This is a genomic window from Streptomyces sp. NPDC048590, from assembly GCF_043199535.1.
GTDB lineage: Bacteria > Actinomycetota > Actinomycetes > Streptomycetales > Streptomycetaceae > Streptomyces.
In genome coordinates this window covers 57,672-144,393 of sequence record NZ_JBICWC010000014.1, presented here as the reverse complement: position 1 = coordinate 144,393, position 86,722 = coordinate 57,672, and the positions used below count along the sequence as shown (strand labels likewise).

Annotated in this window: 72 protein-coding genes, 1 pseudogene and 1 riboswitch (1 of these 74 running past the window's edge); of the genes and pseudogenes, 18 read left to right on the top strand and 55 right to left on the bottom strand. The window is 71.0% G+C overall.

Annotated features, from left to right (window positions below):
• Positions 1-142: 142 nt before the first annotated feature.
• The 8 genes from ACGFNN_RS32300 to ACGFNN_RS32265 form a co-directional block, all read right to left on the bottom strand.
• Positions 143-916, bottom strand: a complete 774-nt coding sequence (locus ACGFNN_RS32300; protein WP_393561268.1) for a DUF3159 domain-containing protein — start codon at positions 914-916, stop codon at positions 143-145.
• A 3-nt stretch (positions 917-919) separates the two neighbouring features.
• Positions 920-1,336, bottom strand: a complete 417-nt coding sequence (locus ACGFNN_RS32295) for an OB-fold nucleic acid binding domain-containing protein (RefSeq protein WP_362666732.1) — start codon at positions 1,334-1,336, stop codon at positions 920-922.
• A gap of 86 nt (positions 1,337-1,422) precedes the next feature.
• Positions 1,423-2,115 carry a response regulator gene (locus tag ACGFNN_RS32290; RefSeq protein WP_362539380.1) on the bottom strand — a complete coding sequence of 231 codons (693 nt, stop codon included), beginning with the start codon at positions 2,113-2,115 and terminating at the stop codon, positions 1,423-1,425.
• Positions 2,116-2,194: 79 nt separating this feature from the next.
• The gene (locus tag ACGFNN_RS32285) at positions 2,195-4,738 is read right to left on the bottom strand and encodes an ATP-binding protein (RefSeq protein ID WP_393561266.1); all 2,544 of its coding nucleotides are present in this window, start codon (positions 4,736-4,738) and stop codon (positions 2,195-2,197) included.
• A gap of 147 nt (positions 4,739-4,885) precedes the next feature.
• On the bottom strand, positions 4,886-5,626 hold the full coding sequence (locus tag ACGFNN_RS32280) for an ABC transporter ATP-binding protein (RefSeq protein ID WP_393561264.1): 741 nt from the start codon (positions 5,624-5,626) through the stop codon (positions 4,886-4,888).
• A gap of 155 nt (positions 5,627-5,781) precedes the next feature.
• Complete coding sequence (locus ACGFNN_RS32275) at positions 5,782-6,552, bottom strand: DUF3710 domain-containing protein (RefSeq protein ID WP_362666739.1); 771 nt, start codon at positions 6,550-6,552, stop codon at positions 5,782-5,784.
• Between the two features lies 1 nt (position 6,553).
• Entirely contained in the window at positions 6,554-7,081 is a 528-nt protein-coding gene (dut, locus tag ACGFNN_RS32270; protein WP_362539369.1) for a dUTP diphosphatase, read from the bottom strand.
• Entirely contained in the window at positions 7,081-7,665 is a 585-nt protein-coding gene (locus ACGFNN_RS32265) for a PaaI family thioesterase (protein WP_362539366.1), read from the bottom strand. Before ACGFNN_RS32265 ends, dut begins: the two co-directional genes overlap by 1 nt.
• 58 nt (positions 7,666-7,723) lie before the next feature.
• Here ACGFNN_RS32265 and ACGFNN_RS32260 point away from each other — a divergent pair, with 58 nt between their 5' ends.
• Positions 7,724-8,179, top strand: coding sequence for a DUF3093 domain-containing protein (locus tag ACGFNN_RS32260; protein ID WP_393561261.1), 456 nt, complete (start codon positions 7,724-7,726; stop codon positions 8,177-8,179).
• 49 nt (positions 8,180-8,228) lie between these two features.
• On the opposite strand, the gene ACGFNN_RS32255 is transcribed toward ACGFNN_RS32260, so the two are convergent.
• The 4 genes from ACGFNN_RS32255 to ACGFNN_RS32240 all read right to left on the bottom strand — a co-directional run bounded on the left by ACGFNN_RS32255 (position 8,229) and on the right by ACGFNN_RS32240 (position 11,789).
• Positions 8,229-9,182: a hypothetical protein gene (locus ACGFNN_RS32255; protein WP_393561259.1), complete on the bottom strand. Its 954-nt coding sequence runs from the start codon at positions 9,180-9,182 to the stop codon at positions 8,229-8,231.
• A gap of 12 nt (positions 9,183-9,194) precedes the next feature.
• Complete coding sequence (locus tag ACGFNN_RS32250; protein WP_003965732.1) at positions 9,195-9,491, bottom strand: DUF4193 domain-containing protein; 297 nt, start codon at positions 9,489-9,491, stop codon at positions 9,195-9,197.
• 404 nt (positions 9,492-9,895) lie between these two features.
• Positions 9,896-11,128: an ATP-binding protein gene (locus ACGFNN_RS32245; protein WP_362540018.1), complete on the bottom strand. Its 1,233-nt coding sequence runs from the start codon at positions 11,126-11,128 to the stop codon at positions 9,896-9,898.
• Between the two features lie 7 nt (positions 11,129-11,135).
• Entirely contained in the window at positions 11,136-11,789 is a 654-nt protein-coding gene (locus ACGFNN_RS32240; RefSeq protein ID WP_393561257.1) for a response regulator transcription factor, read from the bottom strand.
• Positions 11,790-12,152: 363 nt separating this feature from the next.
• Between ACGFNN_RS32240 and ACGFNN_RS32235 the strand changes: the two genes are divergently transcribed.
• Entirely contained in the window at positions 12,153-12,326 is a 174-nt protein-coding gene (locus ACGFNN_RS32235; RefSeq protein ID WP_362539355.1) for a hypothetical protein, read from the top strand.
• A gap of 130 nt (positions 12,327-12,456) precedes the next feature.
• On the opposite strand, the gene ACGFNN_RS32230 is transcribed toward ACGFNN_RS32235, so the two are convergent.
• Together ACGFNN_RS32230 and ACGFNN_RS32225 are read right to left on the bottom strand one after the other, a co-directional pair.
• Entirely contained in the window at positions 12,457-13,257 is an 801-nt protein-coding gene (locus ACGFNN_RS32230; protein ID WP_393561255.1) for an inositol monophosphatase family protein, read from the bottom strand.
• A gap of 80 nt (positions 13,258-13,337) precedes the next feature.
• Positions 13,338-14,462, bottom strand: coding sequence for a ferrochelatase (locus ACGFNN_RS32225; protein ID WP_393561253.1), 1,125 nt, complete (start codon positions 14,460-14,462; stop codon positions 13,338-13,340).
• Positions 14,463-14,584: 122 nt separating this feature from the next.
• On the opposite strand from ACGFNN_RS32225, the gene ACGFNN_RS32220 reads away from it, so the two are divergent.
• Both ACGFNN_RS32220 and ACGFNN_RS32215 read left to right on the top strand, forming a co-directional pair.
• Positions 14,585-15,829, top strand: a complete 1,245-nt coding sequence (locus ACGFNN_RS32220) for an MFS transporter (protein WP_393561251.1) — start codon at positions 14,585-14,587, stop codon at positions 15,827-15,829.
• Positions 15,789-17,108, top strand: a complete 1,320-nt coding sequence (locus tag ACGFNN_RS32215; protein ID WP_393561249.1) for a D-arabinono-1,4-lactone oxidase — start codon at positions 15,789-15,791, stop codon at positions 17,106-17,108. The genes ACGFNN_RS32220 and ACGFNN_RS32215 overlap by 41 nt, the downstream gene beginning before the upstream one ends.
• 27 nt (positions 17,109-17,135) lie before the next feature.
• Here the strand turns inward: ACGFNN_RS32215 and ACGFNN_RS32210 are convergent, their stop codons facing one another.
• Positions 17,136-18,140: a hypothetical protein gene (locus ACGFNN_RS32210; protein WP_393561247.1), complete on the bottom strand. Its 1,005-nt coding sequence runs from the start codon at positions 18,138-18,140 to the stop codon at positions 17,136-17,138.
• Positions 18,141-18,637: 497 nt separating this feature from the next.
• On the opposite strand from ACGFNN_RS32210, the gene sepH reads away from it, so the two are divergent.
• Complete coding sequence (gene sepH / locus ACGFNN_RS32205) at positions 18,638-19,693, top strand: septation protein SepH (RefSeq protein ID WP_362539337.1); 1,056 nt, start codon at positions 18,638-18,640, stop codon at positions 19,691-19,693.
• 110 nt (positions 19,694-19,803) lie between these two features.
• Here sepH and ACGFNN_RS32200 read toward each other — a convergent pair whose 3' ends face one another.
• Positions 19,804-20,631 carry a sulfurtransferase gene (locus ACGFNN_RS32200; protein WP_393561245.1) on the bottom strand — a complete coding sequence of 276 codons (828 nt, stop codon included), beginning with the start codon at positions 20,629-20,631 and terminating at the stop codon, positions 19,804-19,806.
• A 234-nt stretch (positions 20,632-20,865) separates the two neighbouring features.
• Between ACGFNN_RS32200 and ACGFNN_RS32195 the strand changes: the two genes are divergently transcribed.
• A complete protein-coding gene (locus ACGFNN_RS32195; protein WP_393561243.1) occupies positions 20,866-21,642 on the top strand; it encodes a VOC family protein in 777 nt (258 codons plus the stop codon).
• Positions 21,643-21,862: 220 nt separating this feature from the next.
• Positions 21,863-22,177 carry a chaplin gene (locus ACGFNN_RS32190; RefSeq protein ID WP_393561241.1) on the top strand — a complete coding sequence of 105 codons (315 nt, stop codon included), beginning with the start codon at positions 21,863-21,865 and terminating at the stop codon, positions 22,175-22,177.
• Positions 22,178-22,296: 119 nt separating this feature from the next.
• Here ACGFNN_RS32190 and ACGFNN_RS32185 read toward each other — a convergent pair whose 3' ends face one another.
• From ACGFNN_RS32185 to ACGFNN_RS32165, 5 genes are all read right to left on the bottom strand, one after another.
• On the bottom strand, positions 22,297-22,860 hold the full coding sequence (locus ACGFNN_RS32185; RefSeq protein WP_393561239.1) for an isochorismatase family protein: 564 nt from the start codon (positions 22,858-22,860) through the stop codon (positions 22,297-22,299).
• A gap of 119 nt (positions 22,861-22,979) precedes the next feature.
• Entirely contained in the window at positions 22,980-23,627 is a 648-nt protein-coding gene (locus ACGFNN_RS32180) for a thymidine kinase (protein WP_393561237.1), read from the bottom strand.
• Positions 23,628-23,673: 46 nt separating this feature from the next.
• Positions 23,674-24,864 carry an alkaline phosphatase family protein gene (locus ACGFNN_RS32175; protein WP_393561235.1) on the bottom strand — a complete coding sequence of 397 codons (1,191 nt, stop codon included), beginning with the start codon at positions 24,862-24,864 and terminating at the stop codon, positions 23,674-23,676.
• Positions 24,864-25,460, bottom strand: a complete 597-nt coding sequence (locus ACGFNN_RS32170; RefSeq protein WP_362539317.1) for a DUF5998 family protein — start codon at positions 25,458-25,460, stop codon at positions 24,864-24,866. The genes ACGFNN_RS32175 and ACGFNN_RS32170 overlap by 1 nt, the downstream gene beginning before the upstream one ends.
• A 74-nt stretch (positions 25,461-25,534) precedes the next feature.
• A complete protein-coding gene (locus tag ACGFNN_RS32165; protein ID WP_393561233.1) occupies positions 25,535-28,402 on the bottom strand; it encodes a GNAT family N-acetyltransferase in 2,868 nt (955 codons plus the stop codon).
• 162 nt (positions 28,403-28,564) lie between these two features.
• Between ACGFNN_RS32165 and ACGFNN_RS32160 the strand changes: the two genes are divergently transcribed.
• A complete protein-coding gene (locus ACGFNN_RS32160; RefSeq protein WP_018520603.1) occupies positions 28,565-28,846 on the top strand; it encodes an HPr family phosphocarrier protein in 282 nt (93 codons plus the stop codon).
• Between the two features lie 181 nt (positions 28,847-29,027).
• Here the strand turns inward: ACGFNN_RS32160 and ACGFNN_RS32155 are convergent, their stop codons facing one another.
• The 4 genes from ACGFNN_RS32155 to ACGFNN_RS32140 all read right to left on the bottom strand — a co-directional run bounded on the left by ACGFNN_RS32155 (position 29,028) and on the right by ACGFNN_RS32140 (position 33,900).
• Positions 29,028-29,732 (bottom strand): GntR family transcriptional regulator, encoded by a 705-nt coding sequence (locus ACGFNN_RS32155; protein WP_393561232.1) that lies wholly within the window; start codon positions 29,730-29,732, stop codon positions 29,028-29,030.
• A 232-nt stretch (positions 29,733-29,964) separates the two neighbouring features.
• Positions 29,965-30,744, bottom strand: a complete 780-nt coding sequence (locus ACGFNN_RS32150) for a M23 family metallopeptidase (protein ID WP_393561230.1) — start codon at positions 30,742-30,744, stop codon at positions 29,965-29,967.
• Between the two features lie 12 nt (positions 30,745-30,756).
• Positions 30,757-30,925, bottom strand: a riboswitch (cyclic di-AMP (ydaO/yuaA leader).
• Between the two features lie 213 nt (positions 30,926-31,138).
• A complete protein-coding gene (locus ACGFNN_RS32145; RefSeq protein WP_393561278.1) occupies positions 31,139-32,521 on the bottom strand; it encodes a M16 family metallopeptidase in 1,383 nt (460 codons plus the stop codon).
• Positions 32,522-32,547: 26 nt separating this feature from the next.
• Positions 32,548-33,900, bottom strand: a complete 1,353-nt coding sequence (locus ACGFNN_RS32140; RefSeq protein WP_393561229.1) for a M16 family metallopeptidase — start codon at positions 33,898-33,900, stop codon at positions 32,548-32,550.
• A gap of 257 nt (positions 33,901-34,157) precedes the next feature.
• On the opposite strand from ACGFNN_RS32140, the gene ACGFNN_RS32135 reads away from it, so the two are divergent.
• Positions 34,158-36,611 (top strand): DNA topoisomerase (ATP-hydrolyzing) subunit A, encoded by a 2,454-nt coding sequence (locus ACGFNN_RS32135; protein WP_393561227.1) that lies wholly within the window; start codon positions 34,158-34,160, stop codon positions 36,609-36,611.
• Between the two features lie 25 nt (positions 36,612-36,636).
• Here ACGFNN_RS32135 and ACGFNN_RS32130 read toward each other — a convergent pair whose 3' ends face one another.
• Both ACGFNN_RS32130 and ACGFNN_RS32125 read right to left on the bottom strand, forming a co-directional pair.
• Positions 36,637-37,701, bottom strand: a complete 1,065-nt coding sequence (locus ACGFNN_RS32130; protein WP_393561225.1) for a CobW family GTP-binding protein — start codon at positions 37,699-37,701, stop codon at positions 36,637-36,639.
• 21 nt (positions 37,702-37,722) lie between these two features.
• A complete protein-coding gene (locus tag ACGFNN_RS32125; RefSeq protein WP_393561223.1) occupies positions 37,723-38,892 on the bottom strand; it encodes a citrate synthase in 1,170 nt (389 codons plus the stop codon).
• A gap of 145 nt (positions 38,893-39,037) precedes the next feature.
• On the opposite strand from ACGFNN_RS32125, the gene ACGFNN_RS32120 reads away from it, so the two are divergent.
• Positions 39,038-40,342 carry a citrate/2-methylcitrate synthase gene (locus ACGFNN_RS32120; protein WP_393561221.1) on the top strand — a complete coding sequence of 435 codons (1,305 nt, stop codon included), beginning with the start codon at positions 39,038-39,040 and terminating at the stop codon, positions 40,340-40,342.
• A 63-nt stretch (positions 40,343-40,405) separates the two neighbouring features.
• Here ACGFNN_RS32120 and ACGFNN_RS32115 read toward each other — a convergent pair whose 3' ends face one another.
• Positions 40,406-41,413, bottom strand: coding sequence for a LacI family DNA-binding transcriptional regulator (locus ACGFNN_RS32115; protein WP_393561219.1), 1,008 nt, complete (start codon positions 41,411-41,413; stop codon positions 40,406-40,408).
• A gap of 365 nt (positions 41,414-41,778) precedes the next feature.
• Between ACGFNN_RS32115 and ACGFNN_RS32110 the strand changes: the two genes are divergently transcribed.
• A complete protein-coding gene (locus ACGFNN_RS32110; RefSeq protein WP_393561217.1) occupies positions 41,779-43,638 on the top strand; it encodes an ATP-binding protein in 1,860 nt (619 codons plus the stop codon).
• Positions 43,635-44,312 carry a response regulator gene (locus ACGFNN_RS32105; RefSeq protein WP_393561215.1) on the top strand — a complete coding sequence of 226 codons (678 nt, stop codon included), beginning with the start codon at positions 43,635-43,637 and terminating at the stop codon, positions 44,310-44,312. The genes ACGFNN_RS32110 and ACGFNN_RS32105 overlap by 4 nt, the downstream gene beginning before the upstream one ends.
• Positions 44,313-44,519: 207 nt before the next feature.
• On the opposite strand, the gene ACGFNN_RS32100 is transcribed toward ACGFNN_RS32105, so the two are convergent.
• The 6 genes from ACGFNN_RS32100 to ACGFNN_RS32075 all read right to left on the bottom strand — a co-directional run bounded on the left by ACGFNN_RS32100 (position 44,520) and on the right by ACGFNN_RS32075 (position 51,303).
• Positions 44,520-46,112 (bottom strand): cation acetate symporter, encoded by a 1,593-nt coding sequence (locus tag ACGFNN_RS32100; RefSeq protein WP_362671305.1) that lies wholly within the window; start codon positions 46,110-46,112, stop codon positions 44,520-44,522.
• Positions 46,109-46,585 (bottom strand): DUF485 domain-containing protein, encoded by a 477-nt coding sequence (locus tag ACGFNN_RS32095; protein ID WP_393561213.1) that lies wholly within the window; start codon positions 46,583-46,585, stop codon positions 46,109-46,111. The genes ACGFNN_RS32100 and ACGFNN_RS32095 overlap by 4 nt, the downstream gene beginning before the upstream one ends.
• Before the next feature lie 96 nt (positions 46,586-46,681).
• On the bottom strand, positions 46,682-47,359 hold the full coding sequence (locus ACGFNN_RS32090; RefSeq protein ID WP_393561211.1) for a response regulator: 678 nt from the start codon (positions 47,357-47,359) through the stop codon (positions 46,682-46,684).
• Positions 47,356-48,519, bottom strand: coding sequence for a sensor histidine kinase (locus tag ACGFNN_RS32085; protein WP_393561209.1), 1,164 nt, complete (start codon positions 48,517-48,519; stop codon positions 47,356-47,358). The genes ACGFNN_RS32090 and ACGFNN_RS32085 overlap by 4 nt, the downstream gene beginning before the upstream one ends.
• On the bottom strand, positions 48,516-49,055 hold the full coding sequence (locus tag ACGFNN_RS32080) for a DUF1453 domain-containing protein (RefSeq protein ID WP_393561207.1): 540 nt from the start codon (positions 49,053-49,055) through the stop codon (positions 48,516-48,518). The genes ACGFNN_RS32085 and ACGFNN_RS32080 overlap by 4 nt, the downstream gene beginning before the upstream one ends.
• 121 nt (positions 49,056-49,176) lie before the next feature.
• On the bottom strand, positions 49,177-51,303 hold the full coding sequence (locus ACGFNN_RS32075) for a type IIA DNA topoisomerase subunit B (protein ID WP_393561205.1): 2,127 nt from the start codon (positions 51,301-51,303) through the stop codon (positions 49,177-49,179).
• A 433-nt stretch (positions 51,304-51,736) separates the two neighbouring features.
• Here ACGFNN_RS32075 and ACGFNN_RS32070 point away from each other — a divergent pair, with 433 nt between their 5' ends.
• On the top strand, positions 51,737-51,967 hold the full coding sequence (locus ACGFNN_RS32070) for a hypothetical protein (protein ID WP_073748127.1): 231 nt from the start codon (positions 51,737-51,739) through the stop codon (positions 51,965-51,967).
• 109 nt (positions 51,968-52,076) lie between these two features.
• Here ACGFNN_RS32070 and ACGFNN_RS32065 read toward each other — a convergent pair whose 3' ends face one another.
• The 8 genes from ACGFNN_RS32065 to ACGFNN_RS32030 all read right to left on the bottom strand — a co-directional run bounded on the left by ACGFNN_RS32065 (position 52,077) and on the right by ACGFNN_RS32030 (position 63,899).
• Positions 52,077-52,907: a S1 family peptidase gene (locus ACGFNN_RS32065; protein ID WP_393561203.1), complete on the bottom strand. Its 831-nt coding sequence runs from the start codon at positions 52,905-52,907 to the stop codon at positions 52,077-52,079.
• A 128-nt stretch (positions 52,908-53,035) separates the two neighbouring features.
• Positions 53,036-54,580 (bottom strand): RNA polymerase sigma factor, encoded by a 1,545-nt coding sequence (locus ACGFNN_RS32060; protein ID WP_393561201.1) that lies wholly within the window; start codon positions 54,578-54,580, stop codon positions 53,036-53,038.
• Positions 54,581-54,906: 326 nt separating this feature from the next.
• A complete protein-coding gene (locus ACGFNN_RS32055; protein WP_362556370.1) occupies positions 54,907-55,797 on the bottom strand; it encodes a FadR/GntR family transcriptional regulator in 891 nt (296 codons plus the stop codon).
• Positions 55,798-55,957: 160 nt separating this feature from the next.
• A complete protein-coding gene (locus ACGFNN_RS32050; protein WP_393561199.1) occupies positions 55,958-57,718 on the bottom strand; it encodes an ATP-binding cassette domain-containing protein in 1,761 nt (586 codons plus the stop codon).
• A 145-nt stretch (positions 57,719-57,863) separates the two neighbouring features.
• Positions 57,864-58,628, bottom strand: a complete 765-nt coding sequence (locus ACGFNN_RS32045; protein WP_362556375.1) for an NUDIX domain-containing protein — start codon at positions 58,626-58,628, stop codon at positions 57,864-57,866.
• Between the two features lie 117 nt (positions 58,629-58,745).
• Positions 58,746-60,107, bottom strand: a complete 1,362-nt coding sequence (locus tag ACGFNN_RS32040) for a DUF4192 domain-containing protein (protein ID WP_393561197.1) — start codon at positions 60,105-60,107, stop codon at positions 58,746-58,748.
• Between the two features lie 529 nt (positions 60,108-60,636).
• Positions 60,637-61,257, bottom strand: a complete 621-nt coding sequence (locus ACGFNN_RS32035; protein ID WP_393561195.1) for a GyrI-like domain-containing protein — start codon at positions 61,255-61,257, stop codon at positions 60,637-60,639.
• Positions 61,258-61,739: 482 nt separating this feature from the next.
• Positions 61,740-63,899 carry a RecQ family ATP-dependent DNA helicase gene (locus ACGFNN_RS32030; protein WP_393561193.1) on the bottom strand — a complete coding sequence of 720 codons (2,160 nt, stop codon included), beginning with the start codon at positions 63,897-63,899 and terminating at the stop codon, positions 61,740-61,742.
• 340 nt (positions 63,900-64,239) lie between these two features.
• Here ACGFNN_RS32030 and ACGFNN_RS32025 point away from each other — a divergent pair, with 340 nt between their 5' ends.
• On the top strand, positions 64,240-64,872 hold the full coding sequence (locus tag ACGFNN_RS32025) for a hypothetical protein (RefSeq protein WP_362555425.1): 633 nt from the start codon (positions 64,240-64,242) through the stop codon (positions 64,870-64,872).
• A gap of 57 nt (positions 64,873-64,929) precedes the next feature.
• Here the strand turns inward: ACGFNN_RS32025 and ACGFNN_RS32020 are convergent.
• From ACGFNN_RS32020 to ACGFNN_RS31995, 6 genes and pseudogenes are all read right to left on the bottom strand, one after another.
• Positions 64,930-65,554 (bottom strand): annotated as a pseudogene (locus ACGFNN_RS32020) (hypothetical protein).
• Between the two features lie 58 nt (positions 65,555-65,612).
• Positions 65,613-66,323 (bottom strand): ribonuclease HII, encoded by a 711-nt coding sequence (locus ACGFNN_RS32015; protein ID WP_362555421.1) that lies wholly within the window; start codon positions 66,321-66,323, stop codon positions 65,613-65,615.
• A 522-nt stretch (positions 66,324-66,845) separates the two neighbouring features.
• Positions 66,846-68,627, bottom strand: a complete 1,782-nt coding sequence (locus tag ACGFNN_RS32010; RefSeq protein WP_393561192.1) for a DUF4153 domain-containing protein — start codon at positions 68,625-68,627, stop codon at positions 66,846-66,848.
• Between the two features lie 219 nt (positions 68,628-68,846).
• Entirely contained in the window at positions 68,847-69,758 is a 912-nt protein-coding gene (locus ACGFNN_RS32005) for an ADP-ribosylglycohydrolase family protein (RefSeq protein WP_393561190.1), read from the bottom strand.
• Positions 69,759-69,776: 18 nt separating this feature from the next.
• Positions 69,777-70,430, bottom strand: a complete 654-nt coding sequence (locus ACGFNN_RS32000; protein ID WP_393561188.1) for a histidine phosphatase family protein — start codon at positions 70,428-70,430, stop codon at positions 69,777-69,779.
• Positions 70,431-70,486: 56 nt separating this feature from the next.
• Positions 70,487-71,092 carry a YdbC family protein gene (locus ACGFNN_RS31995; RefSeq protein ID WP_393561187.1) on the bottom strand — a complete coding sequence of 202 codons (606 nt, stop codon included), beginning with the start codon at positions 71,090-71,092 and terminating at the stop codon, positions 70,487-70,489.
• A 190-nt stretch (positions 71,093-71,282) separates the two neighbouring features.
• On the opposite strand from ACGFNN_RS31995, the gene ACGFNN_RS31990 reads away from it, so the two are divergent.
• The 3 genes from ACGFNN_RS31990 (at position 71,283) to ACGFNN_RS31980 (ending at position 74,111) form a co-directional block, all read left to right on the top strand.
• Positions 71,283-71,813, top strand: coding sequence for a TerD family protein (locus tag ACGFNN_RS31990; RefSeq protein ID WP_393561185.1), 531 nt, complete (start codon positions 71,283-71,285; stop codon positions 71,811-71,813).
• Positions 71,814-71,854: 41 nt separating this feature from the next.
• On the top strand, positions 71,855-72,430 hold the full coding sequence (locus tag ACGFNN_RS31985) for a dihydrofolate reductase family protein (RefSeq protein WP_393561183.1): 576 nt from the start codon (positions 71,855-71,857) through the stop codon (positions 72,428-72,430).
• Between the two features lie 169 nt (positions 72,431-72,599).
• Positions 72,600-74,111, top strand: coding sequence for a hypothetical protein (locus ACGFNN_RS31980; protein ID WP_393561181.1), 1,512 nt, complete (start codon positions 72,600-72,602; stop codon positions 74,109-74,111).
• A 145-nt stretch (positions 74,112-74,256) separates the two neighbouring features.
• Here the strand turns inward: ACGFNN_RS31980 and ACGFNN_RS31975 are convergent, their stop codons facing one another.
• On the bottom strand, positions 74,257-77,160 hold the full coding sequence (locus ACGFNN_RS31975) for a vitamin B12-dependent ribonucleotide reductase (protein ID WP_393561180.1): 2,904 nt from the start codon (positions 77,158-77,160) through the stop codon (positions 74,257-74,259).
• Between the two features lie 156 nt (positions 77,161-77,316).
• Positions 77,317-77,832 carry a transcriptional regulator NrdR gene (gene nrdR, locus ACGFNN_RS31970; protein WP_393561178.1) on the bottom strand — a complete coding sequence of 172 codons (516 nt, stop codon included), beginning with the start codon at positions 77,830-77,832 and terminating at the stop codon, positions 77,317-77,319.
• A 569-nt stretch (positions 77,833-78,401) separates the two neighbouring features.
• Between nrdR and lexA the strand changes: the two genes are divergently transcribed.
• Positions 78,402-79,199 carry a transcriptional repressor LexA gene (gene lexA / locus ACGFNN_RS31965; protein WP_329233606.1) on the top strand — a complete coding sequence of 266 codons (798 nt, stop codon included), beginning with the start codon at positions 78,402-78,404 and terminating at the stop codon, positions 79,197-79,199.
• Between the two features lie 76 nt (positions 79,200-79,275).
• On the opposite strand, the gene ACGFNN_RS31960 is transcribed toward lexA, so the two are convergent.
• The 5 genes in view from ACGFNN_RS31960 to ACGFNN_RS31940 are tightly spaced (at most 60 nt apart) and all read right to left on the bottom strand, a layout consistent with a single transcriptional unit that may run on beyond the window.
• Complete coding sequence (locus ACGFNN_RS31960) at positions 79,276-81,243, bottom strand: ATP-dependent DNA helicase (RefSeq protein ID WP_393561176.1); 1,968 nt, start codon at positions 81,241-81,243, stop codon at positions 79,276-79,278.
• A gap of 50 nt (positions 81,244-81,293) precedes the next feature.
• Positions 81,294-83,165: an IucA/IucC family protein gene (locus ACGFNN_RS31955; protein WP_393561174.1), complete on the bottom strand. Its 1,872-nt coding sequence runs from the start codon at positions 83,163-83,165 to the stop codon at positions 81,294-81,296.
• Positions 83,166-83,225: 60 nt separating this feature from the next.
• A complete protein-coding gene (locus tag ACGFNN_RS31950; RefSeq protein ID WP_393561172.1) occupies positions 83,226-83,954 on the bottom strand; it encodes a GNAT family N-acetyltransferase in 729 nt (242 codons plus the stop codon).
• Between the two features lie 48 nt (positions 83,955-84,002).
• Positions 84,003-85,916: an IucA/IucC family protein gene (locus tag ACGFNN_RS31945; RefSeq protein WP_393561170.1), complete on the bottom strand. Its 1,914-nt coding sequence runs from the start codon at positions 85,914-85,916 to the stop codon at positions 84,003-84,005.
• 28 nt (positions 85,917-85,944) lie between these two features.
• A protein-coding gene (locus ACGFNN_RS31940) for a diaminobutyrate--2-oxoglutarate transaminase family protein (RefSeq protein WP_393561168.1) crosses the window boundary here: on the bottom strand, positions 85,945-86,722 show its 3' portion. 614 nt of this gene lie beyond the right edge of the window; the window shows 778 of its 1,392 coding nt (coding positions 615-1,392); the start codon falls outside the window, past its right edge; its stop codon occupies positions 85,945-85,947.

Below are 86,722 nucleotides of genomic sequence, written 5' to 3'. Positions count from 1 at the left end.
CCGCACCACCCCAAACGACGACGTCGGCCTTCAAGACCACAACCAGGTCTCGAAGGCCGACGTCACGCGAGGCCCCGAAAAAACCAACAGCATCCGTTCACACGGTCCGGGGCCACTCGTCGCTACGGGGGACGCGCCGGGCTCAGAGCTCCGTGCGCCCCGCCTCCGCGGCCTGGGCGGCGCTCTGCGCGGCCTTCCGGTCCTTCTCGGCCTGCTCCTCCGCCTCCATCTCGGCGAAGACGTCGATGGGCGGCGGCGCCTTGGCGAGGAAGACCCAGGTCAGATACACCGCGAGCAGGAACGGCGGGATCTTGAGCGCGACGAGGACCCAGCCGAGCTGGGTGGTGTCGGCCCACCAGTAGAGCGGGAAGAGGATCGCGCACTTGGCGAGCAGGATGAGGCCCCAGGCGTAGCTGGCCTTGGCGTACGCCTTCTTGCGCCCCGGGTTCCTGGTGCGCCAGGAGAGGTTCTCCTTGAAGACCGGGCCGAGGATCAGGCCGATCAGAGGCACCCCGGCGACCGTCGTGACGAGGTAGGCGAGGGCCAGTCCGAGCGTGTAGATCATGCCCGGCAGGTAGAAGTCCTTGGCGTTGCCCGTCATCTTCGCGAAGAGCACACCGAACGCCACGCCGAAGACGCCGCTGAAGGCGTGCTTGACGGTGTCCTTGCGGAGCAGTCGCACGACGACGAGGAGCAGGGAGACGGCCAGTGCGGCGATCGCCGAGGCCGTCAGGTTCTTGTTGATGGTGAAGATCGTGACGAAGAGCAGCCCGGGCAGGACTGTCTCCACCATGCCCCGCACGCCGCCGAAGGCCTCGAAGAGCGCGGCTTCCGTGACCGCCTTCGCGTCGGCGTCCTGCTGGTCGGTGCGGTGGGGCTGGTCCGTGTCGGACGTCGGCTTGTCGAGAGACGTCACCGGCTACTCCTTGCCGAGCGGTCGCAGTTCGTATTTGGGGTTGAACAGCACCCGGCGCCCGTGGCTGACGGCCACGCGTCCCGAGGCGATGAGCTTGCGGCCCGGTTCGATGCCGACGATGGACCGCCGGCCCAGCCAGACGACGTCGAGCGGCGCGGTGCCGTCGAAGAGTTCCGCCTCCAGGGCGGGCACTCCGGCCCGCGGGCGCAGGGTGACGGTCCGCAAGGTACCAGTGACCTTGACGATCTGGCGGTCCGAGCACTCGGAGATACGGGTGCACCCCGATGCGTGCGAGTCCTCCCGCAGCTCCTCGGACTCGAGGTCCTCCTGGGAGCTGGACAGGCGGTCGAGCATGCGGCGGAAGCGGCCGGACGGCCTGGAAGCCCTGCCTGACTTCTCGGATCGGGGAACAGCGCTCATACCCGAAGGGTACCGGTCTCCCGTGGCCGAGGCGGGCCCCCACAAACACCACCCGAACGAGCTAATCCCCATCAGTCCGGAACTCTTCACCCTCGCTCGAAGCGGTATCCCATCCCGGGCTCGGTCACGAAGTGTCTGGGGTGCGAGGGGTCCCGCTCCAGCTTGCGGCGGAGCTGCGCCATGTAGACCCGCAGATAGTTGGTCTCGGTGCCGTACGAGGGTCCCCAGACCTCCTGGAGCAGCTGCTTCTGGCTGACGAGGCGCCCCGCGTTCCGTACGAGCACCTCCAGCAGGTGCCACTCGGTGGGGGTGAGCCGTACGTCTCGGCCCTCCCGGTGGACCTTCTTCGCCGCGAGGTCGACGGTGAAGCCCTCGGTCTCCACCATCACCACGTCGTCCCCGCCCTCCGGTCCGGCCGGTTCCGCGCGGCGGACGGCCGCGCGCAGCCGTGCCAGCAGCTCGTCCATGCCGAACGGCTTGGTGACGTAGTCGTCGGCCCCGGCGTCCAGGGCCTCCACCTTCTCGTCGGAGGTGTGCCGGGCGGAGAGCACGAGGATCGGGACCCGGGTCCAGCCGCGCAGGCCCCGGATGACCTCGACGCCGTCCATGTCCGGCAGTCCGAGGTCGAGGACGACGACGTCGGGATGGCGCGCGGCGGCCAGCTGCAGCGCCGTCGCCCCGTCGGGCGCCGCGTCCACCTCGTACTTCCGCGCCTTCAGGTTGATCACGAGGGCACGAACGATCTGCGGCTCGTCGTCGACCACGAGGACCCGGGTCATCGCGGACCTGCCTTTCCGGAATACGTGAGCGGGGAGTGGGCCCCTGGAAAGGGGCCGGAGGCGGGATGGTCCCCGGGTCTCATGAGGTGAGGTGTGCGGGCGGTACGGGGCCGGCCCGCGTCTGCCCTCCCGCGGCGGTGAGGGTGAGGACCATGGTGAGCCCGCCGCCCGGGGTGTCCTCGGCGTCCAGGGTGCCCCCCATGGACTCGACGAAGCCCCGGGCGACGGCGAGGCCGAGACCGACCCCGGCGCCGCGCGGTGCGTCGCCGTACCGCTGGAAGGGCTCGAAAATGCGTTCCTTGGCCTCGTCGGGGACTCCGCGGCCGCGGTCGGCCACCCGCAGCTCGACGCGTTCGCCGAGCGTGCTGGCGGCCACGGTGACGCGTTCCCGCCCGGGGCTGTACTTGACCGCGTTCTCGACGATGTTGGCGACGGCGCGCTCCAGCAGTCCCGGGTCGACGGCCACCATCGGCAGCGTCTCCGGGATGTCCAGGTCGACGCTTTCCTCGGGTACGCCGCCGAGCGCCATGGGGACCACCTCGTCGAGGTCGATCTCCCTGATCAGCGGGGTGACCGTGCCGGTCTGGAGGCGCGACATGTCGAGCAGGTTGCCGACCAGGTGGTCCAGGCGGTCGGCGCCGTCTTCGATGGCCGCGAGGAACTCCGCCTCGTCCGCGTCGGACCATGCGACGTCGTCGGAGCGCAGCGAGCTCACGGCGGCCTTGATGGCCGCCAGCGGGGTACGCAGGTCGTGGCTGACGGCGGCGAGCAGTGCCGTCCTGATCCGGTTGCCCTCGGCCAGGCGTCTCGCCGCCTCCGCCTCCCCCACCAGGCGCTGGCGGTCCAGCACGACGGCGGCCTGGGCGGCGAACGCCCCGAGGACCCTGCGGTCCTCGGCGGGCAGCACACGGCCGGACAGCGCCAGCGCCATGTGGTCCCCGACGGGCATGTCCACGTCCGCGTCGTCGGGCCGGGTCACGGGCGCCGGTCCCACGGATCCGGCGCAGGTCCAGGGGTCGACGTCGCTCCGCCGCTCCAGGAGCGCGACGGACTCCATGGCGAAGGTCTCGCGGACCCGGTCGAGCAGGGCGTCCAGGGCGGTCGCACCGTGCAGCACGCTGCTGGCGAGCGCGGAGAGGATCTCCGACTCGGCGCGGAGGCGGGCCGCCTGGTGGGTACGGCGGGCCGCGAGGTCGACCACGGAGGCGACCGCGACCGCCACCGCGAAGAAGATCACGATGGCGACGAAGTTCTCCGGGTCCTGCACGGTCAGGGTGTGGGTGGGCGGCGTGAACCAGTAGTTCAGCAGGAGGGACCCCGCCGCGGCCGAGGCGAGGGCCGGTGCGAGACCGCCCAGCAGTGCGGCGGCCACGGTCAGGAAGAGGAAGAGCAGGACGTCGTTGGCGAGTCCGGGGCCGTTCTCCATCCCCTGCAGCAGCAGCGTCAGGAGGGCGGGCCCGGCGACGCCGGCCAGCCAGCCCCAGACGATCCGGGTACGGCTGAGCCGCGCCCCGCGCGCGATGGGCAGCCCGCGCCCCTTGGCGACCTCGTCGTGGGTGACGATGTGCACGTCCAGGTCGGGCCCCGACTCGCGGGCGACGGTGGCGCCCACCCCGGGCCCGTAGACGTACTGCCAGGTCTTGCGGCGGCTGGAGCCGAGGACGACCTGGGTGGCGTTGACGCCACGGGCGAAGGCCAGGAGCGCGGTGGGTATGTCGTCGCCGATGACGTGGTGGAAGGAACCGCCGAGGTCCTCGACGAGGGTGCGCTGCACCGCGAGCTCCTTCGGTGAGGCCGAGGTCAGTCCGTCACTGCGGGCGATGTACACCGCCAGAATCTCGCTGCCGGAGCCCTTGGCGGCCATCCGGGAGGCCCGGCGGATGAGGGTGCGGCCCTCGGGGCCGCCCGTCAGTCCGACGACGATGCGCTCACGGGCCTGCCAGGGGGCGCTGATGTCGTGCTCGCCCCGGTACTGCTGGAGGTACTCGTCCACCCGGTCGGCGACCCAGAGGAGGGCGAGCTCACGCAGGGCGGTGAGGTTGCCGGGGCGGAAGTAGTTGGACAGGGCGGCGTCCACCTTGTCCGGCTGGTAGACGTTCCCGTGCGCCATGCGCCGTCGCAGCGCCTGGGGCGACATGTCGACGAGCTCTATCTGGTCGGCCCGCCTCGCCACCTCGTCGGGGATGGTCTCCTGCTGCCGCACCCCGGTGATGGACTCCACGACGTCGCCGAGGGACTCCAGGTGCTGGATGTTGACGGTGGACACCACGTCGATGCCCGCGCGGAGGAGTTCCTCGACGTCCTGCCAGCGCTTCGCGTTGCGGGATCCGGGCACGTTGGTGTGGGCCAGTTCGTCGACGAGCGCGACCGCCGGTGCCCGCCGCAGGACCGCGTCGACGTCCATCTCGGCGAAGACCGCGGAACGGTACTCGATCTCGTGGCGCGGGACCTGCTCCAGGCCGTGGAGCAGGACCTCGGTGCGCGGCCGGTCGTGGTGTTCGACGATCGCGACGACGCAGTCCGTGCCCCGTTCCACCCTGCGGTGGGCCTCGGCCAGCATCGCGTACGTCTTGCCGACGCCGGGTGCCGCACCCAGGTAGATCCGAAGCTTGCCGCGTGCCATGGCCCCATTGTCTTCTCTGAACGGGCTTCCGCCGACACGGGAGCCGTTCACGAAGTTACCCCGCGAAATTCGGGCATATAGGACATGGGTCGTGCGAGGGGGTCCGTATTGACGCGATTCTGATGGGGCGGCCGCCGGGGCCGGTCCTCACGTCTGCGGGTGTTCCACGATGTGACCGTCGCTGAGTTCCAGGACCCGGTCGGCGAAGCCGAGCAGCTGCGGGTCGTGGGTGGCGACGAGCACGGTGACGCCCTCACCCCGTACGACCGCGCGCAGCAGCTGCATGACCGCGAGCCCGGTCTCCGCGTCGAGCTGTCCGGTGGGCTCGTCGGCGATCAGGAGAGCCGGGCGGTTGGCCAGTGCGCGGGCGATGGCCACGCGCTGCTGCTGGCCACCGGAGAGCTCACCGGGGCGCTGCTGGGCGTGGTCGCCCAGACCGACCAGGGAGAGCAGCAGCGCCACCCGCTCCTCGCGCTCGTGCGGGTCGGTCCTGCGCAGCCGCATGGGCACGCCGACGTTCTCCGCCGCGGTCAGGATCGGGATCAGCCCGAACGACTGGAAGATGAAGCCGATCCGGTCCCTGCGCAGCTCCAGCAGACCGTCCTCGCCCAGCCCCGAGAGGTCGGTGCCGTCGACGGTGATACGGCCGCTGTCGGGGGTGTCGAGCCCGCCCACGAGGTTGAGCAGGGTGGTCTTGCCCGAGCCCGAGCGGCCCTTGAGGGCGACCAGCTCACCGCGCGGGATCTCGAAGGAGACGCCCCGCAGCGCGTGCACGGCTGCGGCTCCGGAGCCGTAGGACCGGTGCAGCTCCTCGATCCGCACCATCGGTCCGTCGGCCGGCCGTTCGGCGAGGGCCGCGCCGCTGCTCGCGTCGCTGCTCCGTGTCATCGTTCTCCCCCATGGGTGCGCGGCTGCCGTCCACGGTCGGCTCGGCAGCCGCCAGTATCCCCAGGGGGTGCCCTCCCGGGCAACGGACCGGGAAGACCGGTGGGCCGCACCCCTGTCCGGGATGCGGCCCACCTCCGGGTACGGCCCGGTCGCCGTCAGCGGACCTCGGTGATCTCCGGTCCGCGCTGGAGCTGGCCCATGCCGCCGGAGAACTTCGAGCTCTCCTGGTCCTCCTGCTGCACGCCCTCGGGCACCATCTGGGCGTCGTCGGGAAGCTTCAGGACGATCGGGTCACGCGGGGCCATCGGGCCCTCACCGCGGACCACGACGGTGTCGCGGAAGACGGTCTCCAGCAGCCCGGCGGCGTCCGGCTGCACCGCGCCCTGGCCGGAGATCACTCCGCGCAGGAACCAGCGCGGTCCGTCGACACCGACGAAGCGCACCAGCTGGACGCCGTTCTTGCCGTCCGGGAGCTGTACGGGGACCTGGGCACGCAGTTCCCAGCCGAGAGGGCCCTCGACCTCGTCGATCACGCCGCCCTGCTGGGTGATGCCGGAGGCGATCTCCTCGCGGACCTCGCCCCAGATGCCCTCCCGCTTGGGAGCGGCGAACGCCTGGAGCTGGATGGCGCTGTCGCGCAGCACGACCGTCGCGGCGACGATGGCGTCACCGGCCACCTCGACCCGGAGCTCCATGCCCTCGACGCCGGGCACGAAGATGCCGCCGAGGTCGACGCGGCCCTCTCCGGGCCTGGAGACCTCGGAGCTGTCCCACGGCCCGTCGGGCCGGGGTGCGGGCGGAAGGTTCGTGCGGTGCGAGCCGCTCTCGGCCCCGGTGTCGTCGAGCTCGTCGGCGACCTGCTCGGCCTCGCGCGCTTCGTCCGCCGAGTCCTTGGCGGAACCACTGTTCTTGCGACGTCCGAACACGTCAACGTCCTTCCCGGTCGGATACGACCGAAGCGTAGCTGTTCCCACCCTGGGTGTTACCGCCCGTGACGCCGTCCACTGCGGCGTGACCGCCGGTGGATCCGAAGCCTCCCCCGGCCCGTGCCGAGCCGGGGAGTTCCGTCACCTCGTGGAAGCGCACCTTCTCGACCTGCTGGACGACCAGTTGGGCAATCCGGTCGAACCGTTCGAACCTCACGGTCTCGCGTGGGTCGAGATTGACCACGATGACCTTGATCTCCCCACGGTACCCGGCATCGACCGTCCCTGGGGCGTTCACGAGGGCCACTCCGCAGCGGGCCGCGAGGCCGGAGCGGGGGTGCACGAAGGCCGCGTACCCGTCGGGCAGGGCGATCGACACCCCGGTCGGGAGCACCGCCCGCTCACCGGGGGCGAGTTCCGCGGCCTCGGTGGTGACCAGGTCGGCACCGGCGTCCCCCGGGTGCCCGTAGGCGGGGATCGGCACGTCCGGGTCGGTACGGCGGATGAGTACGTCGACGGGATGGCGCATCAGGGGTTCACCTCGAAGGCGCGGGCGCGCCTCAACTGGTCCGGGTCGGACATGGCCGCCTGGATCTCCTCCGGCCGTCCGTTGTCGATGAAGTGGTCGACCTTGACCTCGATGAAGAGGGCTTCCGCGCGTACCGCGACAGGCCCTTCGGGGCCTCCGGTCCGCCCCGTGGCGCGGCAGTAGATCTTCCGGCCCGCGACGGCGGTGACCTCGGCCTCCAGGAAGAGCACCGTGCCCACGGGGACGGGCAGGACGAAGTCCGTCTCCAGCCGTCCGGTCACCGCGATGACACGCAGCAGCCAGCTCAGCGAGCCGAGGGTCTCGTCCAGCGCCGTGGCCAGCACCCCGCCGTGTGCGAGGCCCGGTGCACCCTGGTGGGCGGGCTTCACCGTGAACTCGGCGGTGACGCCCACACCCTCACCGGCCGTGGTCTGGAGGTGCAGTCCGTGCGGCTGACCGCCCCCGCAGCCGAAACAGTGTTCGTAGTGGGAGCCGAGGATCTCACCGGGCGCGGGCGCGTCGGGATGCCGGACGGGCGCCACCGCGCCTTCGGGGGGTGTCAGACGTGCAGATGTTCCACTCACAGGCGCAGACCTTACCCGCGCCGCCGCCCGGGGGGCGCGCCGTGCCAAGCTTGCTTCCATGCAGCCTTCCGCACCTCCCTTCGACGAACGTCTCACCACGCCCCGCTCGTGGTGGCTCATCGCGTTCGGAATCGGCGTCGCCTGCGCTCTGATGCTCCTGCCGATCGGCCTGCTGCCCATGCTCGGCGGCCTCGTCGCCGGTACGGCCGCGGCGTGCGCGGGCGTGAGTTCCTACGGCTCCGCGCGGATCCGGGTCGTGGCCGGCGCACTCGTCGCGGGCGATGCCCGCATCCCGCTGGAGGCACTCGGTGACGCCGAGGTGCTCGACGGGGAGGAAGCGCGCGCCTGGCGCACGTACAAGGCGGACACCCGCGCGTTCATGCTGCTGCGCAGCTACATCCCGACGGCGGTGCGCGTGAAGGTGACCGACCCGGCCGACCCGACGCCGTACGTCTACCTGTCGACCCGGGAGCCGCAGGCCCTGGTGGCGGCGCTCGCGCACGTACCCGCCTGAGGGACGGGCGGCCCCAGAGGAAGCCGGCGCAGGCCCTCCGGTCCGCGGATCAGAGGCCGGGGTCGTCGAGGCCCTTGGGAAGCTCCTCGGCGGGCTGTGAGGGCTGTTCCAAGGGGGGAAGCTCCGTGAGGCGGTCCCAGGGCACCTGGTGGCGCCGCAGGTCGTTCCTGACCCGGTCGGCCAGCTTCCTGGTGTCCCGCCTGTTCATCATCGCGCCGACGGCCGCTCCGATCATGAACGGGATGAGGTTGGGCAGGTCGCGCACGGTGCGTTTCATGATCTGCTGACGCAGTTCGCGCTTCATCTGGCCGCCCAGGGCGGCGTTGAGCGTGGTGGGGCGCGAGACGTCGATGCCGCGCTCCTCCGTCCAGGCGGTGAGGTACGCCGTGCTGCGCTGCCCGAGGTTGCCCGGGGGGCGGCGGCCGTAGACCTCGTGGAGCTCGGCCACGAGCTTCATCTCGACGGCGGCGACGCCGGTGATCTCTGCCGCCAGCTCGGCGAGCATCGCCGGGGGTACGGGCATCATCGCCGCGGCCCCGATGCCCGCTCCGACGGCGGCGGTGGCGCCGCACGCGCCTGCGACGAGTTTGTCGGCGAGCTCCTCGGGACCGAGCCCCGGGAACTGCCGGCGCAGGGTGGCGAGGTCTCGTACGGGGATGCGGGGAGCCGTGTCGATGATGCGGTCGGCGACGACGCCGACGGCGGCTCTGGCGCTCTCCCTGCTCCTTCGCACGCCTCGCTTCAGTGTGTGCAGCCGCCCCGCGTTCTCCGGGGACGGCGGTCGGTCCTGACCGGCCCCCCGGGACCGGCCGTCCGCCTCCATGGCTTCGAGCGAGGCCGGACGGCCCCGCTCGTCGTCAGGTGTGCCGGGAGAGGCGTGCAGGGCGGCCTGGTGCTCGGCATCGGGGCTGTCGCCCTCTGCCGGGACTGCGCCGCCCTGTCGGGCCTCCGACGACTTGGTGCGCCGCAAGCGCCGCTTCCGGAACGGTGTGTCGCCTGCCACGGCCGACCGGCCTCAGTCGCAGTCGCGGCAGATGGGCTGGCCGTTCTTCTCGCGTGCCAGCTGGCTGCGGTGGTGGACGAGGAAGCAGCTCATGCAGGTGAACTCGTCGGCCTGCTTGGGCAGAACCCGTACGGCCAGCTCCTCGTTGGAGAGGTCCGCGCCGGGCAGCTCCAGTCCTTCTGCGGCGTCGAACTCGTCGACGTCGACGGCCGATGCCGTCTTGTCGCTCCGACGGGCCTTGAGCTCCTCAAGGCTGTCCTGATCGACGTCGTCGTCGGTCTTGCGTGGGGTGTCGTAATCCGTTGCCATGTCGCTCTCCCCCTCTTGGGTGTCTGCGGTGTCTCAGCGCACGTAACGCGTGAGAGGCCGGACTTGTGCCCGACCTGAGGCGGAGATTTTGCCTCACATCAAGGTCTGTTACTCAATCGACACCCAACCGGATCCCTCAGGAGCGATCAGCTTGGGTGGCGATGGGGACCGTACACGGTCCGATTACTGCGGTTCACGGGCGCCACCCCGTGTACTTCCCGTGATATCGCCCCCCGGAAACCCGGACGTTTCCAGGCTTTCGGGCGGAGATGCCATCACGGAGAGTAGAACTGTGGAAATTCGCTCCTGTGATCGATCACACAGGGGCGGAAGGGGAACACGGTTCGAAAATTCCGCCCAAAGCGAACAGAGTCATCGAATGCGACGTCACCACGTGAAGCCTCTCAGACCGGCAGGGTGACGCGCATCACGAGACCACCGCCCTCGCGGGGCTCCGCGATGATACGGCCTCCGTGCGCCCGCGCGACGGATCGCGCGATCGACAGGCCGAGCCCGACGCCCTTGTCGCTGCCCGTCCGCTCCGTGCGCAGCCGCCTGAACGGCTCGAAGAGGTTGTCGATCTCGTAGGCGGGCACCACGGGGCCGGTGTTCGAGACGACCAGCACCGCCTGCCCGTGCTGGAGCTCGGTGGAGACCTCCACCCAGCCGTCCTCCGCCACGTTGTAGCGCACGGCGTTCTGGACGAGGTTGAGCGCGATGCGCTCCAGGAGGACCCCGTTGCCGAGAACGACGGCCTGGGCGCGCTCGCCGCGCACCTCGACCCCCTTGGCGGCCGCCTCGGCCCTGGCCTGGTCGATGGCCCGGTCCGCGACCTCGGCGAGGTCCACGGGCTTGCGCTCGATGATCTGGTTGTCGCTCCGGGCGAGCAGCAGCAGCCCTTCGACCAGTTGCTCGCTGCGCTCGTTGGTGGCCAGCAGGGTCCGGCCCAGCTGGTGCAGCTCCGGCGACGCCTCGGGATCCGAGAGATGGACCTCGAGCAGCGTCCGGTTGATCGCCAGCGGTGTGCGCAGCTCGTGCGAGGCGTTCCCGACGAACCGCTGCTGGGCCGTGAAGGCGCGCTCCAGGCGGTCGAGCATCTCGTCGAAGGTGTCGGCGAGCTCCTTCAGCTCGTCGTCCGGCCCGTCGAGCTCGATCCGCCGCGTGAGGTCGGTGCCCACCACGCGGCGGGCGGTCCGGGTGATCCTGCCGAGCGGGGAGAGCACGCGGCCCGCCATCGCGTACCCAAAGGCGAACGCGATGATGCTGAGGCCCACCAGGGCGAGCAGGGAGCGGTTGAGCAGGGAGTCGAGCGCGTGCTCGCGCTGGCGGTTGACGCAGGCGTTCATCGCCGCGTTGAAGTCCGCCGGGCTCGCCTTCGTCGGCAGGTCGCACACCTCGCTGGTGACCTGCCCGTTCACGACCTGGAACGGCAGGTCGCTGCCCACGTTCAGGGCCTGGGCGGCCAGCATGTAGATGATCGAGAGCAGCAGGATGCCGGCGATCAGGAACATGCCGCCGTAGAGCAGGGTGAGCCGTATCCGGATGGTGGGACGCAGCCAGGGGTACGGACCGTCCTGCTGCTTGGGCTCCCACGTCGGCTTCGGAGGGGCCGTGACCGGCCCCTGGGACGCTGCCATCATGCCCTCAGATCCGGTATCCGGAGCCGGGGACGGTGACGATGACGGGCGGCTCGCCGAGCTTGCGCCGCAGGGTCATGACCGTCACCCGGACCACGTTGGTGAAGGGGTCGGTGTTCTCGTCCCAGGCCTTCTCGAGCAGCTGCTCGGCCGAGACGACCGCGCCCTCGCTGCGCATCAGGACCTCCAGGACGGCGAATTCCTTCGGGGCCAGCTGGATCTCCTGGTCGTTGCGGAAGACCTCGCGGCGGTTGGGGTCGAGCTTGATGCCTGACCGCTCCAGCACGGGCGGCAGGGCGACCGTGGTGCGGCGCCCCAGGGCGCGTACGCGGGCGGTCAGCTCGCTGAACGCGAAGGGCTTGGGCAGGTAGTCGTCCGCGCCGAGCTCGAGGCCCTCGACGCGGTCGCTGACGTCGCCGGACGCCGTGAGCATCAGCACCCGGGTGGGCATGCCCAGCTCGACGATCCTGCGGCAGACGTCGTCCCCGTGCACCACCGGGAGGTCCCGGTCGAGCACGACGACGTCGTAGTCGTTGACCCCGACGCGTTCGAGGGCCGCCGCTCCGTCGTAGACGACGTCCACGGCCATCGCCTCCCGGCGCAGCCCGGTGGCCACCGCATCGGCGAGCAGCTGCTCGTCCTCGACGACGAGTACGCGCACGGCGCAGTCCTTCCCTAGATGTCCGAAAAACGGCGAGCGGCCCTCGTTCCGGCCGCTCGCCCGCACGCCGGCGGCACCGACTGTGCGCGTCCATCCTGCCCGTTACACGCATAAACCGGCGGTAAGGCGGGTGCGACGGGGGCGGGTGCTCCGGGAATCGATCGGATTCACGGGCCAGTTGAGGTTTCCGCCCGTTCCGCGGCGGGGAGGACGGTCTCACACCCGCGATCACGCCATGCATGTGGCGTACCACAGCCCGTCCTGCTTCCAGAGGGACTGCGTGATCACCCGCACTCCGGTCCGCGGACCGGAGGACCACCGGGCACACCCCCGTGCCACCGACCCACGACGAGGGGGCGCTTCATGGACGCTTTCACCGCAGGTCTGCTGCAACGGATCAGGACCACCGAATCCGACCTCACCAAGGCTCGCGAGACGGGCGACGACTTCCTCGCGGACGTCGAGCAGGGAGAGCTTGACGACCTGCACCGCCTGGCCGCCGAGCACGGCGTGGAAATCGGCGCTTCGAGCGTCTGAGCCGCCACTGGAGGGCCTCGGGGATCCGTTGTGGATCCCCGAGGCCCTCCAGTGCGTCCAGGAGTCGTCAGGTGGGTTCAGGTCGCCTGACGGGGCGGCCTGGCGGCCTGCCGGAGCCGCCTCCGGGGCCTCAGTCGTGCCAGGCGCCGAACTCCTCGAGCAGCGCCTGCAGCGGTTCGAAGACGCCGGGGGAGGCCGCGACGGTCAGGTCGCCGTCCCCGGGCCGCCCGGGCCTGCCTCCGGTGAGGGCGCCCGCCTCCCGGGCGATCAGGTCACCCGCGGCGACGTCCCACGGGTGCAGTCCGCGCTCGTAGTAGCCGTCGAGCCGGCCGGCCGCGACGTCGCAGAGGTCGACGGCGGCCGAACCGCCCCGCCTGATGTCCCTCAGCAGGGGGATCAGGCGCTGGGCCACCGCCGCCTGGTGGGTGCGTACCTCGGTGACGTAGTTGAAGCCGGTCGACACCAGGGCCTGGTCGAGGGGTGCCGCGGGGCGGCAGCGCAGCGGGTCACCGTTCCCGTAGGCTCCGCCGCCGAGCACCGCGTGGTAGGTCTCGCCGCGCATGGGAGCCTCCACCACGCCGACGACCCGTTCGCCGTCCCGCTCGGCGGCGATGGAGACGGACCAGGTGGGAAGGCCGTACAGATAGTTCACGGTGCCGTCGAGCGGGTCGATGACCCAGCGGATGCCGCTGCTGCCCGCGGAGCTGGCGCCCTCCTCGCCGAGGAAGCCGTCGTCGGGGCGGCGCTCGGAGAGGTAGCCGGTGATCAGCTTCTCCGCCGCGATGTCCATCTCGGTGACGACGTCGATCGGGCTGGACTTCGTCGCCGCCACCCCGAGGTCGGCGGGGCGGCCGTCGCGCAGGAGGGCGCCCGCCCTGCGGGCCGCCTCCAGGGCGAGATCGAGCAGTTCGGACAGGAGTGGGTCGGTCACAGCGCTCCAGAGTGTGTCGCGGGGCCGGGCGGGCCGTGTGCGCGCCGCCCGGCGGGAGATCGGGTTCGGGGAGCAGGGACTCAGAACGGGCTGTCGGCGCCCGCCGCCGCGGGCTTGGGCGCCCTGGCCGGGCAGCAGTTCACCGCGCACAGGTCATGGGACGCGCCCAGTGCTCCCAGGGCGCAGGGGGTGGCGGCGCGGCCCTGTTCGGCGGCGGCCCGCTCCAGGACGAGCTCACGCACCGCGGCGGCGAACCGGGGGTCCGCCCCCACCGTGGCGGAGCGGCGTACCGGCAGTCCGAGCTCGGCGGCCTTCGCCGTGGCCTCGGTGTCGAGGTCGTACAGCACCTCCATGTGGTCCGACACGAAGCCGATGGGGGCCATCACGACGGCGGGGACTCCCTCGCCGTGGAGCGCCTCCAGGTGGTCGCAGATGTCGGGCTCGAGCCACGGGATGTGGGGAGCGCCGCTGCGCGACTGGTAGACGAGCCGCCACGGATGCTCGACACCCGTCTCCTCGCGGACTGCCTCCGTGATCAGTCTGGCCACGTCCAGGTGCTCGGCGACGTACGAACCGCCCTCGCCGTGGGTCTCCACCGGGCCCGAGGTGTCGGCCGCCGCCGTCGGGATGGAGTGCGTGGTGAACGCGAGGTGCGCCCCCGCCCTGACGTCCTCGGGGAACTCGGCCAGGGAGGCCAGTACGCCGTCGACCATGGGCCGGACGAATCCCGGGTGGTTGAAGTAGTGCCGCAGCTTGTCCACCCGCGGGACCGGGAGCCCCTCGGCCTCCAGCACGGACAGTGACTCCGCGAGGTTCTCGCGGTACTGGCGGCAGCCCGAGTAGGAGGCGTAGGCGCTGGTCGCGAGCACGGCGATCCGGCGGTGCCCGTCCGTGACCATCTCGCGCAGGGTGTCGGTCAGGTAGGGGGCCCAGTTGCGGTTGCCCCAGTACACCGGCAGTTCGAGGCCGTGGTGGGCGAAGTCCTCGCGCAGCGCGTCGAGCAGCGCCCTGTTCTGGGCGTTGATCGGGCTCACGCCGCCGAAGAGGAAGTAGTGCTTGCCGACCTCCTTGAGCCGTTCTTCGGGGATGCCCCGGCCGCGGGTCACGTTCGCGAGGAACGGGACCACGTCGTCGGGGCCTTCGGGACCGCCGAAGGAGAGCAGCAGGAGGGCGTCGTACGGAGCGGGATCACGCGGATCGGACATGCACCCGATCCTGCCACCCGGCGGCGACGGTGCGGCAACCGCCGTCGCCGGGGCCACGGCGCGGCGGGGCCCGTAAGCTGTGTCGGCCCTCGCACACCTGACAGGCCCTTCCGGAGTCCCCCTTGCCCAGCCCCTACCGCGCCGTCTTCGAGGCCCCGGGAACCGTGAAATTCTCGGCGGCCGGGTTCCTGGGCAGGATGCCGCTCTCGATGATGGGCATCGGGGTGGTGACGATGGTCTCCCAGCTCACCGGGCGCTACGGCCTGGCCGGGGCACTCTCGGCGACGCTGGCCATGGCCGCGGCGGTCATGGGCCCCCAGGTCTCGCGGCTGGTCGACCGGCACGGGCAGCGCCGGGTGCTGCGCCCCGTCGCGCTGTTCGCCGGTGCGGCGGTCGCGGGGCTGCTGATCTGCGCCCAGCAGCGGTTCCCGGACTGGACCCTGTTCGTCTTCGCCGTGGGGGCGGGCTGCGTCCCCAGCCTCGGATCGATGGTCCGGGCGCGCTGGGCCGCGATCCACCGGGGTTCCGGGCGGCTTCTGCACACTGCGTACTCCTGGGAGTCGATCGTCGACGAGGTGTGCTTCATCTTCGGGCCCATCGTCTCGATCGGCCTGTCCACCGCCTGGTTCCCGGAGGCGGGGCCCTTGCTCGCCGGGGTGTTCCTGCTCGTCGGGGTCTTCTGGCTGACGGCCCAGCGGGCGACCGAGCCCCGGCCCCACCCGAAGGAGACCCGCACCGGCGGATCGGCGCTGCGGTCGAGGGGCCTCCAGGTCCTGGTGGTCACCTTCGTCGCCACGGGAGCGATCTTCGGGGGGATCGACGTGGTGACGGTGGCCTTCGCCGAGGAGAGGGGGCACAAGGCGGCCGCGAGCCTCGTGCTCGCCGTCTACGCGCTGGGCTCCTGTCTGGCCGGAGCGGTCTTCGGACTGCTGCACCTGCGGGGAGAGGCGTCCGGGCGGTGGCTGGTGGGAGTGTGCGCGATGGCCGTGAGTATGATCCCCCTCCAACTGGCCGGGAGCCTGCCGTTCCTGGCCGTGGCGCTCTTCGCCGCGGGCCTCGCCGTCGCACCGACGATGGTCACCACGATGGCTCTCGTCGAGCAGCACGTACCCCGCACCGAGCTGACCGAGGGCATGACCTGGACCAGTACCGGACTCGCGGTCGGAGTGGCGCTCGGCTCCTCCGCCGCCGGCTGGGTGGTCGACGCCCACGGGGCGGAGTCGGGGTACGTGGTGCCCGTCGTGGCGGGAGCGGCCGCGGCCGCGGTGGCGCTCCTGGGGTATCGCCGGCTCGCGGAGCCGGTTCCTAGGGGAGGGCGCGGGCAAGATGACCGACACCTACGCACGGACGGCGAGCACGTGGCGTAACTGGGCGGGAAACGTCACCGCCCGGCCCGCCCGGGTCGCGTCCCCCGCCTCCGTCGACGAGCTCGCCGACGTGGTGCGCAGGGCCGCCGCGGAGGGGCTGACCGTCAAGCCCGTCGGCACCGGCCATTCCTTCACCACGACCGCGGCCACCGACGGCGTCCTGATACGACCGGATCTGCTGACCGGAATCCGGGACATCGACCGGACGGCGATGACGGTGACGGTCGAGGCCGGCACCCCGCTGAAGCGTCTCAACGCGGCGCTCGCCCGGGAGGGGCTCTCCCTCACGAACATGGGCGACATCATGGAGCAGACGGTCGCCGGTGCCATCTCCACGGGCACCCACGGCACGGGCCGCGACTCGGCGTCGATCTCCGCGCAGATACGCGCGCTGGAACTGGTCACCGCCGACGGCTCGGTACTGCGCTGCTCGGCCGAGGAGAATCCGGACGTCTTCGCCGTGGCGAGGGTCGGCCTCGGGGCCCTCGGCGTGGTCACCTCGGTCACGTTCGCCGTCGAGCCCGTCTTCCTCCTCACGGCACGCGAGGAACCGATGCCCTTCGACCGTGTCACCGCCGATTTCGATCAGCTGGTCGCCGAGAACGAGCACTTCGAGTTCTACTGGTTCCCGCACACCGGCAATTGCAACACCAAGCGCAACAACCGCAGTTCGGGTCCGGTGGCGCCTCCTGGCCGGATCAGCGGCTGGATCGAGGACGAACTCCTCTCCAACGGGATCTTCCAGCTCGCCTGTTCGGTCGGCCGGGCGGCCCCGGGGACGATCCCCGCCATCGCCAGGATCTCCAGCCGCGCCCTGTCCGCCCGTACGTACACCGACATCCCCTACAAGGTGTTCACCAGTCCCCGGCGCGTGCGCTTCGTGGAGATGGAGTACGCCCTGCCCCGCGAGGCCGCCGTCGGCGCCCTGCGCGAGCTCAAGGCCATGGTGGAGCGCTCACCGCTGCGGATCAGCTTCCCCGTGGAGGTCCGTACGGCGCCCGCGGACGACATCGCGCTCTCGACCGCCTCGGGTCGCGAGAGCGCCTACATCGCGGTGCACCTGTACCGCGGAACCCCGCACCACGCGTACTTCACCGCGGTGGAGCGGATCATGACAGCCCACGAGGGACGCCCCCACTGGGGGAAGCTCCACACCCGGGACGCCGACTACCTCTCCCGGGCCTACCCCCGGTTCGGCGAGTTCACCGCCGTGCGCGACCGGCTCGACCCCGACCGGCTCTTCGCCAACGACTACCTGCGCCGGGTCCTCGGGGGCTGAGCCCGTACGCGTCCTCGCGGACCGGGGTCACCGGTCCGCGTCCGCGCCCGCCCCGTCCTGCTGTTCGGGTGCCTGGCCGGCGCCGCTCGGATCCGGCGCCGGCGGGGGCGTGCTCCCGGTGTCCGGGGTCGTCGGAGCGGTGGTCTCCGGCGTGGTGGCCCCTTCGGAGGCCGAGGGGGCGGGGGCGGGTTCGGTGGCCGTGTCCCCTTCGCCGGGTGTGGGGGAAGCGCTTCGGCCGCCGCCGGGTTCGGTTCCCGTAGCCGGAGACGTGGCGTCCCCGCTGCCCGGGTCCGTCCCGTCGTCCTCGCCCGTCCCCGTGTCCGGGGTGCCGGAAGGGGACGGCGGTGTTCCTGTCCCGCCGCGGCGTTCGCCGCTCACGACGGAGCCGATGGTGGTGCCTCCGTTGCCTCCAAGGTCGTGGCCGGAGGCCATCTCGTACACGGTGATCCCCGCCATCGACAGGACGAAGACCCCGGTGGCCGCGAGCGCGGACCTCTTCCAGCCCCGGACCCGGGTTCCATGGGTACGGGCGTGCGACCAGGAGTCGTCCGCTCCGGTCCCGTCCGCCCCTGCACCGTCCTGGCCTCCGTCGGCCGGCACCTGCCGGAGCACCGTCGTGCGCTCCGCGTCCGTCTCCGCGCCGCCGGGCCGGACCTGCCGGAGCACCGTCGTGCGGTCGGCGCCGGGATCCACCGTGCGCAGCATCCGTGTGGCCTCGTCCTCGGGGCGCCGCGACGCGGGGTACGTCTCCCTGGTGCGCACGGTGACCTGACGGCCCGCCGGGTGCTTGACCTGGACGGTGACCTCGCGGATCTGCTCGCCGGTACGGCGGAAGAAGTGCTGGAAGACCGAGCCCCCGCAGGTGGCCACCACGCTCATCACACCGGCGCCAGCGATGGTCCCGTAGACACCGAGCTGCGAGGCCATCACCGCCGCGGCCACCGCGGCGAGAGCGCTGCCCGCGACCTGCGGCAGACTGAGATCTATGCGCCCTTCCTTCTTTTCCGCATCACCCTGCGGCTTCTGAACCATGATCAGCCCCTGCTAGACAACTACCCCACCTTGCACCAGTAAGGGACATTTGAGCGAACGCGATAGTTCCATTTCTGGAGATTGTGTGAAGCAGCACACGGATGGGAGGGATGTCCCGCGCGACGGGGTAGTCCAACTCCCGTGCCCGGCGACAAGTTCGACGGCGCGCCGGTCCACCCAGGTGGCCCGAATGGAGTACTGTGGCGAGCCCTGGGGGCCGGACTCCCTGACGGTGTCCGGGACCTGCGGGAGGGGGCCGGAGGAGGCTCCCGAACCGGCGGCGCCGCGGCATCGCACGGGCGCCTGCTGCACGGAGCGACCAACCGGTCACTCCGCGCCGCAAACAGGCAACCGTGCCATCCCGGCGTTCCAGGGCCAAGGCCCGACACGCCGGGTAACTTGGAAACGTTGTGGCAGGCTGAACCCGGGCAGGTCACACTCGACTAGCGGAAGCAGCGACGCACGTGACGTCGGCAGGCACCACCCGGGAGGTTCCCATGCCCGAACTGCGTGTCGTGGCCGTCTCGAACGACGGCACACGACTGGTGCTCAAGGCTGCGGACAGCACGGAGTACACGCTTCCGATCGATGAGCGGCTGCGTGCCGCCGTGCGCAACGACCGCGCCCGGCTCGGCCAGATCGAGATCGAGGTGGAGAGCCATCTCCGCCCGCGCGACATCCAGGCGCGTATACGTGCCGGTGCCTCCGCCGAGGAGGTCGCCCAGTTCGCCGGGATCCCGGTGGACCGGGTACGCCGCTTCGAGGGCCCGGTGCTCGCGGAGCGTGCGTTCATGGCCGAGCGCGCCCGGAAGACGCCGGTGCGCCGCCCCGGCGAGAACACCGGTCCCCAGCTCGGCGAGGCGGTCCAGGAGCGGCTGCTCCTGCGCGGCGCCGACCGGGAGACCGTCCAGTGGGATTCCTGGCGCCGGGACGACGGCACCTGGGAGGTCCTCCTCGTCTATCGAGTGGCGGGGGAACCGCATTCGGCGAGCTGGACGTACGACCCCCCGCGACGGCTGGTGCAGGCCGTCGACGACGAGGCGCGCTCGCTGATCGGCGAGACCGACGACGTCGCCGCCCCGGAGCCGAGCTTCCCGTTCGTGCCCCGGATCGCCCGGCTCCCGCGCGACCGGCCTCTGGACCGTTCGCTGGACCGGCAGATCGAGCGGCCGGCGCCCTCCGCGCCGGAGCCGGAGGAGCGCGTCAGCGGCTCCGCCGGTGAGCGTGACTCCCTGACGAGCCTCCTGGAGGCGGTCCCGAGCTTCCGCGGCGACATGGTCGTGCCCGAGCGGCCCGCCCAGCCGGAACCGCCGGCCCTCGAGCCCGCCGCCCAGGAGGAGACCGAGGCGGACGAACCGCCGGCCGCCGCGGCGTCCGCCGGAGCCGCGTACGCCGACGTCCTGATGCCGCGGGCGGTCGCCGGGCACCGCGACCGTCTGACCGGGACGACGGACCGGCAGGCCGAGGCCGACGGCGTGCGCCCGGGGCGCCGTGCGGCCGTGCCCAGCTGGGACGAGATCGTCTTCGGCACACGCCGCAAGAAGCAGGAATGATCGCGCCCGTGGGCGGGTGAACGAACGGGAGGGGGCCCGTACGCAGTCGCGTACGGGCCCCCTCCCGTTCCCTGATCCGGTATGACCCGAACGACAGAGGCCAGGGGCCGTCAGAACGGGTTCGGGCCCGTGGCGACGGGGCGGGACTCGTCCGAGGACCACTCCGACCAGGACCCGGCGTAGAGGGCGGCGCGGTGCCCGGCGAGCTCCAGCGCCAGGACCTGATGCGCCCCGGAGACACCGGAACCGCAGTAGACACCGACCTCGGTGGAGGCGTCCGCTCCCAGCTCAGCGAAGCGGGAGGCCAGCGACGGGGCGGGCAGGAAGTAACCCTTGTCGTCGACGTTCTCCGTGGTCGGGGCGGACACCGCTCCGGGAATGTGGCCGCCGACCCGGTCGATGGGTTCGACGTCCCCGCGGTAACGCTCCGCGGCCCGGGCGTCGAGCAGCAGGCCCGAGCGGGCCAGGCCCGCGGCCGCGTCGGCGTCCAGCAGCCCGAGTCCGCCCGGCTCGGGCCTGAAGTCGCCCTCGGCCGGCTCCGGAACCGTGGTGGTCAGCTCGCCCGGCCACCCGGCGAGGCCGCCGTCCAGCACCCGGACGTCCTGGTGACCGGCCCAGCGCAACAGCCACCAGGCCCGGGCAGCCGCCCAGCCCTGCCCGCCGTCGTAGACCACGACCGGGGTGGCGCAGCCGACTCCCGCGCGTCGCATCACGGCACCGAACGCCTCGGGGTCCGGCAGCGGATGACGGCCTCCGCCGCCCGCCGGGCCGGCGAGCTCGGTGTCGAGATCGACGTACACCGCGCCGGGGATGTGCCCCGCCTCGTAGTCGGCGCGGCCGTCGGGTCCGCCCAGCTGCCAGCGGATGTCCAGGAGCACCGGCGGACGCTGCCCGGTCGACTCGCTCATGTATTCGGATGACGTGATGATGGGCTTCATGGGTGCCATCTTCGCGCAGCTCCGCAAGACGACGCACCTAAATGGATGTACCGCATCAAAACGGTCCGCGAGCTGAGCCGGGGCCGGAAAACGCGGCGCGGCCGGGGTGCCTCACGGCCTCAGTGGTGCGAGCATCTGCACGGAGCGTACGCGCCCGTATGCGTACCGCTGGAGTCGTACGGACCTCGTCCCCCCGTGCGGCCTCACCCCGAAGGTACGAGGAGAGAGTGGAAGATGACCGAGGCTGCCACCCGGCGCCCGCCCGGAACACCGTGCTGGGTGAGTCTGATCGTGCACGGACTGTCCGCCACCCAGGAGTTCTACAGCCGCTTGTTCGGCTGGGAGTTCCGCCCCGGTCCCGATCAGCTGGGGCCGTACGTCCGCGCGTTGCTGTCCGGCGGGGAGGTCGCCGGCATCGGGCAGCTGCCTGCCGGACGTCATCTTCCGATCGCCTGGACCACCTACCTCGCGTCCGACGACGCGGACGCCACCGCGGAGGCGATCCGTTCCTGCGGCGGGACGGTGGCCGTCGGACCCCTCACCGCGGGGGACGCGGGCAGGCTCCTGATCGCCTCCGACCCGAGCGGCGCGGTGTTCGGTGTCTGGCAGGCCGCCGAACACCTCGGTACCGCCGTCGCGGGGACCCCGGGCTCCCCGGTGTGGAACGAGCTGGTGACCCGGGAGACCGCCTCGGTCGCGAAGTTCTACCAGATGGTGTTCGGGTTCGGCACCGAGGCGGTCGTCTCGGCTGACTTCGACTACCAGACCCTGCACATCGAGGGCCGGCCGGTGGCCGCCCTGCACGGTGTGGGGCACGCGCTTCCGCGCGACCGGGGGCCGCACTGGATGACCTACTTCCAGGTCGCCGACACCGACGCGGCAGCGGCGCGCGTGGTGGAGCTCGGCGGACATGTGCTGCATCCGCCGAGGGAGGGGTCCACCGGCCGGCTGGCGACGGTGTCGGACCCGGAGGGCGCGGTGTTCACGATCGTCCGGCCTTCGGACAGCTGAGCTCCCGGCCGGCACGGAGACGGACACCGGGCGTCGCGCGGCAGCGGCGCGACCGCCGCCCCAGGCCCTCGCGTCGCGATGTGCCACCCGATGGACGCGGGGCCATTGAGGGGATTGGCCGCACCGGACAGGCGCGTCGGGGGACTCAGGCGGGACGAACCCACAGGGTGAGGGGAGCCGTCGCGTGAGGCGGCGGCGTCCACACGATGCGGGAGAGTACATGTTCAAGATCGGAAGCGCGGCCGTCGCCGTCGCGGCAGGTGCCATGCTGTTCGCCGGAGCGGGCACGGCGAGCGCCGACGCGGGCGCCCAGGGCGTCGCCTACGGCTCCCCGGGCGTGCTGTCCGGAAACGTCGTCCAGATCCCCATCAGCATTCCCATCAACGTGTGCGGGAACTCGCTGAACATCATCGGCGCGCTGAACCCCAGCGCCGGCAACACCTGCGTCAACGGCGGCGGCCACCAGGACCGCAAGGGCGGGCACCACGAGAGCCACGACGACGGCAAGGGCGAGGAGTACGGCCACGGCGAGTAGAACCGCGTGGTACCTCCCGCTGCCCGGCCGAAGCCCCGCGAGGGGCGCTCGGCCGGGCAGCGGCGCGTCTGCCGCCGCACGCGGACCGGTCGGCGGAACAACTCTGGCGTGGGGGTGGCTCAGCCCGCGTGCGCCGTGAATTTCACATCGGGCGTGCCGACCGTGGCCGCACGGCGTCCGGGGCCGCTCTGCCACCGCCAGTAGAGGTTGGTGTGGGCGATCACCTGCTCCGGGGCCGGTGCGCCGTACCGCGTGAGGTCCTGCGTGGTGTGCGCGTCGCCGACCAGCGTCACGTCGTATCCGCGGACGAACGCGCCGTGCAGCGTCGCGCGGATGCACCCGTCGCTCAGCGCACCGGTCACGACGAGCCGGCCCACGCCGCGCTCGGCGAGCAGCGCCTCCAGGTCGGTGTCCTCGAAGGAGTCGCCGTGGATCTTGTGGACGAGCGGCTCCGTCTCGTGCCGGACCAGCTCCGGCACGTACTCCCAGGGCTCGCTGGCCCGCACGAGGTCTTCGGCGGAGTGCTGGACCCAGAGCACCGGGACGTCCTCGGCTCGGGCCTTGCCCACAAGGGTGTCGATGTTCGCGATCACGCCGTCACGGTCGTGGGCACCTGCCATGACCCCTTTCTGGACATCGATGACGAGCAGCGCGGTGTTCGGCCGGTCGGGCAGAGTCGTCAAGGGGAACTCCTCCTGGCTTCAGGGGACTTGTGCGGACTCCACAGTAGGCGGGCAGCGCGACGGAAGGCGGGCGTACGCCTGTTGCCGTCCCGTGCCCCGACAGGGGCGGCGATGTCCGGTCAGGTCCGGGGGACCGGCAGGACGTCCGGGGAGAGTGTCCCGGCGTTCGCGGCGGCGCTGGTCAGTCGACGGCGGTGGTGGCGCCGGCACAGCACCTCGTAACCGACCTCCGCGGGCCGGTTCACATCGCCGACGACCACCTGCTCGCCCTCCGTCACCATCTCGCCGTCCACGGTGCGCGCGTTGTGGGTGGCACGCGCCCCGCACCAGCACATCGCCTCGACCTGGAGCGTCTCTATACGGTCGGCGAGCTCGATCAGCCGCTGCGAGCCGGGGAACAGCTTCGTGCGGAAGTCCGTGGTGATCCCGAACGCGAAGACGTCCATCTCCAGGTCGTCCACGACCCGCGCCAGCTGATCGATCTGATCCGGGGCGAGGAACTGCGCCTCGTCCACGATCACGTAGTCGATCCGGCCGCCCTTGGACAGTTCGGCCACCAGGTAGGCGTAGAGGTCCATTCCGGTCGCGGCCTCGACCGCTTCCGTCACCAGGCCGAGGCGCGAGGAGAGCTTCCCCTCCCCCGCCCTGTCGTCCCTGGTGAAGATCACTCCCTGGAGCCCGCGTGCCGACCTGTTGTGGCCGATCTGGAGAGCCAGGGTGCTCTTTCCGCAATCCATCGTTCCGGAGAAGAACACGAGCTCGGGCATGAGGGGTCGGGCGCCTTTCGGGGTGTGGTGCGACGGGGGGAGGGGGTTACGAACGTACTTCGAGGAGCGGCACGAGCTGTTCCACGGGCGTCAGGGAGCCGTGCATGCCCACCATGGCGGACTCGTTGGGCTCGTTGACCGAGGCGGTGATCACCACGTCGTCATGGGCCGCGGCGACGACATCACCGATCCTGCCGTGCACCCGCTCGTCGATCCTCGGGCCGAACCAGCCGGCGGCGACGGCCTCGTCGCGGCTCGCCACCCAGAACTGCTCGCCGAGCACCTCTCGCCAGACGGTGAGCACGTCGGACTCCGCTCCCGGTACGGCGTAGACGTGGCGGGCTCGGCCCTCGCCGCCGAGCAGGGCGACCCCGGCGCCGAGCTCCCAGTCCTCGTCGAAGTCGATCCGGGAGGCCTCGTCGAACGGGATGTCGATCATCCCGTGGTCGGCGGTGATGTAGAGCGCCGAGCGCGGCGGCAGCTGTTCCGCGAGGCGCCTGGCGAGCCCGTCGACGTACATCAGCTGGCCGCGCCAGGCGTCGGAGTCGACGCCGTGGCGGTGCCCCTGGCCGTCGACCTCGCTGTAGTAGGTGTAGACGAGCGACCGGTCCCCCGCGGCGAGCCGCTCGGCGGCCAGGTCCATCCGGTCCTCGCCGGTGAGGCGGCCGAGGAAGGAACCGCCGCTGAGGGCGACTTTGGTGAGCGGGGTCTGTTCGAAGCCGGGGGCCGAGACCTGGGCCGTGCGTACGCCCGCGGCGTCGGCGAGGGCGAAGACCGTGGGGTGCGGCTGCCAGACCTTGGGTTCGGTCCATGGCTTCCAGCGGAGCTGGTTCATCAGCGCGCCCGCGTCGGGGTTGCGCACCGTGTAGCCGGGCAGCCCGTGCTCGCCCGGGGGCAGGCCCGTGCCGACGGAGGCGAGCGAGGTCGCCGTGGTGGACGGGAAGCCGGCGGTGAGCGGACGCCCGGTGTTGCCGCGGGAGGTGGGGAGCAGGGAGTGCAGGAAGGGCGCCTCGTCGGGGTGGGCCTTGATCTGCTCCCAGCCGAGGCCGTCGATCAGGAAGACGCAGTTGCGGTCGGCGGGGGCGAGCTCGGGGATCGACGCCTCGAAGCCGGGGACGCCCTGTCCGGCGACGAGTGTGGGCAGCAGGTCGGCGAGCGAGCCGCTGCCGTACTCCGGTGCCGGGGCGGACTCCGGGGCGAGCGGTACGGGTTCCTCCTGCCAGACGGGCTGTGCCATCAGCGGGTGGCCGCGGCGGTCGCGGCCGTGGCCTCGGAGAGGGACTGGGCGAACGCCAGGGTCTGGCGCACGGTGTCCGGGCCGTCGCCGGCCTCGCTGACCCGCAGGCTGAGGTCGTCGGCGGTGGAGCTGCCGGTGTAGCCGTGGTCCGCTTCGCAGTTGGGGTCGCCGCAGGCGGCGGGTTCGAGGTCGATGCGGGAGACCGCGCCCCAGCCGATGGTCAGGACGACCTCGCGGGGCAGGGTGCCGGGCACGTACTTCTCGGGGTCGGCGACCACACGGCTGACGACGACGGAGGAGATGCGGTCGAGCTTGACCGACTCGGTGGACGTCGTGGCGTACGGCGTCGGGGAGCTGGTGTCGGCCGCCTGTTCGTCGGTGTGGCTGACGATGAAGCGGGTGTCCGTGAGGACGAGGACCGTGACGTGACGGCGGACCTCGTTGGAGTCGAAGGTGGTCTCCTGGTGCACCAGGTACGAAGCGACCGGCTCACCGCCGACGGCGGCCTCCACAGCCTCGGCCACGAGGGCCGGGTAGTAGCCGCTGCGCTCGATCGCCGCGCGCAGCCCCTGGGTCGTCGTACCGGTCTTAGCCATGAGGACCATCCTACGGGGGGCCGGTGGCTGCCGGGGACGCCGTGGGCGAGTCCCCGGGCGGGCCGCGGACAGCTTCAGTAGCTGGGGAGCGTCCGGGGGCCGAGGTCACCGCGCGCGGGGGGCGGCGCCAGCCGGACGCTCGCTCCGAGCACCGTCAGGCCGTGGGTGGCCACGACCACGGGTTCGAGGGCCACCGACACCACCTCGGGGTGGTCGTCGACCAGCCTGGACACCCTCAGCAGGAGCTCTTCGAGCGCCGTGGTGTCCGCCGGCGCGGAGCCTCGCCAGCCGAACAGCACCGGAGCCGCCCTGATGGAGCGGATCAGGTCGGCGACGTCGCGGTCGGTCGCGGGGACGAGCCGGTGGGCGGTGTCACCCAGCAGTTCCGAGGGCGCACCGGCCAGGCCGAACGAGAGTACGGCGCCGGCAGCCGCGTCGATGGACGCCCGGACGACGGTGTCGACCCCGCGGGGGGCCATCGCCTGGACGACGGGCCTGATCTCGGCCGGTGTGCCGAGCAGATCGGTCAGTTCGTCGTACGTCCGTCGCAGGGCGTCCTCGCCGGCGAGGTCGAGCCGGACTCCGCCGAGGTCGGCGCGGTGGCGGAGGTGGGGCGCGGTGGTCTTGAGGGCCACGGGATAGCCGAGCTTCGCGGCGGCGGCCACCGCTGCCTCGGGGTCGGGGGCCGGGAGGGCCGGCCGCACCGTGACGCCGTAGCGGGCGAGCAGCTCACGGGCCTCGTCGGGGCCGAGGGAGCGGCCGCGCGGGCCGGGGTCCGGGCCGAGCAGCGTCTCGATGAGGGTCGCGGTCCCCTGTTCGTCGATGGTCTCGTCGAGGAACTCGGGTACCTTGCCAGGGTTCGCGGCCTGGCGCCGCCACTGGGCGTACCTCACGGACTCGGCGAGCGCGCGGACGGCTCGTTCGGCGGCGGGGTACGCCGGAATGCGCCCGGCGGCGGAAGCGGTCGCGTCCGCGGCCTCGGAGGTTCCGGCCGGTGTCCCGGTGGCGGCCGGTGCGGGAGGCTCCGGCGCGACGGCGGGGACGGCCGGCCGGGGCGCGGCCGGGGCGGCCGTGCTCGCGGCGGCGGCGAGTGCCTGCGCCAGACCGCCCATCTCGACGTGCACCACGGCCACCGGCTTGGCCGGCCCCGTGGCCGCGGCCTCGCGCAGCGCCGCCGCCAGGACCTCCCCGTCACCGGTCTGCGCCTCGCCGTTCTCCCCCACCCAGGGGATGGCGGTCACGATCACGGCGTCGCACGTACCGTCGGCGAGCGCCTCCGACAGGGCGTCCCGGAAGTCCCGGGGGCCGGCCGCCGTGGTGAGGTCGCGCGGCGGACGCGGGCGCAGGCCCTCCGCGAGGCAGGCGTCGTAGGTGAGGAGGCCGAGCGACTCCGAGTTGCCGAGGATCGCCACGCGGGGGCCTTCGGGCAGGGGCTGGCCGGCCAGGAGCAGGCCGGTGTCGGCCATCTCGGTCACGGTGTCGACGAGGATCACACCCGCCTGCCGCATCAGGGCCGACACCGTCGCGTCGGGGATCCGGCTGACCGGAACGGCGTGACCGGGCGGGGTGGATCCGCTGTGCCGGGCCCCCTTGACGACGACCACGGGCTTCACCGCGGCCGTCCGGCGGGCGAGCCTGGTGAACTTGCGGGGGTTGCCGAGCGATTCGAGGTAGAGCAGGGCGACGTCGGTGCCCTCGTCCTCGAACCAGTACTGCAGGAAGTCGTTGCCCGAGACGTCCGCCCGGTTGCCCGTGGAGATGAACGCCGACAGTCCGGCGCCCCGGCGGTGGAGTCCGGACAGGACGGCGATCCCGATGGCGCCGGACTGGGTGAACAGTCCGATCCGCCCGGCCTTCGGCGATTCGGGGGCGAGGGAGGCGTTGAGACGGACCGCGTCGGAGGTGTTGATGATGCCGAAGGCGTTCGGGCCGATGATCCGCATGCCGTACGACCGGGCCTGGCGGACGAGCTCCCGCTGCCGCTCACGGCCTTCGGCGCCGCGCTCGGCGTACCCGGCCGAGAGGACGACGAGGCCCTGGACCCCGTGCTCCCCGCAGTCGGCGACGGCCTCGGGCACGCGGTCGGCGGGGACGGCGACGACGGCGAGGTCGACCCGCTCACCGATCTCTCCCACGGAACGGTGCGCGGGCACCCCTTCGACCGTGCCGCCGTCACCGGCGAACGAGGTGTTCACCGCGTAGGCGCGTCCGGTGAAACCCGCGCCGACGAGGTTGCGCAGCACCGTCCTTCCGACACCTCCCGGCGCGCGGCCGACACCGACGACCGCCACCGAGCCCGGGGCCAGCAGGCGCTGCACGGAACGCGCTTCGGCACGCTGCTCACGGGCCCGCTGGACGGCGAGGGACTCGGCCGTGGGCTCGAGGTCGAGCGTGAGGTGGACGGAGCCGTCCTCGAAGCTTCGCTGCTGGGTGAAGCCCGCGTCCCGGAACACCTTGATCATCTTGTTGTTGGCGGGAAGGACCTCGGCCGCGAAACGGCGGATGCCCCGCTCCCGCGCCACCGCCGCGATGTGCTCCAGGAGTGCGGACGCCACGCCCCGGCCCTGGTGGGCGTCCTGGACGAGGAAGGCGACCTCGGCCTGGTCCGCGGGCGCGGACGCCGGCCTGCCCCGCTCGTCGATCCGGTCGTAGCGGACGGTGGCGATGAACTCGCCGCCGATCGTCACGGCAAGCCCCACCCGGTCGACGTAGTCGTGATGGGTGAAGCGGTGCACGTCCCGCGCGGAGAGGCGGGGGTACGGGGCGAAGAAGCGGTAGTACTTCGACTCGTCGGACACCTGCTCGTAGAAGCTGACCAGCCGGTCGGCGTCGTCCGTGGTGATGGGCCGGATGCGGGCGGTGCCACCGTCGCGGAGCACCACGTCCGCCTCCCAGTGGTCGGGGTACGCGTGGTGCGGACTCTGCTCCCCAGTGGGCTCCATGCGCAAAGCCTACGGCCGGTACCCCGGTCGCGGCAGGTCCGAGGCGGGGGCACGCTGAGGGCCCGCGGACGGGGGACGGGCCGGTGGCGACGCCGGGCACAGCAGTGCGCACCACATGAGACACTGGTCTAGACAACCCATTGATACGTGAAGGGCAGAACCATGGCTGAGCGCCGCGTCAACGTCGGTTGGGCCGAGGGCCTGCACGCCCGCCCCGCTTCCATCTTCGTCCGGGCCGCGACGGCCTCCGGCGTCCCGGTGACGATCGCCAAGGCCGACGGCAACCCGGTGAACGCCGCCTCCATGCTCGCGGTTCTGGGCCTCGGCGCCCAGGGCGGCGAGGAGATCGTGCTGGCCTCCGAGGCGGACAACGCCGAGGCCGCCCTGGACCGCCTGGCGAAGCTGGTGGCCGAGGGCCTCGAGGAGCTCCCGGAGACCGTCTGATTCCAGCCGTTCCCATCCGGAACAGCCCTGCGGAAAAGCCGCGGCACCCCATCGGGAGCCGCGGCTTTTCCAGCTTCCGGACGACGTCGAAATAAATCCGGACAGACCTTCGGAATTACCGGATCAGGGCAGCAGAAATAAAGCCGTCCGGCAATTACCTTCTTTGTATACGGCCCCATTGTTAATGACGGGCTCCGGCGATGTTTACGGGGTGTTGCGAAGTTCTCACCCTGGGAGCACCCTCCGGCCTCCCCTGCCGCTCCGTACGCCGCAGGCGGTGTGCGGCGGCGGCCCGCTCCGCGTGCTGCGTCGCGATGGCCCTGGCCCGCTCGGTGTCGCGGCGCGCCACCGCGTCCACGAGGGCCCCGTGCTCGGCCCAGGAGTCAGCGGGACGGACCGGCTGCTCGACGGCGTACATCCAGGCGATCTTGTGCCTGAGCTGGGTAAGCAGCGCGATCAGGGCGGGACTCCCCGAAGCCTGGGCCAGCGTCTCGTGGAACCAGCCCCCCAGGGAGCGCAGATCCTCCCCCTCGCCCCGGCGCACCCGCTCCTGCCCCAGTCTCACCAGACCGCGGAGCACCTTGAGGTGGGCGTCGCTGCGGCGCTGAGCCGCACGCGCGGCCCCCAGGGGCTCCAGGAGCATCCGTATCTCCAGCAGGTCGGCGGCCTCCTGCTCCGTGGGCTCGGCGACGCAGGCACCCGCGTGCCGGCGCGTCACGACGAACCCCTCGGACTCCAGGGTGCGCAGCGCCTCGCGCACGGGGACGCGGGAGACGCCGTAACGGCGGGCGAGCACCTCCTCGGTGAGGCGGCTGCCGCGCTCGTAGACACCGGAGACGATGTCGTCACGGATCGCCGTGCATACCGAATGCGCGGGAATGCGCATGTCCGAACCTCCGCCTTAATCCCCGCGAAACGCGGCCGATCGACGCCTGTTCTGTGACTCTATTGCAACCGGCGGGAATTTCCGATGGCGGGGCGGAATCCATGTATATCTTTTGGCCGGAACGCAGTTCGGCCGAGCCTTCCGCGCGGTCCGTCGTCACAGCACGGCGAAGGCCCCGGCACAGGGTGCCGGGGCCTTCGCCGAAGTGGTGTGCCCAAGGGCTGAGCGGACGTCAGACCTGGACGCCGTGGGCCCGGAGGTAGGCGACGGGGTCCATGTCCGAGCCGTACTCGGGGGTGGTGCGGGCCTCGAAGTGCAGGTGCGGTCCGGTCGAGTTGCCGGTCGAGCCGGAGAGGCCGATCTGCTCGCCGGAGCCGACGCTCTGACCGACGGAGACGCCGATGGAGGAGAGGTGACCGTACTGGGTGTACGTGCCGTCCTTCATCCTGAGCACGATGTTGTTGCCGTAGGCGCCGCCCCAGCCGGCCTCGACGACCGTGCCCGCGCCTACGGCGACGACGGAGGTGCCCGAGGCAGCCTGGAAGTCCACGCCGGAGTGGCTGCCGGAGGACCAGAGCGAGCCGCCGGACTTGTAACCGGTGGTCACGTGAGATCCGGCGACCGGGAGGTGGAAGGCGTTCAGCCGGGCACGCTCGGCGGCGCGCGCCGCACGCGCCTTCTCCTCGCGCGCCTTCTCGGCGCGGGCTTCCGCCTTGCGCTCGGCCTCTGCCTTCGCCTCCGCCTTGGCCTTCGCCTTGGCGGCGGCCTCGGCCTGGTGCTGCTGGACCTCGGCCTGCGCCTGGATCTGGGCGGCGAGGGAGGTGTCGAGCGCGACGGTCTGGGTGAGACCGGTGGAGGCGGGGGCGGCCTCGGCGTCCGCGGCGAGGGCCGGGGAGGCGGTGGCGCCGACGACACCGACGGTGGCCAGGGCCGCGATACCGGCGACCTCGGCGCCCTTGCGCGTCAGGCGGCTCGGGGCACGGTGCTTCCCGGTGGCACGGATGAACGCCATGGAGTGGCTGGTCCTTTCCTTCCTTCTCGCCTACCGGGTTAGCTGACGGGTTCGGAGCAGGAAGGTCTCCTACGGGCACCCGGGCCTCGTGCGAGGTACGGGGGTCCGATTCACCCCAGGGACTTCATGGGTCCCCGGCTCCCCAGGCTCGCGCCTGACGGGGACTCGGCGATGGCTGCCCGTCGCCGCGGTTGCGGCATTCGTCCGGCGGACAGCCGAGCCGACGCTAGATCGGGCGGCTCATCCGCTCCAAACGGATAGGGGCCTTTGTCGGACATCCCACAGGGCAAACAGCTGCGATACCGGGCGAATCGGACAGATGACGGAACCCCGGCGGTCGAGACCGCCGGGGTTCCGGATGTGCTGTGGTGTCAGCCGGTGATGTGCTGCGGTGTCAGCCGGTGACGACCGACACCTCGCCGATACCGAGCGCCCTCACGGGCTCGGCGATCTGTGAGGCGTCGCCGACCAGGACCGTGACCAGCCGGTCCACGGGGAAGGCGTTGACCACCGCGGCCGTGGCCTCGACGGTGCCGGTCGCCGCCAGCCTGGCGTACAGCTCGGCCTGGTAGTCGTCCGGGAGGTGCTGCTCGACCTGGTCGGCCAGCGTCCCCGCGACGGAGGCGGCCGTCTCGTACTTCAGCGGGGCGACGCCCACGAGATTCTGCACGGCGGTCTCACGCTCGGCGTCGGTGAGCCCCTCGGCCGCGAGCGTCCGCAGGACCTTCCAGAGGTCGTCCAGCGCGGGGCCGGTGGACTCGGTGTCCACGGAACCGCTGATGGCCAGCATCGCCGCGCCGGTTCCCCCCGACGCCGTGCCGGGAGACGTGGAGCGCAGGACCTGTCCGAAGGCCCGGACCCCGTAGGTGTAGCCCTTCTCCTCGCGCAGCACGCGGTCCAGCCGCGAGGTGAGCGTGCCTCCCAGGCAGTACGTGCCGAGGACCTGCGCGGGCCACACGCTGTCATGCCGGTCCGCGCCGATACGGCCGATCAGCAGCTGCGTCTGCACGGCTCCGGGACGGTCCACGATGACCACGCGGCCGGCGTCGTCCGCGGTGATCGGGGGGACCGGGCGCGGCTGGCCGGCGTTGCCGGACCAGTCGCCGAGCGTGTCGGAGAGCAGCCCGTCGAGGTCCACCTCGGTGAGGTCTCCGACGACTACCGCGGTCGCCGTGGCCGGACGGAAGTGGGCTTCGTAGAAGGCCCGCACCGCGGCGGCGTCGATCCGCCGGACCGTCTCCTCGGTGCCCTGGCGGGGGCGCGACATCCGCGCGGTGGCGGGGAAGAGTTCCTTGGAGAGCTGCTTGGCGGCGCGCCGCGCGGGGTTGGCCTGCTCGTGGGGGATCTCGTCGAGGCGGTTGGCCACCAGCCGCTCGACCTCGCTCTCCGCGAAGGCGGGGGCCCGCAGCGCCTCGGCGACCAGGCCGAGGGCCTTGGCGAGCCGCGAGACCGGGACCTCCAGCGAGACGCGGACCCCCGGGTGGTCGGCGTGGGCGTCGAGCGTCGCCCCGCAGCGCTCCAGCTCCGCCGCGAACTCCTCGGCGGAACGCTTGTCCGTGCCCTCGGACAGCGCTCGGGCCATGATCGTGGCCACGCCGTCCAGCCCCTCGGGCTCGGCGTCCAGGGGTGCGTCGAGGAAGATCTCCACGGCGACGACCTGCTGGCCGGGGCGGTGGCAGCGCAGCACCGTCAGCCCGTTGGGCAGGGCGCCTCGCTCGGGCGCGGGAAAGGCCCAGGGCCTGGCCTCGCCCGCGGTCGGCTGCGGGTGGTACTCCATCGCTACTCCAGTCACGGCGGCGTCGGTCACTTGTCGGCCCCCTCGTGCGTTTCGGTGCCGTCCGTCTCGTCGGCAGGTTCGACCGGCTCGTACACCAGGACCGCACGGTTGTCGGGGCGCAGGTGCGCCTGTGCCGCGGCCTTGACCTCGTCGGCCGTCACCGCGAGGACCCGGCCGACCGCCGTCAGGGCGAGCTGCGGGTCCCCGAACAGGACCGCGTAGCGGCACAGTTCGTCGGCACGGCCGGCGACCGTGCCGAGCCGGTCGAGCCACTCGCGCTCCAACTGCGCCTGCGCCCGCTCCATTTCCTCGGGGGTGGGCCCCTCCTCGGCGAAGCGCGCGAGCTCCTCGTCGACGGCGGCCTCGATCTGCGGCACCTCGACACCGCCGGAGGTCTTGACGTCCAGCCAGCCCAGCGAGGGCGCTCCGGCCAGGCGGAGCAGCCCGAAGCCCGCGGCGACCGCCGTACGGTCGCGGCGTACCAGGCGGTTGTGCAGACGGGACGACTCCCCGCCGCCGAGCACGGTCAGGGCGAGGTCCGCGGCGTCGCACTCGCGGGTGCCGTCGTGCGGCAGCCGGTAGGCGGCCATGAGCGCACGCGCGGGGACCTCCTCACGGACGACCTCACGCAGCTGTTCGCCGATGATGCCGGGGAGTGTGCCGTCACGCGGGGGCTGCTTCCCGTCGTGGGAGGGGATGGAGCCGAAGTACTTCTCGATCCAGGCGAGGGTCTGCTCCGGGTCGATGTCGCCCACGACCGAGAGCACCGCGTTGTTAGGCGCGTAGTACGTGCGGAAGAACGCCTGCGCGTCCTCGAGCGTGGCCGCGTCGAGGTCGGCCATCGAGCCGATGGGCGTGTGGTGGTACGGGTGGCCCTCCGGGTAGGCGAGGGCGGTGAGCTTCTCGAAGGCCGTGCCGTAGGGGACGTTGTCGTAGCGCTGGCGGCGCTCGTTCTTCACCACGTCCCGCTGGTTCTCCATGGACTCCTCGTCGAGCGCGGCGAGCAGCGAGCCCATGCGGTCGGCCTCGAGCCACAGGGCCAGCTCCAGCTGGTGCGTGGGCATCGTCTCGAAGTAATTGGTGCGCTCGAAGCTCGTCGTGCCGTTCAGGGACCCTCCGGCCCCCTGCACCAGCTCGAAGTGCCCGTTCCCCTTGACCTGGCCCGAGCCCTGGAACATCAGGTGCTCGAAGAGGTGCGCCAGGCCCGTGCGTCCCTTGACCTCGTGGCGGCTGCCGACGTCGTACCAGAGGCAGACCGCGGCCACGGGGGTCAGATGGTCCTCGGAGAGCACCACGCGCAGGCCGTTGGCCAGGCGGTGTTCGGTCGCCGTCAAGCCGCCGGAACCGGCCTGGGCTGTGGCCGTGTGACCCATGGGCATGTACGTCCCTTCGATCGGTACAGGTTTTCCTGCCGGACCTGCCACTCTAGGCAAGCGCACGGGCACCTGGCGAAGTTCCCGTCGGGTGAATGTTGTCGTAGATGCTGCCGTAAACAGGGGGTCCGCGGGGCCGCCGGGGGGCGCGGGGCGGCCCTTACGGACGGGTCGAGGTCGGCGTTGTCGGCGGGGCGGTCCACAATGGTCGGCGTCAGAACCTGAGGTTGCCCGACAGAATCTGTGAAGGAGTCGCAGCCGCGATGGCCCGCCGCAGCACGAAAACCCCGCCGCCGGACGACTTCGAGGAGAAGATCCTCGACATCGACGTCGTCGACGAAATGCAGGGCTCCTTCCTCGAGTACGCGTACTCGGTGATCTACTCCCGGGCGCTGCCCGACGCCCGCGACGGCATGAAGCCCGTGCACCGCCGCATCGTGTCCCAGATGCACGAGATGGGACTGCGCCCCGACCGCGGATACGTCAAGTGCGCCCGCGTCGTCGGCGAGGTCATGGGCAAACTGCACCCGCACGGCGACGCGTCGATCTACGACGCACTGGTGCGCATGGCACAGCCGTTCTCGATGCGCCTGCCCCTGGTGGACGGACACGGCAACTTCGGCTCCCTGGGCAACGACGACCCGCCGGCCGCCATGCGGTACACCGAGTGCCGGATGGCCGACGCCACGTCCCTGATGACGGAGTCGATCGACGAGGACACCGTCGACTTCCAGTCGAACTACGACGGCCAGGAGCAGGAGCCCGTCGTCCTCCCGGCGGCCTATCCGAACCTCCTGGTCAACGGGGCCTCGGGGATCGCGGTCGGCATGGCGACCAACATGCCCCCGCACAACCTCGGCGAGGTCGTCGCCGCGGCCCGCCACCTGATCAGGCACCCCGGCGCGGACCTCGAGACGCTGATGCGGTTCGTCCCGGGTCCGGACCTGCCGACGGGCGGCAGGGTCGTCGGACTCGGCGGCATCAAGGACGCCTACGCCACCGGGCGCGGCACGTTCAAGATCCGCGCGACGGTCGCCATAGAGAGCGTCACGCCCCGCCGCAAGGGTCTCGTCGTCACCGAACTCCCCTTCACCGTCGGGCCGGAGAAGGTGATCGCCAAGATCAAGGACCTGGTCGGCTCGAAGAAGCTCCAGGGCATCGCCGACGTGAAGGACCTCACCGACCGGGCGCACGGACTGCGGCTGGTGATCGAGGTCAAGAACGGCTTCGTCCCCGAGGCGGTGCTGGAGCAGCTCTACCGGCTGACGCCGATGGAGGAGTCCTTCGGCATCAACAACGTGGCGCTGGTCGACGGACAGCCGCTCACCCTGGGGCTCAAGGAGCTCCTGGAGGTCTACCTCGACCACCGCTTCGACGTGGTGCGCCGGCGCAGCGAGTTCCGCAGGACCAAGCGACGCGACCGTCTCCACCTGGTCGAGGGCCTTCTCGTGGCGCTCCTGGACATCGACGAGGTCATCCGCCTCATCCGGGACAGCGACAACTCGGCACAGGCGAAGGAGCGCCTGATGGAGCGCTTCTCGCTGAGCGAGACCCAGACGCAGTACATCCTGGACACGCCGCTGCGCCGGCTCACCCGCTTCGACCGGATCGAGCTGGAGGGCGAGCGCGACAAGCTCACCGAGGAGATCGCCCAGCTGACGGCGATCCTGGAGTCGGACGCCGAACTGCGCAAGCTCGTCTCCTCCGAACTCGCCGCCGTGGCGAAGAAGTTCGGCACGGACCGGCGTACGGTCCTGCTGGAGTCGTCGGGTACCCAGGTCGCCTCGGTGCCGCTGGAGGTCGCCGACGACCCGTGCCAGGTGCTCCTCTCCTCGACGGGCCTGCTGGCCCGCACCGCCGGCCCCGGGCCGGTCGTGCAGGCCGAGGACGCCAGGCGGGTGAAGCACGACGCGATCGTCTCGGCCGTCGCGGCCACGGCGCGCGGGGACGTGGGCGCGGTGACGTCCGCCGGGCGGCTGCTCCGGCTCTCGGTGATCGACCTGCCGCAGCTGCCGGACACGCACGCGGCTCCGAACCTGGCCGGCGGCGCCCAGATCTCGGAGTTCCTGACGCTGGAGGCGGACGAGGAGCTGATCTGCCTGACGACGCTGGACGAGGAGGCCCAGGGCCTTGCCATCGGCACCCTGCAGGGGGTGGTGAAGCGCGTGGTGCCCGACTACCCGGCCAACAAGGACGAGTTGGAGGTCATCTCGCTGAAGGACGGTGACCGGATCGTCGGCGCGACACAGCTGCGTACGGGCGAGGAGGACCTCGTCTTCATCACCTCGGACGCACAGTTGCTGCGTTATCCGGCCTCGTCGGTGCGTCCTCAGGGGCGGGCTGCGGGCGGCATGGCGGGTGTCAAGCTCGCCGCGGGCGCGGTCGTCCTGTCCTTCTCCGCGGTGGACCCCGCCGAGGATGCCGTGGTGTTCACGGTCGCCGGTTCGCACGGCACTCTGGACGACTCCGAGCGGACGTGGAAGCTCACCCCCTTCGATCAGTACCCACGCAAGGGCAGGGCGACCGGCGGGGTGCGCTGCCAGCGCTTCCTCAAGGGCGAGGACGTCCTGGTGTTCGCCTGGGCCGGCGGGACCCCGGCGAGGGCCGCGCAGAAGAACGGCTCGCCTGCTCAGCTCCCGGAGCCGGATCCGCGCCGGGACGGCTCGGGCACGCCGCTCACCAGCCCGGTCGCGGTGATCGCCGGCCCTCTGTCGTAGGGCACCGGCCGGTCGGCGAGGGGGCTCAGGCCTCCTCGCCGACGGGCTGCGGTACGTACCGCAGGACGCCCCACATGGCGCGCTCAAGCTCCTCCGTGGCGACCTGTGCCGGGTCCTGGCAGGCGTCGAGCTCCTTGTGGAGCGCGGCGGTGTCGATCCCGGACCCGATGAGCACCAGTTGTGTCAGGCGTGCCTCGCCTCGGCCCCAGGGGCGGGGTTCGAAGCGGAGGAATCGGCCGACGGCGTGCAGGGTGTACCGGTTGCCCGGGTCGCCCGCGCCGAAGTCCGCGAAGCCCTTGATCCGGTAGAGGCCGGCGGGCCTGGAGTCGAGGAAGGCCATGAAGCGGCGCGGGTCGAGCGGCACGGGAGCGGTGAAGGAGAGGCTCTCGTAGGTCGCGTGCAGGTGCTCGTCGTGCATCCGGTCGGTCTCGGGAAGCAGGTCCTCGAACGTCAGCTGACGGGTCCCCTCGTCGTCCTCGGGCCGCAGGACGGGATCGATCAGCAGCTCCGGGTCGATCCGCCCGTACACGGTGCTGACGACGGCCGCCCTGCCGCCCGCCGCGCCGGCGGCCTCGCGTACGGCGAGCAGGTCCTCCTCCGTGGCGCGGTCGGTCTTGTTCAGGACGATCAGGTCGGCGACCGCCAGATGCCGTTCGATCTCGGGGTGCCGCTTCCGTGTGGCCGTGAACTCGGCGGCGTCGACGACCTCGATCAGCCCGCCGTACCGGACACGGGGGTTGTCGCTGGCCAGCAGCATCCGTACGAGTTCCTGGGGTTCGGCCAGCCCGCTCGCCTCGATGACGATGACGTCGAGTGCGGCGGAGGGGGCGGTCAGGGTCTCCAGGTAGCCGTCGAGCTCACTGGCGTCGACGGCGCAGCACATGCATCCGTTGCCGAGTGAGACGGTGGATCCCACCTGCCCCGCGACGGTCATGGCGTCGATCTCGATGGAACCGAAGTCGTTGACGACCACGCCGATCCGGTTGCCCGCCCTGTTCCGGAGCAGGTGGTTGAGCAGCGTCGTCTTGCCTGATCCGAGGAACCCCGCGAGGACGACGACCGGGATCTGCGGGGCGTGGGGCGGGGTCAACGGGGGCCTTCCTCGGGTCGGTCAGGGTGCCGGTACGGGGCGGGGCGGCGGGGTACCGACATAGCGGGCCGCCGGGCGGATGATCTTCGAGTCCTCCGCCTGCTCCAGGATATTGGCGCTCCATCCGACCATGCGTGCGGCACAGAAGGTGGGGGTGAACATCTCGCGCGGCAGACCGGAGAGCTCCATGACCACACCGGCGTAGAACTCCACGTTCGTGTGCAGTTCGCGTCCCGGTTTCAGCTCGGCCAGGATCGCCTCCACCTGACGCTCCACCTCCACGGCGAAGTCGACGAGCGGGCCGCCGAAGCTCTGCGCGACCGAGCGGAGCATGCGGGAGCGCGGGTCCTCGGTGCGGTAGACGGGGTGGCCGAATCCCATGATTCGCTCGCCGGCGAGGACCCGTTCACGGATCCACCCGTCGATCCTTTCAGGTGTCGCGATGGCGTCAAGAGTGTCCAGAGCCCGGCTCGGCGCACCTCCGTGCAGCGGCCCGGAGAGCGCGCCGACGGCCCCGGTGAGGCAGGCGGCGGTGTCGGCACCGGTGGAGGCGATGACGCGGGCGGTGAACGTGGAGGCGTTGAACCCGTGGTCGACGGTGGAGACGAGATACCGCTCGACAGCCGCGGCCCGTGCCGGCTCGGGCTCCTCACCGGTGAGCATGTAGAGGTAGTTCGCGGCGAAGGGGAGATCGTCGCGCGGTGCGACCGGCTCGAGCCCCTGGCCCAGGCGGTACAGAGAGGTCAGCAGCGTGGGGACCGCCGCGCACACGGCCAGGGCGTCCTCCCGGCGCCGGTCGCTGTCTATGTCGTACACCGGGCGGAACCCGGCCGACGCCCCGAACAGCGAGAGGGCGGTCCGCAGTCCGGCGAGCGGGCCCGCCGTCGCTCCCGCTCGCGCGATCGCCGGCAACGCGTCCCGCACGTCGGGCGGCAGGTGGCGCAGCCCGGCGGTACGGGCGGCGAAGGCGGCGCTCTCGGCCCGATCCGGCAACCCGCCGTGGAACATCAGGTACCAGACGTCCTCGAAGGGCCGGCTCTCCGCCAGCTCGACCGCGGAGTACTCCCTGTAGTGGTAGAAGCCCTCCTGTCCTCGCACATCTCCCAGTGCGGTGTCGGTGACGATCACTCCGGCGAGGCCGCGAGGGACGTCGGACGGTGCGGCGTGTGTGCGTGGGTGCGCGGCAGACATGGCTGTTCTCTCCTCCGGGGGTCCATGAGTATTGATTCGACCATCCTCTGTCGCCCATATGGATGTCAATATTGATTGAATCAATACATGGCCTTCGGGGCGGGACGGGGTATGGACCAGTCATGAAGGGGGATACGGTGACGTCATGACCCATGACGCGCCACCTCCACCCGGCCCGCTGCCCGTGACCGGTGCGCACGGCGCGGAGGCCGACGGGCGCAGGCTCACCACCCGGGAGGCCGCCGAACGTCTCGGCGTGAAGCCCGAGACGGTGTACGCGTATGTGAGCCGGGGGCAGCTCACCAGCAGGCGCGCGCCCGGCGGCCGCGGCAGTACGTTCGACGCCGCCGAGGTCGACTCCCTCTCCCGCCGGACGGGACGCAGGGAGTCCTCGGCAGCGGCCGCGGGTGAGCTGGTCTTCCGCACCGGCATCACCCTCATCCAGCCGGACCGGTACTTCTTCCGGGGCGTCGACGCGGCGGAGCTCGCCCGTCGCCACAGCTACGAGGAGGTCGCCGAGTGGATCTGGACCGGTGAACTCCACCGGGGCGTGCGGTTCACCGCGCCCCCCGAATCACTCACGGCCGCCCGGCGCACGGCCGCGGCGCTCCCGCCGCACAGCAGTTCGACGGACCGGCTCCGGGCAGCGGTGGCCGCCGCCGCGGCCACCGATCCGCTGCGCTTCGACCTCTCCCCGGAGGGGGTGCTCAACAGTGCGCGCGGTCTGCTGCCGACGCTTGTGGGCGCGCTGCCGACGACCGAAGGCGCGGACGTGGCCCCTCGCGACCGAGACTCGCTCGCGTCCCAGCTGTGGCCGAGGCTCTGCGGTGTGCGGGCGGACCCCGCGTCACTGGCCGTGCTCGACACCGCGCTCGCGCTGCTGGCCGACCATGACCTGGCGGCCTCGACCCTGGCCGCGCGGGTCGCCGCGTCGACCCACGCCCATCCGTACGCCGTGGTCTCGGCCGGGCTCGGCGCTCTGGAAGGGCCGCTGCACGGCGCCGCGAGCGGTGCGGCGCACCGGATGCTCTCGGAGGTGGTCGGCCGGGGCGGCGCGGCTCCGGTCGTCGCGGACCATCTGCGGGCGGGGCGTCGCATCCCTGGGCTCGGCCATCGGCTCTACACGGGCGAGGACCCCCGGGCGACCGTGCTGTTCGCCCTGCTGGACGAGGTCCCCCAGGCGGCTCCGGCACTGGAGGCGGCCCGTGCCGTGGTCGCGACGGCTGCTCGCCACACGCCGTTGCACGCCAATGTCGACCTGGCCATGGCTGTCCTCTCGGTCGCCTGCGGCATGCCGGCCGAGGCAGGCGAGACGGTGTTCGCGGTGTCCCGCACGGCAGGCTGGATCGCACACGCGATGGAGGAGTACGTGGAACGTCCGCTGCGACTGCGCCCGAGCGGGCAGTACACGGGCCCGCGCCCGCCGCAACCACTCCCCCCGGCCGGCTGATCCTGCAAATTAGCTACAGCCGACGCAAAAACTCGCGGGCCCCACCGGGCTCGCGTACGGGTGCTACCTGGACGGGCGGGCCGTCGAACCGCGGACGACGAGTTCCGGCTCGAAGAGCAGCTCGTCGGAGGGCACCGTCCGCCCGGCGATCTGCACCGAGAGCAGTTCGACCGCCGCCCTGCCCATGGCTTCGATCGGCTGGCGCACGGTGGTCAGCGGCGGTTCGGTGCAGTTCATGAACGCCGAGTCGTCGTAACCGACGACCGAGACGTCCCCGGGCACGGAGAGTCCGCGGCGCCGCGCGGCCCGCACGGCGCCGAGTGCGAGCGGGTCGCTGGCGCAGATGATGCCGGTGACCCCGTCGTCCAGGAGCCGCGCGGCCGCCGCCTGCCCTCCCTCGATCGAGAACATCGCCCGCACCACCCGCTCGTCGGGTACCGACACACCCTCCTGCCCGGCCAGCGCCCGAGCGGCGGACAGCTTGCGCTGGGAGGGCATGTGATCGGCCGGGCCGAGCACGAAGCCGATCTTCTCGTGGCCGAGGGAGACGAGATGGCGCCAGGCCTGCTCGACGGCCACCGAGTCGTCGCACGAGACGGCGGGGAAACCGAGGTGAGCGATGGCGGCGTTGATCAGGACGACCGGGATCTTGCGGTCGGCGAGCACCTTGTAATGGTCGTGCGGGGCGTCCGCCTGGGCGTAGAGCCCACCGGCGAACACGACCCCGGAGACCTGCTGCTGGAGCAGGAGCTCGACGTAGTCGGCCTCGGAGACCCCGCCCTTGGTCTGTGTGCAGAGCACCGGGGTCAGCCCTTGCTGGGCGAGCGCGCCGCCGACGACCTCGGCGAAGGCCGGGAAGATCGGGTTCTGCAGCTCGGGCAGGACGAGTCCCACCAGCCGGGCGCGCTCACCGCGCAGCTGCGTCGGACGCTCGTATCCCAGCACGTCGAGGGCGGAGAGGACGGCCTGCCGTGTGGCGTCGGATACGCCGGGCTTGCCGTTCAGCACGCGGCTGACCGTGGCCTCGCTGACTCCGACCTTCTGGGCAACCTGAGCAAGTCGTCGCGTCATGAACGCAAGATTAGCGCAAGAAACGCAAGAAGATTGCGTCGCTGCGAATACCCATAGAACGCTCACAGATGAGGGCCGTCGTGGCAAGCCCCGAGGCCGTGCTCCGGCAGGAGACTCGGGGCCTCACCACGCCCGCGAACCGGTTGGCCACTGCCCTGGCCGGGCCAGCGCGTCGCCGAACGGCACGAGGAGCGGTGCGAGGTGCCGTACGGCGGTGTCGTCCCGGTCCCGGGCCCGCAGCCGCCGGCCCGGACGGGCCGTGGTGCCGTGGACCTCCACCAGTCCTGCCAGCCTCGTGTCTTCCGGTGACCCCGAGCGGCAGCGGAGATTTCGGTCCGCACGGTCCGCCCTCTACGGTTCGTACGATGAGCGCCCCACCGACGACCAGCGCCCCGTCGGCCGACTCCCGCAGACATCGCGGCTTCGGCTGGCCGCGGAGGGTCTTCTCCCAGGTCCTGCTCATGCAGCTGGCCGTACTCACCGGCGTCACGGCCCTCGTCACCGGGCTCTTCCTCGCACCGCTCGGGGCCCAGCTCGACGACCAGGCGATGCGCCGGGCGCTCGCGATCGCGCAGTCCACCGCCGCCCAGCCGGGGATCGCCGACTCACTGCTCACCACCCGGCCCCGCCCGGACGGGCCCGTCCAGAGCGCCGCTGAGCGCGTCAGGCGGGCGACGGGGGCCGAGTACGTCGTGATCATGGACAGTCGGGGAGTGCGCTGGTCACACCCTGACACCTCCCGCATCGGCGGCCACGTCTCCACCGACCCCGGCGCGGCACTCGGCGGGAGGTCCGTGATGGAGATCGACAGCGGCACCCTGGGACGTTCCGCGCGCGGCAAGGTGCCCCTGCTCGACGGCTCGCACCGGGTCGTCGGAGCCGTCTCGGCCGGAATCGCCTACGACAGTGTCCGCGCACGGCTTCTCGCCGCGATCCCGGAGCTGCTCGCGTACGCGGGCGGGGCCCTGGCGGCGGGCGCGCTGGTCGCCGGCCTGATCTCCCGCCGGCTCCAGCGGCAGACCCACGACCTGGCCTTCTCCGACATCTCGGCGCTGCTGACCGAGCGGGAGGCCATGCTGCACGGCATCCGCGAGGGCGTCGTCGCGCTGGACGGGAGGGGCTGCATCCGGCTCCTGAACGACGAAGCACAGCGGCTGCTCGGCCTCGGCGCGGATGCCACGGGCATGCGTCCGGACGATGTCCTCGGTGCGGGCCGGACGGCGGACGTACTTGCCGGGCGGGTCCTCGGCGACGACCTGGTGGTGACCGTACGCGGCAGTCGCGTCCTGCTCGTGAACAGGATGCCGACCGGCGACGGCGGGGCCGTGGCCACCCTGCGCGACCGTACCGAGCTCGAGTACCTGGGCCGTGAACTGGACTCGACCCGCGGTCTGATCGACGCGCTCAGGGCCCAGGACCACGAGCACGCGAACCGGCTCCACACCCTCCTGGGGCTGCTGGAGCTGGAGATGCACGACGAGGCGGTGGAGTTCGTCACCGAGGTGGTGGGGGTCCACAGGGCGACGGCCGAGCAGGTCACCGAACGGATCCACGACCCCCTGCTCGCCTCCCTGCTCGTCGGTAAGGCCACCGTGGCGGCGGAACGCGGGGCGGCGCTGCGGATATCCGCGGAAAGCCTGCTCCCGGACCGGCTGGTGGACCCTCGCGGTCTCGTCACCGTCCTCGGCAATCTGGTGGACAACGCGATGGACGCGGCCGCCGGGTCGGCGGAGGTGTGGATCGAAGTGGAGATCCGGGCCGAAGACCGTACGGTCATCATGCGCGTGAGCGACAGCGGTCCCGGTGTCCCCGTGAGCGACCGGGAATCGATCTTCCTGGAAGGCTGGTCGACCAAGGAACTCCCGGCACACGGCAAGCGAGGGCTAGGCCTTCCCCTGGTGCGCCGACTGGCCGAGCGTCAGGGCGGCAGCGCGACCGTGTCCGCCCCGCTCGGGGGCGGCGCGGTGTTCACCGTCGTCCTCCCGGACGCGCTGTGCGAATCGGAGCAGCCGGTCATTCCCGGCCCCGGGGATGTGTGCGGTCACGGTCACGGGGATGGTGCCCGCGGGTTCCGCGTCCCCGATGAACCAGAGTTCGATGAGCCCGACCTCGACGAGCCCGACCGCACGGAAACCGGCCGCACGGATGAGAGGGCAGAGCTACGCGGAGTCCCGCCCGGCCCACGAACGCCCGTACGCCCCACGACACAGGGAGAAGACCGATGATCGAGGTTCTGGTCGTGGACGACGACGTGCGCGTCGCGCGGATCAACGCGGCCTATGTGGCCAAGGTGCCCGGATTCCGGGTTGCCGCGCTGGCGTATTCGGCGACCGAGGCTCTCGCCAGGCTCGGTGAGAGTCCCGTCGACCTGATCCTGCTCGACCACCACCTCCCGGACCGCAACGGACTGTCCGTGGTGCGGGAGTTGCGTGAGCTCGGACTGCACTCCGATGTGATCATGGTGACGGCCGCCCGCGACGTCACGACCGTCCAGGCCGCGATGCGTCACGGAGCCCTCCAGTACCTGGTCAAGCCCTTCACGTACGCGGGGCTCCGGACCAAGCTCGAGGCGTACGCGGCCCTCCGCCACTCCTTCGAAAGCGGTGGCGAGGCCGAGCAGGCGGAGGTGGACCGGTTGTTCGGGGCCTTGTGGGCCACGGACGGTTCCGAGCTCCCCAAGGGCCACTCCACCACCACCGCGGAACTCGTCCGCCAAGCCCTGCGAGAGGCCGGCGGTCCACTGTCCGCGCAGCAGGTCGCGGACGGCGCGGGAATGAGCCGGCAGACGGCGCAGCGTTACCTGAAACTGCTGGAGCGTACGGGCCGGGTGCGGCTGTCCCTCAGATACGGGGAGACAGGCCGCCCCGAGCACCGGTACACCTGGGCCGACGGCTCCTGAATCGGCCGGGCACTCCCGCAACGGATCAGACAGGCCGACGGTACGGGGGAGGCGACGGTACGGACACGACCGATGAACCAGACAGGCCGACGGGCCGGAGGGGCCGCCCGATCGGGCCTGCCGCAGATCGGCTCCCGCCCCGGTGGCCCACGCACCGGCGATACGGGGCCACCATGCCTGCGACGGCCTCCGCCGAGCAGGCGGGCGCTACGCCGCCCCCGCCCCGGTCAGTGACCGCACCTCGGTCTCCGCGTGCTTGGCCGGATCGGGAGGCTCCGGCGAGGTGACGGTACCGGCCCAGCCGGCCAGGAAACCGGCCGGGATCGACACCAGGCCCGGGTTCTCCAGGGGGAACAGTGCGAAGTCCACACCGGGGAAGAGTGAGCTGGGGCTACCCGAGACGACCGGGGAGAGCAGGACGAGCGCGAGGGCGGGGAGCAGCCCGCCGTAGACGGCCCAGACCGCACCCCGGGTGGTGAAGTTCCGCCAGAACAGCGAGTACACCAGCGCCGGCAGGTTCGCGGAGGCCGCGACAGCGAAGGCGAGTCCCACCAGGAACGCGACATTCAGGTCCTGGGCAAGGAGACCAAGCCCGATGGCCAGCACCCCGATCCCGGCGGCGGCCGCCCTTGCCACGCCCACCTCACTCCGCTGTCTGGCCCCCGGGCGCCGGAACGAGGCGTAGAGGTCGTGGGCCACGGACGCGGACGAGGCGAGGGTGATGCCGGCGACGACGGCAAGGATCGTGGCGAAGGCGATCGCGGCGACGACGGCGAAAAGCACAGTGCCCCCCGTGGAGCCCTCGCCGCCGCCCAGGACGAGGGCGAGGAGCGGGACAGCCGTGTTCCCGGAAGCGTTGGACGCCCGGACATCGGCGGATCCGACGAGTGCGGCGGCCCCGAAGCCGAGCACGATCGTCATGAGGTAGAAACTGCCGATCAGCCCGATGGACCAGACGACCGAACGCCGGGCCGCACGGGCGGTAGGGACCGTGTAGAAGCGCGACAGGATGTGCGGCAGGCCGGCCGTGCCGAGGACCAGGGCCAGACCGAGGCTGATGAAATCGAGCCGCGCCGTCCAGCTCCCCCCGTACTTCAGCCCGGGCGAGAGGAAGTCCCGCCCGTGCCCGCTGCGTTCGGCGGCGGATGTGAGCAGTGCGTTGATGTCGCCGTGGAAGCGGACGAGGACGAGGGTGGTGAGCGCGACGGCTCCGCTCATCAGCAGGACCGTCTTGACGATCTGGATCCAGGTCGTGGCGCGCATGCCGCCCAAGGACACATAGACGACCATGAGCGCCCCGACGCCCACCACCGTCCAGGAGCGCGCCGTGTCGCTGGTACCGCCGAGCAGGAGGGCGACGAGGCTGCCCGCACCCACCATCTGGGCCACCAGGTACAGGACCGAGACCGTGACCGACGAAGCGCCCACCGCCGTGCGCACCGGGCGCTCCGCCATACGGGCCGCGACCACGTCGGCCAGCGTGAAACGCCCGCAGTTGCGGACGAGTTCGGCCACGAGCAGCAGGACGACGAGCCAGGCCACGAGGAATCCGACGGAGTACAGCATGCCGTCGTACCCGAACAGGGCGATCAGCCCCGAGATACCGAGGAAGGACGCGGCGGACATGTAGTCGCCGGCGATGGCGAATCCGTTCTCCATCGGAGAGAAGAGCCGTCCGCCCGCGTAGAACTCCTCCGCGGATCCCTGCCGGTTGCGTCCGACCCAGGTGGTGATGCCGAGGGTGACGGCGATGAACACGCTGAACAGGAGCAGGGCCAGCGTCTGGTGGTCCTCTCTCACAGTTCGGCTCCTCTGGTCATTTCCTGTGTCTCCCAACGGAGTTCGAGCGCCGCCCGGTCACGGTGCAGCCGGGCGTGGCGCACGTACGCCCAGGTGAGGAGGAAGGTGGTGAGGAACTGCCCGAGCCCTGCCACCATGGCCACGTTGAGCGCACCCACGACAGGCCACGCCATCAGGTCGTGCGCTGTGGTGGCCGCGATGACGTAGGCGAGATACCAGAGCAGGAAGGCGGCGGCGGCCGGTGTCACGAACCTGCGGTAGCTACGGCGCACTTCGCGGAATGCGGGACTGCGCTGCACCTCCAGATAGATCTCGGCCGCGCTGAGCCCTCCCTGCTCCTCCGGCCGGGACCACCGCTCCTCGGCCGGGATCACCCTCGGGCCGTCCGGCTCGCCCCATCCGGCGGCCGGAGCCTCGTGCCACGGGTCCTCGAGCCGCATCGCTGCGGCGTCAGGCCCTGCTTCCTTCTCCACCCACAACTCCCTTGTCCGCGAGCCTTTTCGGCCGCGTAGCCAAGAATGGGCAGATCGGGAAGATCCCGGGCACATCATTCGCCGTGCTTCACCATTTCAGGTGACGGAAGTGCCAGGCGGCTGTGCGAGACCCTTGCCGTACGCATAGCGCACAGCACCGGTTCTGTCTCGTGCCCCCGTCTTGGCGAAGAGGTTGTTGATGTGTGTCTTGACGGTGGCCCGGGAGATGTGGAGAGTCCGGGCGATCTCGGTGTTGGACAGTCCGTCGGCGATCAGGACCAGTACCTCGACCTCCCTGGGAGTGAGACTGTCGGGAAGCTCCGCCGGGGGCGGCGCCCCGCTCGCGGTGACCTGCGCCGTGACCCGCTCCAGCAGCCTGCTCTGGACCTTCGGTGAGAGGCCGGCGTCACCGGCGAGCACCGCTTGGATCGCCTGGGCGATCTCCTCACCCCGTGCGTCCTTGGTGAGGTAACCCCTCGCCCCCGCCTGCAGGGCGGTGAAGAGCGAATCGTCGTCCGCGAAGGTGGTGAGCACCACCACCTGGGTGCCGGGGTAGTCCCTCCGGATCCGCCGCGTGGCCTCGACACCGTCGCATCTGGGCATCCGGAGGTCCATCAGAACCACGTCGGGCGACTTCTCGGCCACCAGAGCCACCGCCTCGTCGCCGTCCTTCGCCGCTCCGACCACCTCGATGTCCGGCAGCAGGCCCAGCAGCATGACGATGCCCTCACGCACCACCGACTGGTCGTCGGCGACCACCACCCGTGCGCTCACGCCGGCACCCGCAGATTCACCACGAACCCCTCCTCGCCCGGTCCTGCCTCCAGGGTCCCGCCGAGCAGTTCGGCGCGCTCCCTCATCCCCACAAGACCGTAACCCGAGCCACTGACAGCGAGTTCACCCACCGGTCGGCGACCGCCACTGTCCCGCACCTCCAGGACGATCGCGTCCGGTTCGTACTCCAGTCTGACGGTGACCGCCGCCCCCGGTGCGTGCTTCCGGGTGTTGGTCAACGCCTCCTGGGCGACTCTGCGCACGGTCTGCGAGGCCTCCGCGGTCAGCTCACGGCCCTCCCCCACCACGGACACCGTCGCGGGCCCGCCGGAGGCCAGCTGATGCAGGAAGTCCTCCACGGGGGTCATCTCCCCACGCAGGGCGGACAGCGCCTGACGGGTCTCCGCGAGGCCCTCACGCGCCATGGAACGCGCCGCCACGACCCGTTCCAGCACCTGGTCGCGGAATTCCCCGGCGGGCTCCCGCTCGATCAGCAGGCGTGCGGCCTCCAGATGCACCAGTTGGGCGGAGAGGCTGTGCGCCAGGACGTCATGGATCTCGCGGGCGATCCTGGACCGCTCCGCCAGGGCCGCCGCCCCCGCCTCGGCCTTCCTCGCGGCCCGCTCCTGGTCGAGCAGCCGCCGGGAGGCGCCCCGCGCCTCGGCATCGAGCCGCAGCACGTATCCACCCAGGCAGAGGCTTCCCGTCGTGATCACGGTCGTGAGCCAGCCGTCGCCCTTGACCACCGCGTACGCCAGGAGCGTCACCGCCGTGAGCGGCACCGCCGCGTACAGCGGGAGGCGCCCCAGCGCGACCACCGCGCAGCCGCACCACAGCGCGACGGCGATCGCTCCGGCGCCGGCCTCCAGGGAGAGGAACGCCACCACCGTCAGCAGGGCCAGCAGCCCGACGGACGGCCACAGGCGATGTTCCCTGGTCATTTGGAAGAACGCTCTGGCCGCGAGCGCACAGCCCGCCGTGACCACCAGGCCGAGGGCGACCTGCCAGAGGGTGAACCGTCCGTCCGCGAAGGCGTTCCAGAGGAGGCCGAGGGCCACCGCGGCCCACACCAGGCGCTGGAGCACGGCACGGAGCCCGGTCCTGGGAGTTTTGGTGAGGGCTTCCCGGCTGGGCCAGCTCATCCACGTGGCGCGGTTCACGCCCCGCCCTTCGACATGTGCCGAACGGGCGCCTCGGAAACGCCCCCGGCGGCGACGAACGCGGCGCCACCCCTGCGGCCACGGAGTTCCTTGGCTCGCAGGGCCAGTACGCCGCCTCGGGCGAACAGCATCGCCGCGAGCGAGACCAGCAGGGCCGCCGTCCCCTGATGGACGCCGAGCAGAACGGCCGCCACCGCCAGCGAGACACGCACCGCGATCCCGCCCGCCCACACGAAGGCGGTTGCTCTGGTGCCCCGGCTCCAGACGGAATCGTCCGGACCCTGCCGGAGGCGGGCGGTCCACCCCCACCCCGCGCCCGTGGCCAGGCCCGTCACGAGAGCTGCACCCAGCATCGTGGCCGAGAGCGTCTCGTGGTGGGGATCGACGGCCCCGTCGGACCGGAGTGCGACGACGAGGAGGACCGCGGGCAGCAACCACCAGCGCCGCTGCTCCCCGACCCGTCGGTCGGAGAACTGGCGCACGACGACAAACGCGACCACCGCGATGATCACCAGGACGTTGAACAGTTCCGACATTGCAGCCTCCGTGGGGCGTGAAGTTCGATGCCGTCAACGCTATGGAGGTGGAGGCGTCCTGAGATCGGCTCCAGGGCTGACCGTGGGTGGAGAATTCCTCTCCACCCACGGGTGGAGAGGCTCAGACGTCGATGCGGGAGCGGTCGAGGGTCGCCGCCGAGCTGGTGATGAACTCCTTGCGGGGCGCGACCTCGTTGCCCATGAGCAGGTCGAAGACCTGCTCCGACGATTCCAGGTCGCCGATGTTGATCCGCCGCAGGGTGCGGTGGCGCGGATCCATGGTGGTCTCCGCCAGCTGGTCCGCGTCCATCTCGCCCAGCCCCTTGTACCGCTGGATGGAGTCCTTGAAGCGGACGTTCTTCCGCTGGAGCTCCAGCAGCGTCTGCCTGAGCTCGCTGTCGGAGTAGGTGTAGATGTACTTGTCCTGGCCCTTCTTGGGCTGGACGAGCTCGATCCGGTGCAGCGGGGGCACTGCCGCGAATACCCGGCCGGCCTCGACCATGGGCCTCATGTAGCGCTGGAAGAGCGTCAGCAGCAGGGTCCTGATGTGCGAACCGTCGACATCGGCGTCGGTCATCATGATGACCTTGCCGTACCGGGCCGTGTCGATGTCGAAGGTGCGCCCGGAGCCGGCTCCTATGACCTGGATGATGGCACCGCACTCGGCGTTCTTGAGCATGTCCGAGACGGACGACTTCTGCACGTTGAGGATCTTGCCCCGGATGGGCAGCAGAGCCTGGAACTCACTGTTGCGCGCCAGCTTCGCGGTGCCGAGTGCCGAGTCACCCTCGACGATGAAGAGCTCGCTGCGCTCCACGTCGTCGCTCCGGCAGTCGGCGAGCTTGGCGGGCAGCGAGGAGGACTCGAGCGCTGTCTTGCGGCGCTGGGCGTCCTTGTGCTGGCGGGCCGCGATGCGGGTGCGCGCCGCGGCCACCGCCTTGTCCAGAACAGCCCTGGCCTGCGCCTTGGCGTCGCGCTTGGTCGACGTGAGGAACGCCTTGAGTTCCTTGGCGACCACGTTGGCCACGATCCGGTTGGCCGCGGAGGTGCCCAGCACCTCCTTGGTCTGACCTTCGAACTGCGGCTCCGCGAGACGCACCGTGACGACCGCGGTCAGCCCCTCCAGCGCGTCGTCCTTGACGATGTCGTCCTCGGCGACACGCAGGAGCTTGGCGGAACGCAGCGCCTCGTTGACGGTCCGGGTGAGGGAGCGCTCGAAGCCCGTGACATGGGTGCCGCCCTTGGGGGTGGCGATGATGTTCACGAAGGACTTGATGTTGGTGTCGTAGCCGGTGCCCCAGCGCAGGGCGATGTCCACGCCCAGTTCCCGGGTTACCTCGGTCGCCGTCATGTGCCCGCGGTCGTCCAGGACCGGGACGGTCTCCTTGAACGTTCCCGTCCCGCTCAGCCGCTGGACGTCGCACACCGCCTTGTCCTGCGCCAGGTACTCGCAGAACTCGCTGATCCCTCCGTCGAAGCGGAAGGTCTCCTCCGTCTTGCCCTCGCCGTCGATACCGCGCTCGTCGCGCACGACGATGGTCAGGCCGGGCACGAGGAAGGCTGTCTGGCGCGCCCGCTGGTAGAGCGTCTCGAGACTGAGCCTGGCGTCCTTGAGGAAGATCTGGCGGTCCGCCCAGTACCTCACCCGTGTGCCGGTACGCGTCTTCGGCACCCGCTTGCCCTTGCGGAGGCCGTTGGCGGGGTCGAACGGGCTGTCCGGCCCCGACTCGGTGAACATGCCGGGAACACCGCGGCGGAAACTGATGGAGTGCGTCGCGCTGTTCCTGTCGACCTCGACGTCCAGACGGGCCGAGAGAGCGTTCACGACCGAGGCGCCGACACCGTGCAGACCACCCGAAGCGGCGTACGAGCCGCCGCCGAACTTTCCGCCGGCGTGCAGCTTGGTCATGACGACCTCGATGCCGGAGAGCCCCGTCTTGGGCTCCACGTCGACCGGGATGCCACGGCCGTTGTCACGCACCTCGACGGAGCCGTCGTCGTGGAGGATCACCTCGATGGCGTCGCAGTACCCCCCGAGCGCCTCGTCCACGGAGTTGTCGATGATCTCCCAGAGGCAGTGCATGAGCCCGCGACTGTCCGTGGACCCGATGTACATCCCGGGGCGCTTGCGCACCGCTTCGAGCCCCTCGAGGACGAGAAGGTGCCGCGCGGTGTAGTTGGAGCTGTCCCTGTCTGCGCCGCCTGCTCCGGTCAGCAGCGCAGTGGACGGCACGGAATCGGCGGTCACGCGGTTCGCTCCTCGCTGAATTTCATTGGGGGCCCGATGGGTGACGGGCTCGGCCTCGGTAGCCGCTGAGAGCCTACCGAGGCCTGGTAGAGCGGTTGTAACGCCACCCATGGGGAATCCTTATGCTAGTGCAGCCTCGCATACACGTTCGATCATTCGTTGGAGTGACGTGCACATCACGTTCCCTTCGAGGCATGAACCATTTAGGCTCCGGGCACGTCCTCAAGAACAACCGGCAAGCCAGCCGGGGGGACCGGCCCACACAAGCAACGCGAAACCGTAGCGCTACGCAATACGGCACATTCGCCGCCAACCGGCGACAGACAGCCACTCCGAGAAGAAGTTTCGAAGAAATGCCACGAGCGGGAACGTTTTCGGCCTGGTTGGATGTTGACCCTGGTACGACAGCTCGTCGAGCTAGAGAAGAGGCGACGTGACTACTGTTCTGACCCCCGCGAGCCCGCTGACCGCAGCAGACCGCTGTGACCGTTGCGGCGCCCAGGCCTATCTGCGCGTCGTGCTGATCAGTGGCGGTGAACTGCTCTTCTGTGCCCACCACGGGCGCAAGTTCGAGCCGGAACTCAAGAAGATCGCCGCGGAAATACAGGATGAGACGGACCGGCTCACCGCCGTACAGGCAAGTGCCGCCGACGAGGAACACTGACACCTCGCATCCACGACGAGCCATGGGCACGGTCCCCGACCGGCCGACGGGCGGTCTCCCTCAGGGGAGGCCGCCCGTTCTCGTGCGAGCCGGAGTGTCGGTCAGGGGTTCACCTCTCCGCCGCCATCCACCGGATCGCGGCGGAGACCCGCGTGTACACACCGGGGCTGCCCGGCGCCCCGCAGCCGCTGCCCCACGAGACGAGCCCGATGAGCCGCCCACGGGCCACCAGAGGGCCTCCGCTGTCTCCCTGGCAGGCGTCCCGCCCTCCCGCCGCCACACCGGCGCAGAGCATCGACGAGGGCTCGTACGCGCCCTGTGTGCCCCCCGGGTAGGCCCTCGCGCAGTCACCGTCCGGCAGTACCCGTACCTTCGCGGCACGCAGGCCTGCCGCGTACGCCCCGTATCCGGTGGTGTCCCCCCAGCCGTACACAGTGGCGGAGGTACCCTCCGTGTACGCCTTGTCACCGGAGCCCGCCATGGGGATCACGCTCTCCTTCGGCAGCGCCTCTGCCAGCGTGAGGACGGCGAGGTCGGCGGAGTTGGTGCGCGGGTCGTAGACCGGGTTGACCCACACCGAACGCACCGGGATCTCCCTGCCGCCGGGCTCGTCCAGTTCGTCCCGCCCGGCTATGACCCGCAGGTCCCGGATCTCCGAGGGGGCGCCCCCCAGGACGTCCTCCCCCATGCAGTGCGCGGCTGTCAGCACCCGGGTCGGCGCGACCGCCACTCCCCCGCAGAACTGGCCTGCCCTGGTTCCTCCGAACCGGTCACGGCTGGAGACGGCCACGGCCCACGGACTGTCGGCGACGGCCGCCGGCCTTCCTCCGACGATGATGCTGTCCGCTTCTGCGAGGGCCGGGGTGCCGAGGGGTATCGCCGCAGCGGCGAGAGCCAGGGTGAACACGGCGGGAAGGACACGGACGGGAACGCGGTGCATGGGGGCTCCTGACACCTTGGTGAACGGTTCCCACTCAGCGTCATCCTCCGCGGTGCCCGCCGCACGTGGACATGGGCCGGGCCCGGAACCTGAGGAGGTTCCGGGCCCGGCCCATGTCCACGTCGCTCTTAGTCGAGGTAGTCGCGCAGCACCTGCGAGCGCGACGGGTGGCGAAGCTTCGACATCGTCTTCGACTCGATCTGGCGGATGCGCTCACGCGTCACTCCGTAGACCTTGCCGATCTCGTCCAGCGTCTTCGGCTGACCGTCGGTGAGACCGAAACGCATCGACACGACGCCCGCCTCACGCTCGGAGAGGGTGTCGAGCACGGAGTGCAGCTGCTCCTGGAGCAGCGTGAAGCTCACCGCGTCCGCGGGGACGACGGCCTCGGAGTCCTCGATCAGGTCTCCGAACTCGCTGTCCCCGTCCTCACCCAGCGGGGTGTGGAGAGAGATCGGCTCGCGGCCGTACTTCTGGACCTCGATGACCTTCTCCGGGGTCATGTCGAGTTCCTTGGCCAGCTCCTCCGGGGTGGGCTCACGCCCGAGGTCCTGGAGCATCTGACGCTGCACGCGGGCGAGCTTGTTGATGACCTCGACCATGTGCACCGGGATACGGATGGTGCGGGCCTGGTCGGCCATGGCGCGGGTGATCGCCTGGCGGATCCACCACGTGGCGTACGTGGAGAACTTGTAACCCTTGGTGTAGTCGAACTTCTCCACGGCACGGATCAGACCGAGGTTGCCCTCCTGGATGAGGTCCAGGAAGAGCATGCCGCGGCCGGTGTACCGCTTGGCCAGCGAGACCACGAGCCTGAGGTTGGCCTCCAGCAGGTGGTTCTTCGCCCGACGGCCGTCCTCGGCGATGATCTCCAGCTCGCGCTTGAGCTTCGGCGCGAGCTTGTCGGAGTTGGCGAGCTTGTCCTCGGCGAAGAGGCCGGCCTCGATGCGCTTGGCCAGCTCGACCTCCTGCTCGGCGTTGAGGAGGGGAACCTTGCCGATCTGCTTCAGGTAGTCCTTGACCGGGTCGGCCGTGGCGCCGGCGACGGCGACCTGCTGCGCGGGCGCGTCGTCCTCGTCGTCGTCGGAGAGGACGAAGCCCTTGTTCTCGCCCTCGCCCTCCTCTTCCTCGCCCTTGCCGACCTTGACCTCCTCGACGACGTCGTCGCCGTCGAGGAGCTCTTCGTCCTGCTTGCCGGACTTCTTCGCCGCGGTCTTCTTGACCGTGGTCTTCTTCGCGGCGGCCTTCTTGGCGACCGTCTTCTTGGCCGCGGCCTTCTTGGCGGGGGCGGCGACGGAATCGCCGGCTGCCGCGTCCGTGCTCTCTGCCGCCGGGGCGGCGGATGCCGCGACGGTCCGAGTCACGGCCGTCTTGGCCGGGACTGTCTTGGTGGCGGTGCGCTTGACCGGGCTCTTCGCTGCGACGCTCTTGCGGGCGCGCTTAGGCGACTCCGCGGCACTGACCATCAGCGTCACACCCTCTTCCTCGAGGATCTGGTTGAGGCTGCGCAGAACATTTTTCCACTGGGTTGGCGGAATCTGGTCAGCCTCGAAGGCCCGACGCACGTCATCGCCGGCGATCTGCCCATCAGCCTTTCCCCGCTCGATGAGCGCCATCACAGACTCGGACTCGGCGATCTCCGGCGGGAGCGTACGGGATGTGCTGGCCGACACGAACAACCTCTCGGAACGATGGAAACGGCTTCCGGCCCGGCCCTGAAGGGGGCTGGTACCGACGACCGTCGACTGGGGATGTCGCCGACGGCGCGGGCTTGGCCTCAGAACTGCACAGCGCACTACGTGGCTGCTGTATTCCTTCCGCGGCGGTCACCTCTTAAGTCATCGCACTGTTTCGAGGAGTGTTACGCCCAATTCGCGTGGCCCGAGTCACACCTCATTCGCGACAAACATAACCAGAGGCCGCATGTCCGCCCGACGCGCCGCCGAGCTGTCAGGGCTCGGCGGCACCACGGAGCGCACACACCCCGGCCCGGCGGCGCTCAGTGCTCGCGAGGCGCGGGAACCACCCGGTCCCCGTCGGCATGGCCGACGAGCAGTTGCCGCATCGCGGCCTCGGCGCCGGCGGCATCCCCCGACGCGAGGGCCTCCACGATCCGCGCGTGGTGGCCGAGAGACGCCTCCGCCGGCCGGTCACATCCGGTGACGGGGCCTCCGGAGACATGCAGCGCCGCCGACACGATTCCGGAGAGGTGCTCGAGCATGCGATTGCCGGCCGCCTGGATGAGCAGGCCATGGAACTCCGCATCGGCCCTGGAGAACGTGAGGGCGTCACCCTGCCCCATCGCGTGCCCCATGATCTCGATCATGTCGCCGAGACGCTGCTGAACGTCCTCGCGCCCGTGACCGGCGGCCAGACGGGCGGCCAGCGGCTCGATGGTCCAGCGGAGGTCCTCCAGCTCGCGGCGCTGGTCATCGCGCTGCGGCCCGAAGGCACGCCATTCGATGATGTCGGGGTCCAGCAGATTCCAGTCGCTCACCGGGCGCACCCGGGTGCCCACATTGGGCCTGGCACTGACGAGGCCCTTGGCCTCGAGAACGCGAAGGGATTCCCTCACAACGGTACGGGAGACCTCGAATCGCTGGCCGATCTCCTCCGGCACGAGCGGCCGGTCGGCACCGAGGTCACCGGAAACGATCATCTGGCCGAGCTGCTGAACCAGTTGGCCGTGCAGCCCACGCCCCCTCCCGGCCGTGCCGCGGCGGCCCGCCCGCCCCAGCTCCGTATCGGCACCGCCCCAGGAACGGAGTGCGGTGGCGCGCTCGCCGGCCGGCGTCTCCGTGTAGGGGTAGCGGTCGAGTTCGCCCGGACCGGCGAGGCCGGAATCGGCGGAGCGGGCGGCGGTCATCATGGTGTGCGCAAGGGTACTCACGCATCCTTTGTCGGCGCCGCCCAGGCACCCCTTGAGGTCTTTGCTGAAAAGCACACGAAAGGGTGATCGGCACCCACCTCTCAATTGACGCGTTATCGGTATAAATCGCACCCTTGCAAGAGAGTTGAGCCTGTGACGCTGTCGAACTGGCGTTCCGCAGTCACCAACGAGCTCTCCCCCGAAGGCCGGTGAACACATACGCGCAGACCAGTGCGGCCAACGACAGGGAGAGCGCCAGTCCCACGGGCTGGGCGACGACCCTCACCACGGCCATCGCCCATCTGTCGACCTGGTCAGGCCACTGCAGCCACCCGAGTTCACGCAGACGACCCGGCAATCCGACGATCGAACGGACCGACGGCCCTGCCAGGAGCTTCTGCACGAGCGGCAGAACGAGCACCGGAATCGCCAGCACCGCGGCGACACCGGCGACAGTCAGCCGGAACACGCCTGCCCCGAGCAGGCCCGCCCAGGCACAGCCGATCGAGAGCCCCAGCCAACTCGCCGCCATCTGCGGGGCGTTCACCGGTACGGCCACCAGGCCTCCGCCGTAGAGGAGGCGCAGGGTTTCGGCGTTGACCAGGACGGACAGCGCCGCGAGCAGCACGGCGACGCCACCGGAGACCACAAGTTTGGCCACCAGGAGTCCGAGGCGGCGCGGGACCGTGCCGCGCCCGGCAGCGAGCGCCGGGTAGCGGAACTCGTCGCCGAAGCAGAGGGCACCCAGCAGACCCGCGGCGAACGCGGCCGGGGGCAGCGGCAGCAGGTCAGGCCACGCCGCCAGGAGGTCGGGGAGCGGCGTCGTTCCGGAACGTGCGAGCAGCACGGAGAGACCTGCGGAGACGGCCAGGACACCCGCCAGGATCAATGCCGTCGTCCTCACGCCGAAGAGGCGACGCAGTTCGTAGCGCAGGGGGCGCAGCGGGCCCCGCGCCGGGCGTACGGGGATCGGAGGGGGCAGCTGGGAGATCGCGACGGCCGAGGCGGGCCCCGGCAGGACGATCCTGTGCGGGCCGACACCCGGGCCTGCGACGGGAGCGGGGGGCGGACCCGCGTCCCCGGTCTCGTCGGCGAGCTGGTGAACGGGAACGCCGTGCCGGTAGGCCGCGTCCCCGACCTCCGCACAGCTGCTGCCGTACACCGACAGCCTGGTGCCGTCCTCCGCGACAACCTCGACCGAGCGCCGGGCCGCTCGGGCCTCACGGCTCACCACCGAGGCCAGCCGTGCCGCCTGCGGCGTGCGCACAGCGACCCTGGGGCGCAGCCGCGTACGCGAGAATTCCCGGACATCCTGGTCCGCGACGAGACGCCCGCCGTCGATGGTGATCACGCGATCGGCCGCCTGGGCCGCCTCCTTGGGGTCGCTGATCGCGTGGAGGACGGTGCCGCCTTCGGCGGCGTGGGCGCGGAGCAGACCGTGGAGCCAGCTCCTCTCCCGCGGCGAGAGCCCCTCGGCGGGCTCGTCCAGGACGAGCGTGTGGGGATCACCGAGCAGTGCAGTGGCGAGGCCGAGCCTCCGGTCCATGCCGGCGGAGAGGGTTCCGATGCGCTGGTCCCCCAGGCCCGCCAGCCCTACCACCTCGAGCAGCTCATCCGCTCTCGACGCCGGGACGCCGGCTGCGGCACAGAGCATGCGGAGCTGGCCACGAGCGGTACGCGCGGGATGCCCCGGTACGTCGCCGAGCAGCACTCCGACCTCGCGAGCGGGATGGCCGATGCGGTGCAGCGGCCTGCCCTTGAAGTAGGTAACACCTCGCCCTGCTTCGATCTCGAGCATCAGACGGAGGGCTGTGGACTTGCCGGAGCCGGGGGCGCCGAGCAGCGCCGTGACGCAGCCGGGCGGCGCTTCGAAGGTCAGGTCGTCGACGATGGGAGGACGGTCGCGGCGTGGGGCGCTGGTGAGTCCGATGGCCTGGAGCATCGCTTCTCTCGCGGAGGGTGTGACCGCTCGGCGGCAGGGTGAGTACCCCAGCAAGATAACGCGACATTTCGGACTTTTTGTGCACCGGTGGTTCCGTGGGCGTTCCGCAGGTCCCACAGGACGGGACCTGGGGACCCTTGAGTGCTCAGACCTCCGGCCTCAGCATCGGCGGGTTGAGCACGGTCGCGGCACCGGCGCGGAACAACTGTGCGGGGCGGCCTCCCTGACGCGTCGTCGTCCCTCCGGACGGCACCAGGAAGCCGGGCGTGCCTGTGACCTTGCGGTGGAAGTTCCTCGGGTCCAGCACGACTCCCCACACCGCCTCGTACACTCTGCGCAGTTCACCGACGGTGAACTCGGGCGGACAGAACGCCGTGGCCAGCGAGGAGTACTCGATCTTCGAGCGGGCCCGCTCCACTCCGTCGTCCAGGATGCGCGCGTGGTCGAAGGCCAGGGACTCGGAGTCCTCGCCCTCGCGCGCGAACCCGCCACCAGGGCCGAGCAGATCTTCCACGGAGGCCCAGCGGGCGCTGTTCGCGTCCCCTCCGGCACGCGGCGCCGGCAGGTCGGGCGCCAGCGCGAGATGCGCCACGCTGACAACCCGCATCCGAGGGTCTCGGTCCGGGTCACCGTAGGTGGCCAACTGCTCAAGATGAGCGCCGCTCCCCGGAGCCGGGGCGGACGGGTCGTGGACGCAGAGCCCCGTCTCCTCGACCAGCTCACGTGCGGCGGCGGCGCCGAGGTCCTCATCTGTCCTGACGAATCCACCGGGGAGGGCCCACCGCCCTTTGAACGGTGTTTCACCACGGCGCACGACCAGGGCGCACAGCGCGTGACGTCGCACCGTGAGGACAACCAGATCGACGGTGACAGCGAAGGGCGGGAAGGTCGACGGGTCGTAGGGCGGCATGCTGAAATCATAGTCGTCTCCCTGACGATAAACACTCCCCTGACGACACCTGTTCCGTTCCGGGCCCGGTCCGCCTGCCCTCGCTGTGGCGGATCCTGTGGCCGACACGGCGGCTCGTCAGCTGGGACCACCCGGCGATCGCCCGCCGCCGTCCGTGCCGCGCCGGCTCAGACGCCGCGGGTCCCGAGCCTGTCCCCGGTTCATGTCCCTGCCCGGCCGGGAGCCGGAGGGTACCCTCCCGCCTGTCGAACGCCGCTTCCGTTTCGCGTCCCGACCATCCGACGGGCACGGCGCCGACCGCCGCCTGGCCGCTCGCCGCGCGCGGGTTCCGGACGCGCGGTCATCCTGCTGCCCTGCCCGCGCGGCCCGCTCGCCACGGAGGCAGCGTCGCAGCGTCTCCGGGTCCAGGCCCTGGTTGCACGCCTGATGCAGCAGTTGGGCGAACGTGTAGTGCGGATCGGCCCGCAACGCGAGCCCCAGGGCGACCCTCGCTCCCGCCTCGTCACCGGTGGACCACGAGACCCAGCCGGCCAGCGTCAACGGGGCGGCGGCGTGTTCGACGAAGGGACCGACACAACGCCGCGCCAGTGCCCGCCACAGCCGCAAGGCCGTTTCCGCCTCGTGCCCCTCCATCCACTCGGCCGCGCGGTCCCGGGTCTCGCGGTCCTGGAGACCGAGGATCACCGCGGCCGCCTCCTCGGCCGTGATCAGACGGTCGTCCGCGATGTCGGCGAGGGCGGGGCCTGCCGCAGGAGCGCTCCCGAGGCGCTCCCTGAGCCTGCCTGCGAGCGCAAGGGTCTCGGTGGCAACCACTCCACGCCCCTCGGGATCCAGGATCCGGGACACCAGAACGGCGCCCGCGCTGTCCAGAGCACGCTCCTGCTCCCGGGCCGCCTCGCTCTCCCGAGGCGTGAACCGAGCCTCCATGTCGCTCAACGAGCCCCGCACCTGAATGCCCGCATACGCAGCCGCGGCGGCCATGACCGTCGTGCCCGGCAGTGCCATCGGGTTGCCCTCCGGAGGGCAACAGCGGTCATCCGGGCAGCAGTAGGACCAGTAGCGGCCGTCCGAGATGCACAGCGCCTCCAGCACGGGGACGTCGAGCGATCCGCAGGCCGTGCGCAGGCACTGGGCGAGCGGCCTCAGCCGCTCCATCGTCCGGGGGGCGTCCTCTCCCCCGCCCGGGTCCTGGCAGAGGAAGACGATGATCGCGTCAGGACGGGAACCGCGTTTCTCGCTGCCCTCGATCAGACTGCGTGCGAGCTGGCCGGAGACCGGCTCCCACTCCTGAGGATCACGCGGGATACCCAGCCTGAGCCGACCACCGAAGCGGCCCCGGCCGCCGTGGAGGGCCACCATGACCACGCTGTCGTTCGGGTGGAAACCCATCAGGTACGGGAGTGCGTCGGCGAGTTCGGCAGGGCCGCGCAAGGTGATCTGCTGCGCGTCGGACGGACTGGTTTCGTCGTGCTCGTTCATGGCATGACCGTCCCGCGTGGCGCCGAATTCCGCGACCCCTGTGGATAACTTTGTCCACAGCTCTTGCCCGCCAGGTGCGGGAAGTCCGTGTGATCGGGTTGCATGGCGGCATGAAGCAGCACGGTTTCCGCCGCCACTCTGTTCGGAACAAGGGGCGCGCCGGTCCGCCGGCCGCGCGCTCCTCGACCGCCGCACCGCGCCCTGCGGCACCACGGTGCGCGGTGCGCGGTGCGCGGTGCCGCAGGGTGCGGTGCGCGGTACGCAAGAGGGGACCCGCGTCCGGTAGGCCCTCCGCTGAATTCAGCTCGTACGACCGCCTGATGACTCGTGCACCGCAGTGCGGCGTGCCCGTGCGGGCCGAATCAAGCCGTCCACCAGCGGGGTGAGCCGGGCAAAGCCTTGCCGGGCGGGAATGCGTGCGCCCTTCTGCCACCGCGCGAGTCCGGCCCGCCGCACTTGTGAACTCGGTCCCGCTGCCGGACACATGACCAGGGGAGGTGAGGCCCGGACGATCAAGTCGGTTGAGGTATCAGCCCGTCCGGCGTACCGGTTGCCGCAGGATGGTCCGGAGCCGTGCCGGATCGGTCCGGCGGGGGTCGCTGAGGTAGATCTCGTGGTGCAGTCCGGTCATCCGCAGATCGTGGGCGGTCAGGTACTCCCCGTGGAGTTCGGCAAGTGCGGGCCCCTCGTCGTCGTAGGGCCCGATGTGCAGGCACTGGGCGCTGGTCCCCTCGTTCAGGGACTCGGAGCGGACGTCGGCGATGGTGGGAAGACTCTTCTTCTCCAGCGCCGCTCGCCGGGCGTCCTCCACGAGTTCCTCGGTGATCCAGTCGGGCCGGCTGATGAGCATCCGCCAGTGCCACGTGTGTTTCGCGCGGGTGGTGAACGCCTCCGGGGTGTCCGCCCACCACAGCCCTTCGAGAGGCCCCACGACGAAATCCCGGTCGAGAGCTCGTCTGCCGGTGAACTTGAGTGTGTAGGCGACCGAGTAGAGCGCCTCCACCGCCCGGGTGTACGAGGCATCGGTGTTGGGATCTCCACGTCCGTCGACGGCGATGAACCGCTGCGCGGGAACATCGACGAGTGCCCACTCGGAGTTCGTCGGCGCGTAGCACCGTTTGAGATCGCGTTTGACGTCGTAGGGCGGCACAGGGGTCCTTCGTCGTGGTGAGGACGGGCAGGGGCATCGTGGCCGGTGACCAGATGGGTTCGAGCCGAGGGGCCGGCAGCCGCTACGGCCTGCGGAGTCCATCGTCTCGCGGGCGTCGGACCGGCCTTCCGGTCAAAGAACCAGCTTCATGGTGGCGTTCCGTGTCGTTCGCCTTTCGGTCACCGTTCACCGTTCCACGTTCCCCGGTCCCCCGTCCCCCGTCCCCCGTCCCCCGTACGATATCCGCGTGGCCGCAGCGCTCCACCGTCTACCGGAGCGGGTCCGACACACCGCGGCTGTGGGACCGGCGGTGGACGCTGCCGGGTTCCCAGGTGCCCCGGCAGCCCACGCGCTCGTGGTCGCGATCGCACCGCGGCATGCCGGGCCCGATCCTCCGCACGGACGGCCCGCCCCGGTCCCCCAGGCACACTGCGGCAGATCCCGAGGTCCGGGCCCACCACCGTCCCGCTCCAGCAGGACGACTACGCGGATTGGGCCAGGACGAGCGGAAGCACCGGGCCCGCTCCGCTCTGGCGCAGCAGGCGCGCTCCCACTGCGAGGGTCCAGCCCGATTCGGTGAAGTCGTCGACGAGGAGGACCGGACCAGGTGTACCGGCCAGGGCGGCGGCGAGGTCCGCAGGAACCGCGAAGGAGGCTGCGAGAGCCCGCAGCCTCTGGGCGGAGTTACTGCGGTGGGACGCGTGCTGGTCCGCCTCCGGGGTGTGGACGAGGGTCCCCAGCAGCGGCAGTCGGCCGACCCGGGCCAGCCCGTCCGCCAGCGAGGCCACCAGCTGCGGGCGGGTACGGGAAGGCATCGCGACGATTCCTACCGGTCGCTCCATCGCATCGGCCCCACCGGTGGCCCAGCCGCCGGGCGAGCGGGCCCAGTCGGCCACCACCGTGACGACCGCCTTCAGCACGTCGTCGGGAACCGGCCCGTCCTGTGCCTGCTCCGAGAGCAGCGGACGCAGCCGGTTGCCCCAGCCGATGTCCGAGAGCCGGCCGAGGGCACGGCCCACGGCCGCCTGCTGACCGGCCGGGATACGGCCCTTGAGTTCGACACCGACGGCTGCCATACCGGTGGGCCACATCCGGCGCGGCTCGACCTCGGTGCCGGGGCGCTCCAGTTCGCCTGCGGCTCCGGCGAGGGCCCCCGGGGACACCGCGGCGTCCAGCCACGGACCGGCACACGTGTCGCAGCGGCCGCACGGAGCCGCCTTCTCGTCGTCGAGCTGCCGTTGCAGGAACTCCATCCGGCATTGCGCGGTCGCCACGTAGTCCCGCATGGCCTGCTGTTCGGCCTTCCGCTGGCGATCGACCCAGGCGTACCTCTCCGCGTCGTACGTCCAGGGCCGGCCTGTGGCTGTCCAGCCGCCCTTCACCCGCTTGACCGCCCCGTCCACGTCGAGGACCTTCAGCATCGTCTCCAGGCGCGAGCGCCGGAGATCCACCAGCGGCTCGAGGGCGGGCAGCGAAAGCGGGCGTCCCGCGTCCTGCAGAACCGCCAGGGTGCGCCGCACCTGTTCCTCGGGCGGGAAGCCGACCGACGCGAAGTACGACCAGATCGCCTCGTCCTCCCTGCCCGGCAGCAACAGCACGTCCGCGTGGTCCACTCCGCGGCCCGCACGCCCCACCTGCTGGTAGTAGGCGATGGGCGATGAGGGCGAGCCCATGTGCACCACGAAACCAAGGTCCGGCTTGTCGAAACCCATGCCGAGTGCCGAGGTCGCGACCAGCGCCTTCACCCTGTTGGCCAGCAGGTCCTCCTCGGCCTGCAGCCGGTCCGCGTTCTCCGTCTTCCCTGTGTACGAGGCCACCGGATACCCGCTCTGCCTCAGGAAGGCGGCGACCTCCTCCGCCGCCGCCACCGTCAGCGTGTAGATGATCCCCGACCCGGGCAGGTCGCCCAGCCGCTCCCCGAGCCACGCCAGACGATGCGCGGCGTCCGGCAGCTCCAGCACACCCAGCCGCAGGCTCTCCCGGTCGAGTGGTCCCCGCAGGACCAGCGCCTCACCGCCACCCGTGCCGAGCTGCTCCGCGACATCCGCCGTCACCCGGGCGTTCGCCGTCGCCGTGGTGGCCAGGACCGGGACACCCGCGGGCAGCTCGGCCAGCATCGTGCGAAGACGCCGGTAGTCGGGCCGGAAGTCGTGGCCCCAGTCCGAGATGCAGTGGGCCTCGTCGACGACCAGGAGGCCCGTCGTCGCGGCCAGCCGCGGAAGCACCGTCTCTCGGAAGTCGGGGGAGTTCAGACGCTCAGGGCTCACCAGCAGGACGTCGACCGCTCCGGCCTCCACCTCGGCCTGGATCGCGTCCCACTCCTCGGGATTGGCGGAATTGATCGTCCTGGCCGCGATTCCGGCCCGGGCCGCCGACTCGACCTGGTTGCGCATGAGGGCCAGCAAAGGCGAGATGATCACCGTCGGGCCCGCGCCCCGGTGGCGCAGCAGAGCCGTGGCGACGAAGTAGCCGGCCGACTTCCCCCAACCGGTCCGCTGCACCACCAGCGCGCGACGGTGCTCCAGCACCAGCGCTTCGATCGCCTGCCACTGGTCCTCGCGCAGACGTGCCTCGCCGTCTCCGCGCCCCACCAGACGGGACAGCACAGCGTCGGCCTCGGCACGCACATCCATGTCGCTCATGCCCCCATGCAACCCGACAGCACCGACATCACGCGAACCGGCGACCGTCCACGTCACCCGCGCCCCACCGCCCGCCGCTCCGCCCGGCAGGGGCGTTCTTGCTGGTCGCTGCGGTCCGGCAGCCGTGCAGGGCTTCGTTCCGCGCTGAGCGGGCAGGGATATCCGTGTCATTCCGTCAGATACCAGTCAGCCGGACCAATTGCTCGTTGCCGCCTGCCGATACGACAGGAAGAATTGGAGTCGCTCCCCGCACGGTCTTTCGCGGGCCCGGAAGGGCTGTGCCGCGGCGCGCCCTCATTCGACCCTGCCCGCCCGGTGGGCGCGTAGCGAAGGGAGGACCGTGACCTTCGGATTCGCTCCGTCCGCAGCCACTTCACTGTCGGCGTCCGCGGGCTCCGTCAACCATGTCGCCAGGATGCTCGAGCCTGCCGAGTGGGCTGCCGCCGGGATACCCCTGCTGCGCAGTCCGCGCGAGGTCGTGGGCGGTCTCCACGCGCGGCACCGTCCCGCACCCGCCACCGCGATCGTCGCCGTGCTCGATCACGAGGAACGGCTCACGGCCAGTGCCTCTTTCGCCCGGAGAGCCGGCCTGGCCACCGACGGCTGGGAGTTCCGCAACGCCCTGCTGGCCCATCTGCGCCGGGTGATCCCTCACGACCTCCGACGGCGCACCCCGGTGCGTACGGCGGTTCTGCTCTACTGCCGCGAGGGTGACGAGCGCTGGACGGAGGAGGACGGGGCGTGGATGTGGGGGCTGCGAGACGCGTGCACCTTGCACGGCCTGCGCTGCGGCGCCTACATCACTCTGACGCGGGGCGGCTGGCAGGTGCTCGGGGAGGGCCGCACCGGGCGCAGCCCGACGCTGCTGTCCCGGCCGTCCGCCCTCGCGGACACCTCTTCGCTCAACGACCCGGTGCCTCTGCGCACCGGAGGCGGAGCCGCCGACGCGCTGCGGCGGACCGCCGCGCGGTGAGACGCGGTGTGGGGCCCGCACGTCCGACCGGACGTGCGGGCCCCACAGCCGAGCGGCTCAGACTCCGGCGCCGAGCGCGGAGTTGATCTTCTCGGGGTCTCCGCACGCGATCATCAGCGCACCGGCGCGCTCCCGCACCTCGGACAGCGCACGGGTCGCCGCCGCGTCGAGGTCGCCGTTGACCGCCACGACGATCACGGCGCGCTGGGCGCAGCGGCTCGCGTCCGCGGTACGGGCGAAGAAGACGTCGTCACCCGCGTCGTGCTGGGCCCAGTAAGCGGCCTCCCCGAAGGAGAGCTCGTGAGCCGCCCACGGGTGCTGCTCGCCGGTGGTGAGCACCAGGATGTCGCCGGGTGCCCGACCGGTGTCGAGGAGCAGGTCGACGGCTTCGTCCGCAGCGTCGACCGCGCCGCCCACCGGAGCGGGGATGAGCTGGAACTGTGCTGCGGAACGGTCCTCGGGCAGCTTCCGCGCGGCCGGAGCCGGAGCTGCGGGACGCGGGCGCTGTGCCGGGGGCGCGGGCCTGGCGGGGCCGCGGCCGGGGTTCCCGGGACGCGGGGTGGCCGCGGAACGCGGTCCGGGTACGGGGCGAGGGGTCGGCGCGGTGCGGCCGGCGGCCGGTGTAACGCGGGGACCCTGGGCGCTCTCGGAAATCTGAGGCTCCTCGGGGGATGAGAGGCATGAATGGTTGTCTGTCACTGCCGACGCACACACGTCGGCGGATGGGTACGCCTGCGCGATCAGAAGTCGAAGCCGAGCTGGCCCCCGCTTTCCAGTGCCGCCGCCTCGGCGGAGAATCGGACCTTCTTCAGGTGCTGCCACCGGGGCAGCGCGTCGAGGTAGGCCCAGCTGAGGCGGTGGTGAGGCGTAGGCCCCAGCTCCTCCAGCGCGGCCCGGTGTACCGGTGAGGGATACCCGGCGTTCGCGCCGAAGGCGAAGTCTGCGTACTGCCCCGTGTCCGCGCCCAGTTCGGCCATCATCGTGTCCCGCCGGACCTTGGCTATCACCGAGGCCGCGGCGACGGCGACACAGGACTGGTCGCCCTTGATCACGGTACGGACGTTCCAGGGCGCCCCGAGGTAGTCGTGCTTGCCGTCGAGGATCACGGCGTCCGGCCGCACCGGCAGGAGCTCGAGCGCCCGGACCGCTGCGAGACGGAGTGCCGCCGTCATGCCGAGCTCGTCGATCTCCAGGGGTGACGCGTGTCCCAGCCCGTAGGCCGTGACCCACTTCTCCAGCGTCGTGGCGAGTTCCGCCCGGCGCTTGGGGCTGATCAGCTTGGAGTCGGTGAGGCCCTCGGGAGGTCGGCGGAGCCCTGTGACGGCGGCGCAGACGGTGACGGGGCCGGCCCACGCTCCGCGTCCGACCTCATCGACACCGGCGACGGTCCTGGCACCGGAGGTAGCGCGCAGTGAGCGCTCGACGGTGTGCGTGGGTGGTTCGTACGGCATGGCGCCTGCCAGGGTACGCCGCTGGAACCGGCAGGAACACCCCGGGGCGCCGTGCAGCACTCCGGCTTCCTCCCGAGAGCATTCGGAATCACACATTCCGGTGCCCGAGGACGCGCGGTCGACAGCTCCCGAAGCCCGGGCACGATGCCGCCACCGACGGCGAACTCAGCAGGTCGTTCACTTACGCACACGATGAAACAAGGCGAACCTGAGCCAACATCCAACCCACAGCGCAGATAGGGCATGACATCCCTACCCTCCATCACAGATGCGAATACACCCTCGCAGGGGCTACATCGGGGCGATACCGGTTGTCCGCAGGCCTCGCATCCGAACAACGTCCGCCAAAGTCTCAGGCCGACGGCCGCACCCGAACTCGTACACACGTCTCGAACGTCACTGACGCAAGCGGGTGTTCGACCCTCCGCGGAAGTGCGCCCGCACCGGCAGCACCGGGCCGGTCACCACGCCCGGATCAGGTCAAGATCCGGATCACGGGCGCGGCTCCCCGGCGGCGCCCGCTCAGTACGGGTCGTAGGTGCTCTCGCCGTCCCGGTCGTCGACGTCCGGGCCGACGCGGTAGCACTCGGTGCCCTGGTTCAGGACGGGACGCCCCTCGATGATCTCCCGCGCCCTGGCCTCACCCCAGCTGGTGGCGTACCAGGGGGTTTCGCGGAGAGAGAGGTCCCTCTGCAAGTACTCCAGCGCGCAGGACCTCAACGGTTCAGGAAGTTCGTCCAGGGCCGGGACGGCATCCGCGGAGAGCCCCCTGAGGTAGTCGATGTCGATCGTCCCGTGACTGCCGTATCGCTGGACGTTCTGTTCGGCGATCAGCCCGTCGGGCGAGATCAGCCCGAAGGCGAGCACACCCGCGGCGGCGCTCGCCGCGATCGCCCGGGGCAGCATCCTGGCTCCGAAGATCCCGGCGGCGAGGATCAGGACGAGCACCACACCCAGCCAGAGCTCCACCGCGGCCACGGAGATCCTCAGCCGGGTGAGCCCGAACGCGTCCACGTAGAGGTCCATACGGCGCAGCGCGGAGGCCACCACGATCAGCGTGAGCAGGCACAGGGTGCCCAGGACACTCCTGACAAGGGTGCGGTCGCCCTGACCTCCTCGCGGTGCCCAGCGCAGTGCGAGCGCGATGACCAGCAGGGTGAGCACGGTCGCCCAGAGGAGCTGCCAGAAGCCCTGCCGGGCGTACTCGGCGGGCAGGAGCCCCGTCTCCTCCAGGACCTTGTCGTACCCGCCGAGCAGGACGACCAGCTGGAGCGCGATGAACGCGGCGAAGAGCAGGTTGAGCACGATCAGCGGTACGGCCCACTCGGCCCTGCTCCGGGCCGTTCCGGGGCGCACGGTGATGCGGTCCCAGCGCACCGGCGCGACCGCGCTGTAGGAGGCCGCGAGCGCTCCGGCCGCTCCGAGGAGGAAGAGGAAGACGCGCCAGGGAGCCTCTCCCACCGAGAGGTCCGGGGTCAGGTCGCCGAGCAGGTCCGCGAAGGCGGCGTCCGCCGAGGCGAAGAGCGCGCCGAAGACGAAGAGGAGCACGACGGCCATGACCGTGGTGCGCACCACGGTCCGCAGGCGGCCGCGGGAGTCGCCGGTGCGCTCACGCACTCCCCGCCAGCCCCAGCGCACACCGCCCGCCGCGGAGGTGAACAGTCCGACGGAGCCGAGCAGCACCCCCGGCCAGCTGCGACTGCCGTGCAGAGCGAGCGAGCCCAGGGCGATCGCCGACACCACGGCCAGGAAGGCCGGCCACCCGGCGTCCCGGAGGGCCGGGACGGTAAGCAGAGCAAGCCCGCCCACGGCCCACACAGCGGTCCACGGCCGCAGGACCCGACCGGCCGAACGTGCGGCGAAGAAGGCCGCCAGAGCGGCGGGCACCGCCACGACCAGCAGATTGATGCCCAGACCGTCACCGAGCAGCAAGGCACTCACCAGCGCCGTGGCCAGGACCGACCAGAGCGTCCCCGGAGTCACTCCGGGCGGCGAGGCAGGTCTCAGACGGGACAGCACCCCGGGCTGCGGTTTCCGAGCCCGCTGCTGCCAGACGTCCCCCTGCTGCGGGCCCCTCATGTAGGCAGGCACTTCGGGCACGTCCGGACCGGGTTTCTGCGACGGTACCGGACGGGTGGTCGAGGCACGGGCAGGCCCGTCGGTCGCCCCGCTCTCCCGGGCGGAGGACCCGGAAGCCGGACCGGCTTCAGGTTCAGGCGCGGCGCCGGAGGCGGCGGTCGCCCCCTGCGCGGGTTCGGACGGTGTTCCAGCTGTGCCGGACGCGTCGGACTGCTGATCGGACATGAGGCCCCTCCCCCACCGGGCCGCTCGCACAGCCTTGCGGCGGGGCGGCGGTTCCGGCATCTCCAGGCGCCACCCACCAAGATCGATGTGGGTGGCGTGGGCGAAAGCGTAGGGCCTGCCCGGCCCGCAGAGCCGTTCGAGGCCCCGCTGTGGCAGGACCGTGACAAGAGAGCGGCCGCCGGACGCCGGGAGCAGCGCCCGAGGCGGCCCGCGCTCGGGTCAGTGGCGCGCCGGGGCGAGCGGCAGCCAGCCGGGCAGGGCCTCCGTACGGTCCAGCCACTCGTCAGGAGGGGAGCCGGCCGACCCCGCGGCGACGATCCCTCCGACGATGGCACAGGTGGTGTCCACGTCACCGCCTGCCTGCGCCGTCACCCAGAAGGCCCGCTCGAAGTCACCGAGGCCCCGGGCGGCCGACCACAGGGCGAAGGGGACCGTGTCATGGGCACTCGTGCGACGGCCGTTGCCGAGCACCGCCGCGACAGTGCCGGCGTCCTGGTAGTCGAGCATGTCGCGTGCCCTGCGCAGACCGGCACCGACCGCGCTGCGCGGGATCAGCGCGACCACTCCGTCGAGCAGATCCTCGGGGGTGGGCGGCCCTCCCGGCGCGGCGACAAGGGCGGCGGCCGCGGCCACCGCCATCGCGCCCACGACGGCCTCACGGTGCTGATGGGTGGTGTACGACGAGATCTCCGCCTGGTGGGTGGCCTGCTCCGGATCGTGCGCGTACCAGGCGCCCAGGGGCGCGATGCGCATCGCCGAACCGTTGCCCCAGGAGCCCTGCCCCTTGAAGAGGGAGGAAGCCAGCGCACGCCAGTCGCCGCCTTCCCTCACCAGCCTGAGCAGGCGGTTGACCGCGGGACCGTAGCCCCGGTCGAAGTCGTGGTGAGTGGCGAAGGACTGCGCGAGGGCGTCCTGGTCGATCCGGTCATGAGAGGCGAGTACGGCGAGCACGGAGCAGGCCATCTCGGTGTCGTCGGTCCACTGCCAGTCGCCGGGAGGCAGGTCCTGGGTCTTGAGCAAGGGATAGTTGGCCGGGACGAAGAACTGGGATCCGAGGGCGTCTCCCACGGACAGTCCACGCAGGGCGGCCAGAGCGCGTTCGAAGCGGACGGAAGCAGAATCAGCGGTCATGGTCATCGCCCTGTCACTCTATCCGCCGTAGGGCTCGGGGGTGCGCCAGCGCTCGAAGGGCCGGTCCAGCGTGTAGCGGCCGTCGTCACCCAGGAGAAGGGTCCGTGACTCGCCGTTCCCGGGGTTGGACAGCGATTCGAACTCGGCGACCGACCAGTGGAACCAGCGCATGCAGAAGAGCCGCATGGTCAGCCCGTGGGTGACCAGCAGGACGTTCGGTGGATGATCCGGCGCCTCGAAGCTACGGTGGAGGCTCTCCAGGAAGGCGTCGACCCGGTCGTACACGTCGGCGCCGGACTCGCCCTGGGCGAAGCGGTAGAAGAAGTGGCCGTAGGCGTCCCGGTAGACCTTCTGCAGCCTCACGTCGTCCCGGTCCTGCCAGTTGCCCCAGTCCTGCTCGCGGAGCCGTGGCTCCTCCCGGACCCGTACGTTCTCCGGTGCCAGACCGAACGCCCTGAACGTCTCGTGGGTGCGGCGGTAGGGCGAGATGTAGACGCTGACGCCTTCGTCACCGAAGGTTTCGCGGAGCCGGTCACCCGTCACCCGCGCCTGTCCGAGACCCTTGTCCGTGAGCCGGAGCGCATGGTCGGGCTCACGTTCGTAGACCGTGTCGTCGGCGTTTCCCTCGGATTCACCGTGCCGGACGAGAACGATTCGCTGCGGACGTGCCATGCACCGACCCTAAAGGCTGTCCCGCGCTGCCCGGTGGGAACAGCCCGCAGGCCGGTTCAGACCATCCAGGACGGTTCGAGGCGCACCACGTCACCGCTGAGCGTCTCCACGTCCTTCTCGGTCTCCGCCCGGGCCGAGAGACGGGCGATGCTCTCGGGCCGGTACTTGCCGCGCTCGGCGCTCGACTGCCACATCGACAGCACCAGGAACTCGTGCCCCGGTGCCTCCCCGAAGACGCCGCGCAGCATGCCGGGAGATCCCGCCATGGCCGGGTTCCACACCCGCTGCTGCATCAGGGTGAAATGCTCGACACGATCCTCGTACACCCGGCTGTGCGCGACCCTGGCCACGTCCGCGTCGGTGAAGTCCGGTTCGAATCCGGTCTTCACGTCGAAGCGGTACTCGAACAGCTGCACACTCAGGTCCTTGTAGGTGCCGGCCTGGGGCGCCGCAAGCCGGTCGTGCCCGCGGGCCATGAAGGAGTCGTAGAAGACCCGGTTCTCCCAGAAGGAGAACACGTGGGCGACGTCGGGTGTGCCTCGGCTCCACCCGCCTCCCTGCGCCCGGAATCCCGGCTCACCGAGCAGCCCCGCCCACTTCCGCTGCCCCCGCTCGAAACCGTGGCGGTCCACCACGGTGCAGCGAATCCACTTGACCAGCACTGCGCCATCGTACGGCGCGCGGGTCGCGCTCCGGACCGGTCGGCGGCCCTCACCGACCGTGCGGCACGGCCTCGCGGCGCGGTGGCCCGAATCCGACGTACGTTCCCAACGCGGTTGGATCCACGGGACGTTACCGACATCATCTGGGGTGGAGCAGGTCTGTCGACCCGTCAGCGAGGAGGCACATCCGATGAGCGCACCCAACAAGGACATCGAGAAGGTCGAGGTGAGGGTCAAGTGGGACCCCAGCGCTGTCGGGGAGCCCGCCAACGACCTCGACATCATCGCGGCCACCTACGGGGTGGACGCGCCCTACGGCAGCCCTGTCTATCTCGTCCACTTCGACAGCAGGTCACCGGACGGGACGATCACTCTGAACCGGGACAGCCGGACGGGGCAGGGCTTCGGTTTCGACGAGGTCATGACCCTCGAACTCGGCCGCCTGTCGGACAGCTTCTCCAGGGTCGTGGTCGGTGTCGCCATCCAGCAGCGCGAGGGCCGCAAGACCTTCGGCCAGATAGCGCACACGGCCGTGCAGATCCGCGAGGGCTACACGAACCTGGCGGAGGACGACTTCTCCGCCGTGGCCACCGCCACCGCCGCGGTCGTCGCGGAATTCGCGCGGGACGCCTCGGGGTCCTGGGGCTTCGACGGAGTCGTACGCGGGTTCGACGGCGATCCCGGCGCATTCGCCGAAGCGATGGGAAGCCGTGACGGCTGACATCCGTCGGGGCGGGCGCCCCGAGCACCTCGTGAGGACGCATGAGAAAGATCATCCTGATGATTTCGGTCTCCCTCGACGGCTTCTTCGAGGACGAGAACCGGGGCATCGAATGGCACGACGTCGACGAGGAGCTGCACCAGCACTTCAACGACCGCATGAGATCGGTGAGCGCCTTCCTGGAAGGACGGATCACCTGGGAGCTGATGGCTGATTTCTGGCCGACCGCCGACGAGGACCCCTCGTGCTCCGAGGTGATGGCCGAATTCGCCGGGATCTGGCGGGACATGCCGAAGTTCGTGTTCTCACGGACCCTGGAGGAGGCGGACTGGAACACCACCGTCATGCGTCACGTGGACCCCGGGGAGATCCGCGCCCTCCAGGAGCAGCCGGGCGGGGACATGACGGTCGGCGGCCCCGACCTCGCCGCGTCCTTCCTGCGCCTGGGGCTGATCGACGAGTTCCACCTGTACGTCCACCCGGTCGTCCTCGGCCGGGGCCGGCCGCTGTTCCCACCGTCGGACACGACCCCGATGACGCTCCGGCACACGGGCACCCGGTCCTTCGGCAACGGCGTCGTGCTGCTCCGCTACGAACGCGCGGACTCCACGGCCTGACCGCGCGCCGACGCCGAAGGCGACCGCCTCCCCGGGCCGCCCCGACGAGGACGTACCGCGGCGCACCGACCCCCGTCGTGCGCACCGGACGCACGGCCGTTGCCTGCCGCGGGCGCACCTGTCAGGATCACCGCATGATCAAGCGAAAGGACTACCGGGTCCCCACCCGGTGAGCCGCCCCGAACAGTGGGATCCGCGCGGCACTCTCAGCGGCGGGCCCTCCCTCTACGAATTCGCCCTGGAGGTGGGACGTCGGCCTCCCGGCCGACGAGCGCCCGGTCGGCTCCCCGGCGGGGCGCCCCGGCCCAGCCGCCGCACCAACACCGCGGCGGACACCACCTCACGCATGGTCGCCACCGCCGCGTACCTGACGCGCTCCGGACCGGATCACCTCGCCCTGTCCGTTCTGGACGGACAACTCAGGCGCATCGTCTGGGGGGACCACGAGAGATCCCTGGAAGCGGGCCTTCGCCGGCGTGGCCTTCCGTCGGACCGCCTACGGCTGCTCGGGGGCTGGTTCGCGACCCGCGGGGAGCATCCCAACGCCGTGAGATTCGGGATCCTGCTCCTGGGTACGGCCGGGCACGACGGTGACAGTGGCGTCCTGAAGACGCTCGGCATCCTCTGGGAGTTCTCGGCCCAGGCCTGCGACGCACTGGTCCGCTCCGGGACGGACCCCCACCGCGCCCTGTTCGAACTGGCCCGGCAAGCAGAGGGCTGGGCACGCGTCGACGCCGTCAGAGGGCTCGTCGACGCCTCGGATCCCGAGATCACGCTGTGGCTGGTCCGCGACTCGTGCACGGGCGACACGCTTGACAGCTACCTCGCGCTGACCGCGGCGAGAACCGGCGATCTCGCCGGGATCCTCGCCCGCGACACGCTGGACGAAGAAACGCTGGACGGCGCGGGAAGGCTCATCGAGGCGCTCACCGACATCGACGGGCCCGGGCCGGCTCTCGCCTGGTACGACGACGCCTTGCGGGCCCTGGAGGGCTGTCTCGTCCACTTCACAGCAGGAGCCTTGACGCTGAGGCGGCTCTGGACCCTCCTGTCCGTCCACCGATTTCTGCACAGCTCCGACGCGAACACGACATGCCGGAAGAGCCACGGGTGGCAGCGGATCCGGCACCGGGTCGCAGCGGTGGTCCACGACCCCGCGTCACGGGAAATCGTGCTCCTCGGCCTCACTGCGGAGGACCGGTCCGTATTCCGCCTGGCTGCCTGGACAGCGCGCCTGACGGACATACCGGTCCGCCCAGCCCTGTTGCGGAGGGTGGAGTCGGAGCCCGACAACGCCTCCGCCTGGACGATGCTCGCCGACGACTGCACGGGCGAGGAGATCGAGGCCGTGGTCGCTGCAGCGGCACGGCTGCTTCCCCTGCGGGAACTGCGGAGCGGTCCGACGACGGAGACCGGCCTGGGCAGGGGGTACGACACCGACGGCATCCTCGGCCTCGTCGTGAGCCGATTGGACCAGCACCCTGGTCACGGCTGGGAACTCGTGGAGACGGCGCTCGGCAACCGGACGTGCCGGAACCGGCGCACGGCTCTCCGGGTGCTCAGCAGCTGGCCGACCGGGTGCGTGCCGTCCACGGCGCGGCACGCCCTTCTCACCGCCGCGGCCCGGGAGCCCCTCCCCGAGCTCGCCGAGGCAATGGCGCGCGAGGCCCGGCGCCTGTGAGGCGGGGAGGCGATCTCGCCCCGCGCGGGCAGACCTCCCGCCCAGCCCTGCGTCCGGCGTACGACCAACGACGGGAGGGGCACCGGCCTTCGCCGGTGCCCCTCCCGTCTCACTGCTCGCTCGGGCTACGCCCTCGCTCCGATGCTCAGCTGCAGCCGCTGGTCGAGCCGCAGCCCTCGCAGATGTAGCAGGAGCCGGCGCGCTGCATCTTCGTGCCGCAGGAGAAGCACAGCGGCGCGTCCGCGCTGATGCCCAGCTGCATCTCGACCAATTCGGCCGAGGTGTGCGCGGCCTTGGGAGCCGGCTTCTCCGCGGCGCCCGCCTCGGGCGACGCGACGGCCTTCAGGGGCTCCACCCGGACAGGCGCGGACTGGGCCAGGCTGTCCAGGTCCTCGTCGCCGAACGCGGGCTCGTACGACCCGGTGTCGAGGTGGCGCTGACGCTCCTCGGCCGAGTGGATACCGAGCGCCGAGCGCGTCTCGAACGGCAGGAAGTCGAGTGCCAGGCGGCGGAAGATGTAGTCGACGATCGACTGCGCCATGCGCACGTCCGGGTCGTCCGTCATACCGGCCGGCTCGAAGCGCATGTTCGTGAACTTGGAGACGTAGGTCTCCAACGGCACGCCGTACTGCAGACCGACCGAGACCGCGATCGAGAAGGCGTCCATCATGCCCGCGAGGGTGGAACCCTGCTTGGACATCTTCAGGAAGACCTCACCGAGACCGTCGTCCGGGTAGGAGTTCGCGGTCATGTAGCCCTCGGCACCGCCGACCGTGAAGGAGGTGGTGATGCCGGGACGGCCCTTGGGCAGACGCTTGCGGACCGGGCGGTACTCGACGACCTTCTCGACGGCCTCGCGGATCGTCGCCTCGGTCTTCGCGGTGACCTCGGTCTTCTCCTGCTCCTTCTTCTTCGCGGAGAGGGGCTGGCCGACCTTGCAGTTGTCGCGGTAGATGGCGAGCGCCTTGACGCCCATCTTCCACGCCTCGAAGTAGACCTCCTCGACGTCCTCGACCGTCGCCGTCTCCGGCAGGTTGACGGTCTTGGAGAGGGCGCCCGAGATCCACGGCTGGATCGCCGCCATCATGCGGACGTGGCCCATCGCGGAGATGGAGCGCTCGCCCATGGCGCAGTCGAAGACCTCGTAGTGCTCGAGCTTGAGGCCGGGTGCGTCGATGACGTTCCCGTTCTCGGCGATGTGGGCGACGATCGCCTCGATCTGCTCGGGCTGGTAGCCGAGGCGGCGCAGCGCCTGCGGCACGGTGCCGTTGACGATCTGCATCGAGCCGCCGCCGACGAGCTTCTTGAACTTGACCAGCGCCAGGTCGGGCTCGAGGCCGGTGGTGTCGCAGGACATCGCGAGACCGATGGTGCCGGTCGGCGCGATGACCGAGGCCTGGGCGTTGCGGAAGCCGTTCTTCGCGCCGAGGCGGATCACGTCTTGCCAGGCCTCCGTGGCGGCGGCCCAGACCGGCGAGTCCAGGTCGTCCGTGCGCACGGCCACGGCATTGGCGTCCGAGTGCTGCTTCATGACGCGCTGGTGCGGCTCGGCGTTGCGGGCGTAGCCGTCGTACGGGCCGACGACCGCGGCGAGCTCGGCGGAACGGCGGTAGGACGTACCGGTCATCAGGGAGGTGATGGCACCGGCGAGGGCGCGGCCGCCGTCGCTGTCGTACGCGTGACCCGTCGCCATCAGCAGGGCGCCGAGGTTGGCGTAGCCGATGCCGAGCTGGCGGAAGGCGCGGGTGTTGTCACCGATCTTCTGCGTCGGGAAGTCGGCGAAGCAGATGGAGATGTCCATCGCGGTGATGACCAGCTCGACGACCTTGGCGAAGCGCTCGGACTCGAAGGACTGGCGGCCCTCGCCGTCGTCCTTGAGGAACTTCATCAGGTTCAGGGACGCGAGGTTGCACGAGGTGTTGTCCAGGTGCATGTACTCACTGCAGGGGTTCGAGCCGTTGATCCGGCCGGACTCCGGGCAGGTGTGCCACTTGTTGATCGTGTCGTCGTACTGGATGCCGGGGTCGGCACAGGCCCAGGCGGCCTCGGCCATCTTGCGGAAGAGCGACTTGGCCTCGACCTCCTCGATGACCTCCCCGCTCATGCGGGCCCGCAGTCCGAACTTCCCGCCGGCCTCGACGGCCTTCATGAACTCGTCGTTCACGCGGACCGAGTTGTTGGCGTTCTGGTACTGGACGGACGTGATGTCGTCGCCGCCCAGGTCCATGTCGAAGCCCGCGTCGCGCAGGGCGCGGATCTTCTCCTCCTCCTTCACCTTGGTCTCGATGAAGTTCTCGATGTCGGGGTGGTCGACGTCGAGGATGACCATCTTGGCCGCGCGGCGGGTGGCGCCACCGGACTTGATCGTCCCGGCGGACGCGTCGGCGCCCCGCATGAAGGAGACCGGGCCGGAGGCGTTGCCACCGGAGGAGAGCAGCTCCTTGGAGGAGCGGATACGGGAGAGGTTCAGGCCGGCGCCGGAGCCGCCCTTGAAGATCATGCCCTCTTCCTTGTACCACTCGAGGATCGACTCCATGGAGTCGTCGACGGCCAGGATGAAGCAGGCGGAGACCTGCTGCGGCTGGGGCGTACCGACGTTGAACCACACCGGGGAGTTGAAGCTGAAGATCTGGTGCAGGAGGGCGTAGGCCAGCTCGTGCTCGAAGATCTCGGCGTCGGCGGGGGAAGCGAAGTAGTTGTGGTCCTCGCCGGCCTTCCGGTAGGTCTTCACGATCCGGTCGATCAGCTGCCGCAGGCCGGTCTCGCGCTGCGGGGTGCCGACCGCGCCCCGGAAGTACTTGCTGGTGACGATGTTGACCGCGTTCACCGACCAGAAGTCGGGGAACTCGACGCCACGCTGCTCGAAGTTGATCGAGCCGTCGCGCCAGTTGGTCATGACGACGTCACGGCGCTCCCACGCGACCTCGTCGTACGGATGTACGCCGGGAGTCGTGTGGACGCGCTCGATGCGCAGGCCCTGCTTGGTCGCAGTCGACTTGGCTCCCTTGGTGCGGGAACCCCGTGCCGGGCCGCTCGCCGTCTCTGTCATGCCGCCTCCCATATGTGGGCAAAAACGCCCTGAAGTGCCCAGTTCTTCCCAGGGCACAGTGTGTGTCCGACGCTCCGGACGCCGCGCACAGCGTCTCGGAACAGGTGTGGTACGCGCGCCGCCATGGCCCGGCCACCCCATGGGGCGGCCGGGTGATCAATCAGCGGCCACCGCGGCGGGGGCGGGGACCTCGGAGGTCTCGCCGCTCCCGCATTGTTCTGCGCGAGGCCGCTGTTCGCGGAGTTCCGCGATGGCGGTCTCGAAGTCCTCGAGCGAGTTGAACGCCCGGTACACCGACGCGAAGCGCAGGTACGCGACCAGGTCGAGCTCCCGCAGGGGGCCGAGTATGGCCAGACCGACGTCGTGCGTGGTCAGCTCGGCACTACCGGTGGCCCGTACGGCCTCCTCGACCCGCTGGCCGAGCTTCGCCAGGGCGTCCTCGGTGACGGGACGGCCCTGGCATGCCTTACGGACCCCCGAGATGACCTTGGTGCGGCTGAAGGGCTCGGTCACACCGCTGCGCTTGACCACCATCAGCGAGCAGGTCTCCACCGTGGTGAAGCGACGGGAGCAGTCCGGGCACTGGCGGCGCCGGCGGATCGACGTTCCGTCGTCCGTCGTACGGCTGTCCACGACCCGGCTGTCGGGGTGCCTGCAGAAGGGGCAGTGCATGTCTCCGAACCCTCCTTCCACAGCACGACTGAATAGCCTTCGCGGGTCCGGCAAGGACCCCGAAGACAGCCACAAGCATAGGCGATGAACTCGCCCCCGAAGGACCAGGTACCACTACTTGTGGGTGGCCGTAACAGTGCAACCACTACATCTAGGGTTTCGCTCGATCTCGCACTCCCGCGCGTGTCGCGCTTCCCCGGGGAACGCGGGGCAGCCTACGGCCCCGGAAGAGGGTACGGGAAGCACTCTGCGCCGGGCGCTCCCACCCCACCGGATCGAGCCCCCACGACCCCCGCGGCCCCCTTCCCCGACGCCACAGGCGAGCACCGCCGCACCGCAGCGTCCGGGACGCGCCGGACACACACCCCCGCACACCGCGAGGGCGGGCAGAACGCTAGCGTTGACCTCCGGATCCGACCGGCGGCCCGAGTCCGCCGCGTCGGCGCATACACCCCCCGGCAGGTCGGCAACAGTCCTTTATTCGTTTTTCACTCGAACGTGTGTTTGGCGCAACCTTTCGAAAGCTACTACCGTTGCCTAACCAGGGAGACCATTCGAGAGGGGCCGACGTGACCACCACCGCAGACAGTGCCACCATCACCGCCCAGGACCACCGCTCCCAGGGCCGACTTGAGCCGGTACACGCCATGAATGACGCAGTCATGAACGCGGAGGGGCCCGAGCCCACGCGACCCGCACGCTCCTTGCCCGGCCGACCTCCCGGCATCCGGGCGGACAGCTCCGGGCTCACCGACCGGCAGCGGCGCGTGATCGAGGTCATCCGGGATTCGGTGCAGCGGCGGGGATATCCCCCGTCGATGCGCGAGATCGGCCAGGCGGTGGGACTCTCCAGCACGTCGTCCGTCGCCCACCAGCTGATGGCCCTGGAGCGCAAGGGATTCCTGCGCCGCGACCCGCACCGCCCCCGCGCGTACGAGGTCAGGGGCTCGGATCAGCCCAGCACCCAGCCGACCGACACCACCGGCAAGCCCGCGGCCTCCTACGTTCCTCTGGTCGGCCGGATCGCGGCCGGAGGACCGATCCTCGCCGAGGAGTCCGTCGAGGACGTCTTCCCCCTCCCCCGCCAGCTCGTCGGTGACGGCGAGCTCTTCGTGCTGAAGGTCGTCGGTGACTCGATGATCGAGGCGGCGATCATGGACGGCGACTGGGTCACGGTCCGTCGCCAGCCGGTCGCGGAGAACGGCGACATCGTCGCGGCCATGCTGGACGGCGAGGCCACGGTCAAGCGCTTCAAGCGCGAGGACGGCCATGTCTGGCTGCTCCCTCACAACTCCGCCTACCAGCCGATCCCCGGTGACGAGGCGACCATCCTGGGCAAGGTCGTGGCGGTGCTGCGGCGGGTGTGAGCTCCCGCCGGTTCGGACTGGGCCCCGGGATCTCTGCGCCGATCCCGGGGCCCTGACATGCCCGGCCCAGCCCTGCTCACCTCGCGGCTTTGGCCGCCTCATCGATCGCCGCGAGAGAGCGGCGGACCTGGTTCCTGTCGGTGGTGTACCAGAAGTCCGGCAGGGAGGCGCGGAGGTAGCTCCCGTAGCGGGCGTTCGCGAGACGGGGGTCGAGCACCGCGACCACCCCCTTGTCGCCCATGGCGCGCACCAGTCGGCCCGCTCCCTGGGCCATCAGCAGCGCGGCGTGGGTCGCCGCCACCGCCATGAACCCGTTGCCGCCGGATTCCTCCACCGCCTTCTGCCGCGCGCTCATCAGCGGGTCGTCGGGCCTGGGGAACGGAATGCGGTCCATGACCACGAGCTGACAGCTCGGTCCGGGGACGTCGACGCCCTGCCAGAGGGAGAGCGTCCCGAAGAGGCAGGTGTCGGGATCTGCCGCGAAGTTCTTGATCAGCTCACCGAGTGTCTCCTCGCCCTGGAGGAGAACCGGCCTGTCCTGCCGGCCCCGCATGTCCTCCGCCGCCGCCTGCGCCGCGCGCATCGACGAGAACAGGCCCAGGGTCCGGCCGCCCGCGGCGTCCACCAGTTCGGCGAGCTCGTCGAGCATGTCGGTGCGTGAGCCGTCCCGGCCGGGTGTGGCAAGGTGCCGGGCGACGTAGAGGATCCCTTGCTTCGGGTAGTCGAACGGCGAGCCGACGTCGAGGCCCTTCCACTGCGGGATGTCGTCGCCCGCCGTGCCCTCCGGCGCGAGCCCCAGTGAGGCACCCACCCCGTTGAAGTCGCCGCCGAGCTTGAGGGTGGCCGAGGTCAGGACCACCGAGCGGTCGGCGAACAGCTTCTCGCGCAGGAGACCGGAGACGGACAGCGGGGCGACACGGACGGAGGCGCCGAAACGGTCGTGGCGCTCGTACCAGACGACGTCGTACTCGGAGCCCTGGGTGATGCGCTCCGCGACATCGTGGATCGACTCCACGGAGGCCATGGCCTGCTTGCGCACCGCGTCCTCGTCCTGCACGGACTTGTCCCGGGTGCCTCCCAGGGCGGAGATGACCGTGCGCGCGGCGTCACGCAGCGCCATCAGCGCGTAGCCGAGGTCCTCGGGTACCTCTTCGAGACGCCCCGGGAGCGCGAGCTCCATGACCCTCTCGAAGCCCTCGGAGGCGGTGAGCAGAGCGTCGGCCGCCTTCTCGTTGACCAGCTTGGCCGCTCGGCGCACCGCACGGTTCACCTGGCCAGGGGTGAGCTCTCCGGTGGCCACCCCGGTGACCCTGGAGACCAGCTCGTGGGCCTCGTCCACGATCAGCACCTCGTGCTTGGGGAGCACCGGGGCGCCCTCGATCGCGTCGATCGCGAGCAGGGCGTGGTTGGTGACGACGACGTCGGCGAGCTTGGCCCGCTCCCTGGCCGCCTCCGCGAAGCATTCGGCGCCGTAGGCGCACTTGGTGGCGCCGAGGCATTCACGCGAGGAGACCGAGATCTGCGCCCAGGCCCGGTCCGAGACGCCCGGTGTCAGGTCGTCCCGGTCGCCGGACTCCGTCTCGTCCGACCAGTCACGCAACCGCAGCAGGTCCTGTCCCAGCTTGCTCGACGGTGCCGCTGCCTCGAACTGGTCGAAGAGCCCCTCCTCCTCGTCCTGCGGCGCCCCCTCGTGCAGCCGGTGGAGGCAGAGGTAGTTCGACCGGCCCTTGAGCATCGCGAACTGGGGCCGCCTGCGCAGCAGCGGCTGGAGGGCCTCGACCGTCCGTGGAAGGTCGCGCTCCACCAGCTGTCGCTGGAGTGCCAGGGTGGCCGTGGCGACCACCACGCGCTCGCCGTGCGCCAGGGCCGGCACCAGATAGCCGAGGGACTTGCCGGTCCCCGTTCCGGCCTGGACGAGCAGATGGGCGTTGTCGTCGACGGCCTCGGCGACGGCCTCGGCCATGGAGACCTGGCCGGGCCGTTCCGTACCGCCGACTGCGGCGACGGCGGCGTGGAGGAGCTCGGGGAGAGATGGCTTCGTCATAGCGCGTCCACCCTACGGCGCCCCACCGACAACATCGATCGGTCCCGGACTCACGCGGAGAGGTGCAGGGGATTGGGCACCACTCCGTGGACCGCTGCGTGCGGACGCTGCGGCCGGTCTCGGTAACCGTCCAGATGCAGACGGTTGCGGTTGAGACAGAGCCGTTCGATCGTCGGTGTCAGCATGTCGAAGATCTCGAACCGCTCCTTGAGTTCGGGGAAACGGGCGTGATGGCGCAGGATCTCCGCTCGGACGAGTGACCAGAATTCACCCTCCGGCACACCCAGTTGCTCCTCGCAGAGCGGGGAGAGGTAGCGGAAGACGCCCACGAAGAGCCCGGAATGGATGAACTGGGTGAGGAACGCCGGGTCCTCCGTGAGCAGCACGTCCCTGACGTCCTGCGGCATCGTCCCGTGCTCGGGGAGGGGCCGCGAGCTGACGTTGACGTCGTCCACGAAGTCCTTGATCGCCAGACGGACGGGGACGTCGTGCTCGTCGAACACGACGATGGCGTTCTCTCCGTGCGGGGAGAACACCGTCCCGTAGCGGTAGAGGAAGTGCAGCAGCGGCGGGAGCAGCGAGGCGAAGAGCCTGGTGAGCCAGGCCGTCGGACTCAGTCCCGAGCGGGCGACGAGCTCGGCGGTGAAGGAACGGCCCTCGGGGTCGGTGTGCAGCAGGGAGGCGAGCGTGCGGGCACGTTCTCCTGGAGCGAGACGCGGCTGGAGCGGCTCCCGCCAGATCGCCCCGAGGATCTCCTTGAACTGGTACGGCACCTCGGGGAGATGGTCGTACAGAGGGTGCTCGACCGCCACGGAGGCGACCTCCCCCAGGAGGATCACCCCGCAGGTGTCCCGCAGGAAGGGATCCGCGTCCCGGATCCCCTGGACCCACGCGGTGACGGCCGGGGCGGCGAGAGTGCGTTCGGTGGGCAGGCCACGCCAGACGAGGGTGTTGAGGATCGAGAGCGGCAGTTTCACCGTGTGCCGCTCGGGGTGGCCCACGTTGGTGAAGGTGCGGATGGACTGCTGCGGCAGCCGGAGGTCGCCGTCGGTGTGCAGCGGGACGATGTCGCCGTCGGCGATCGCAGGCGCGAACAGCGGGACGATCCATTCGTCCCACTGCCAGGGGTGTACGGGCAGGAAGAGGTAGTCCGCCGGGTCGTGGCCGCGGTCGCGCAGCGCCGTGGTGAAGGAATCCCTTACGGACGGGCTCAGTTCATGGGCGTACAGGTCGTCGGAGGTGGCGACCCGGCCCACGCCCCGGAAGCCGGCTATACGGGTACTGACGGCGATCCAGGGCAGCGTGGTGGCGGACCTGGACTCCGGGGTGAAGCGGCCGGAATCCGTGGCCGAGAATCCGAGTCGGCCCTTGTTCGCGACGAGCCAGGGGTGGCCCGTCTGATGTCCTTCGAGCTCGGGGTAGGGAAGGTCCGCCAGCTGGGCGGCGCCCAGTGCCGTGTGGTCGAGGCGGGCGTCCGCGGTGAGCGTGGCGGTGAGCTCACGGATGAGATGGCCGAGGGTTGCCCCGTCCAGTCCGAGAAGGCCCCGCCCCCGGGCGAGGAAGCGCAGCGGGTCCCGGAAGGGGGTGCCGTCGCTCTCTCCGTCCCCCATGCCGGTGGATTCCCCGGTGCCGGGGAGCTCGTGGATCGTCCTCGGGTCGACGCGCCAGCTTCCGTAGACACCACGCCGGGCGTGGAAGCTCAGGGTCGCGCCGTCGTCGAGCCGCAGGGTGTGGTGCCCGCTGCGCCCTGCCCCGTCCCGCTCGCGCGGCGTCGGTTCGATGACTTCCTCGTAGGCGAACTCACCGATCATCTTGGCGAGCAGTCTGGCCCCCGCACGGTCCCAGACGGTGCGGTCGAGCTCAGGGGCGGCGAGTGGATCGTGGCCCTCCGCAGGACGACGGCTCGCGGGATATGTCGGCACGTGGACTCCTCCGGGTGGGACCGATGGGGTTCGAGCGGGCTGAACGGTGCGGTGGGGCGCTCACAGGCGGCCGCGAAGAGCACGGTCACGCACCATCAGGGCGGCGCGCTTGTCCGGCAGGTCCACTTCCTCGCAGAAGCGGAAGCCGGCGCTCAGGAAGGCCGATACGGACGGGGTGTTGCGCAGGTCGGGCTCCGCGACGACCCGGCCGCAGAGAGGACGGTTGTCGAGGACGAGGTCGGACACGGCTCGCAGCAGCAGTGTCCCGATGCCCCGTCCTCGGTCGCCCACACCGCCGATGAGGAGATGGAGGCCGATGTCGTGCGGCCGTGCGGCGTAGTGACGGGCCAGCGGGTCCAGATCCGCGCGGTAGATCTCCCAGTAGCTCATGGGCACGCCGTCGAGGATTCCGAGACAGGGGACGCCCCGTCCGTCCCCTTCGAGCTGGGTCCTGACGTGGCCGGCCGTCACCGACTCCGGCCCGGCGAGCTCCCAGAAGGCGGCGACCGCCGGATCGTTCATCCACCGGCTGATCATCGGCACGTCCCGTCCGGCTTCGACGGCGGCCAGCTGGAACACTCCCGCCGGTGTGGTGACGGGGCTCCAGGAACCGGGGTTCCCCACGAGCGCCGAGTCGTCGGCCGCCTCGCCGCCGGAGGGAGAGTCGCCGAGCAGAGCGAGGAGCTCCTCGGTGAGGCGCAGTTCGAGGGTGTCCTCGGTACCCGAGGCGTCGTACGGGGCTGCCCCTGATCCGCTTCCGGCATCTGCGTGCGCATCGGCCTGACGCACCTGGTGTGCTCCTCTCGTGGGGATGCGGACTGTTCGCTTCCTCGTCGTTCAGCCGTGGAGCGGGTTGTCGATCGTGACGTAGACGGACTGGGTGTCCACCGGCCCGACCAGCTCGTCGAGCCCGTGCATCCGGGTCAGCATGTTGGCCTTGCACCGCAGCCGGTCCGTCTCCAGGAGATAGCCGGGCAGGGACGAGCCCAGGGGCACGGCCCGCTCGAGGAATCGGCGGAAGGCGGCGAGCAGCAGTTGTTCGTCGCAGAGCCGCTGCGCTCCGAACGCTCCGATCAGCCCGAACACGTTGTTGATGCCCAGGTAGTAGGCGAGCCGCTCGTCGGTGACGGCGTCGGAGACGAAGGTGTCGCTGACGGCGCCGATACCCGGAAGCCGGCGCTCCAGTGCGGATCGGTGCGACTCGCGGAAGTAGTAGCCCTGGTTGTCCCGGTACCGTCCCCCGACGGGCCAGCCGTCTGAGTCGAGGAGGACGAGGGTGTTCTGCTGGTGTGCTTCCAGGGCGACGCCCGCGTGCGCGTCGAGCCAGAGGACCGGCAGGACGACGCGGTCGAGGTAGCGCAGGAACCACTCGGCGCATACGGCCCCGGTGGTCCTGCCGGTGCGGGCGGCCAGCGAGGAGACCGTGTCGGCGAGTCGTGAGTGCGTGCCGGAACGGCCCGGCCAGGGGCGGGGGGCGGTGAGTCCCGCGATGCACACCGGGTCGTCCGAGGGTCCGAAGGGATTGTGGCGGAGGATCACGTCGAGTCCGTGGACGGGGCCGCCGTCGGGGTGGTCGACGGCCAGCCATGCCGGGTCCCGGACGATGTCGAAACCCGGGTGGGCCGTCTGCCACAGCTCGGCAAGCCCGGTGCGGAGCAGGCGGTGGACCTCGGCTCCGCGGTGGAGCTCCTTGCGGAGGTTCTCCCTGCGTGAGTTGGTGATGCGCACGCCGAGGGAGAGCTTCAGCATGAGGTCGGCGCCGGGCCGGTGCACGGTGCGGACGGACGAGGTGGGGTGCCAGTGCTCCCCGTGCGGACCGAGGTCGTGCAGCAGGCCCTTCTCGCAGAGCGCCACGACCTCGGGGCGGCGGAGCACCTCCGTGGCCTGCCAGGGGTGGAAGGGGATGGCCGCCGTGCCCTCGGGGAGTCGCAGCCCCTGGCGGTGGGGGGCGAGGAGCGCTTCCGCGGTGACCGGCCTGCCGGCTCTGGTCCAGGAGGAGTCCGTGGCCAGCACGGAACGGTCGACCGCCATCCAGTGGAGCGGGAACGATCCGCGCAACTCCGGTGAGTAGAGCAGGGTCTCGGACTCCGAGAGGCCCTCGCGGCTCTTAGGTGTGGGGTGCAGGGGGTGGCCCAGGACGAGGGACTGCTCGGCGGTGAGGAAGCGGTCGGGCTCGGAGTCGAGTACGGGTGCGCGGCGCCGGTCGGCGAGGAAGACGGCGGTGTTCCGCGTCGAATCGGCCACCCTGGCGACCAGGTCGAGCCCGGTGTCGCGCCCGCCCTCACGGCTGAGCAGCGCCGCCGCGGTGGCCGCGTCGACCGCCGGAGCCCCGTCGGGGGCGTTCTCCAGGACGGGCGGGCCGAAGCGGTGCCAGCCCGTACTGGACCAGTGGGCGACCGGGACCAGCAGCGCCGCGCCGCTCGCCGGGAGAGGGATGCGCAGGGTGTCCCTCGGCGGGCGGGGCAGGTCGTTCTCCCTGATCCAGCAGCGGAGGAGGTTCTCCGAGCCCGCGTGGTCCGCGGCCCGGAGCGGGTCGGGGTGGTCCAGCGGGTCCTGCCACCCGGGGCCCGGGGCCTGCTCCGGAAGGGCGCCGGCTCGCGTGTCAGCGACGGGACGCGGGCTTCCGTACGGTCCGGCCTTCTGGCGCGGCACGGTCGTCGACTCGACGGCGAGGTGCCCGTCCGGCGGTTCTTGTCCTCGCTGCTGCCCGGGGCGAGTGCCTTCGGCGTCGGACGCGGGGGTGGGGTTCACGGCGGTCTTCCTTGTGAGAGGTCCGGGATCAGCGGGTCGGCCCGGCGACTGCCCGGCGGGACGGAGAGCGCTCGGCCGCTCTCAGCGCGTCGGCGAAGCGGTCGACGACCGCGGTCGCCTGCTCGTCGGTGAGCGTGAGGGGAGGGAGCAGTCGGACCACTGCGCTGTGGCGTCCGCCGAGCTCGACGATGAGCCCTCGGTGCAGGCACTCCTGCTGGACGGCCGCGGCGAGGGCGGGGTCGGGCGGCGGGGCGGAGCCCGTCTCGGCGGTGACGGTGAGCGGTTCGGCCTCGGGGTCGACGAGCTCGATGCCGAGCATCAGGCCGCGGCCGCGCACATCGCCGATGCTCGGGTGTTCCGAGCCGAGTGCCTGCAGCCGGGCCAGCATCCTGGCGCCGAGGATCCCGGCGCGCTCGGCGAGTCGGTTCTCCCGTACGAATGCGAGCGTCGCTGCCCCGGCGGCCATGGCCAGCTGGTTGCCGCGGAACGTGCCGGCGTGGGCACCGGGCTGCCAGCGGTCGAGCTCGGACCTGTAGACGATCACCGCGAGGGGCAGCGAGCCACCGATGGCTTTGGAGAGCACCATGACGTCGGGCACGACCCCGCTGTGCTCGACCGCCCAGAACGTGCCGGTCCGGCCGACACCGGTCTGTACCTCGTCCGCGATCAGCGCGATCGAACGCTCCTGGGTGATCCGGCGCATCCGGCGCATCCACTCGTCCGGTGCGGGATTCACCCCTCCCTCGCCCTGTACCGGCTCGAGGATCATGGCCGCCGGGGCGGGTACCCCTCCCTTGGGGTCGTCC

What these genes read in the sequence shown, in the direction of transcription:
- ACGFNN_RS32295 (WP_362666732.1), bottom strand. Translation starts at nt 1,336, where the DNA reads ATGAGCGCTGTTCCCCGATCCGAGAAGTCAGGCAGGGCTTCCAGGCCG.
- ACGFNN_RS32290 (WP_362539380.1), bottom strand. Translation starts at nt 2,115, where the DNA reads ATGACCCGGGTCCTCGTGGTCGACGACGAGCCGCAGATCGTTCGTGCC.
- ACGFNN_RS32285 (WP_393561266.1), bottom strand. Translation starts at nt 4,738, where the DNA reads ATGGCACGCGGCAAGCTTCGGATCTACCTGGGTGCGGCACCCGGCGTC.
- ACGFNN_RS32280 (WP_393561264.1), bottom strand. Translation starts at nt 5,626, where the DNA reads ATGACACGGAGCAGCGACGCGAGCAGCGGCGCGGCCCTCGCCGAACGG.
- dut (WP_362539369.1), bottom strand. Translation starts at nt 7,081, where the DNA reads ATGCGCCATCCCGTCGACGTACTCATCCGCCGTACCGACCCGGACGTG.
- ACGFNN_RS32260 (WP_393561261.1), top strand. Translation starts at nt 7,724, where the DNA reads ATGCAGCCTTCCGCACCTCCCTTCGACGAACGTCTCACCACGCCCCGC.
- ACGFNN_RS32250 (WP_003965732.1), bottom strand. Translation starts at nt 9,491, where the DNA reads ATGGCAACGGATTACGACACCCCACGCAAGACCGACGACGACGTCGAT.
- ACGFNN_RS32245 (WP_362540018.1), bottom strand. Translation starts at nt 11,128, where the DNA reads ATGGCAGCGTCCCAGGGGCCGGTCACGGCCCCTCCGAAGCCGACGTGG.
- ACGFNN_RS32235 (WP_362539355.1), top strand. Translation starts at nt 12,153, where the DNA reads ATGGACGCTTTCACCGCAGGTCTGCTGCAACGGATCAGGACCACCGAA.
- ACGFNN_RS32225 (WP_393561253.1), bottom strand. Translation starts at nt 14,462, where the DNA reads ATGTCCGATCCGCGTGATCCCGCTCCGTACGACGCCCTCCTGCTGCTC.
- ACGFNN_RS32215 (WP_393561249.1), top strand. Translation starts at nt 15,789, where the DNA reads ATGACCGACACCTACGCACGGACGGCGAGCACGTGGCGTAACTGGGCG.
- ACGFNN_RS32210 (WP_393561247.1), bottom strand. Translation starts at nt 18,140, where the DNA reads ATGGTTCAGAAGCCGCAGGGTGATGCGGAAAAGAAGGAAGGGCGCATA.
- sepH (WP_362539337.1), top strand. Translation starts at nt 18,638, where the DNA reads ATGCCCGAACTGCGTGTCGTGGCCGTCTCGAACGACGGCACACGACTG.
- ACGFNN_RS32200 (WP_393561245.1), bottom strand. Translation starts at nt 20,631, where the DNA reads ATGAAGCCCATCATCACGTCATCCGAATACATGAGCGAGTCGACCGGG.
- ACGFNN_RS32195 (WP_393561243.1), top strand. Translation starts at nt 20,866, where the DNA reads ATGACCGAGGCTGCCACCCGGCGCCCGCCCGGAACACCGTGCTGGGTG.
- ACGFNN_RS32190 (WP_393561241.1), top strand. Translation starts at nt 21,863, where the DNA reads ATGTTCAAGATCGGAAGCGCGGCCGTCGCCGTCGCGGCAGGTGCCATG.
- ACGFNN_RS32180 (WP_393561237.1), bottom strand. Translation starts at nt 23,627, where the DNA reads ATGCCCGAGCTCGTGTTCTTCTCCGGAACGATGGATTGCGGAAAGAGC.
- ACGFNN_RS32175 (WP_393561235.1), bottom strand. Translation starts at nt 24,864, where the DNA reads ATGGCACAGCCCGTCTGGCAGGAGGAACCCGTACCGCTCGCCCCGGAG.
- ACGFNN_RS32170 (WP_362539317.1), bottom strand. Translation starts at nt 25,460, where the DNA reads ATGGCTAAGACCGGTACGACGACCCAGGGGCTGCGCGCGGCGATCGAG.
- ACGFNN_RS32165 (WP_393561233.1), bottom strand. Translation starts at nt 28,402, where the DNA reads ATGGAGCCCACTGGGGAGCAGAGTCCGCACCACGCGTACCCCGACCAC.
- ACGFNN_RS32160 (WP_018520603.1), top strand. Translation starts at nt 28,565, where the DNA reads ATGGCTGAGCGCCGCGTCAACGTCGGTTGGGCCGAGGGCCTGCACGCC.
- ACGFNN_RS32155 (WP_393561232.1), bottom strand. Translation starts at nt 29,732, where the DNA reads ATGCGCATTCCCGCGCATTCGGTATGCACGGCGATCCGTGACGACATC.
- ACGFNN_RS32150 (WP_393561230.1), bottom strand. Translation starts at nt 30,744, where the DNA reads ATGGCGTTCATCCGTGCCACCGGGAAGCACCGTGCCCCGAGCCGCCTG.
- ACGFNN_RS32145 (WP_393561278.1), bottom strand. Translation starts at nt 32,521, where the DNA reads ATGGAGTACCACCCGCAGCCGACCGCGGGCGAGGCCAGGCCCTGGGCC.
- ACGFNN_RS32140 (WP_393561229.1), bottom strand. Translation starts at nt 33,900, where the DNA reads ATGCCCATGGGTCACACGGCCACAGCCCAGGCCGGTTCCGGCGGCTTG.
- ACGFNN_RS32135 (WP_393561227.1), top strand. Translation starts at nt 34,158, where the DNA reads ATGGCCCGCCGCAGCACGAAAACCCCGCCGCCGGACGACTTCGAGGAG.
- ACGFNN_RS32125 (WP_393561223.1), bottom strand. Translation starts at nt 38,892, where the DNA reads ATGTCTGCCGCGCACCCACGCACACACGCCGCACCGTCCGACGTCCCT.
- ACGFNN_RS32120 (WP_393561221.1), top strand. Translation starts at nt 39,038, where the DNA reads ATGACCCATGACGCGCCACCTCCACCCGGCCCGCTGCCCGTGACCGGT.
- ACGFNN_RS32115 (WP_393561219.1), bottom strand. Translation starts at nt 41,413, where the DNA reads ATGACGCGACGACTTGCTCAGGTTGCCCAGAAGGTCGGAGTCAGCGAG.
- ACGFNN_RS32110 (WP_393561217.1), top strand. Translation starts at nt 41,779, where the DNA reads ATGAGCGCCCCACCGACGACCAGCGCCCCGTCGGCCGACTCCCGCAGA.
- ACGFNN_RS32105 (WP_393561215.1), top strand. Translation starts at nt 43,635, where the DNA reads ATGATCGAGGTTCTGGTCGTGGACGACGACGTGCGCGTCGCGCGGATC.
- ACGFNN_RS32080 (WP_393561207.1), bottom strand. Translation starts at nt 49,055, where the DNA reads ATGTCGGAACTGTTCAACGTCCTGGTGATCATCGCGGTGGTCGCGTTT.
- ACGFNN_RS32065 (WP_393561203.1), bottom strand. Translation starts at nt 52,907, where the DNA reads ATGCACCGCGTTCCCGTCCGTGTCCTTCCCGCCGTGTTCACCCTGGCT.
- ACGFNN_RS32050 (WP_393561199.1), bottom strand. Translation starts at nt 57,718, where the DNA reads ATGCTCCAGGCCATCGGACTCACCAGCGCCCCACGCCGCGACCGTCCT.
- ACGFNN_RS32045 (WP_362556375.1), bottom strand. Translation starts at nt 58,628, where the DNA reads ATGCCGCCCTACGACCCGTCGACCTTCCCGCCCTTCGCTGTCACCGTC.
- ACGFNN_RS32040 (WP_393561197.1), bottom strand. Translation starts at nt 60,107, where the DNA reads ATGAACGAGCACGACGAAACCAGTCCGTCCGACGCGCAGCAGATCACC.
- ACGFNN_RS32030 (WP_393561193.1), bottom strand. Translation starts at nt 63,899, where the DNA reads ATGAGCGACATGGATGTGCGTGCCGAGGCCGACGCTGTGCTGTCCCGT.
- ACGFNN_RS32015 (WP_362555421.1), bottom strand. Translation starts at nt 66,323, where the DNA reads ATGCCGTACGAACCACCCACGCACACCGTCGAGCGCTCACTGCGCGCT.
- ACGFNN_RS32010 (WP_393561192.1), bottom strand. Translation starts at nt 68,627, where the DNA reads ATGTCCGATCAGCAGTCCGACGCGTCCGGCACAGCTGGAACACCGTCC.
- ACGFNN_RS32005 (WP_393561190.1), bottom strand. Translation starts at nt 69,758, where the DNA reads ATGACCGCTGATTCTGCTTCCGTCCGCTTCGAACGCGCTCTGGCCGCC.
- ACGFNN_RS32000 (WP_393561188.1), bottom strand. Translation starts at nt 70,430, where the DNA reads ATGGCACGTCCGCAGCGAATCGTTCTCGTCCGGCACGGTGAATCCGAG.
- ACGFNN_RS31990 (WP_393561185.1), top strand. Translation starts at nt 71,283, where the DNA reads ATGAGCGCACCCAACAAGGACATCGAGAAGGTCGAGGTGAGGGTCAAG.
- ACGFNN_RS31985 (WP_393561183.1), top strand. Translation starts at nt 71,855, where the DNA reads ATGAGAAAGATCATCCTGATGATTTCGGTCTCCCTCGACGGCTTCTTC.
- ACGFNN_RS31975 (WP_393561180.1), bottom strand. Translation starts at nt 77,160, where the DNA reads ATGACAGAGACGGCGAGCGGCCCGGCACGGGGTTCCCGCACCAAGGGA.
- nrdR (WP_393561178.1), bottom strand. Translation starts at nt 77,832, where the DNA reads ATGCACTGCCCCTTCTGCAGGCACCCCGACAGCCGGGTCGTGGACAGC.
- ACGFNN_RS31960 (WP_393561176.1), bottom strand. Translation starts at nt 81,243, where the DNA reads ATGACGAAGCCATCTCTCCCCGAGCTCCTCCACGCCGCCGTCGCCGCA.